Source organism: Microbacterium sp. Ru50, assembly GCF_002920555.1.
In the GTDB taxonomy this organism is placed as follows: domain Bacteria; phylum Actinomycetota; class Actinomycetes; order Actinomycetales; family Microbacteriaceae; genus Microbacterium; species Microbacterium arborescens.
This window is the reverse complement of the sequence record NZ_PQSV01000002.1, coordinates 1-110,091: the sequence shown is the minus strand read 5'-3', so window position 1 is coordinate 110,091 and position 110,091 is coordinate 1. Positions and strand designations below refer to the sequence as shown.

At 70.3% G+C, this 110,091-nt stretch carries 118 protein-coding genes, 1 tRNA gene and 1 riboswitch (1 of these 120 only partly in view); of the genes, 43 read left to right on the top strand and 76 right to left on the bottom strand.

The window, feature by feature from the left end; genetic code table 11:
- From C3481_RS10565 to prmC, 16 genes are all read right to left on the bottom strand, one after another.
- On the bottom strand, positions 1 to 418 hold the 5' portion of the coding sequence (locus C3481_RS10565; protein ID WP_023955184.1) for a PP2C family serine/threonine-protein phosphatase. It extends 383 nt beyond the left edge of the window; only the first 418 of its 801 coding nucleotides appear in the window; it begins with the start codon at positions 416 to 418; the stop codon falls past the left edge of the window.
- 72 nt (positions 419 to 490) lie between these two features.
- Positions 491 to 1,474 (bottom strand): aldo/keto reductase, encoded by a 984-nt coding sequence (locus tag C3481_RS10560; RefSeq protein ID WP_103842229.1) that lies wholly within the window; start codon positions 1,472 to 1,474, stop codon positions 491 to 493.
- 83 nt (positions 1,475 to 1,557) lie between these two features.
- Entirely contained in the window at positions 1,558 to 2,289 is a 732-nt protein-coding gene (locus C3481_RS16535; RefSeq protein WP_023955188.1) for a hypothetical protein, read from the bottom strand.
- Between the two features lie 111 nt (positions 2,290 to 2,400).
- Positions 2,401 to 3,153 (bottom strand): YaaA family protein, encoded by a 753-nt coding sequence (locus C3481_RS10550; protein WP_071919291.1) that lies wholly within the window; start codon positions 3,151 to 3,153, stop codon positions 2,401 to 2,403.
- A gap of 68 nt (positions 3,154 to 3,221) precedes the next feature.
- Positions 3,222 to 3,479: a F0F1 ATP synthase subunit epsilon gene (locus C3481_RS10545; protein ID WP_023955192.1), complete on the bottom strand. Its 258-nt coding sequence runs from the start codon at positions 3,477 to 3,479 to the stop codon at positions 3,222 to 3,224.
- Between the two features lies 1 nt (position 3,480).
- The gene (gene atpD / locus C3481_RS10540; RefSeq protein ID WP_023955194.1) at positions 3,481 to 4,926 is read right to left on the bottom strand and encodes a F0F1 ATP synthase subunit beta; all 1,446 of its coding nucleotides are present in this window, start codon (positions 4,924 to 4,926) and stop codon (positions 3,481 to 3,483) included.
- A gap of 21 nt (positions 4,927 to 4,947) precedes the next feature.
- Positions 4,948 to 5,850: a F0F1 ATP synthase subunit gamma gene (locus C3481_RS10535; RefSeq protein ID WP_023955196.1), complete on the bottom strand. Its 903-nt coding sequence runs from the start codon at positions 5,848 to 5,850 to the stop codon at positions 4,948 to 4,950.
- Positions 5,851 to 5,869: 19 nt separating this feature from the next.
- Positions 5,870 to 7,510: a F0F1 ATP synthase subunit alpha gene (gene atpA, locus C3481_RS10530; protein WP_023955198.1), complete on the bottom strand. Its 1,641-nt coding sequence runs from the start codon at positions 7,508 to 7,510 to the stop codon at positions 5,870 to 5,872.
- 73 nt (positions 7,511 to 7,583) lie between these two features.
- Positions 7,584 to 8,372 carry a F0F1 ATP synthase subunit delta gene (locus tag C3481_RS10525; protein ID WP_023955200.1) on the bottom strand — a complete coding sequence of 263 codons (789 nt, stop codon included), beginning with the start codon at positions 8,370 to 8,372 and terminating at the stop codon, positions 7,584 to 7,586.
- Positions 8,372 to 8,926 carry a F0F1 ATP synthase subunit B gene (locus tag C3481_RS10520; protein ID WP_023955201.1) on the bottom strand — a complete coding sequence of 185 codons (555 nt, stop codon included), beginning with the start codon at positions 8,924 to 8,926 and terminating at the stop codon, positions 8,372 to 8,374. Before C3481_RS10520 ends, C3481_RS10525 begins: the two co-directional genes overlap by 1 nt.
- 31 nt (positions 8,927 to 8,957) lie before the next feature.
- Positions 8,958 to 9,197 carry an ATP synthase F0 subunit C gene (gene atpE / locus C3481_RS10515; RefSeq protein ID WP_023955203.1) on the bottom strand — a complete coding sequence of 80 codons (240 nt, stop codon included), beginning with the start codon at positions 9,195 to 9,197 and terminating at the stop codon, positions 8,958 to 8,960.
- A 43-nt stretch (positions 9,198 to 9,240) separates the two neighbouring features.
- A complete protein-coding gene (gene atpB / locus C3481_RS10510; protein ID WP_023955205.1) occupies positions 9,241 to 10,047 on the bottom strand; it encodes a F0F1 ATP synthase subunit A in 807 nt (268 codons plus the stop codon).
- Positions 10,048 to 10,188: 141 nt separating this feature from the next.
- Entirely contained in the window at positions 10,189 to 10,674 is a 486-nt protein-coding gene (locus C3481_RS10505; RefSeq protein ID WP_088380207.1) for a hypothetical protein, read from the bottom strand.
- Positions 10,671 to 11,828, bottom strand: a complete 1,158-nt coding sequence (locus C3481_RS10500; protein WP_023955209.1) for an MraY family glycosyltransferase — start codon at positions 11,826 to 11,828, stop codon at positions 10,671 to 10,673. Before C3481_RS10500 ends, C3481_RS10505 begins: the two co-directional genes overlap by 4 nt.
- A complete protein-coding gene (locus C3481_RS10495) occupies positions 11,825 to 12,583 on the bottom strand; it encodes an L-threonylcarbamoyladenylate synthase (protein WP_083990520.1) in 759 nt (252 codons plus the stop codon). Before C3481_RS10495 ends, C3481_RS10500 begins: the two co-directional genes overlap by 4 nt.
- 34 nt (positions 12,584 to 12,617) lie before the next feature.
- Positions 12,618 to 13,499, bottom strand: a complete 882-nt coding sequence (gene prmC, locus C3481_RS10490; protein ID WP_023955213.1) for a peptide chain release factor N(5)-glutamine methyltransferase — start codon at positions 13,497 to 13,499, stop codon at positions 12,618 to 12,620.
- Positions 13,500 to 13,625: 126 nt separating this feature from the next.
- Between prmC and cysK the strand changes: the two genes are divergently transcribed.
- Positions 13,626 to 14,579, top strand: coding sequence for a cysteine synthase A (gene cysK / locus C3481_RS10485; RefSeq protein WP_023955215.1), 954 nt, complete (start codon positions 13,626 to 13,628; stop codon positions 14,577 to 14,579).
- Complete coding sequence (gene epsC / locus C3481_RS10480) at positions 14,579 to 15,151, top strand: serine O-acetyltransferase EpsC (RefSeq protein ID WP_103842227.1); 573 nt, start codon at positions 14,579 to 14,581, stop codon at positions 15,149 to 15,151. The genes cysK and epsC overlap by 1 nt, the downstream gene beginning before the upstream one ends.
- Positions 15,152 to 15,256: 105 nt before the next feature.
- On the opposite strand, the gene prfA is transcribed toward epsC, so the two are convergent.
- The 7 genes from prfA to C3481_RS10445 form a co-directional block, all read right to left on the bottom strand.
- On the bottom strand, positions 15,257 to 16,333 hold the full coding sequence (prfA, locus tag C3481_RS10475) for a peptide chain release factor 1 (RefSeq protein ID WP_023955219.1): 1,077 nt from the start codon (positions 16,331 to 16,333) through the stop codon (positions 15,257 to 15,259).
- Positions 16,334 to 16,335: 2 nt separating this feature from the next.
- A complete protein-coding gene (gene rho, locus C3481_RS10470) occupies positions 16,336 to 18,492 on the bottom strand; it encodes a transcription termination factor Rho (protein WP_103842225.1) in 2,157 nt (718 codons plus the stop codon).
- Between the two features lie 152 nt (positions 18,493 to 18,644).
- Positions 18,645 to 19,574, bottom strand: a complete 930-nt coding sequence (thrB, locus tag C3481_RS10465; protein ID WP_036305916.1) for a homoserine kinase — start codon at positions 19,572 to 19,574, stop codon at positions 18,645 to 18,647.
- Complete coding sequence (thrC, locus tag C3481_RS10460) at positions 19,571 to 20,656, bottom strand: threonine synthase (RefSeq protein ID WP_088380213.1); 1,086 nt, start codon at positions 20,654 to 20,656, stop codon at positions 19,571 to 19,573. Before thrC ends, thrB begins: the two co-directional genes overlap by 4 nt.
- 1 nt (position 20,657) lies before the next feature.
- Positions 20,658 to 21,977, bottom strand: coding sequence for a homoserine dehydrogenase (locus C3481_RS10455; protein ID WP_023955227.1), 1,320 nt, complete (start codon positions 21,975 to 21,977; stop codon positions 20,658 to 20,660).
- A complete protein-coding gene (lysA, locus tag C3481_RS10450) occupies positions 21,974 to 23,383 on the bottom strand; it encodes a diaminopimelate decarboxylase (protein WP_103842223.1) in 1,410 nt (469 codons plus the stop codon). Before lysA ends, C3481_RS10455 begins: the two co-directional genes overlap by 4 nt.
- A gap of 129 nt (positions 23,384 to 23,512) precedes the next feature.
- Positions 23,513 to 24,106: a YdeI family protein gene (locus C3481_RS10445; protein WP_071919283.1), complete on the bottom strand. Its 594-nt coding sequence runs from the start codon at positions 24,104 to 24,106 to the stop codon at positions 23,513 to 23,515.
- 38 nt (positions 24,107 to 24,144) lie between these two features.
- Between C3481_RS10445 and C3481_RS10440 the strand changes: the two genes are divergently transcribed.
- Entirely contained in the window at positions 24,145 to 24,657 is a 513-nt protein-coding gene (locus C3481_RS10440; protein WP_103842221.1) for a hypothetical protein, read from the top strand.
- A 19-nt stretch (positions 24,658 to 24,676) separates the two neighbouring features.
- Here C3481_RS10440 and C3481_RS10435 read toward each other — a convergent pair whose 3' ends face one another.
- The 3 genes from C3481_RS10435 to C3481_RS10425 are packed head-to-tail and all read right to left on the bottom strand — an operon-like array spanning position 24,677 to position 28,052.
- Entirely contained in the window at positions 24,677 to 25,492 is an 816-nt protein-coding gene (locus tag C3481_RS10435; protein ID WP_023955235.1) for a DUF2993 domain-containing protein, read from the bottom strand.
- A gap of 5 nt (positions 25,493 to 25,497) precedes the next feature.
- Positions 25,498 to 27,165, bottom strand: a complete 1,668-nt coding sequence (locus tag C3481_RS10430; protein ID WP_103842219.1) for an arginine--tRNA ligase — start codon at positions 27,163 to 27,165, stop codon at positions 25,498 to 25,500.
- A gap of 59 nt (positions 27,166 to 27,224) precedes the next feature.
- Positions 27,225 to 28,052: a transglutaminase family protein gene (locus C3481_RS10425; protein ID WP_064955621.1), complete on the bottom strand. Its 828-nt coding sequence runs from the start codon at positions 28,050 to 28,052 to the stop codon at positions 27,225 to 27,227.
- 104 nt (positions 28,053 to 28,156) lie between these two features.
- Here C3481_RS10425 and C3481_RS10420 point away from each other — a divergent pair, with 104 nt between their 5' ends.
- Positions 28,157 to 28,564, top strand: coding sequence for a RidA family protein (locus C3481_RS10420; RefSeq protein WP_023955241.1), 408 nt, complete (start codon positions 28,157 to 28,159; stop codon positions 28,562 to 28,564).
- A gap of 5 nt (positions 28,565 to 28,569) precedes the next feature.
- On the opposite strand, the gene C3481_RS10415 is transcribed toward C3481_RS10420, so the two are convergent.
- A complete protein-coding gene (locus C3481_RS10415) occupies positions 28,570 to 29,022 on the bottom strand; it encodes a GNAT family N-acetyltransferase (protein WP_023955243.1) in 453 nt (150 codons plus the stop codon).
- Positions 29,023 to 29,061: 39 nt separating this feature from the next.
- Here C3481_RS10415 and C3481_RS10410 point away from each other — a divergent pair, with 39 nt between their 5' ends.
- A complete protein-coding gene (locus C3481_RS10410; RefSeq protein WP_258039101.1) occupies positions 29,062 to 29,868 on the top strand; it encodes an SGNH/GDSL hydrolase family protein in 807 nt (268 codons plus the stop codon).
- Positions 29,869 to 29,877: 9 nt separating this feature from the next.
- On the opposite strand, the gene C3481_RS10405 is transcribed toward C3481_RS10410, so the two are convergent.
- From C3481_RS10405 to C3481_RS10390, 4 genes are read right to left on the bottom strand one after another with little or no spacing between them, the layout of a single operon-like run.
- A complete protein-coding gene (locus C3481_RS10405; protein WP_103842215.1) occupies positions 29,878 to 30,246 on the bottom strand; it encodes a nuclear transport factor 2 family protein in 369 nt (122 codons plus the stop codon).
- On the bottom strand, positions 30,243 to 30,842 hold the full coding sequence (locus C3481_RS10400; protein ID WP_103842213.1) for an N-acetyltransferase: 600 nt from the start codon (positions 30,840 to 30,842) through the stop codon (positions 30,243 to 30,245). Before C3481_RS10400 ends, C3481_RS10405 begins: the two co-directional genes overlap by 4 nt.
- Entirely contained in the window at positions 30,839 to 31,192 is a 354-nt protein-coding gene (locus C3481_RS10395; protein WP_103842211.1) for a transcriptional regulator, read from the bottom strand. The genes C3481_RS10400 and C3481_RS10395 overlap by 4 nt, the downstream gene beginning before the upstream one ends.
- Entirely contained in the window at positions 31,189 to 31,614 is a 426-nt protein-coding gene (locus C3481_RS10390; protein WP_103842209.1) for a hypothetical protein, read from the bottom strand. The genes C3481_RS10395 and C3481_RS10390 overlap by 4 nt, the downstream gene beginning before the upstream one ends.
- 88 nt (positions 31,615 to 31,702) lie before the next feature.
- Between C3481_RS10390 and C3481_RS10385 the strand changes: the two genes are divergently transcribed.
- Positions 31,703 to 31,778 (top strand) — tRNA-Arg (locus C3481_RS10385).
- 55 nt (positions 31,779 to 31,833) lie between these two features.
- Here the strand turns inward: C3481_RS10385 and C3481_RS10380 are convergent.
- The 4 genes from C3481_RS10380 to C3481_RS10365 form a co-directional block, all read right to left on the bottom strand.
- Positions 31,834 to 32,619: an NAD(P)H-dependent oxidoreductase gene (locus C3481_RS10380; protein ID WP_103842207.1), complete on the bottom strand. Its 786-nt coding sequence runs from the start codon at positions 32,617 to 32,619 to the stop codon at positions 31,834 to 31,836.
- Positions 32,616 to 33,212: a TetR/AcrR family transcriptional regulator gene (locus tag C3481_RS10375; protein WP_219817662.1), complete on the bottom strand. Its 597-nt coding sequence runs from the start codon at positions 33,210 to 33,212 to the stop codon at positions 32,616 to 32,618. The genes C3481_RS10380 and C3481_RS10375 overlap by 4 nt, the downstream gene beginning before the upstream one ends.
- A 132-nt stretch (positions 33,213 to 33,344) precedes the next feature.
- Entirely contained in the window at positions 33,345 to 34,373 is a 1,029-nt protein-coding gene (locus C3481_RS10370; protein WP_023955260.1) for a CNNM domain-containing protein, read from the bottom strand.
- Positions 34,370 to 35,800, bottom strand: a complete 1,431-nt coding sequence (locus C3481_RS10365) for a hemolysin family protein (protein ID WP_023955262.1) — start codon at positions 35,798 to 35,800, stop codon at positions 34,370 to 34,372. The genes C3481_RS10370 and C3481_RS10365 overlap by 4 nt, the downstream gene beginning before the upstream one ends.
- Before the next feature lie 246 nt (positions 35,801 to 36,046).
- Here C3481_RS10365 and C3481_RS10360 point away from each other — a divergent pair, with 246 nt between their 5' ends.
- Positions 36,047 to 36,649, top strand: coding sequence for a TetR/AcrR family transcriptional regulator (locus C3481_RS10360; protein WP_103842203.1), 603 nt, complete (start codon positions 36,047 to 36,049; stop codon positions 36,647 to 36,649).
- Between the two features lie 17 nt (positions 36,650 to 36,666).
- Here C3481_RS10360 and C3481_RS10355 read toward each other — a convergent pair whose 3' ends face one another.
- Positions 36,667 to 37,821 carry a hypothetical protein gene (locus C3481_RS10355; protein WP_103842534.1) on the bottom strand — a complete coding sequence of 385 codons (1,155 nt, stop codon included), beginning with the start codon at positions 37,819 to 37,821 and terminating at the stop codon, positions 36,667 to 36,669.
- A gap of 108 nt (positions 37,822 to 37,929) precedes the next feature.
- Between C3481_RS10355 and C3481_RS10350 the strand changes: the two genes are divergently transcribed.
- Complete coding sequence (locus C3481_RS10350; RefSeq protein ID WP_103842201.1) at positions 37,930 to 39,006, top strand: peptidoglycan DD-metalloendopeptidase family protein; 1,077 nt, start codon at positions 37,930 to 37,932, stop codon at positions 39,004 to 39,006.
- A 15-nt stretch (positions 39,007 to 39,021) separates the two neighbouring features.
- Positions 39,022 to 39,537 (top strand): hypothetical protein, encoded by a 516-nt coding sequence (locus tag C3481_RS10345; protein ID WP_103842199.1) that lies wholly within the window; start codon positions 39,022 to 39,024, stop codon positions 39,535 to 39,537.
- 87 nt (positions 39,538 to 39,624) lie between these two features.
- Here the strand turns inward: C3481_RS10345 and C3481_RS10340 are convergent, their stop codons facing one another.
- The 3 genes from C3481_RS10340 to C3481_RS10330 are packed head-to-tail and all read right to left on the bottom strand — an operon-like array spanning position 39,625 to position 40,610.
- Positions 39,625 to 39,834, bottom strand: coding sequence for a hypothetical protein (locus C3481_RS10340; protein WP_103842197.1), 210 nt, complete (start codon positions 39,832 to 39,834; stop codon positions 39,625 to 39,627).
- Positions 39,835 to 39,876: 42 nt separating this feature from the next.
- Positions 39,877 to 40,227, bottom strand: a complete 351-nt coding sequence (locus C3481_RS10335) for a peptide ABC transporter permease (protein WP_103842195.1) — start codon at positions 40,225 to 40,227, stop codon at positions 39,877 to 39,879.
- Positions 40,224 to 40,610, bottom strand: coding sequence for a hypothetical protein (locus C3481_RS10330; RefSeq protein WP_071919273.1), 387 nt, complete (start codon positions 40,608 to 40,610; stop codon positions 40,224 to 40,226). Before C3481_RS10330 ends, C3481_RS10335 begins: the two co-directional genes overlap by 4 nt.
- 121 nt (positions 40,611 to 40,731) lie before the next feature.
- On the opposite strand from C3481_RS10330, the gene C3481_RS10325 reads away from it, so the two are divergent.
- Positions 40,732 to 41,244: a MarR family winged helix-turn-helix transcriptional regulator gene (locus tag C3481_RS10325; protein WP_023955270.1), complete on the top strand. Its 513-nt coding sequence runs from the start codon at positions 40,732 to 40,734 to the stop codon at positions 41,242 to 41,244.
- 4 nt (positions 41,245 to 41,248) lie between these two features.
- Here C3481_RS10325 and C3481_RS16790 read toward each other — a convergent pair whose 3' ends face one another.
- A complete protein-coding gene (locus C3481_RS16790; RefSeq protein ID WP_258039100.1) occupies positions 41,249 to 41,752 on the bottom strand; it encodes a hypothetical protein in 504 nt (167 codons plus the stop codon).
- A complete protein-coding gene (locus C3481_RS16785; protein ID WP_258039109.1) occupies positions 41,749 to 41,985 on the bottom strand; it encodes a DNA-formamidopyrimidine glycosylase family protein in 237 nt (78 codons plus the stop codon). The genes C3481_RS16790 and C3481_RS16785 overlap by 4 nt, the downstream gene beginning before the upstream one ends.
- Positions 41,986 to 42,166: 181 nt before the next feature.
- Here C3481_RS16785 and C3481_RS10315 point away from each other — a divergent pair, with 181 nt between their 5' ends.
- Positions 42,167 to 43,003, top strand: coding sequence for an alpha/beta fold hydrolase (locus C3481_RS10315; RefSeq protein WP_103842193.1), 837 nt, complete (start codon positions 42,167 to 42,169; stop codon positions 43,001 to 43,003).
- Positions 43,004 to 43,078: 75 nt separating this feature from the next.
- On the opposite strand, the gene C3481_RS10310 is transcribed toward C3481_RS10315, so the two are convergent.
- Both C3481_RS10310 and C3481_RS10305 read right to left on the bottom strand, forming a co-directional pair.
- Entirely contained in the window at positions 43,079 to 43,561 is a 483-nt protein-coding gene (locus C3481_RS10310) for a pyridoxamine 5'-phosphate oxidase family protein (RefSeq protein WP_023955273.1), read from the bottom strand.
- Positions 43,562 to 43,673: 112 nt separating this feature from the next.
- Positions 43,674 to 43,865 carry a hypothetical protein gene (locus C3481_RS10305; RefSeq protein ID WP_023955274.1) on the bottom strand — a complete coding sequence of 64 codons (192 nt, stop codon included), beginning with the start codon at positions 43,863 to 43,865 and terminating at the stop codon, positions 43,674 to 43,676.
- A 159-nt stretch (positions 43,866 to 44,024) separates the two neighbouring features.
- Between C3481_RS10305 and C3481_RS10300 the strand changes: the two genes are divergently transcribed.
- Positions 44,025 to 44,204 (top strand): hypothetical protein, encoded by a 180-nt coding sequence (locus tag C3481_RS10300; RefSeq protein ID WP_023955275.1) that lies wholly within the window; start codon positions 44,025 to 44,027, stop codon positions 44,202 to 44,204.
- Here the strand turns inward: C3481_RS10300 and C3481_RS10295 are convergent.
- From C3481_RS10295 to C3481_RS10275, 5 genes are all read right to left on the bottom strand, one after another.
- The gene (locus C3481_RS10295; RefSeq protein ID WP_023955276.1) at positions 44,136 to 44,549 is read right to left on the bottom strand and encodes a multidrug efflux SMR transporter; all 414 of its coding nucleotides are present in this window, start codon (positions 44,547 to 44,549) and stop codon (positions 44,136 to 44,138) included. The genes C3481_RS10300 and C3481_RS10295 overlap by 69 nt on opposite strands.
- 1 nt (position 44,550) lies before the next feature.
- A complete protein-coding gene (locus tag C3481_RS10290; protein WP_023955277.1) occupies positions 44,551 to 44,865 on the bottom strand; it encodes a multidrug efflux SMR transporter in 315 nt (104 codons plus the stop codon).
- A 10-nt stretch (positions 44,866 to 44,875) separates the two neighbouring features.
- Positions 44,876 to 44,940, bottom strand: a riboswitch (guanidine-III (ykkC-III) riboswitch).
- Positions 44,941 to 44,957: 17 nt separating this feature from the next.
- The gene (locus C3481_RS10285) at positions 44,958 to 45,815 is read right to left on the bottom strand and encodes a CPBP family intramembrane glutamic endopeptidase (RefSeq protein WP_237049155.1); all 858 of its coding nucleotides are present in this window, start codon (positions 45,813 to 45,815) and stop codon (positions 44,958 to 44,960) included.
- 16 nt (positions 45,816 to 45,831) lie between these two features.
- Entirely contained in the window at positions 45,832 to 46,581 is a 750-nt protein-coding gene (gene trmB, locus C3481_RS10280; RefSeq protein WP_023955279.1) for a tRNA (guanosine(46)-N7)-methyltransferase TrmB, read from the bottom strand.
- A gap of 49 nt (positions 46,582 to 46,630) precedes the next feature.
- On the bottom strand, positions 46,631 to 47,464 hold the full coding sequence (locus C3481_RS10275) for a DUF3097 domain-containing protein (RefSeq protein WP_103842191.1): 834 nt from the start codon (positions 47,462 to 47,464) through the stop codon (positions 46,631 to 46,633).
- A 181-nt stretch (positions 47,465 to 47,645) separates the two neighbouring features.
- On the opposite strand from C3481_RS10275, the gene C3481_RS10270 reads away from it, so the two are divergent.
- The 4 genes from C3481_RS10270 to C3481_RS10255 all read left to right on the top strand — a co-directional run bounded on the left by C3481_RS10270 (position 47,646) and on the right by C3481_RS10255 (position 51,855).
- Entirely contained in the window at positions 47,646 to 49,685 is a 2,040-nt protein-coding gene (locus tag C3481_RS10270; protein ID WP_181021918.1) for a TPM domain-containing protein, read from the top strand.
- A gap of 41 nt (positions 49,686 to 49,726) precedes the next feature.
- The gene (locus tag C3481_RS10265; protein WP_023955282.1) at positions 49,727 to 50,461 is read left to right on the top strand and encodes a PspA/IM30 family protein; all 735 of its coding nucleotides are present in this window, start codon (positions 49,727 to 49,729) and stop codon (positions 50,459 to 50,461) included.
- Positions 50,462 to 50,545: 84 nt separating this feature from the next.
- Positions 50,546 to 51,394 carry an arginase family protein gene (locus C3481_RS10260; protein ID WP_071919265.1) on the top strand — a complete coding sequence of 283 codons (849 nt, stop codon included), beginning with the start codon at positions 50,546 to 50,548 and terminating at the stop codon, positions 51,392 to 51,394.
- 11 nt (positions 51,395 to 51,405) lie between these two features.
- Positions 51,406 to 51,855 carry a Fe-S oxidoreductase gene (locus C3481_RS10255; protein WP_088380269.1) on the top strand — a complete coding sequence of 150 codons (450 nt, stop codon included), beginning with the start codon at positions 51,406 to 51,408 and terminating at the stop codon, positions 51,853 to 51,855.
- 6 nt (positions 51,856 to 51,861) lie between these two features.
- Here the strand turns inward: C3481_RS10255 and C3481_RS10250 are convergent, their stop codons facing one another.
- From C3481_RS10250 to C3481_RS10240, 3 genes are all read right to left on the bottom strand, one after another.
- Positions 51,862 to 52,323, bottom strand: a complete 462-nt coding sequence (locus tag C3481_RS10250; RefSeq protein WP_103842189.1) for an SIP domain-containing protein — start codon at positions 52,321 to 52,323, stop codon at positions 51,862 to 51,864.
- Between the two features lie 73 nt (positions 52,324 to 52,396).
- Complete coding sequence (locus C3481_RS10245; protein WP_023955290.1) at positions 52,397 to 53,119, bottom strand: tyrosine-protein phosphatase; 723 nt, start codon at positions 53,117 to 53,119, stop codon at positions 52,397 to 52,399.
- Entirely contained in the window at positions 53,116 to 53,592 is a 477-nt protein-coding gene (locus C3481_RS10240; protein WP_023955292.1) for a carboxymuconolactone decarboxylase family protein, read from the bottom strand. The genes C3481_RS10245 and C3481_RS10240 overlap by 4 nt, the downstream gene beginning before the upstream one ends.
- A 54-nt stretch (positions 53,593 to 53,646) precedes the next feature.
- Between C3481_RS10240 and C3481_RS10235 the strand changes: the two genes are divergently transcribed.
- The 8 genes from C3481_RS10235 (at position 53,647) to C3481_RS10200 (ending at position 61,143) form a co-directional block, all read left to right on the top strand.
- Positions 53,647 to 54,594: an alpha/beta fold hydrolase gene (locus C3481_RS10235; protein WP_103842187.1), complete on the top strand. Its 948-nt coding sequence runs from the start codon at positions 53,647 to 53,649 to the stop codon at positions 54,592 to 54,594.
- A 180-nt stretch (positions 54,595 to 54,774) separates the two neighbouring features.
- On the top strand, positions 54,775 to 56,286 hold the full coding sequence (locus C3481_RS10230) for an ABC transporter substrate-binding protein (protein ID WP_064955638.1): 1,512 nt from the start codon (positions 54,775 to 54,777) through the stop codon (positions 56,284 to 56,286).
- Positions 56,283 to 57,233: an ABC transporter permease gene (locus C3481_RS10225; RefSeq protein WP_103842185.1), complete on the top strand. Its 951-nt coding sequence runs from the start codon at positions 56,283 to 56,285 to the stop codon at positions 57,231 to 57,233. The genes C3481_RS10230 and C3481_RS10225 overlap by 4 nt, the downstream gene beginning before the upstream one ends.
- Positions 57,234 to 57,241: 8 nt before the next feature.
- On the top strand, positions 57,242 to 58,111 hold the full coding sequence (locus tag C3481_RS10220; RefSeq protein ID WP_064955640.1) for an ABC transporter permease: 870 nt from the start codon (positions 57,242 to 57,244) through the stop codon (positions 58,109 to 58,111).
- Entirely contained in the window at positions 58,108 to 58,890 is a 783-nt protein-coding gene (locus C3481_RS10215) for an ABC transporter ATP-binding protein (protein ID WP_064955641.1), read from the top strand. Before C3481_RS10220 ends, C3481_RS10215 begins: the two co-directional genes overlap by 4 nt.
- Positions 58,887 to 59,696 (top strand): ABC transporter ATP-binding protein, encoded by an 810-nt coding sequence (locus C3481_RS10210; protein WP_064955642.1) that lies wholly within the window; start codon positions 58,887 to 58,889, stop codon positions 59,694 to 59,696. The genes C3481_RS10215 and C3481_RS10210 overlap by 4 nt, the downstream gene beginning before the upstream one ends.
- 48 nt (positions 59,697 to 59,744) lie before the next feature.
- Positions 59,745 to 60,797, top strand: a complete 1,053-nt coding sequence (locus C3481_RS10205) for a M4 family metallopeptidase (RefSeq protein ID WP_103842183.1) — start codon at positions 59,745 to 59,747, stop codon at positions 60,795 to 60,797.
- Complete coding sequence (locus C3481_RS10200; RefSeq protein WP_258039098.1) at positions 60,790 to 61,143, top strand: protealysin inhibitor emfourin; 354 nt, start codon at positions 60,790 to 60,792, stop codon at positions 61,141 to 61,143. The genes C3481_RS10205 and C3481_RS10200 overlap by 8 nt, the downstream gene beginning before the upstream one ends.
- A gap of 4 nt (positions 61,144 to 61,147) precedes the next feature.
- Here C3481_RS10200 and C3481_RS10195 read toward each other — a convergent pair whose 3' ends face one another.
- The gene (locus C3481_RS10195) at positions 61,148 to 61,774 is read right to left on the bottom strand and encodes a GNAT family N-acetyltransferase (RefSeq protein WP_088380233.1); all 627 of its coding nucleotides are present in this window, start codon (positions 61,772 to 61,774) and stop codon (positions 61,148 to 61,150) included.
- A 47-nt stretch (positions 61,775 to 61,821) separates the two neighbouring features.
- Positions 61,822 to 62,520 (bottom strand): uracil-DNA glycosylase, encoded by a 699-nt coding sequence (locus C3481_RS10190; RefSeq protein WP_064955646.1) that lies wholly within the window; start codon positions 62,518 to 62,520, stop codon positions 61,822 to 61,824.
- A gap of 39 nt (positions 62,521 to 62,559) precedes the next feature.
- Between C3481_RS10190 and C3481_RS10185 the strand changes: the two genes are divergently transcribed.
- The gene (locus C3481_RS10185) at positions 62,560 to 64,056 is read left to right on the top strand and encodes an MFS transporter (protein WP_258039097.1); all 1,497 of its coding nucleotides are present in this window, start codon (positions 62,560 to 62,562) and stop codon (positions 64,054 to 64,056) included.
- Between the two features lie 13 nt (positions 64,057 to 64,069).
- On the opposite strand, the gene C3481_RS10180 is transcribed toward C3481_RS10185, so the two are convergent.
- Positions 64,070 to 64,855, bottom strand: coding sequence for an SDR family oxidoreductase (locus tag C3481_RS10180; RefSeq protein WP_181021917.1), 786 nt, complete (start codon positions 64,853 to 64,855; stop codon positions 64,070 to 64,072).
- 120 nt (positions 64,856 to 64,975) lie between these two features.
- Here C3481_RS10180 and C3481_RS10175 point away from each other — a divergent pair, with 120 nt between their 5' ends.
- Positions 64,976 to 66,298, top strand: coding sequence for a bifunctional o-acetylhomoserine/o-acetylserine sulfhydrylase (locus C3481_RS10175; protein WP_023955310.1), 1,323 nt, complete (start codon positions 64,976 to 64,978; stop codon positions 66,296 to 66,298).
- Positions 66,299 to 66,374: 76 nt separating this feature from the next.
- Here C3481_RS10175 and C3481_RS10170 read toward each other — a convergent pair whose 3' ends face one another.
- Complete coding sequence (locus tag C3481_RS10170; RefSeq protein ID WP_023955312.1) at positions 66,375 to 67,406, bottom strand: TerC family protein; 1,032 nt, start codon at positions 67,404 to 67,406, stop codon at positions 66,375 to 66,377.
- 180 nt (positions 67,407 to 67,586) lie between these two features.
- On the opposite strand from C3481_RS10170, the gene C3481_RS10165 reads away from it, so the two are divergent.
- Positions 67,587 to 68,603 (top strand): DUF2332 domain-containing protein, encoded by a 1,017-nt coding sequence (locus tag C3481_RS10165; protein WP_103842179.1) that lies wholly within the window; start codon positions 67,587 to 67,589, stop codon positions 68,601 to 68,603.
- 46 nt (positions 68,604 to 68,649) lie between these two features.
- Positions 68,650 to 69,852, top strand: a complete 1,203-nt coding sequence (locus C3481_RS10160; RefSeq protein WP_064955650.1) for a homoserine O-acetyltransferase — start codon at positions 68,650 to 68,652, stop codon at positions 69,850 to 69,852.
- Positions 69,853 to 69,856: 4 nt separating this feature from the next.
- Here the strand turns inward: C3481_RS10160 and C3481_RS10155 are convergent, their stop codons facing one another.
- The 4 genes from C3481_RS10155 to C3481_RS10140 are packed head-to-tail and all read right to left on the bottom strand — an operon-like array spanning position 69,857 to position 73,568.
- Positions 69,857 to 71,113, bottom strand: coding sequence for an MFS transporter (locus C3481_RS10155; RefSeq protein ID WP_064955651.1), 1,257 nt, complete (start codon positions 71,111 to 71,113; stop codon positions 69,857 to 69,859).
- Positions 71,110 to 71,454, bottom strand: coding sequence for a thiamine-binding protein (locus C3481_RS10150; RefSeq protein WP_064955652.1), 345 nt, complete (start codon positions 71,452 to 71,454; stop codon positions 71,110 to 71,112). The genes C3481_RS10155 and C3481_RS10150 overlap by 4 nt, the downstream gene beginning before the upstream one ends.
- 14 nt (positions 71,455 to 71,468) lie before the next feature.
- A complete protein-coding gene (locus tag C3481_RS10145; RefSeq protein ID WP_258039096.1) occupies positions 71,469 to 72,674 on the bottom strand; it encodes a glycosyltransferase family 87 protein in 1,206 nt (401 codons plus the stop codon).
- A gap of 42 nt (positions 72,675 to 72,716) precedes the next feature.
- Positions 72,717 to 73,568, bottom strand: coding sequence for an ADP/ATP-dependent (S)-NAD(P)H-hydrate dehydratase (locus C3481_RS10140; protein WP_103842177.1), 852 nt, complete (start codon positions 73,566 to 73,568; stop codon positions 72,717 to 72,719).
- A gap of 35 nt (positions 73,569 to 73,603) precedes the next feature.
- Between C3481_RS10140 and C3481_RS10135 the strand changes: the two genes are divergently transcribed.
- Positions 73,604 to 74,671 (top strand): NADH:flavin oxidoreductase/NADH oxidase, encoded by a 1,068-nt coding sequence (locus tag C3481_RS10135; RefSeq protein ID WP_103842175.1) that lies wholly within the window; start codon positions 73,604 to 73,606, stop codon positions 74,669 to 74,671.
- Between the two features lie 24 nt (positions 74,672 to 74,695).
- On the opposite strand, the gene C3481_RS10130 is transcribed toward C3481_RS10135, so the two are convergent.
- Both C3481_RS10130 and C3481_RS10125 read right to left on the bottom strand, forming a co-directional pair.
- Complete coding sequence (locus C3481_RS10130) at positions 74,696 to 75,754, bottom strand: hemolysin family protein (protein WP_023955328.1); 1,059 nt, start codon at positions 75,752 to 75,754, stop codon at positions 74,696 to 74,698.
- Complete coding sequence (locus C3481_RS10125; RefSeq protein WP_103842173.1) at positions 75,751 to 77,118, bottom strand: hemolysin family protein; 1,368 nt, start codon at positions 77,116 to 77,118, stop codon at positions 75,751 to 75,753. The genes C3481_RS10130 and C3481_RS10125 overlap by 4 nt, the downstream gene beginning before the upstream one ends.
- A 122-nt stretch (positions 77,119 to 77,240) precedes the next feature.
- Between C3481_RS10125 and C3481_RS10120 the strand changes: the two genes are divergently transcribed.
- Positions 77,241 to 77,891: a GNAT family N-acetyltransferase gene (locus C3481_RS10120; protein ID WP_083990522.1), complete on the top strand. Its 651-nt coding sequence runs from the start codon at positions 77,241 to 77,243 to the stop codon at positions 77,889 to 77,891.
- Here the strand turns inward: C3481_RS10120 and C3481_RS10115 are convergent.
- Positions 77,881 to 79,338 (bottom strand): GuaB1 family IMP dehydrogenase-related protein, encoded by a 1,458-nt coding sequence (locus C3481_RS10115; RefSeq protein ID WP_023955334.1) that lies wholly within the window; start codon positions 79,336 to 79,338, stop codon positions 77,881 to 77,883. The two genes, C3481_RS10120 and C3481_RS10115, sit on opposite strands and share 11 nt — an antisense overlap.
- A gap of 210 nt (positions 79,339 to 79,548) precedes the next feature.
- Here C3481_RS10115 and C3481_RS10110 point away from each other — a divergent pair, with 210 nt between their 5' ends.
- Positions 79,549 to 83,268 (top strand): multifunctional oxoglutarate decarboxylase/oxoglutarate dehydrogenase thiamine pyrophosphate-binding subunit/dihydrolipoyllysine-residue succinyltransferase subunit, encoded by a 3,720-nt coding sequence (locus C3481_RS10110; RefSeq protein WP_023955336.1) that lies wholly within the window; start codon positions 79,549 to 79,551, stop codon positions 83,266 to 83,268.
- Between the two features lie 102 nt (positions 83,269 to 83,370).
- On the opposite strand, the gene C3481_RS10105 is transcribed toward C3481_RS10110, so the two are convergent.
- Positions 83,371 to 83,619, bottom strand: coding sequence for a zf-HC2 domain-containing protein (locus C3481_RS10105; protein ID WP_064955657.1), 249 nt, complete (start codon positions 83,617 to 83,619; stop codon positions 83,371 to 83,373).
- Positions 83,616 to 84,209: a sigma-70 family RNA polymerase sigma factor gene (locus tag C3481_RS10100; RefSeq protein ID WP_197690566.1), complete on the bottom strand. Its 594-nt coding sequence runs from the start codon at positions 84,207 to 84,209 to the stop codon at positions 83,616 to 83,618. Before C3481_RS10100 ends, C3481_RS10105 begins: the two co-directional genes overlap by 4 nt.
- A gap of 126 nt (positions 84,210 to 84,335) precedes the next feature.
- Between C3481_RS10100 and aroA the strand changes: the two genes are divergently transcribed.
- From aroA to bcp, 3 genes are read left to right on the top strand one after another with little or no spacing between them, the layout of a single operon-like run.
- Positions 84,336 to 85,679 carry a 3-phosphoshikimate 1-carboxyvinyltransferase gene (aroA, locus tag C3481_RS10095; RefSeq protein WP_071919254.1) on the top strand — a complete coding sequence of 448 codons (1,344 nt, stop codon included), beginning with the start codon at positions 84,336 to 84,338 and terminating at the stop codon, positions 85,677 to 85,679.
- Positions 85,676 to 86,755: a ribosome small subunit-dependent GTPase A gene (rsgA, locus tag C3481_RS10090; RefSeq protein WP_064955658.1), complete on the top strand. Its 1,080-nt coding sequence runs from the start codon at positions 85,676 to 85,678 to the stop codon at positions 86,753 to 86,755. The genes aroA and rsgA overlap by 4 nt, the downstream gene beginning before the upstream one ends.
- Positions 86,752 to 87,219, top strand: a complete 468-nt coding sequence (bcp, locus tag C3481_RS10085) for a thioredoxin-dependent thiol peroxidase (protein WP_023955346.1) — start codon at positions 86,752 to 86,754, stop codon at positions 87,217 to 87,219. Before rsgA ends, bcp begins: the two co-directional genes overlap by 4 nt.
- A 16-nt stretch (positions 87,220 to 87,235) precedes the next feature.
- Here the strand turns inward: bcp and C3481_RS10080 are convergent, their stop codons facing one another.
- The gene (locus tag C3481_RS10080) at positions 87,236 to 87,622 is read right to left on the bottom strand and encodes a hypothetical protein (RefSeq protein WP_023955348.1); all 387 of its coding nucleotides are present in this window, start codon (positions 87,620 to 87,622) and stop codon (positions 87,236 to 87,238) included.
- Between the two features lie 221 nt (positions 87,623 to 87,843).
- On the opposite strand from C3481_RS10080, the gene C3481_RS10075 reads away from it, so the two are divergent.
- The gene (locus C3481_RS10075) at positions 87,844 to 88,092 is read left to right on the top strand and encodes a WhiB family transcriptional regulator (RefSeq protein ID WP_023955350.1); all 249 of its coding nucleotides are present in this window, start codon (positions 87,844 to 87,846) and stop codon (positions 88,090 to 88,092) included.
- 70 nt (positions 88,093 to 88,162) lie between these two features.
- Here the strand turns inward: C3481_RS10075 and C3481_RS10070 are convergent, their stop codons facing one another.
- From C3481_RS10070 to C3481_RS10060, 3 genes are read right to left on the bottom strand one after another with little or no spacing between them, the layout of a single operon-like run.
- On the bottom strand, positions 88,163 to 89,656 hold the full coding sequence (locus C3481_RS10070) for a sensor histidine kinase (protein WP_036305931.1): 1,494 nt from the start codon (positions 89,654 to 89,656) through the stop codon (positions 88,163 to 88,165).
- A gap of 9 nt (positions 89,657 to 89,665) precedes the next feature.
- The gene (locus C3481_RS10065; protein ID WP_114599115.1) at positions 89,666 to 90,928 is read right to left on the bottom strand and encodes a tyrosine-protein kinase family protein; all 1,263 of its coding nucleotides are present in this window, start codon (positions 90,926 to 90,928) and stop codon (positions 89,666 to 89,668) included.
- Complete coding sequence (locus C3481_RS10060; RefSeq protein WP_103842171.1) at positions 90,928 to 91,554, bottom strand: SAF domain-containing protein; 627 nt, start codon at positions 91,552 to 91,554, stop codon at positions 90,928 to 90,930. Before C3481_RS10060 ends, C3481_RS10065 begins: the two co-directional genes overlap by 1 nt.
- Before the next feature lie 98 nt (positions 91,555 to 91,652).
- Here C3481_RS10060 and C3481_RS10055 point away from each other — a divergent pair, with 98 nt between their 5' ends.
- Positions 91,653 to 91,925: a helix-turn-helix domain-containing protein gene (locus C3481_RS10055; protein ID WP_023955358.1), complete on the top strand. Its 273-nt coding sequence runs from the start codon at positions 91,653 to 91,655 to the stop codon at positions 91,923 to 91,925.
- A gap of 4 nt (positions 91,926 to 91,929) precedes the next feature.
- On the opposite strand, the gene C3481_RS10050 is transcribed toward C3481_RS10055, so the two are convergent.
- Positions 91,930 to 92,511, bottom strand: a complete 582-nt coding sequence (locus C3481_RS10050; RefSeq protein WP_103842168.1) for a hypothetical protein — start codon at positions 92,509 to 92,511, stop codon at positions 91,930 to 91,932.
- Positions 92,512 to 92,651: 140 nt separating this feature from the next.
- On the opposite strand from C3481_RS10050, the gene C3481_RS10045 reads away from it, so the two are divergent.
- A complete protein-coding gene (locus C3481_RS10045; protein WP_370576231.1) occupies positions 92,652 to 93,083 on the top strand; it encodes an Rv3235 family protein in 432 nt (143 codons plus the stop codon).
- A 7-nt stretch (positions 93,084 to 93,090) separates the two neighbouring features.
- Here C3481_RS10045 and C3481_RS10040 read toward each other — a convergent pair whose 3' ends face one another.
- Entirely contained in the window at positions 93,091 to 94,314 is a 1,224-nt protein-coding gene (locus tag C3481_RS10040) for a pyridoxal phosphate-dependent aminotransferase (RefSeq protein WP_023955364.1), read from the bottom strand.
- A 60-nt stretch (positions 94,315 to 94,374) separates the two neighbouring features.
- The gene (gene secA, locus C3481_RS10035) at positions 94,375 to 97,164 is read right to left on the bottom strand and encodes a preprotein translocase subunit SecA (protein ID WP_064955661.1); all 2,790 of its coding nucleotides are present in this window, start codon (positions 97,162 to 97,164) and stop codon (positions 94,375 to 94,377) included.
- Positions 97,165 to 97,324: 160 nt separating this feature from the next.
- Here secA and C3481_RS10030 point away from each other — a divergent pair, with 160 nt between their 5' ends.
- Complete coding sequence (locus tag C3481_RS10030; RefSeq protein WP_023955368.1) at positions 97,325 to 98,650, top strand: hypothetical protein; 1,326 nt, start codon at positions 97,325 to 97,327, stop codon at positions 98,648 to 98,650.
- Between the two features lie 76 nt (positions 98,651 to 98,726).
- Here the strand turns inward: C3481_RS10030 and hpf are convergent, their stop codons facing one another.
- From hpf to mtrA, 5 genes are all read right to left on the bottom strand, one after another.
- Complete coding sequence (gene hpf, locus C3481_RS10025) at positions 98,727 to 99,389, bottom strand: ribosome hibernation-promoting factor, HPF/YfiA family (RefSeq protein ID WP_023955370.1); 663 nt, start codon at positions 99,387 to 99,389, stop codon at positions 98,727 to 98,729.
- A gap of 93 nt (positions 99,390 to 99,482) precedes the next feature.
- Positions 99,483 to 100,148, bottom strand: a complete 666-nt coding sequence (locus C3481_RS10020; protein ID WP_258039095.1) for a ComF family protein — start codon at positions 100,146 to 100,148, stop codon at positions 99,483 to 99,485.
- Between the two features lie 87 nt (positions 100,149 to 100,235).
- Positions 100,236 to 101,912 (bottom strand): LpqB family beta-propeller domain-containing protein, encoded by a 1,677-nt coding sequence (locus tag C3481_RS10015; RefSeq protein ID WP_103842164.1) that lies wholly within the window; start codon positions 101,910 to 101,912, stop codon positions 100,236 to 100,238.
- Positions 101,909 to 103,579, bottom strand: coding sequence for an MtrAB system histidine kinase MtrB (gene mtrB / locus C3481_RS10010; RefSeq protein ID WP_023955376.1), 1,671 nt, complete (start codon positions 103,577 to 103,579; stop codon positions 101,909 to 101,911). The genes C3481_RS10015 and mtrB overlap by 4 nt, the downstream gene beginning before the upstream one ends.
- A 7-nt stretch (positions 103,580 to 103,586) precedes the next feature.
- The gene (mtrA, locus tag C3481_RS10005) at positions 103,587 to 104,267 is read right to left on the bottom strand and encodes an MtrAB system response regulator MtrA (protein ID WP_023955378.1); all 681 of its coding nucleotides are present in this window, start codon (positions 104,265 to 104,267) and stop codon (positions 103,587 to 103,589) included.
- Between the two features lie 142 nt (positions 104,268 to 104,409).
- On the opposite strand from mtrA, the gene C3481_RS10000 reads away from it, so the two are divergent.
- From C3481_RS10000 to C3481_RS09980, 5 genes are read left to right on the top strand one after another with little or no spacing between them, the layout of a single operon-like run.
- Positions 104,410 to 105,750, top strand: a complete 1,341-nt coding sequence (locus tag C3481_RS10000) for a glycerophosphoryl diester phosphodiesterase membrane domain-containing protein (RefSeq protein ID WP_103842162.1) — start codon at positions 104,410 to 104,412, stop codon at positions 105,748 to 105,750.
- Positions 105,747 to 106,379, top strand: coding sequence for a DUF4129 domain-containing protein (locus tag C3481_RS09995; RefSeq protein WP_036305934.1), 633 nt, complete (start codon positions 105,747 to 105,749; stop codon positions 106,377 to 106,379). The genes C3481_RS10000 and C3481_RS09995 overlap by 4 nt, the downstream gene beginning before the upstream one ends.
- Positions 106,376 to 107,545: a DUF4350 domain-containing protein gene (locus tag C3481_RS09990; RefSeq protein ID WP_114599120.1), complete on the top strand. Its 1,170-nt coding sequence runs from the start codon at positions 106,376 to 106,378 to the stop codon at positions 107,543 to 107,545. Before C3481_RS09995 ends, C3481_RS09990 begins: the two co-directional genes overlap by 4 nt.
- The gene (locus tag C3481_RS09985) at positions 107,542 to 108,507 is read left to right on the top strand and encodes a MoxR family ATPase (RefSeq protein WP_023955386.1); all 966 of its coding nucleotides are present in this window, start codon (positions 107,542 to 107,544) and stop codon (positions 108,505 to 108,507) included. Before C3481_RS09990 ends, C3481_RS09985 begins: the two co-directional genes overlap by 4 nt.
- A gap of 6 nt (positions 108,508 to 108,513) precedes the next feature.
- Positions 108,514 to 109,815, top strand: coding sequence for a DUF58 domain-containing protein (locus C3481_RS09980; protein ID WP_103842158.1), 1,302 nt, complete (start codon positions 108,514 to 108,516; stop codon positions 109,813 to 109,815).
- Positions 109,816 to 110,091 lie beyond the last annotated feature (276 nt).

The window sequence follows — 110,091 nt, the reverse complement described above, 5'->3', positions numbered from 1 at the left end:
CCTGGTCGCGCAGGAGGTAGACCCGCGAGTCGCCGATGTTCAAAGTCGTCCACTGCGGTTCGCCGTCGACGATGTCGAGGTACACGCCGGTGACGGTGGTGCCGGTTCCGTCGTCGGTCGTCTCGGGGTGATCGGCGATGTCGCCGACGGCCCGCTCGAGAGCCTCTTCGATGTCTTCGGGAGTGACGACGCCGCGATCGGCGACACCACGGAGACGATCGACGGCACTCGCGCTGGCGATCTCGCCGCCGATGTGTCCGCCCATGCCGTCGGCGACGATGAACAGCGGATACTGCGCGAGAACGGCATCCTGGTTGCTGTCGCGTCGACGTCCGGTGTCGGTCGCGGCGGCCCACCGGAGTTCGATCGCACCGGACGGGACGTCCACGATCCGGGATTGGGTCGTGGGGTCGGGCACGCTGTCACTCTTCTTTCGTCGACGGATGGGCGTGTCACACTCTAGTGGACGCACCCGTGGTGCGGGATTCCGTCAGCCCGCGGCGGGGTCCGACGGAAGCGGGAAGAGCGAGTCGATCGTCGCCAACTCATCGGCGTTGGGCTGCCACGCCGAGGCCGCCGCGGCGTTCGAGCGCACCTGCTCGGGAGAGGTCGCGCCGGCGATCACGCTGCTCAGCGCGGGCTGCGCCAGGAGCCAGCCGAAGGTCGCCTGCACCATCGTGATGCCCCGCTCATCGCAGAACGAGCGGTAGGCCTCGATGGCATCCCACGGCGCGTTCTCCCACAGGTGACGCCGCTCCCGAGCGACACGCGTGTCGGCGGGAATGTGATCCCGCGTGAATTTCCCGGTCAGCAGGCCGTTGTGCAGCGGGAAGTACGGCAGGAAGCCACGGCCGAAGTGTCGGACGGCCGGCAGCACCTCTCGCTCGGCGGCGCGCGCGAGCAGGCTGTAGTGATTCTGCGCGGAGACGAACGGCACATCCCCGCGGGCGCGTGCGACCGCCTCCGCCTCGGCGATCTGCCACCCCGCGAAATTGGAATGGCCGATGTAACGGATCTTCCCTTCGCGAACGAGTTCCGACAGCGCGTCGAGCGTCTCCTCGATGGGCGTCTCGGGGTCGGGCGTGTGCAGCTGATAGAGATCGATCCAGTCCGTCTGCAGACGCTCGAGCGACGCCTCAGCCGCTCGACGGATGTAGACGCGCGACCCCTTGGCGCCGGGCAGACCGAGGTCCACCGCACTGTGGCCGAACTTCGTGGCCACGACGACGCGGTCACGGCGCCCGCGCAGCGCTTCGCCCATCAGAGTCTCGGACAGGCCTGGCTCCCCGCCGTAGATGTCGGCGGTGTCGAAGAAGGTGATGCCGGCGTCGAAGGCGGCATCCAGCACGGCGACCGTGCCGTCCAGCGTCTGTGTGGGCGTCCCCCGCCGACCGAAGTTGTTGCATCCCAGCCCGACGGCCGAGACGAGAAGGCCGGAGGTTCCGAGTCGCCGGGTCTGCACTGCGTCGTCCATCCTTCCACCGTAGACCCGGGGCACGGTGTGCACGGCCGAGACGAGGAGGAGCCCCCGTCTTTCGACGAGGGCTCCTCGGGTGCTCACTGCCGCGGGGCGTCCGGAGCGGGAGGCTCGGTGGTCGGCGGCGTGACGGGCGGCTGTGCTGCCGGCGGCGGGTAGGCACCGGCCGGAGGTGCCGGCGGAGCAGCGGGCGGCGGGTACGAGCCGGCCGGCGGGGTGCTGGGGGCCGCGGGCGGAGCGTATCCGGCGCCGGGGGCACCGTAGGCGCCGGCTGCAGGAGCTGCTCCGCCATCGGGCTGAACGGGGATCCCCTGCCAGACGGTCGTGTCGCGAAGGAACGAGGTGCGCCACGGCGAAGGCTGCACGTTGGGGTTCCACGGCGAGCTCGAGAAGGCTGCGATACCCAGCCAGATCAAGCCGCCGATGCCCGGAAGAATGTAGAGCAGCACGAGCGGCCAGTCCTTGCCGAGCTTCTGGCCCACGCGAACGCTCGCCAGAGCGAGAGCGATGATCGCGAGGTAGCCGAAGATGAAGCCGATGCCCGGGATGTTGCTCAGCACGCCCGTGGCGATGATCGCGCCCAGCATGACCCACGGGGAGATGTCGCCGAGCTTGGCGAACACCATCTCGCGGTAGAACGGGACCCACGCTCGCCACTTGCCCTGCACACCGGCCTTCTCGAAGATCTTCATGTAGAAGAACGAGCTGATGATGTAGCCCGCGAGCGCGAGGATCAGGATGATGGGAAGGATCAGCAGGAGAAGGGCGAGAACCGCGCCCGCCCCCGCACCATCGTCGTAGTAACCCGACATGAACGACCTCCTCAGTCGTGACCTGGACGACGCGCTCGCGTCGTCGGTCGCCGCTCATGCTAGCGAACCACGGGCTGTCGCGTGAGACGGTGACGGCCGGTCCCCGCTGACTCAGACGACGAGCTCGAGTTCGCCGGATACCGCTGCCTCGCGCAGCACCCACCCGTTCGCATCCGCCCAGGCGACGAGATCGGCTCGCGACGCCACCGCCGGCGCCGAAAGCGCGAGCGCGCGGGTCAGCTCCCCCTTCGCGTGCTTGTTGAAATGGTTCAGCGCGCGTACCGTCCCGTCGGCGCCGGCGGAGACGACGCGTACGAAGGCCGACGACATCGCCGCAGGCACCGGAGCGAGCGCCACATAGGCCTCGGATCGCAGATCCAAGACGAAAGGCGCATTCGTCTCCCCCAGCGCGGCGGAACCTGCGGCAGCCCAGTGACGCCGGAGCGGCGGGATGCCGGGGAGTGATGCCCCGGCCGCGAGACGGTACGCGGGGATCGGGTCGAGTGCGGCGACGGGACCGAACGGCGCCGACTGGATGAGCACGTGCTCCCCGAGCCAGTCTCGTGCGGCGGAATCGAGATTCGTCGAGCCCAGCGCATCGAACAGCACACCCGTGTAGCGGTCGACGGCCGGCATCGTCGGAGACGTCGTCAGCTCGGCGTTGACCGCGACCTCGCCCCGCTGACGGGCGCTGAGCTTCAGCACCCGCGCTGCGGCATCCGGGTCCGCCGACAGTGCGACGAGGGCAGCGACCGCGGCCCGTCGCTCGGGGGCCAGCTGCGGCAACGCGAGCGCGTCGATGTCGAGCGGCGCGCCCGTGCCGCCGGCACGCTTGGTCTCGGAGGGTGGCAGCAGCACCAGCATCCGTTGTCTCCCTTCAACGCGAGAGACCGCACCCCGGAGGGTGCGGTCTCTCGTAGACGCGGTACGGGTCAGGCCAGCGCGGCGTTGCCAGCCACGATGGTGAGCTCGTCACCCTCCATCGACAGGAAGCCGTCCTGCGCGTTGGCGACGATCTTCTCGCCGCCCGGCTGCGTGATGCGCACCTGGCCCTCGGCGAGGATGGCGAGCACCGGCTCGTGCCCCGCCATGAAGCCGATCTCGCCCTCGACGGTCTTGGCCACGACGAGGGATGCCTCACCCGACCAGACCTCCGCCTCGGCGGAGACGAGCGTGACCGTCAGAGCCATGTCAGCTGTTCTCCTTCTGGATCTTCGCCCACTTCTCTTCGACGTCGCCGATACCGCCGACGTTGAAGAAGGCCTGCTCGGCCACGTGGTCGAAGTCGCCCTTGACGATCGCGTCGAACGACTCGATGGTCTCCTTGATCGGGACCGTGGAGCCCTCGACACCGGTGAACTTCTTCGCCATGTAGGTGTTCTGCGAGAGGAACTGCTGGATTCGACGTGCACGCGACACGACGATCTTGTCCTCTTCGGAGAGCTCGTCGACACCGAGGATCGCGATGATCTCCTGCAGTTCCTTGTTCTTCTGCAGGATCTGCTTCACGGCGGTGGCCACGCGGTAGTGGTCCTCACCGATGTAGCGCGGGTCGAGGATGCGGCTCGTCGAGCTCAGCGGGTCGACGGCCGGGTAGAGACCCTTCGACGCGATCTCGCGCGAGAGCTCGGTCGTCGCGTCGAGGTGAGCGAAGGTCGTCGCCGGGGCGGGGTCGGTGTAGTCGTCAGCGGGGACGTAGATCGCCTGCAGCGAGGTGATCGAGTGACCGCGCGTCGAGGTGATGCGCTCCTGGAGCACACCCATCTCGTCGGCGAGGTTGGGCTGGTAGCCCACGGCCGAGGGCATGCGGCCCAGCAGCGTGGAGACCTCGGAGCCGGCCTGCGTGAAGCGGAAGATGTTGTCGATGAAGAGCAGCACGTCCTGCTTCTGCACGTCACGGAAGTACTCCGCCATCGTCAGGGCCGACAGGGCGACGCGCAGACGCGTCCCCGGCGGCTCGTCCATCTGGCCGAAGACGAGGGCGGTCTTGTCGAAGACGCCCGCCTCCTCCATCTCGTGGATGAGGTCGTTGCCCTCACGCGTGCGCTCACCGACACCGGCGAACACCGACACACCACCGTGGTCCTGCGCGACGCGCTGGATCATCTCCTGGATGAGGACGGTCTTGCCGACGCCGGCACCGCCGAAGAGGCCGATCTTTCCACCCTGGACGTAGGGCGTGAGGAGGTCGATGACCTTGATGCCGGTCTCGAACATCTGGGTCTTCGACTCGAGCTGGTCGAAGCTCGGCGCCTGGCGGTGGATGCCCCAGCGCTCGGTGACCTCGATGGTCTCGCCCTCGGCGGCGTTGAGAACGTCACCCGTGACGTTGAAGACCTTGCCCTTGGTGACGTCGCCGACGGGGACCGTGATGGGGCCACCGGTGTCGCGCACCTCCTGGCCGCGGACCATGCCGTCGGTCGGCTTCAGCGAGATCGCGCGGACGAGGTCGTCGCCGAGGTGCTGAGCGACCTCGAGGGTGATCTCGGTCGACGCGCCGTCGATCGTGATCGTGGTCTTGAGCGCGTTGTAGATGTCGGGGATCGAGTCGTGCGGGAACTCGATGTCGACGACGGGGCCGGTGACGCGCGCAACGCGGCCGACGACCGACGTGGCTTCGGCAGTGACGGTGGTCATGTCTGTCTCTTTCGGTTGGTCTTACTTGCCCGACGCCAGAGCGTCGGCGCCGCCGACGATCTCGGCGATCTGCTGAGTGATCTCGGCCTGGCGAGCGTTGTTGCGCAGGCGGGTGTAGTCGGTGATGAGCTTGTCGGCGTTGTCGCTCGCCGACTTCATCGCCTTCTGCGTCGCGGCGTGCTTCGCGGCGGACGACTGGAGCAGCGCGTTGAACACGCGGCTCTGGACGTAGACCGGCAGCAGCGCGTCGAGCACCGTCTCGGGGTCGGGCTCGAACTCGTACAGCGGATAGACCGGAGCCTGGTCCGCCGTCGCGGCATCGGCCTCGACGACCTCGAGTGGCAGCAGACGGACCGCTTCCGGCGTCTGCGTCATCATGCTGACGAAACGGTTGTACACGAGGTGGATCTCGTCGACGCCGCCGTCTTCGCCACCCTGAGCGTAGGCGTCGAGGAGAGCCCCGGCGACCTGCTCGGCCGTGCTGAAGTGCGGCGTATCGGTGTCACCCGTCCACTCCCCCGCAGCCCGCATCCGGCGGAACTGGAAGTACCCGACGGCCTTGCGACCGATGAGGTAGTAGTCCACTTCCTTGCCCTGCGACCGCAGCAGCTCGGCCAGCTCGAGACCCTCACGGAGGATCTGCGAGTTGAACGCGCCGGCGAGGCCGCGGTCGGAGGCGAAGATGACGACGGCGGAACGACGGATCGTTTCGCGCTCGGTCGTCAGCGGGTGCTCGACGTCGGAGTGGGTCGCCACCGCGGAGACGGCACGCGTCACAGCCCGCGCGAAGGGAGAGGACGCGCGGACGCGTCCCATCGCCTTCTGAATGCGCGAAGCCGCGATGAGCTCCATCGCCTTCGTGATCTTCTTGGTCGTCTGAGCAGAACTGATCTTCTGCTTGTAGACCCGGAGTTGTGCGCCCATAAGTGTGTCGTCCTCCGCGTCAGCCGCGGCGGCCCTTGACGATCTGCTCCTGGTTCACGTCATCGGCCTCGGCGGCGGCGGTCTCCTCGTGGCCCGGCTTGTTGATGGCCTGGCCCTTTCCGCCCTGGAACTCGAGCACGAACTCGTCGACGACCTTCTCGAGCTCGGCGACGGTGTCGTCGCCCAGCACGTTGGTCTCACGCAGCGTGTCGAGGATCGACGTGTTGCGCTTGAGGTAGTCGAGCAGCTCGCGCTCGAAGGTCAGGACGTCCTCGACCTCGATGGTGTCGAGCTTGCCGTTGGTTCCGGCCCAGATCGAGACGACCTGCTCCTCGACGGGGTACGGCGAGTACTGCGGCTGCTTGAGCAGCTCGGTCAGACGCGCACCACGCGCCAGCTGACGACGCGACGCGGCGTCGAGGTCCGACGCGAACATCGCGAACGCCTCGAGCGAGCGGTACTGGGCGAGCTCGAGCTTCAGCGTTCCCGAGACCTTCTTGATCGACTTGACCTGAGCGTCGCCGCCGACGCGCGACACCGAGATGCCCACGTCGACCGCGGGACGCTGGTTGGCGTTGAACAGGTCGGACTGCAGGAAGATCTGGCCGTCGGTGATCGAGATCACGTTGGTCGGGATGTACGCCGAGACGTCGTTGGCCTTGGTCTCGATGATCGGCAGACCCGTCATCGAACCCGCGCCCAGGTCGTCCGAGAGCTTCGCGCAGCGCTCGAGCAGACGCGAGTGCAGGTAGAAGACGTCACCGGGGTACGCCTCGCGGCCCGGCGGACGACGCAGCAGCAGCGAGACGGCGCGGTATGCCTCGGCCTGCTTCGACAGGTCGTCGAAGATGATCAGGACGTGCTTGCCCTCGTACATCCAGTGCTGGCCGATGGCCGAGCCGGTGTACGGAGCGAGGTACTTGAAGCCGGCGGGGTCGGATGCCGGAGCCGCGACGATCGTCGTGTACTCCATGGCACCGGCGTCCTCGAGCGCGCCCTTCACCGAAGCGATGGTCGAGCCCTTCTGGCCGATGGCGACGTAGATGCAGCGAACCTGCTTGTTGACGTCGCCCGACTCCCAGTTGGCCTTCTGGTTGATGATCGTGTCGATCGCGATCGCCGTCTTGCCGGTCTGGCGGTCGCCGATGATCAGCTGACGCTGACCGCGGCCGACGGGGATCATGGCGTCGATCGCCTTGATGCCGGTCTGCATCGGCTCGTGGACCGACTTGCGCTGCATGACGCCGGGTGCCTGGAGCTCAAGGGCGCGGCGGCCGGTCGTGGCGATCTCGCCGAGACCGTCGATCGGGTTGCCGAGCGGGTCGACGACGCGGCCGAGGTAGCCCTCGCCGACACCGACCGAGAGAACCTCGCCCGTGCGGGTGACCTTCTGGCCTGCTTCGATGCCGGCGAAGTCGCCGAGGATGACGACACCGATCTCGTGCTCGTCGAGGTTCTGCGCGAGACCCTCCACGCCGTTGTCGAAGCGGACGAGCTCGTTCGCCATGACGCCGGGCAGACCCTCGACGTGGGCGATGCCGTCCGCCGCGTCGACGACGGTGCCGACCTCGGTCGCGGCGGCCCCGGTGGGCTCGTACGCGGCGACGAAGTCTTTCAGCGCGTCACGGATGACATCCGGGCTGATGGACAGTTCTGCCATGGTGTTCCTTCGGTCCTGAGTCTGAGGGTCCGGATGCATCCGGCCGGTGCGCCCCTGCGGGCGGTGAGGTGGGTCAGCCCGCCAGTCGCTGGCGGAGATCGGAGAGGCGGGAGGCGACGGTCGCGTCGATCACGTCGTCGCCGATCTCGATGCGCAGCCCGCCGACGACCGCGGGGTCGACGACGAGGTTGAGCGCGACAGGCGTGCCGTAGCGGTTCGAGAGGGTCTCGGCGAGGCGGGCGCGCTGCTGATCGTTGAGCGAGGTCGCCGTGCGGACGCTCGCGACGACGCGGCCGCGCTGGTTCGAGACGATGCGGATGGCCCGCTCGAGCAGCTGACGCACGCGGCGCTCGCGCGGACGCTGCACGATCGCCGACGCGATGAGCCGCGTGGCGGCACCGGCGCGCCCCTCGAGGAGACGATCGACGAGCGCTCCCTTGGCCGAGGCCTCACCCAGCCGGCTGCCGAGGGCGAGCTCGAGCTCGGGGTTGGCCGAGACGGTGTGCAGCACCCCGAAAAGCTCGTTCTCGAGGTCGCCCTGGTCGGCGACCGCCGCGGCGCGGATCGCCAGTTCCTCGACGGCGTCGACGAAGTCGTCGACCGAGGACCAGCGCTGCGCGACGGCGGTGCGCAGCAGCGACACGGTCTGCGGCGCGAAGGCCGGACCGAACACGTCGCCGACGACCTTGTCGCGGGCCTGCGGCGAGGCCGCGTTGTCCGTCAGCGCGCCGCTCAGCTGCGGCGAGTCCGCCAGAGCCCGCGCGGCGACGAACAGCTCACCGGACACGTCGAGCGTGAGCCCGGGGGTCTCGGCGATGGCCGCCGTCGTCGCGACGAGTGCCTGAGTGGTCGCGCTGCCCATCAGTTCGACGCCTTCTCGGAGGCCTCGAGCTCGCTGAGGAAACGGTCGACGACGGCCTGAGCCTTCTGGTCGTCGGACAGGGTCTCGCCGATGACGCCGCCGGCCAGGTCGAGGGCCAGCGTGCCGACCTCGCTGCGCAGCGAGACGACAGCCGCCTGACGCTCGGCCTCGATCTGCGTGTGCGCTGCCGCGGTGAGGCGCTCGGCCTCGGCCGATGCGTTCTGCTTCGCCTCGGCGACGATCTTGCGACCGTCCTCGCGAGCGGCGTCGCGGATCTCACCGGCCTCCTTGCGGGCCTCGGCCAGCTGAGCGGTGTACTCCTCGAGTGCCGCCTCGGCCTTGCGCTGGGCTTCATCGGCCTTGGCGATGTTGCCCTCGATGGCCGCGCTGCGCGCGTCCAGCACCGTGTTCAGGCGCGGCATCGCGTAGCGCACCACCACGAAGATGATGACGAGGAAGCAGACAGCCGACCAGATGATGTCGTAGACCGCCGGGAGGATCGGGACCTGGTTGGATCCCTCCTCCGCCGCAAGCGTGACAAGAGCGTTCAGCATCCTGTCTCCTTATCTGTGGGTCGCGTCGGGATCAGAGCGCGTTGAAGATGAACGGCGTGACGATGCCGATCAGCGCGAGGATCTCGATGAACGCGACACCGATGAACATGGTGCTCTGCAGGCGGCCTGCGAGCTCGGGCTGACGGGCGGTCGACTCGATGGTCTTGCCGATCATGATGCCGAGGCCGATGGCCGGGCCGATGGCCGCGAGGCCGTAACCCACGGTCGCGATGTTGCCGGTGACCTGGGCGAGAACCGTCGTTGCGTCCACTGGTGTTTTCCTTTCGTAGGGCGAGCAGCCGGTCAGCTGCTCGTCAGTGCTCTTCCGCGACCGCGAGCTGGATGTAGACCGCGGTGAGGATCGTGAAGACGTAGGCCTGGAGGATCGAGACGAAGATCTCGAAGAGGGTGAAGGCGAAGCCCATCGCGAGCGTTCCCGCCGCGAGCGGCGTGAAGGCGTTGAGGCCCAGGAGGAAGAACTGGGTCGCCGCGAAGAACAGCACGAGCATGAGGTGGCCGACCATCATGTTCAGCAGCAGTCGCAGGAAGAGCGACACCGGGCGCGCGATGAAGGTCGAGATGAGCTCGACGAGCGCGATGATCGGCAGCAGGTAGACCGGAACACCGCTCGGCACGAGCGAGTTCTTGATGAAGTGCCCGACGCCGTGCTTGCGGATGCCGGCGTAGATGAACATGACGTACGCCACGAGCGCGAACACCAGCGGCGCACCGGCCACCGAGGTTCCCGCGATGTTCATGCCGGGGATGACGCCGGTGAGGTTCATGAACAGGATCGTGAAGAACATCGCCGTCAGCAGAGGCAGGAAGCGGCGGCCGTCCTTCTCGCCCAGGACCTGGTACACGACCTGGTCGCGGACGAAGCCGAAGCCGAACTCGACCACGCTCTGGAACCGGCCGGGCACCACCGAGAGGCGGCGCGTGCCGACCACCAAGAAGATCACCAGCGCCACGGTCGCGATGACCTGGACCATGCTGATCCGGGTGAATTCGAAGGGCGTGCCTTCGAACAGCAGAGCCGGCGGGAAGAAGTCGGAGATGGACGGCGGGTGGAACTCGTTGTCCGATGCCGCCGCTGCGACAATCGTCGTCGCTTGAGTCAACGTATTGGCTCCAGCTTCTCGGGCCAGCCAGGACTAGCTCGGTGAGGGTTAGAAGGGGAACAACTCCAGCGGGGCCTCAGTGTCGCCACTGCACACCAGCCGCAGAGTGTAGTCCCACACTACCAAAGGTTACGGCTCGACCTAATCCTGGATCGTGTCGCGCGTCGGAAGCGCGACATCCGAGGCCCCCGAGAGCCGCATCCGGCTGAGCACGACCAGATCGACGACGAGCGACGCGATCGCCGCCACGATCACGGCGAGGGCGAAGATCCCCCGCTCGAGCCACTCCACCTGGAACAGCAGCAGCAGCGCGACGATCACGAGGACGAACTTCAGCAGCCACCCGCCGAGCACGACGGCGAAGAAGATCTGGAGCCACTGCGGGTGCCCGTACCAGTGGTTGCCGATCAGGATGCTGAGCGCGGTGAACGCCGGGAAGACGATGCCGACCAGCGCGCCCAGCACACCGCTCCACGCGCCCTCCGTGCCCGCGACGAGTCCGCCGACGAGCGCGAGCGCCGCCGCGACGACGACGCCGACGATCAATCCCCAGGTGAGCGCTGCGCGCAGGATGGGCGTGCTGGAGATGCGGCGGCGAGCGGCGGGATCGGGGGTGTTCGCAGTCACGAGGAGGGCTCTTTCACGGGGACGGCCGGGCGCTGAGGGCGCGCGGGGATGAAGGTCACGACGAGGCACGCGGCGACGCCGAGGACGAGGAAGCCGAGGCCGAAGAGGTAGTCCCCCGGCCAGGCGGCGGTGGTTCCGATGTACATCAGCAGCACCGAGAGGCTGACGACCGTCGTCCAGGCGTAGAAGATCAGCACGGCGTCGCGGTCGCTGTGACCCATGTCGAGCATGCGGTGATGCAGGTGCTTGCGGTCGGGCGAGAACGGCGACTTGCCCCTCGACATGCGGCGGATGACCGCCATCCCGAAGTCGAGCAGCGGCAGGAGGACCACGACGACCGGCAGCAGGATGGGGATGAACGCACCCAGCAGCTGCGATCGGCCGAACACGTCGTTGTCGCCCGTGGCCGGGACGAGGGTGCCCGTGACGAGAATGGCCGAGCAGCTCATGAGCAGTCCGATCATGAGCGCTCCGGAGTCGCCCATGAAGAGCTTCGCGGGGTTCCAGTTCAGCGGCAGGAACCCAGCGCACACTCCGAGGAGCACGACGGCGAGGAAGGATGCCAGGTTCGCGTAGCTGCTCGCGCCGAAGTCGCGCCCGAGCAGGTAGGTGTAGGTGAAGAAGACGCCGTTCGCGATCAGCGCGACGCCCGCCACGAGGCCGTCGAGACCGTCGATGAAGTTGACGGCGTTCATCACGACGACGATCGAGAACACCGTGATGGTGAAGCTCGCGGCGCTCGACACGACCGTCTGACCGCCGAGGGGGATCGTGTACATCTGCACTCCCCCGAAACCGACGACGATGGCCGCCGCGGCGAACTGCGCACCGAGCTTGATGAGCCAGTCGAGGTCCCACAGGTCGTCGGCGACCCCGACCACGACGATGAGGGCGGTCGCGGCGAGGATGGCCCAGATCGGTTCGGGTTTGGCCCAGAAGATCGCGAAGAACGGGATCTGCGAGGAGGTCAGGATGACCGCCGTGGCGCCGAGGAACATCCCGACGCCGCCGAGCCGCGGCGTCGGCGTCTTATGGACGTCGCGGTCGCGGATCTCGGGGTAGAGCTTGTACCGCAGGCTCACCTTGAGGACGAGCCACGTCAGCCCGAAGGTGACGAGGGCCGTGACCACGAAGGTGGCCAGGTAGAGCCTCACGCGACGCTGCCGCCGGCGGTCTCGCCGGTACCGCTCCCGGAGCCGGGCTCCATCGGCGTGCGGTTCGCCGCCTCGGCGTGCTCGGGCTCCGGGTCGGGCTCGAGCAGGTCTCCGAGCACGTCGCGCAGCGCCTCACGGCTGACAGCTCCCTCGCGCAGCACGCGCACGGGAGCGGGGTCGGAGCCGACCAGCGTCGTCGCGTCGATGATCGTCGAGGCGATGCCGGTCGCGGCCGGGCCGCCGTCGAGATAGACCGAGACGCTGTCGCCCAGCATCCGCACCGCGTCGTCGATCGTGACGGCGGCGTTCATCTTCGTGCGGTTCGCGCTCGAGACCGCCAGCGGCCCGCACTCCTCGAGAAGCTCGAGAGCGAAGCGGTCGGCGGGCATCCGCACGGCCACGGTCCCTCGGGTCTCGCCCAGATCCCACGACAGCGATGGCTGGGCCGGCAGGACGATCGTCAGGCCGCCGGGCCAGAACGCTTCGACGAGCCGTTCGACCGGTTCGGGCACCTCTGCCACGAGCGCGCGCATCGTGGCGATGCCGGCGACGAGCACGGGGGGCGGCGACTGCCGTCCCCGTCCCTTCGCGGCGAGCAGCTTGGCGACGGCCGAGGCACTGAACGCGTCGGCGGCGACACCGTAGACGGTGTCGGTGGGCAGGACGATGAGATCGCCGCGGCCGATGGCCTGGCGCGCCTGGCGCATGCCGGGGAGGACCTGGGTCTCGTCGCGGCAGTCGAAAACGGGAGACATGACCGCTCCAGTGTACGGCGGACCCCGGCCGCTCTCAGGAGCGGACGGCGGTCGTGGTGCGGTCGCGCATCGTGAGGTCGGGATGGGTGGCCGCTGCCGACCACCCGTCGGAGGCCAGGATGCTGCGGATCGCGGCCCCCTGCAGCTCGCCGTGCTCGATGACGATGCTGCCCCCGGGATGCACCAGGCGCAGCCCGACTCGCGACAGCGTCCGCACGACATCCAGGCCGTCGGCGCCGCCGTAGAGCGCCGCCGGCGGGTCCCACAGCCGCACTTCGGGGTCGCGCGGGATCGCGTCGTCGGGCACGTAGGGCGGGTTCGACACGAGCACCGAGACGGTGCCGTCGAGCTCCGGGAAAGCGCGCTCGAGGTCGATGAAGGCGAGGCGGGCGTTCGAAGCCCCGACGAGGGCGAAGTTCTCCTTCGTCCAGATGAACGCGTCGACGGAATTCTCGGCGGCGAAGACCCGGGCGTGCGGCACCTCCGTCGCCAGCGCCAGGGCGATCGCACCCGACCCGGTGCCGAGGTCGACGGCGACGGGCTCGGGGCCCGCGGCAGCACGCAGCAGGTCGATCGCGATCTGCGCGACCGATTCCGTCTCGGGACGCGGCACGAAGACGCCGGGACCGACGCGAAGCTCGAGGTGGCGGAACGGTGCGACCCCGGTCAGATGCTGCAGTGGCTCGCGCGCCGCACGGCGGGCCACGAGGTCGGCCAGTCGCGCGGCCTCTTCCTCGCCGATCGAGTCACCGCGGAAGACCGCGGCCGACAGCTCGCCCCGTCCGATGCCGAGGACGTGCGCGGCGAGGAGCTCGGCGTCGACCTGCGGGGTCGGGACGAAGGCGGCCTCGAGTTCGGCGGTCGCGGCACGCAGGACCTCGGTCAGGGTCGATGCGGGAGGGGGCGCGGTGCTCATGGCGCCGACAAGCCTAATCACGAGTGCGGATTCGTCACATTCGGCTCCCACGGCGAGGGGCGACAATAGGCTGGGGCGACGATCCCGCCGCGACGCGGCATCCGCTCGAAAACCCGAAAGGCAGACATGTCCGACCCGGTCACCCACGGCATCCACCCCGACATCACCACCGCGTACGGCAACACGCCTCTCGTGCGGTTGAACCGCGTCAGCGAGGGCCTGCCGGGCACGGTGCTCGCCAAGCTCGAGTTCTACAACCCGGCGTCGTCGGTCAAGGATCGCCTCGGCATCGCCATCGTCGACGCCGCCGAGAAGGCCGGCGCTCTCCAGCCCGGCGGCACGATCGTCGAGGGCACGAGCGGCAACACCGGCATCGCACTGGCCATGGTGGGCGCAGCGCGCGGCTATCGCGTCATCCTCACGATGCCCTCGTCGATGTCGATGGAGCGCCGTCTGCTGCTCAAGGCGTACGGCGCCGAGCTCGTGCTCACCGACCCTTCGCTGGGCATGAAGGGCGCCGTCTCGGAGGCGGAGAAGATCGCCGCCGAGACGCCGGGAGCAGTCCTCGCTAAGCAGTTCGCCAACGAGGCCAACCCCGACATCCACCGCCGCACGACGGCCGAGGAGATCCTCCGCGACACCGACGGCCAGGTCGGATACTTCGTCGCCGGTATCGGCACGGGCGGCACGATCACCGGCGTCGGCCAGGTGCTCAAGGAGCGCCTCGCCGATGTGAAGGTGGTCGCGGTCGAGCCGAAGGACTCCCCTCTGCTGACCGAGGGGAAGCCCGGCCCCCACAAGATCCAGGGCATCGGGCCGAACTTCATTCCGCCGATCCTCGACCAGGGCGTCATCGACGAGGTGCAGGATGTCACCTTCGACGACGCGATCCGCGTCGCGCGCGAGGTCGCGCAGAAGGAAGGCATCCTCGTCGGCATCTCGTCGGGTGCGGCCGTCTGGGCCGCGCTCCAGGTCGCAGCGCGTCCCGAGGCCGAGGGCAAGAACATCGTCGTGATCATCCCCTCGTTCGGTGAGCGCTACCTCTCGACCCCGCTGTTCGAGGACCTGCGCGAAGACTGATGGGATCGCTCCGAGCACGCATCCGCGAAGACCTGGCCGCCGCGAAGCTCCGCGACCCCGCGGCGCGCAGCGGCCTCGAGATCGCGTTGCTGTACCCGGGGCTGCACGCGGTCTGGTCGTACCGCATCATGCACCGGCTGTGGCTCCGGCGCGCGCGATTCCTCGCGCGCGCCGGGTCGCAGCTGACCCGCTGGCTCACGGGCATCGAGATCCATCCCGGAGCGCGGATCGGCAGGCGTTTCTTCATCGACCACGGCATGGGCGTCGTGATCGGCGAGACCGCCGTCGTCGGCGACGACGTCATGCTGTACCACGGGGTGACTCTGGGCGGTCGCACCCGTCACGCCGGCAAGCGGCATCCCACACTGGAGGACGGTGTCGCCGTCGGCGCCGGCGCGAAGATCCTCGGTCCGATCTCGATCGGCGCCCGAAGCGTCGTCGGCGCCAACGCGGTCGTCACGAAGGACGCCCCCGCCGATTCGGTGCTCGTCGGCGTGCCCGCCCGTCCTCGTGCCCGCCGCGAGGGCGAGGACACCCGCGCGGTGCTGACCGCACCCGAGTACCACATCTGAGTCTGATCGCCGGCTCCCGTCGACTCGCCAGAAACGGCGGATGCGGGGGCCACCGGACCCGCAGATCCTGGCGAGTCGACGCGCCAGCGCGAGGAAGCGCGAGGGTCAGTCGTCGGCGAGAGCCGCCAGGCGGGCCTCTTCGTCGGCGGCGATGCAGCTGTCGATGACGGGTCCGAGGGCGCCGTCCATCACCTGATCGAGGTTGTAGGCCTTGTAGCCCGTCCGGTGATCCGCGATGCGGTTCTCGGGGAAGTTGTAGGTGCGGATGCGCTCGGACCGGTCCATCCCGCGGATCTGCGAGCGGCGGGCGTCGGACGCCGCGGCATCCCGCTCCTCCTGCTGCTTCGCCAGCAGCCGGGCGCGCAGCACGCGCATGCCGGCCTCGCGGTTCTGCAGCTGACTCTTCTCGTTCTGCATCGAGACGACGATGCCCGTGGGCACGTGCGTGATCCGCACGGCGGAGTCGGTCGTGTTGACCGACTGCCCGCCGGGGCCCGAGGAGCGGAAGACGTCGATCTTCAGGTCGTTCGGGTCGATCGTGATCTCTTCGGGCTCATCGACCTCGGGGAACACGAGCACGCCCGTCGTGGAGGTGTGGATGCGCCCCTGCGACTCGGTGGCGGGCACCCGCTGCACGCGGTGCACCCCGCCCTCGTACTTCAGGTGCGCCCACACTCCCTGCGACGGGTCGGAGGAGGATCCCTTGATGGCGACCTGAACGTCCTTGTACCCGCCGAGGTCGGACTCGTTGCGCTCGAGCAGCTCGGTCTTCCAGCCGCGCGAGGCGGCGTACTGCATGTACATCCGCAGCAGGTCGGCGGCGAACAGAGCGGATTCCGCTCCCCCCTCGCCCTGCTTGATCTCCATGATGACGTCGCGGGCGTCGTCGGGATCGCGCGGGATGAGCAGGCGACGCAGGCGCTCCTGCGCCTCGCGCAGCCCCTCCTCGAGGGCCGGCACCTCCGCCGCGAACGCGTCGTCCTCACGGGCGAGCTCGCGAGCCGCCGCGAGGTCGTCGGATGCCGCGACCCACGCGTCGTGGGCCGCGACGATCCGCGACAGCTCGGCGTAGCGCCGGTTCACGCGCTTGGCGCGCGCGGCGTCGGCGTGCACCGCGGGATCGGAGAGCTCCTCCTGAACCGCGCGGTGCTCGTCGAGCAGCCCTCGGACCGACTCGAACACGATCAGCGGATGCTGTTGTCGTGCCCGCCCGAGTGCGTGGTCGGCGCCGGGATCGACTTCTGCATCTGAACGAGGAACTCGACGTTGGACTGCGTCTCCTTGAGCTTGTCGAGGATGACGCCGAGCGCGTGCTGCTGGTCGAGCCCGGCGAGGGCACGGCGCAGCTTCCAGGTGATCTTGACCTCGTCGGACGAGAGCAGCATCTCTTCGCGACGCGTCGACGAGGCATTGACGTCGACGGCGGGGAAGATGCGCTTGTCGGCCAGCTGACGCGACAGACGCAGCTCGCTGTTGCCCGTGCCCTTGAACTCCTCGAAGATGACCTCGTCCATCTTCGACCCGGTCTCCACCAGCGCCGTCGCGAGGATCGTGAGCGAACCACCGTTCTCGATGTTGCGCGCCGCGCCGAAGAAGCGCTTGGGCGGGTACAGCGCCGACGCGTCGACGCCACCGGTCAGGACGCGTCCCGACGTCGGAGCCGACAGGTTGTAGGCGCGGCCGAGGCGCGTGATCGAGTCGAGCAGCACGACGACGTCGCGGCCGAGCTCGACGAGACGCTTGGCGCGCTCGATCGCGAGCTCGGCGACCGTGGTGTGGTCCTCGGCGGGACGGTCGAACGTCGAGGCGATGACCTCGCCCTTGACCGTGCGCTGCATGTCGGTGACCTCTTCGGGACGCTCGTCGACGAGCACGACCATGAGGTGGACCTCGGGGTTGTTCTGCGCGATCGCGCCGGCGATCTGCTGCAGCACGATCGTCTTGCCGGCCTTGGGCGGCGCGACGATGAGACCGCGCTGTCCCTTGCCGATCGGGGCCACGAGGTCGATGATCCGCTGGGTCAGCTTCTCGGGGCCGGTCTCGAGGCGCAGGCGCTCCTGCGGGTACAGGGGCGTCAGCTTGCCGAACTCGACGCGGCCGGCGGCGTCCTCGACGGACAGGCCGTTGATCGAGTCGACCTTGACGAGCGCGTTGTACTTCTGCCGGCTCGACTGCTCGCCCTCGCGGGGCTGCTTGATCGCGCCGACGACGGCGTCGCCCTTGCGCAGGTTGTACTTCTTGACCTGGCCGAGCGAGACATAGACGTCCTGCGGGCCGGGGAGGTAGCCGGTCGTGCGGACGAAGGCGTAGTTGTCGAGGACGTCGAGCACACCGGCGATCGGGATGAGGACGTCGTCCTCGCTGATCTCGGTCTCGAACTCGTCGCCGCCCCCGCCCTGGCCACGCCGCTTGTTGCGCTGGCGGCCACGGCCGCTCTGGCCGGGCGCGTCGTCGTCGTCCGGGCCGTTGTTGCCGCCCTGGTTCTGACCCGCGCCCTGGTTCTGGTTGCCGCCCTGATTCTGGCCGGCCTGACCCTGGTTGCCCTGGGCGTTGTCCTTGTTGCGGTTGCGGTTGCGGCTGCGCGACCGGCTCCGCGAACGGCCGGACGACTCGCCGTCGCCCTCTCCGGAATCGGTCTTCGACGAGTCGTCGGAGGATGCCTCGGCGTCCGGCGCCTGCTCGGCGGGCGTCTCGGAAGCGCCCTCGGCAGCCGGAGCGTCGGCGGATTCGGCCGGGGCGTCGGTGCCCGGAGCGGCCTCGGTCTCGGCGTCCTTCTTCGCGTTGCGGCCGCGGCCACGGCCACGCGCCGGCTTCTTCGGCGCCTCGGTGGTCTCCGCCGGGGTGGTCTCTGCGTCGGCGGTCGCCTCGGCGGCATCGGCGGCCGGAGCCGTCTCGTCGGCGGTCGACGCGGCCTCTGCCGAGACGACGTCCGCGGCGGGCGCCTCCGCGTCGGACGCGGAGGTCTCCGCGGGCGCGTCGGACGCAGCGGTCTCCGCGGCGGGCGCCTCGTCGGTGGCCGGGACATCGGTGCTCTTGGCGCGGCGGGGCGCGCGCTTGCGCGGCGCCTTCGCCGGCTTCTCCGCGAGCGCTGCGGGCTCCGCGGGCGCTGCGGCCTCGGCGGGCGCCGCGGCCTCGGCGGTCTCCACGGCCTCCGCCGGGGCGTCCGCCTCGGCAGCAGCAACGTCCGAGGCGTCAGATGCCGCGGCTTCGGCGCGCGTCTCCTCAGCGGGGGCAGCCGCCTCGGTGGGCGTCTCCACGACGGCATCCTGCTGCTCGGCCGCTTCCTCGGTCGGGGCGTCGACGGTCTCGTCGATCGTCAGGTTCTCGGAGTTGGACTCCACGAGTGCTCCTCTTAAACGGTGGATATGTCAGAACCGCGTCCAGCGCCGTCCACGGCGGGCGCCATCCACCTGCCACACGCGTCCGGCCGACGGCACGGGGTATGGATCAGGGGTGTTCGCGGTGATTCGCAGAATTGCGACGGAGGCTCAGATCACAAAGGTGTGGAACCCTCCGTATGGTCCCTCACCATACCACCGCGCACATCGACCGCCAGCATCCGCGCGTCCCACGGGGTGTCTGTGGTATGCGCGGCGACCTCGGCGGCGGCGAGGCGCTGGCCCGGACCATCGGCGAGCACGAGGACGCTGGGGCCGGCACCCGACACGACCGCCGCGAACCCCTCGGCGCGCAGGGCGCGCACGAGCTTGTCGGTCTCGACCATCGCCTGCGCCCGGTAGGACTGGTGGAGCTTGTCCTCGGTGGCGGCCAGCAGCAGATCGGGGCTCTGCGTGAGGGCCGCGACGAGCAGCGCGGAGCGCGAGAGGTTGAAGATCGCGTCTTCACGGGTGACCTGGAGGGGATCGAATCCTCGGGCGACGGATGTCGACATCGTGAAGTCCGGCACGAACACCAGCGGCGCGACGCCGCGGTGGACGAGGAGCTTCTTGTGCTGCGGGCCGTGCTCGTCGACCCACGCGATCGTGAGGCCGCCGAACAGGGCCGGCGCGACGTTGTCGGGGTGCCCCTCGAGCTCGGTGGCCAGGCGCAGCAGCGCATCGGCGCCGATCTCGACGTCACCCGCGAGGAGGCCCTTCGCCGCGAGGAGGCCGGACACGACCGCAGCACCCGACGAGCCCATCCCCCGCCCGTGCGGGATCGCGTTGACCGCCTCGAGACGCACGCCGGGCATCGTCCGCCCGAACGCCTCGTAGGCGTAGGCCATCGCCCGCACGACGAGGTGCGAGGCATCGGTCGGGACGTCGGCGGCGCCCTCGCCCGCGACGGTGATCTCCAGGCCCGGGCCCGGCAGTTCCGTGACGATGAGTTCGTCGTAGACGCTGAGCGCGAGCCCCAGAGTGTCGAAGCCGGGGCCGAGGTTGGCGCTGGTCGCGGGAACGCGCACCTGGACCGACCGGGTCATGCCGTCGCCTCCGGCGCGAGATCGAGCACGGATGCCACCTCGGAGGTGGTCGCGTCGACGACGACCGGCTCGGCCTGACGGCCGTCCGCGTTGCGGAGAGCCCACTGCGGGTCCTTCAGGCCGTGACCGGTGACGGTCAGCACGACCGTCGAGCCGGCGGGGATGACGCCCGCTTCGGCACGGTCGAGGAGTCCTGCGACGGTGATCGCCGACGCGGGTTCGACGAACACGCCGGCCGTGCTCGCGAGGAGCTTCTGCGCCGCGAGGATGCGCTCGTCGTCGATGGCTCCGAACCAGCCCTGGGTCGCATCGCGCGCCTCGAGGGCGAGGTGCCACGACGCGGGGTTGCCGATGCGGATCGCCGTCGCGATGGTGTCGGGGTCTTTCACGACCTCGCCGCGGACGAGCGGCGCCGATCCGGCGGCCTGGAAGCCGAACATCCGCGGCACGCGCGTCGCTGCCCCGCGGGCGGCCTCCTCGCGATAGCCGCGAGCGTGAGCCGTGTAGTTGCCGGCGTTGCCGACGGGCACGAAGTGGAAGTCCGGCGCGTCACCCAGCTGCGACACGATCTCGTACGCCGCGGTCTTCTGTCCGTCGATGCGGTCGGGGTTGACGGAGTTGACCAGGTGCACGGGGTAATGGTCGGCCAGTTCGCGGGCGATCTCGAGACAGTCGTCGAAGTTGCCGCGGATCTGGATGAGACGCCCCCCGTGCGCGACGGCCTGGCTCAGCTTGCCCATCGCGATCTTGCCCTCGGGGACGAGGACGGCAGCCGTGATGCCGGCGTGCGCGGCGTAGGCCGCCGCAGACGCCGACGTGTTGCCCGTCGAGGCGCAGATGACCGCCTTCGCGCCGTGCTCGACGGCGCGCGAGAGCGCGACCGTCATGCCGCGGTCCTTGAACGAACCCGTCGGGTTCATACCTTCGAACTTCACCCAGACGTCGGCGCCCGTACGGTGCGAGAGCTCGCGAGCAGGGACGAGCGGCGTGCCGCCCTCCCCCAGGGTGACGACGGTCGAGGTGTCGGTGACGTCGAGGCGGTCGGCGAACTCGCGCAGCACTCCCTGCCAGACATGCGCCATGTCAGTCCCCCTCCACCCGCAGCACCGACACGACGCGCTTGACGACGCCGCTCTCGCCGAGCGAGGCGACGGCATCGCTGAGGTCCTGCTCGCGGGCGGTGTGGGTGCCGATGACCAGGCGGGCGGTCTGGACATCGCCGTCGGCGACGATCGTCTGCTCGAGCGTCGCCACCGAGACGTTGCCGTCGCTGAGGAGGCCCGCCACCGCGGCGAGGACGCCGGAGCGGTCGTCGACCTCGAGTGTGATCTGGTAGCGCGTCGTGACGTGTCCGATCGGGACGACCGGCAGGTTCGCCCGGGTGGACTCCCCCACGCCCACGCCGCCGGCGATGTGGCGGCGGGCGGCCGAGACGACGTCGCCCAGCACGGCCGACGCGGTCTGCACCCCGCCCGCGCCCGCGCCGTAGAACATCAGATCGCCCGCGGCCTCCGCCTGGACGAAGACGGCGTTGTTGGCTCCGTGGACGCTCGCGAGCGGGTGCTCGCGCGGGACGAGCGCGGGGTACACACGCACCGAGATCGTCTCGCCCGACGGCGACACCTCGGCGTCGGCGAGCCGCTCGCACACGGCGAGGAGCTTGATGACGTAGCCGGCCTTGCGTGCGGCATCCATCATGTCGGCGTCGATCTGGGTGATGCCCTCGCGGTGCACGGCGTTCAGCGGCACGGCGGTGTGGAAGGCGAGCGACGCGAGGATCGCGGCCTTCTGGGCGGCGTCGTACCCCTCGACGTCGGCCGTCGGGTCGGCCTCGGCGTACCCGAGCGCCTGCGCGTCGGCCAGGACGTCGGCGAAGTCCGACCCCTCGCGGTCCATGCGGTCGAGGATGTAGTTCGTCGTTCCGTTGACGATGCCCATGATGCGCTGCACCCGGTCGCCGGCGAGCGAGTCGCGCAGCGGGCGGATGATCGGGATGGCGCCGGCGGCCGCAGCCTCGTAGTAGATCGACGCGCCGACCTGGTCGGCCGCTTCGAACAGCTCGGGTCCGTGGGTCGCGAGCAGCGCCTTGTTCGCCGTCACGATGTCGGCTCCGGCACCGATCGCCTGGAGGATGCTCGTGCGCGCGGGCTCGATGCCGCCCATGAGCTCGATGACGATGTCGGAGCCGACGAGGAGCGGCTCGGGGTCGGTCGTCAGCAGCTCGCGGGGCAGCTCGACGTCTCGCGGCGCGTCGATGTCGCGCACCGAGATGCCCACGAGGTCGAGGGCGGCTCCGGCGCGATCGGCCAGTTCGTCTCCGTGCTTGAGCAACAGGGCGGCGACCTGCGAGCCGACGGCGCCGGCTCCGAGCAGGGCCACGCGCAGGCGGCGATAGTCCGTCATTCGGCTCCTTCTGTGGGGATGCCCGCGTCACGGGCGAGCAGGTCATCGATCGTCTCGCCGCGGACGATCACCCGGGCGACGCCGTTCGAGACGGCGACGACGGGCGGGCGGGGGACGTAGTTGTAGTTGCTGGCGAGCGAGTAGCAGTAGGCGCCCGTCGCCGGGACGGCCAGCAGATCGCCCGGGGTGACGTCGGCGGGCAGGTATTCGGCATCGACGACGATGTCTCCCGACTCGCAGTGCCGACCCACGACACGCGAGAGCGCAGCGGGCGCGTCACTGCGACGGTTCGCGACTCGTGCCGAATAGGCCGCTCCATAGAGGGCGGGCCGTGCGTTGTCGCTCATGCCGCCGTCGACGCTGACATACAGACGCTCGAGCTCGTCGCTGACGCGGACCGGCTTGGTGGTGCCGACCTCGTACAGGGTCACCCCGGCGCGGCCGACGATGGCGCGGCCGGGCTCGAAGGCGAGCATCGGCAGCGGGATGTCGTGGGCCTCGCACTCGCGGGCGACGGCCGCGACGATCCCGTCGGCCAGGTCTTCGATCGGGGTCGGGTCGTCGACGCTGGTGTAGGCGATGCCGAAGCCGCCGCCGAGGTTCAGCACCGGCACGTCGCCGCCGCCCAGAAGGCGGGCGTGGACGGCCACGAGCCGCGACGCCGACTCGGCGAAGCCCGCCGTACCGAAGATCTGCGATCCGATATGGCAGTGGAGCCCCACGAAACGCAGTGAGGGCAGCTCGCGGATGCGAGCGACCACGGCCTCGGCATCCGTGAGCGCGAAGCCGAACTTCTGGTCTTCGTGCGCCGTCGCGAGGAAGTCGTGGGTCTCGGCGTGCACGCCGCTGTTGACGCGGACGAGCACCGGCTGGACCGCCCCGCGTGCGGCGGCGATCTCGGCGATCCGGTCGATCTCGACGAGGCTGTCGACGATGACGGACCCGACTCCGAGTTCGACGGCGCGCGCGAGCTCGAGGCGTGACTTGTTGTTGCCGTGCAGCCCGATGCGCGCCGGATCCGCTCCGGCCGCCAGCGCGACGGCGAGCTCGCCGCCGGTGGCGACGTCGACCGCGAGTCCCTCCGCCGTCACCCAGCGCACGATCTCGGTGCTCAGGAACGCCTTGCCGGCGTAGTAGACGCGCGCAGTCGTGCCGTGACGTGCGGCGGCGGCGTCGAATGCCTGACGGACGCGACGCGCCTGCGCCACGACGGCATCCTGGTCGAGCACGTAGAGCGGCGTGCCGAACTGCGCGGCCAAGTCGGTCGCCGCGATACCGCCGATCGACAGCGCGCCGCTGTCGTCGCGGCCGGCGCGAGGCGGCCAGACGGCTTCGACCAGTGCGTTGACGTCGGCGGGAGGAAGCAGCCATTCCGGCACGGCAGGGCGGACGTCGGACGCGGACACGGGAACACCAATCGGGAGAGACGCTGACCGTCCGGCAGACGAGGCCGCGACGGTGCCGCCAGTCTAGGACACCCGCCGTGCGGGCTCCGCCGGTGTGACCGCCCGCGACAGACACGGCCGTGAGCCCGCTCACGAGAGCGACGAGGGCGTGTCCTCTTCCGCGAGCCGGGCGACGGCCCGGCGGATCCGTGCGGCCCGCGCAGCATCCGACGGCGCGCTCAGGACAGGATGCAGGATGGAGTACCGCTCGGCGGCGCGGAGCGCGGCGAACCGGCGGGATGCCGCGGGCGACGCCGCGAGCGCCGCCTCGAGGTCGACCGGCATCGCAGCCCCGGCCTGCCCGGCGTAGGCGCGCTCCCACCGTCCGTCGGCGCGCGCACGGTCGACCTCGATCTGCCCTCTCGGGCGCATGCGACCCTCCGCGACCAGCCGCTCGATGATCCCCACGTTGCGCAGCGACCAGATCGAACGGGCGCGGCGCGGTGTGAACAGCTGCAGGAAGGTGGACTCGTCTCGGGAGTTCCGCCGGCCGTCGATCCAGCCGCTGCAGAGCGCCTCGTCGAGCGCCTCGGCGTACGTCAGCGACGTCGGCTCCGTCACGTTCTTCTTCGCGAGCACCAGCCGCACGCCGTCGGAGTCGGACTCGTGGACATCGAGCCAGGCTCGCCACGCGGCCGCATCCGCGACGACGAGAAGAGGCGGACCGCCGGCATCCGCTGTCATGAGCACTCCACCCTTGTAGCCTGGCGCAGGAGGCGACCATGGGCAATCACACCGATGATGCAGCACGACTCGACGAGCGCATCGGCGCGCTGAAGGAACGCATCTACGCCACCGTGACCGGGTTGGCGATCCTCGCGGGCCTCTTCACCGCCGAGCACGTCACGGTCTCCGAGTCGATCTTCGCCCTCGCGGTCGGCATCTTCGCCATCGCCGCCGCCGGCTTCGTCGCCGAAGTCATCGCCCATCAGATCGGGCATCGGCAGTTTCCGAGCGGACGAGAGCTGGCGGTCATGGCGCGGACGGCCGTGGTCGCCCTCGGAACCGCGTCGCTCCCCCTGCTCGCGCTGCTCCTCGCCCTGCTCGACGTCATCGACCTCGATACGGCGCTGATCATCGGGATCATCGCCGACGCGGCGGTGCTCGTCGGGGTCGTGCTGCTCGCCAGCGCGCGCACGGGTCTGACCGCGCTGCAGCGTCTGGTCGCATCCGCGCTGCTGCTCGGGCTGGTCGCCGTGGTCGCCGTCGCGCTGCTCCTCGCCCACGGCCACTGAGCGCGGCGAGGCGGCTGGCTCAGGCGCAGGTTCCGTCGGCCTGAAGCGCCGGATCGCGGATGATCGCTCCGTCGACGTCGACCTCGGCGACCAGTGCGCCGCGCTCGACGCGCACCTCGCGCAGCGTCAACCCGGCGGGAAGGCGATCGCGGATGCAGATCGGGTAGTCGCGCAATACCCCGTCGGTGGCCGAGCCGAACCGCTGACGGAGGTCGTCGCCGGTCAGTTCCGCACCGCCGAGCCGCACGGCGGCGGGCGTGAGAACGATGTCACCGTCCACGGCGCTCGGAGTCAGGTCGAGTCCGAGCGGGACGGAGAGCGCGAACAGCGGCATCTCGACCTGCACCGTCACGTTCGGCGGGTCGAGCTCGACCCCTGCTCCCGAGACCCCGGAGACCTGCGAGAGCAGGGTCTCCAGCTGGTCCTCCGCGAACACCACCGTCGCCTCGGCCGACCCGATGTCGCCCCCGTCGGCTCGGATGGGGACATCGGTCGCGCGCACCGACACGTCGGCCAGGACGTCGCCGAGCGGGATGCCGTCACTGGAAACGTCGAGACGGTCGAGCCGGCCCCCGATGACCTGCGGCAGCACCGGCTCGTCGAAGCCGACGTCGATCTGCTGGTCTTCGGGCAGCGCGAGGCGGGTGATGATCTGCTCGCGCACGGTGTTCGTGAGGATGCTGCGCGTGATGCTCTCGGCGACGAACCACGCGGCGATCGCGAGGCCGACGACCACGACGAGAGCGATGATCCACGGCAGTGCCCGCCGCCGTCGCTTCGGCGACACGGGGATCGCCTCGGGCAGCGGAACAGTGGGCTGCGTGGCACCGCTCACGTCGGTCACATCCGTTCGGGGGCGCTGACGCCCAAGAGGTCGAGCCCGTTGCGCAGCACCTGTCCGGTGGCGTCGTTGAGCCAGAGCCGGGTGCGGTGGAGGTCGGTGACCTCCTCGTCGCCGAGCGGCGTGACACGGCAGGTGTCGTACCAGCGGTGGTAGAGGCTCGCGAGCTCCTCGAGGTACCGGGCGACGCGGTGCGGCTCGCGCAGTTCGGCGGCGAAGGCCACGATGCGCGGGAACTCCTGGAGCGCGCCGAGGAGAGCCGACTCGGTCTCGTGGTCGAGCAGCTCCGGAGCGAAGGCGTCGCGGGTGACGCCGGAGTCGGCGGCGTTGCGCGCGACGTTGTACGTGCGAGCGTGCGCGTACTGCACGTAGAACACGGGGTTGTCGTTCGTGCGCTTCTGCAGGATCTCCGGATCGAGCGTCAGCGGCGAGTCGGCGGGGTAACGGGCGAGCGAGTAGCGCAGTGCATCGGTGCCGAGCCAGTCGCGCAGGTCGTCGAGCTCGATGATGTTCCCGGCGCGCTTGGACAGGCGGGCACCGTTGACCGAGACGAGCTGGCCGATCAGCACCTCGATGTCCTTCTCGGGGTCGTCACCGGCCGCGCCCGCGAGCGCTTTCAGACGGTGGACGTACCCGTGGTGATCGGCGCCCAGCAGGTAGATCTTGTGTGCGAAACCGCGATCGCCCTTGTTGAGGTAGTAAGCGGCGTCGGCGGCGAAGTAGGTGTACTCGCCGTTGGAACGGCGGATGACGCGGTCTTTGTCGTCACCGAAGTCGGTCGTCCGCACCCAGACGGCGTCATCCTGATCGAAGACGTGCCCCTGCGCTCGCAGGCGGTCGACGGCCTGGTCGACGAGGCTCGGTCCGCCGTCGGCGGGGGTCGCGTGCAGGAGCCGCTCGCTGAAGAAGACGTCGAAGTGCACGTTGAACTTCTCGAGCGAGTCCTTCAGGTCGGCCATCTGAAGCTCGTAGCCGAGGTCGAGTGCGACCTGCTCCTGCTCCTCGGGGGCGAGGGTCAGCAGATCGGGGCGCGCCGACAGGACCCGCCGGGCGAGGTCGTCGATGTACGCGCCCGGGTAGCCGTCTTCGGGCGTGGGCTCTCCCTTGGCGCTCGCGAGCACCGAACGCCCGAACCGCTGCATCTGCGCGCCAGCGTCGTTGATGTAGAACTCGCGAACGAGCTCGGCCCCGCTGGCCAGCAGCAGCCGGGCGATCGCGTCACCGAGCGCCGCCCACCGCGTGTGCCCGATGTGCATGGGCCCCGTCGGATTCGCGCTGACGAACTCGAGGTTGATCGAGTTGCCGGCCTGGCTGTCGTTGCGGCCGAAGGCGGCCCCGGCCTCGACGATCTCTCGTGCGAGCGCGCCGGCGGCGGCGGCATCCAGCCGGATGTTGATGAACCCGGGGCCGGCGACCTCGACGGATGCCACGCCCGGCGTCTCGGCGAGCGCCGCCGCGATCTCGGCGGCGAACTCACGCGGGTTCGTGCCGACGCGCTTGGCGAGCTTCATCGCCGCGTTCGACGCCCAGTCACCGTGGTCGCGGTTCTTGGGACGCTCGAAGACGAAGTCGGCGGCGGTGAGGCCCTCGCTCGAGCCGGGGCGTCGCGCCTCGGCGAGAGGGGCGACGACGGACAGGAGGGCTTCGGCGAGAGCATCGGGATTCATAGCCCTCCGATTCTAGGCGGGCGGCCGCAGGCCCGATGCTGAACGTCTCGACGACGGCATCACGCGAGGGTGATGAACGCCTCGTGATCGTCTCGGGCGGGATCGTCGACGGTCGCGTCTCCCCCGGCGACCTCGGCATCGACGCGAAGATGCGTGAGCGCGACGTTGCCGCCGTAGTAGCTGAGGAACGCGCAGTCGGCGGCATCCCGGCCGGTCGCGATTCGGACGAGACCGCGGCGGTTCGACAGCCGGGTCGCGTCGATGACGTGCCAGGCCCCGTCGACATACGCCTCGGCGACCGCGTGAAAATCCATCGGACGCAGCCCCGGCGCATAGCAGGCGGCGTAGCGCGCGGGAACGTCCATCGCCCGCAGCAGCGCGATGACGAGGTGGGCGTAGTCGCGGCACACCCCCTGTCCGGTCGCGAGGGTCGTGACCGCGGAGTCGGTGCCGAGGCTGAGGCCGGGCGCGTAGGTCGTGTTCGTGGCCACGAAGTCGCCGATCGCCGAGACCAGTGCGGGCCCCTGCAGGCCACGGAACTGTCGGCGCGCGTGCGCGAACACCTCGTCGGACTGCGCATAGCGACTCGGCCGCAGATAGGCGATGGTGTCGAGTTCGCTCGTCGGCGACGGGGCGGCGGTGCCGTCGACGACCGCCCGGTAGCGGATGGCGATCGTCCCCGCCTCGCCAGCGACGCGGTGGATGCGGGTGCCGGTGGGAGAGGCGGGCGGGTCGACGATCTCGGAGACGGAGAGCGAGCGGCCGGCGAGCGTGATGCTCAGTTCTTCGTCGCGGAGAGATGCCGCGCGCGACGCGGCGATCTGCAGGATGACGTCGACGGGACCGGTCATCTGGAGGTCGAGTTCGGCCGTCAGGATGCGCTGCACCGGGTAATCCTCGCACGCGGCGAAGCGCCGTCGGGCCGCTCCCGGCGGTGATCGGATCGCCCACGATGGCAGGCTGGTGGTCGGCCACGAAACGAGGAGCCCTCATGTCGAAGACCGTCACCCTCATCCGCGCATCGTCTCTCTCGGATGCCGCTGAATACGCGTACGCCGCCACCGCCCCCGCGGACGCGCGCCTCATCTTCCTCGCCGGTTCCTGCCCGCTCGCCGCCGACGGGTCGACGGTCGGCGTCGGAGACTACGCCGCGCAGGCGGCATCCTGCATCGAGAACATGAGAGGGGCGCTCGCCGCTGCCGGCGCAGGGATCGAGAACGTCATCAGCACCCGCGTTCTCGTCGCCTCGAGCTCGCAGGCCGACCTCGTCACCGCCTGGGAGGTCGTGCGCGACGCGTTCGGCGACCACGACGTGCCCAGCACCCTGATGGGTGTGACGGTACTCGGCTACGACGACCAGCTGGTCGAGATCGAGGCGGTCGCCGCCGTCCGCGACTGAGGGAGTCAGGCCTCGGGCCGCACGGTCCGCAGAACCATGCTCATCCCCGTACGCGCCGGGGCGACGTCGGTGAACCCGCGCGACTCGTACAGACGGCGCCCCGGCGGATCGGCGGTGAGCGTGATGTACGCGCCCTCGTCCGCACGATCACGGATCTCGGCGAGCAGCTCGTCGAGGATGAGCGACCCGAAGCCGTTGCCCTGGTGCGCCGGAAGGGTGGCCATGTCTGCCACGAGGAAGTACCACCCGCCGTCGCCGACGATGCGCCCCATCGCGACGCTCCGGCCGTCGGCGTCCGCGACGCGTCGGAACGCCCATGTGCCCGCGATCGCAGCCGCAGCCTGCGCCGGCGTCTTGGGCGACAGCCCGCTCTCGGTGCGCAGAGCGACGTAATCGGCCACGCTCGGAGGCGTGGTGTGCAGCGTGTAGCCGGGGGGAAGCGGGCGATCGGGAGTCACCCGTCCTTCCTACCCGATCGGATGACGTACCCTCAGCGTGTGCGAACCCGAAACGCCCGTCCCCGCCGCAGAAGCGTGTGGGCCGTCTCGGCGATCTCGGCCGCGGTGGTCGCGCTGGCGCTGACGGCGTTCCTGCGCCCCTGGGCGGCGCCCACGGCGGCGCCGGTGGCAGCCGCCCCCGGCACGGTCGTCAGGGTCGAGGCGGCGCCGCTCGCGCTTCCCACGGGTGCGCGCGTTCTGATCTTCGGCGACTCGTGGACGTACGGCTCTGCGGCATCCGATCCGACGCTCGGGTACGCGTATGTCGTCGCTCAGCGAACGGGGTGGACGACGATCGTCGACGGCGTTCGCGGCAGCGGCTACCTCAAGCCGGGCATCGACGGGCCCTCGTTCGGTGACCGAATCGCCGCGCTCGACCGCGCGCTCGATCCCGACCTCGTGATCGTTCAGGGGTCGATCAACGACCGCAGGCAAGGTGCGGCCGGGTACCGCGACGCTGTGAACGCGGCGTGGGACGACCTCGCGGCGACCTACCCCGAAGCGCGCATCGTCGTACTCGGTCCGGCGCCGCAGGTGCTTCCCGTGGAGAGCGAGACGGCCCGCATCGACCGGGACCTCGCCGAGCTCGCCGGCGCCCGGGGCTGGTGGTACCTGTCCCCCATCGCCGAGGACTGGATCACCGAGGCCAACTACGGCGACGTCATCGACACGAGCGCCACGGGCCGCGACCACCCCTCGACGGCGGGGCACGCTTATCTCGCCGATCGCCTGGCGGCCGACGTCGCGGCGATCACCGAAGCACCGGTGGTCGCCGCCGAGCCCGCCCCCGAGCCGCTCGTCCCCTGAGCCGCTGACCTACGAAGGCCCCGCGCTGAGGTGTTCGTGCACGAGGCGCCAGCCCGAGCCGGTGCGGTGGAAGACGTTGGTCGCCCGACCGCGACCCCTTCGGGCCTGTCCGTCGATGTGTCCGCTCCACCGGTACGTGTAAACGGCCACCGCCGCGTCGGCGGCATCCACGACCCACTCGACGTCCTCCGCCCCGTAGACCTCATCGGGAATGAGCGCCCAGGTCCGCTCGAAGTAGGTACGGACCGCCGCGAGACCGACGCAGGTGGCATCGCCGAAGTAGTACACCGCGCTCGGGTCGAGCACCTGTTCGACCTCGTCGAAGTCGTGGGTGTTGGTCGCGGCGATGTAGCGCGCGAGAGTGTCGGATGCGGTCATGCCCGGGTCCTTTCGTTCATCGCGGCGGCACGGCCGACGCGGGTGCTCATGCTCCACACCGGTGGCGTCTCCGGCAGCTCGGTCCGCGACACCACCGAGAAGCCGTGTCGTTCGTAGAGCCGGACGTTGCGCTCGTCCGACGTGTCGAGCGCGAATCGGCCGGCGCCGCGTCGCGCGCCCTCCGCGAGCGCGAACCGGATGAGGTCGGATGCGAGACCGCGCCCCTGACGGGCGGGCACGACGCCGACCGTCTCGATCCGCCACGAGTCCGGCTCGCCCGGCTCGGAAGTGGCGTCACCGAGGCGCCCGAGCCGGTCGCCGTGCAGCTGCACGATGCGGTCGACGACGCCCGGTGCCGGGTCCGGCACATCCGACGGGAGCACGGCGATCACTCCGTCAGCGGGGCCCGTGATCCCGACGAAGCCGTGGACGTGCGCGTGCCGCAGGTAGACGAGCTGCAGCTCACGGAGCCGCCACGCGTAGTCATCGTCGGGGATGACATGGCGCGTCCACGGGTAGTGCTCGAATGCTGCCGCGAGCGCATCGGCCGCGGCATCCAGTTCGTTCTCGGCGGCGAGACGAGTGCGAGGTGTCATGCGGGTGCATCCCGGGGTTGCTTGTGGTCGGATGCCGGCGCAGTCGGCGTCGCCGACCCGGATTCGACGATCGCCTGCAGCGTCGCCAGGTGACGGGCGAACGCCTCGCGACCGGCATCCGTGATGCCGACCCATGTCCGCGTCCGCCGGCCGACGGCTTCTTTCCGCACCTCGACGAGCCCCGCGTCGGCCAGCACGGTGAGCGTCTGCGAGAGGGTCGAGTCGCTCACCTCGAGCAGGTCGGCGAGGAAGCGGAAGTCGACGTCCTCGAGATTGCGGAGGGCTGCGAGAAGCGAGAAGCGCACGGGCGAGTGGATGAGGGCGTCGATGTCCTTGCGCGGATGACTCATCGGCGTGAGCTCGGGAAGAGGCAGGCGAGGATCGGAGAGATCGACACGACTCCCGCGAGAACCCACCACCACGGCGACGAGAGCTGCAGCAGCTGGAGCGCCGGGTCGAGCATCAGGGTGTACAGCGCGAACCACGTCGCGACCGCGATGCCCATGTTCCGCAGTCCGTGGCGGGGCACCGACCGCTGGTAGCGGAACGCGATGGTCCAGATGCAGAGAGTGGCGAGGAGGAAGGGCGCGAACGCCTTCCAATAGCCGACGCCGGCGACGTCGATCGACAGGTTGAACGCGAGCGCGTACGCAGCCTGCGCCACGACGAAGACCCGGAACCAGCGCGTCGCGCGACGCGCATCCCTCTCGGCCTTCGTGCCGACGGCGACCATGCGGGCTGCGTCATCGTATGCGAAGTTGTTTTGCGTCATGCAACGACTTTAACACTTGTAAAGTGAGCGTCGCCACCTCCCCCACGGTCGTTCCGGTCGCCTCCGCGGTGATAGTCTCGATCGGCACGCCTCCGTAGCTCAGGGGATAGAGCGTTGGTTTCCGGTACCAAAGGTCGCAGGTTCGATTCCTGTCGGGGGCACCAGTGCGAGAAGGGGCAGTCGACTGATCGACTGCCCCTTCTGCGCCCGCGGCGACGGTCAATCGGCGAGGTGGATGCCGAAATCGGTCCGACCGGGATGGATGTCGCCGCGCAGCGACCGGGTGCCGCGGTAGTCACCGTCGCGGAGCGCTCGGTACCGGCGCGGCGTCTCGCTGTCGAGCCCGGCGATGCGGGCACGCAGGCGCTCGGCCTCGCGGTCGACGCCCGCGGCATCCAGCCCGTCGGCGTCGTAGACGACATGGAGGTCGAGGGTCTCGATCCCGACGTACCAGAGCGCGCCGTGGGTCAGCGGGAACAGGAGCGAGTCGAGGTCGCCGCTGATTCCGCGCTCCCCGATCGAGCGTTCGTCCTCTCCCACCGTCACGACGACGAGCGCACGCCGGCCGGCCAGCCCGCCGTCGCCGTAGCGCCGCGGGACACCGAGCTCCGGGTCCATGTCGCCGTAGGCGAAGCCGTTGGTGAGCACGCGGTCGATCCACCCCTTGAGGATCGCGGGCGGCCCGTACCACCACAGCGGGAACTGCAGCACGAGCAGCTCCGCGGCCGCGAGCTTGCGCTGTTCCTCGATCACCTCGTCCGGGAAGGGGACGCGCCCGTACTCGCCTCCGGCAGGGCCCGACGCCCGACCGATCGTCACGTCGAGCTCACTGTCGGGGAAGACCGGGTTGAATCGCTGCGCGTACAGATCGGATGTCGCGACACTGCGGGTCCGCGACAGCTCGGCGACCCCGTCACGGAAGAGCCGGGCGTTGAACGAGGTCGATCGCGGATGGGCGAGCACCCAGTGAGCGGCGCCCGGCGTGGGCTGGTGCGAGATGGTCATGATTCCTCCGGTTCGGTGGCTGGTGTCACGAGGGCGTGCAGGACGCGCGTGAGGGTGGAGCGCGCCGCCGAGGGACTCACGCGTTCGTCGAGCGCCGCCCGCGAGAGTGCGTCGCCGGCACCGACGAGAGCCTGCGCGCCGGCGTCATCGAGACGAACGCCGCAGGAGGCGAGCACGTCGTCGCACAGCGCGAGGTACGCCCCCTCTGCCTCGCGGCGCACCTCGACGAGCGTCGCAGATCCATCGAGCGCCGACACGACGTCCGCCAGCTCGCGCCCCTCGGCGAGCGAGCAGTCGATGTAAGCTCCCGCGACGGCGCCGCACACGGCATCGAGCGTGAGCGACGCGTCGGCGAGCGCCGCGACGAGAGCCGCCCGCTGCTGCTCCTCGAACTCTCGGTAGAGCTCGGCCAGGGCGCCGGCACGATCGCCGAAGTGGTCATACACGACGGGCTTGGTCACCCCCGCGCGCTCGGCGAGTCGGCCCAGCGTGAACTCATCGGTGCCCCGCTGGCGGATCAGCTCGCGAGCGACCGCCAGCAGCTGCGCGCGACGCTCGTGCCGCAGCATCCGCCGCCGCGCGCCCTCGCTCATGATGCCTCCCTCTAAGTTACCAACAGTAGCTTAGAAGGATTCTGCGACGCTGGGCGTTCATCTGGCGGTCCCCGCCGCCTCAGCAGGTGAGAGGCGGCGGGAACTGTCAACTGAGCGAGCTCGAGCCCCGATTCAACTCGCCGGCGCCACCAGCTCGGCCTCGGCGGCGCCGGGCAGCACCTCGCGCAGCAGGTCATCCAGGGTGACGACACCGAGCAGCCGGTCGCCGTCGACGACCGTCGCGAGCTGAACATGACCCCGACGCATGCGCGCGAGCGCGTCGTAGGCCGACGCATCGGGCGCCAGCACGAGCGCCTCGCGGGCGATTTCGAGCGCCGGAGTCTCTGGAGCGACCGCGAGCGTGTCACGAACGTGCGCGACGCGGCTCGACGCCCCCTCCCCCACGAGGATGCGCAGGTGCGCGGAGGATGCCGCGACCGCCTGCACGTCGGCGGCGGTGGCCGTCGCCGACACCGCGGTGGGGACGCGGTCGGAGCGCACGATGTCGCCCACGGTCAGCGATCCGAGCGCGATGGCGCGCGCGATCGGCTCGGAGTACTGCTCCTCGAGCGTCCCCGCGGCACGCGAGTGCGCGACGATCTCGCGAATCGTATCGGCGTCCTGCCCGCCCGCGGCAGCCTTCTCGACGGGCTCGACCCCCGAAGCCCTCACGAGCCGGTTCGCGATGTGGTTGATCCACAACAGGAACGGACGCAGCGGCCAGGTCAGCGCACGGGCGGTGATGCCCGTCGCCTTCGCTGCGACCTCGGGGTGGGCGATCGCCCACGACTTGGGAGCCATCTCACCGATCACGAGGTGCAGGAACGTCACCACGATGAGGGCCAGCATGAACGCGATGATGTCGGCGAGAACGTAGGGAAGACCCCACTGCTCGAACACCGGCGCGAGGGCGTAGTCGATCGCCGGCTTGGTGATGGCACCGAGCAGGAACGTGCACGCCGTGATGCCGAGCTGCGCGAACGCGAGCATGACGGTCAGCTCGTTGACGCCGCGGAGCGCCGCCCGCGCCGATGCGCTGCGGTCGGCCTCTTCTTCCAGACGGTGACGCCGGGCCGCGAGCAGCGCGAACTCGACGATGACGAAGAACGCGCTCGCCACGATGAGCGCGATCGTGATGATCGTGACGACCCACCAGCTCATCGGGCGACCTCCTCATCTGCGGCACCAGCAGCGACGACGGCATCGCCGCCGCCCGCGGGTCCCGCCTCAGCGGCATCCAGGTCCACCTCGTGCAGACGCACGACGAGCTCGGACGGAACGAGCCGGGCGACCTCGACGACCTCGACATCGAGCCAGCGCTGCATCCGCAGCCCCTGAACGGTCTCGGACGCACGTTCGGGCAGGTCGATGCGCACGACCGCGCCCTCGGGCAGCAGGTCGCCGTGTTCGCTGATGATGAGTCCGGCGATGGTCTCGGCGTCGTCGCGGGGCAGGTCGAAGCCGATGAGGCGCTCGACCTCGTCGAGGTGGATGTCGCCGGGCAGACGCCAGTGGTCGTCGCCGACGTTCACGATCTCGTGGACCTCGAGATCGTGCTCATCCGAGATCTCGCCGATGACCTCTTCGGTCAGATCCTCGATCGTGAGGATGCCGTCGAAGTTGCCGTACTCGTCGACGACGCAGGCGAGCTCGTTGCGCGTCTGCCGCATGCGGTCGAGGGCGACCGGGAGCTGCATCGTCGTCGGCAGCACGACGGCCTCGCGCATCATCGTCGAGACGGGTACGTCGTCGGCGTAGCTGCCCCGCAGCAGGTCGATCAGCTCGACGACACCGACGGGCTCGTCCTCGTCGCCGATGACCGGATACCGGGTGTGCCCGGTCGCCATGAGCGCGCGCACCTCGCCTACCGTCGTATCGGGCGAGATCGAGTCGACGCGTGAGCGCGGGACCATCGCGTGCTCGACGTCGCGCTGCGGGAAGTCGAGGATGCGGTCGATGATGATCGACAGATCATCGGGCAGGTCGCCGCTCGCCCGGGACTCCTCGATGATCGCCTCGAGGTCGCGCGCGGTCGCGCTCTCGTCGACATCCTCGAGCGGCTCGATGCGCAGCAGCCGCAGCAGAGCGTTCGCGGCGACGTCGAACACCGTGATGAGCCAGCCGAAGAGCATCAGGTAGATGCGGGTGGGCACGGCGAGCGCGCGGGCGAGCGGCTCGGGGCTCGCGATGGCGAGGTTCTTCGGATACAGCTCCCCGAAGATCATCGTCACGATGGTGGCCAGCAGCAGCGCGCCGACGGTTCCGATGAGCACCGAGACGGCGGGGTCGATGCCGACGCCGCCCAGCAGCGTCCCGATCGACTCGCCGATGAGGGGCTCGGCGACGTAACCGATCAGCAGACCGGTGACGGTGATGCCGAGCTGCGCACCCGAGAGCATGAACGACGTGCGCTTGGTGATCGCGAGCACGCGGGCGGCCTGCGCATCGCCCTTCTCGGCGCGAGCGGCCATGCGGGAGCGGTCCACGGACATGTACGCGAACTCCTGCGCGACGAAGAAGCCGCAGGCGGCGATGATCGCCAGCGTCAGCAGAATTCCCAACAGCAGCGTCAGGACTGCTTCGATCATTCGGATTCACCCCCTCTCTCAGCGAGGGGGTACGAAGATCGACCCTCCTGGTCGGTGGAGGAATGGCGATTGCTCACGGGTGTTCTTTCTCGATAGGGCACGGGTGGGCACTCACAGGATAGCGGGCCGTCGTCGACCCGGGGCCGGTGCCGGCGCTCGGCACGAAAGGTACCGGAACCTGCGGCGACGATCCGCACCACGAAGGGTCCTGAGCGTGCGCGAAGACGCCGCAGCTACAGTGACGGCATGTCCGGGAACAGGGTCGGTCGTCCGCGCGCTCAGGACATCACCGAAGACCTTCTCCGGGAGGCGGAGCGGGTCCTCGCCGAGGACGGCTTTTCCGCTCTCACCGTCGACGGGCTCGTGAGCCGGGCCGGCTCGACGCGCCCCACCTTCTATCGGCGGTTCCGAAGCGCGGCCCACCTCGCCGTCATCGTGCTGGCTCGCCGATTCGGGCCCGGCCAGGTACCCGATACCGGCTCGCTCGCCGGCGACCTGCGGGCGCTCCAACAGGAGGGCATCGCAGTGCTGTCGGACCCAGTCGCCCGAAACAGCCTGGTCGACCTCGTCGGGGTCGCGAGGACGGACGACGACCTCTCGGCACTGCTTGACGCCGAGTTCATCCGACCGCGCCGGGTGCGCATCAAGAACGTCATCGACGCCGCGGTCGCGCGACGAGAGATCGAGCGGCCCGATATGGACGCCGATCAGGTCTACGACCTGCTGATGGGGCCCCTCATCACACGGATGTTCTTGCCGCCGCACACCCTGCCCGACGACGCGCTCGTCGAGAGCAGCCTCCGTTCCGCGCTGACTCGCCTTGGGTCCAACGACGCGGCCCGCCCGTAAGTCGCGGGGACTGCAGGTCAGTCGCGGCTGAGCCCGCTCCCGTCAGCCGACATCCGGAAGGACGCGCTCTCGTAGTCGTTCTCGAGTGAGAAGTTGATCTCGACGGGCCCCGACTTCTCACCGGATGACACCGCTTCGGCGCCGCCCCACGTTCGCCCGGCCGTCGCCCCCGCGTCGCCGACAGGGAGCCCGCTCTGTGCGGCGGCATCCTCCATGGTCGGAAGGATGCGTGCGAGATCGACGTCGTCCCACGAGAAGGCCTCGGTGGCCGACTTCGGCTGGATAGACGCCGCACCGGAGTGCTCGACCTGACCGCCTCGGTACATCCACCTGTCGGTATGCGTGGTGGCGGGGGTCACCGGGGCCTCGACGATGACGAAATCCGGGGTGACGTAGATCGAGCTCACGCGATCGTGGCCGATCTCGCGTTCGAGAGCGGCCTGGGCCTGCGCGAGCGGTCCGGGCTGGCGCAGGTCGACGTGCGCCCTGCCGTCGAGCACCGCATCGACGGTCTGCGCAACGGCCTCGCGATAGGGCGCGACGACAAGGACGGCCACCGCGACGGCGACAGCCGCGAACACGAGCCGGCGCAGCGGCCGGCCGCGTCGCCCCACGCCGATCAGAGGCCCCTTGCGGCGCCCGCCGGAGATCCGGGTGTGGCTCGCGATGGGGACGAACCGAACCGACGAACGATCGGGGATCGTGAGGTTGCCGGCCTCGGCCGGTGAGAGCTCACCATCGACGAATGCGACCTCGGGTCCGCCATCGAGGAGGATGGCGACCTGACGCCGGATTCCGGGCTGGAACGCGGGAAGCTCCGTCAGGGCGACGACGGTGCGCAAGGTGGTCGCGTACGCCTCCCCCTGAATCGGGCGCACGGTCAGGTCGATCTCGCACAACGGTTGATCGTTGATCTGGGTTCCGGTCTGCCGGATCGCATCGACGCGCGCGAGGCCGAGCCGGCGAGAGTCGAGGGCTCGACGGAGGTCGTCCTTCGACACCGCCACTCCCCCGGCCATCGAGCGGCCGATGAGGATGAAGGTCCCGCTGATGATCGCGACCGGGAGCGCGATGCTCATGATCGCCCAGCCGGCATCCGGCGGCCCCACATACTCGACCACGGCGCCCCCCAGGAGCGCGCCGACAGCTGCGAAGAAGACCAGACGGAGCACCATCCGACCCTATCGGCGTGCCCCTTCACGAAGAGAAAGGTCCCGGCCACCGAGAGCGGCGAGTGACCGCCCCTCGGCAGGATCCCGACATCCTGTTAGGTTCGACACGTGTCGACGCACGAGAACGAGACCCCGCGAGCGCTCAGCCGCCGCACGGTGCTGCTCGGATCCGTCGCGGCCGGTTCTTTGGTGCTCGCCTCAGCGGCGCCCGCTCGAGCCTTGACCTACACCGTGAAGACGCCTGCCGAGCACGCCGCGCTTCCCATCGTCTGGGGGTATCCCTTCGCCAGCCGCGCCACGCGCGGATCGGGCGTCGACGGCTACCCCGGGCAGACGTACAGCGGGCACATCGGCGCCGACTACTACGTGAACCCCCGCATCGGGACCACGATCCTCGCAGTCGCCGACGGCACCGTGACCGCTGTCGGTGACGACGGCGACGTCAGCCGCGGCGTGTTCGTGGTCGTCCAACATGCCGCAGGTGTGCGTTCGGAGTACCTGCACATGCAACGCGGCAGCCCTCTGGTGAGCGTGGGCCAGCGGGTCTTCCGATGGACTCCGCTCGGGCGAACCGGGAACACGGGGGACGTGCGACCGCGCACGGAGGCCAACGCCCATCTCCACCTGGCGATCTTCTCGGGCCCCCACCGCACGGGAACGGTCTGGAACCCCGCGTGGCTCATCGAGGGAGCGCCGCTTCCGGCGACGTCGCCCACAGCGGCGACCCCGGTCTACCGCTTCTGGAGCGCTCGTTACCAGGGACACTTCTACACAGCGAGCTCGGCCGAGCGCGATGGCATCGCAGCCCGCTGGCCCGACATCTGGTCGTACGAAGGAATCGCCTACCAGGCGTTCACGACTCAGGTTTCGGGCACGGTGCCGCTCTTCCGCTTTTGGAGCGCCCAGTACAACGGCCACTTCTACACGACGGATGCCGGCGAGCGCGATGCGGTCATGGCTCGTTGGCCGGATGTCTGGTCGTACGAAGGCACCGCGTTCTTCGTCTATCCAGCCCGCTCGCCCGTCCCCGATACGGTGACCGTCGCGCGATTCTGGAGTCCGTCCGCACGGCACCACTTCTACACCGCGAGCGCGGAGGAGCGCGACGGCGTCATCGCGCGCTGGCCCGACATCTGGCAGTACGAGGGAGACAGCTTCCGCGCGCCCGCGAGCATCGAGAACTGAGAACGAGGAGTACCTATGACCGGCATCGTCCTTCGGCGTCGCATCAGTGTGCCAGCCATCCTCGCATTCGCGCTGCTCACCGCGGGGTGCGCCACCCCGGGCGTCGGCGGCGCGGCAGCACCCTCGCCACCGCCGACCCCGAGCGAGACCCTGTCACCGACGACTCACCCGGAACCGTCCGGGACACCGCACTCGGCGACGCCCCCGGTCTCGTCGGAGCCGACACCGCGACTGTCGACATCCGATCTCCTCGACGCGTGCCTCGTCGCGGTCAGAGACGAGAACGCCCCGGCATCCGAGCAACTCGATCGGTCCACGATCGAGAGAGAGCGCGCCCGATCCGCTCTGCGCCCGGACGGCCTGTGGTACGTCGTCGTCCCTGTGACCGACCCCACCGTCGACGCACCGTTGGAGTACGCCTGCCTGCTCACCGGCGACATGACCGTCGACGCGAGCTGGGGTCGGATCACCCCGGATGCGGACGACTTCGAGCAGTGGTCTACGGCGACGGAGCCGGACCAGGGCACGTGATTCGGTGACACGCAACTGTGGCACGCCCCGTCACGCCCGATAACGCGAAAGTGCCCGGAGAACAGGTCTCCGGGCACATCGATCGGGTCAGGACTTCTCGTCCTCTTCCGGCTCGAAGGTCGACGCAGTCCCGGTGTGCCCGGCCGCGACACCGTCCGGGTTGCTCGGGATGGTGCCGTCCTTGCCGAGACCACCCGGCTCACGCGTGCCGTCGCTATCCGTGTCGGTCGTCGAGACCTCGACGTCGGGACCCTCGTAGGCGTTATCGTCGGTCTCACGACGGGTGTCGTCGCTCATGTCGTCCTCCTTCTCTTCGTCGACGGCTTCTGCCGTCCGGTCTCAGATGAACGGGGCGAGCGCTCCCGCCGTCAGAGCGAGCGCACCGGCCAGCGCGCCGGACGCGGTGGCGGCCGTACGCAGTTTGCGGCGTGCGCGGGACTTCCGCGCACGATTGCCCGGCGCCTCCGTCGTCAGAAGTGAGCGCTGCGCCTCCTTGAGCGTCGCGTAGCGTCCGATCGGAGTGGCCTGGCCGTCGAGAGCGATGTAGTGCCCGTCGGAAGAGGTGTCGACCGACCCGACGAACTCGCCGTCGGTCGAGGCGACGTAGAAGCCAGGTGCGACCGTCGACCAGGTGATATTCCGGGCGCTCAGGATGCGGGTCGGTGCAGGGGCGTGCTGGAGAAGGCTCATGCTGCGGTCGCCAGTTCGCCCGGAACGGGTGCGATGTCGCCGCTTGTCGGCAGAGCGGGCGCGACCGGAAGCGCGGGAGCGACGTCGAAGTCGGCGAAGTCGACGACGAGGCCGGTGGACGAGGTGGCGGCACGAGCCATCTCCGTCAGCAGCGCGGAGTCGAGCTTCTCCGCCTCGAGCCCGTCGAAGACGAAGCGGAGCGGGATGGACGGCTGCAGCCAGATCGTCTGTCGTCCCGCGGCGATGTCGGCCCCGTGCCGCCAAGTGAGCGTGAAGCTCTCCGATCGGCGGAGCTTGGTCGCGGCGAGCACCTTGAGGTGCGCGAGCAGGCGGTCGGGGACCTCGATCGACTCGGACGTGTTCCCGTAGAACAGCTGGCCCATGATTGCTCTCCTCACAGATGCTGGATGACTTGTTCGGAACGCTACTAGGTGGGCAAGTATCTCGTCAAGTTAGATATCTGCTAAGGTAAAACTCACCAGCCATGAACGCGGAGGTGTGCAGATGACCGGCTTCTTCTACAACGACGAGCGTCGGCGTGCGACCAGCGCGCTCGAGGCGTTGCGCCTGTACCAGGCCGCGGAGGCGGCCATGCGCCGCCGGACCCGCGAGTCGATGTCTATGGGCGAGAACGAGTTGCTGGTCATCCGACAGCTTCTGCGCGCGCAGTCGCGCAACATTCCCGTGAAGCCGGGGGATGTCGCGAAGTACCTCGGCATATCTTCGGCCAGCACCACGAGCCTGCTCGACCGCCTGGAGTCTGCGGGCTACCTCCGTCGTGTGCCGCATCCGAGCGATCGCCGCAGCGTCTACCTGGAACCGACGGAACGCGCAGACGACGAGGTCCGCTCCACGTTGTCGGCCATGCACGACCGTATGCATCAGGTGGCCGACGAGACCACGCCCGAGGCGACCGCAGCCGTGATCGACTTCCTCTCGCGCATGCAGGACGCCGTCGACTCCGTCGAGCCGGCACCCCGTCTCCAGGGTCAGCGCGGAGCAGCGCCCACCGGCTGATCCTTCAGCTTCGGCGGGGCTGGCAGGCGAGGCACCACCACGTGCGTCGCCGTTCCGGATCACCCGACACCTCGGCGCGTACGAGGATGCGCGTCCCGCACCTGAGGCACGGCCTGCCGGCGCGGCCAGCCACCCAGTGGGCGCTGCCGCGCCGCGTGGAGCCGGTGGTCACCTGGTACATGCCGGGCACTGTCGCGGAGAGGCGCAGAGCACGCGCGGCACGTGCGACGAGCGAATCCAGGTCGGCGGTGGCGACGGGATCGAACGGGTGGACGCCCGAGAGGAAGGCCAGCTCGTTGGCCCAGAGGTTTCCCAGACCCGCGATGTTGCGCTGATCGAGGAGCGCGCCGACGAACGCTCGATCCGGACGGGCGCCGAGCCGCCGCACGGCCTCCACAGCATCCCAATCATCGCGCAGCGGGTCCGGCCCCAGGTGACCGAGCGCGGTCGCCACGCTATTGGCACGCAACAGCTCGACGACGGGCATGTCGATGCCCCAGAGCGTCACACCCCCCTGAACTCGGCTCGCACTCGCACGGCCGACTGCACGCGCACCGGAACCGTGCGTCCCGAACGGGTCACCGTCCACGACCCCTGCATCAGAAGATGCGTGTGGAGTGCGAAACCGGGATCGAGCCAGGTGATCAGATGTTTGCCACGGGTCTCGAGCCCCGCGATCCGCCAACCGGCCAGGGATGTCCCGGCAGCCGAGCCCGAGCGGAGCTCTCCGGACGAGATCATGCGACCCACGACCTGCGGCCGCAGCCGGGCCGCCATTCGGAAGACGCTGTCACCTTCCGGCACGGATCGCCCCGGGCGTCATGCTGACCTCATTCCCCCCAGTCTGCCGCAGGGCCCTAGCCTCGGCTTTCTGAACCGTCAACGGGTCGAGAAAAACTCCCGACGCGATGACGATGTCGTCATGACTGAGATCACTGCGCACAAGGGCCTCTTCAACGACATCGAGCTGCACGTCGACGACACCGGCGGCTCGGGCCGCCCCGTCGTCCTGATCCACGGCTGGCCGCTGTCGGCGCAGTCGTGGTCCGAGCAGATCCCCGCCCTCACCGCGGCCGGGTACCGCGTCGTCGCCTACGACCGCCGCGGCTTCGGTCGCAGCGACAAGCCGCGCTCGGGCTACGACTACAACACGTTCGCCCAGGACCTGGCATCCGTCCTCGACACCCTCGATCTGCGCGACGCGACCCTGGTCGGCTTCTCGATGGGAGGCGGTGAGGTCGCGCGTTACGTCGCGAACCACGGCCAGGACCGGTTGCACAGTGTCGTATTCGCCGCCGCGGTGCCGCCGTACCTGGCGCAGACGCCCGACAATCCCGAGGGCCCGCTCACGCAGGAGGCCGCCGACGAGATGGAGAACGGGCTCCGAGCGGATGAAGCGACCTTCTACGACGACTTCACGACCGCCTTCTTCTCCGTCGACGGCGAGCTCAAGGTCACGGAGGAGCAGCGCCAGGAGGCCCTCGCACTCGCGCGCCAGGCCGACCACCACGCGGCACTGAAGTCGATGGAGGCCTGGGCGACGACCGACTTCCGCCGCGATCTGGCCGCGGTGACCGTGCCAGCGCTGATCATCCACGGCGACGGCGACGGCACCGTCCCCTTCGAAGGCTCGGGCAAGCGAACCCATGAGCAGCTTCCGGGCAGCGAGCTGGCGCTCATTGAAGATGCGCCTCACGGCCTCAATGTGAGCCACGCCCGCGAGTTCAACGACGCCCTGCTCGCCTTCCTCGCGAAGTAGGACTGCTCCGCACGACGACGATGGGCCGTCCCGCAGCAGCGGCGACGGCCCATCGTGGCGTAGAGGCCCGGAGACTCAGAGGTCCAGCTTCTCGTTGCGGCCCTCGTAGGTCTCACCGGTGATCTTCGACTTGATCAGGCCGATGGCGGTCGCGATGCGTCCGCCGGCGCTGCTCCAGTACTCCCCCGAGATCGCGTCGACCCGCAGCAGCGTGATGCGAGGGTCGTCCGGGCCGTCGGGGAACCAGGCCTCGAGAGTGCTCGACCAGTAGTGTTCGAGGCGAGCGCGGTCGTCGACGATGGTCGCCTCACCGGCGAGCGAGACCCATGCGTCGTCCTTGCTGAGGGCGACGCCGACGGCGGGCCGCGAGGCCACGTGGGTCGCGACGGACGATCCGCGGTCGACGACGAACCAGAGGTCTCCGTCGAACTCGGCCTCCTGCACCGTCAGCGGGCGCGCTGTGAGCTTCCCCGATTCGTCGACCGTCGTCACCATGGCGAACCGGAACTCGGGCAGCAGCTCCGCCAGGATCGCGCGGGGGTCTTCGTTGTCACTCATCGTTTCTCCTTCGATCTGGGGTGGTCGTCATCCGTGGGTCCAGGCTCGCACCGGGACCAGCCCTCGGTCGCCGTCTTGACAGCCGACTCGATGGCGACAGTCGCGCGACCTCTCAACCGCCCGAGGGGTTGTCGAGCGGCTGACCGTCGTCATCGGTCGTCGTGTCGGCATCTCCGCCATGACCCTCCGGCGCGGGCTCGTCGGGCGCCGCGCTCGGAGCCCCGGGAAAGGCCGATGCCCCGCCGGTGGCGGTTCCGGTCTCGATGTCGTCGCCCGGGATGTCGGGGCGCTCTCGCTCGCTCATGTGTTCGTCCTCTCGTCGTTGCGTGACCGCGACGCTACGCACCGAGCCGGCGCGGACCGAGGGTATTGACACGCGTGAGGCACGGATCATCCCGCAGGGGGATGCTTCTCAGCCGATCGACCGACGCCTCGCAGGGCCACCGCTTCGTAGCGTCGAACCGTGACCGCCGCTCCCCTCTCTCCCCTCGACCGCATCCACCTCGCCGCCGGCCGCGGTCGCGCCCTGGTCGGCTCGATCCTGGGCAACATCGCCATCCTCGGCATCATCGCCCTAGCGGCCCTCGTCGTGCCGATCGCCGCCGCTCTCGTCTTCGGTCCCGCGCTCCTCGCTCGGCTGTGACGCTCGCGCCGCAGTCCTGCTCGTGGCCGGAACGAGCTTCAAGCCGATGACAGCGACCACGATGCCGGCGATGAAGACCACCTTGCCCGGAGCGAACGCCTCAGCGCCCGTCGCGATCGACCAGGTCACGGTCAGCGCTGCGCCCACCCCCACCCAGACCGCATAGGCCGTACCGATGGGAATGTGCTTCATGGCGCGTCCGAGCCCGAGCATGCTGAGCAGCAGACCGATGGCGAACACGACACTCGGCACGGGGTGGCGTAGCCCGTCCGATTCGCCCAGGGCCGTCGCCCAGACAGCCTCGCAGACCGCGCTGGCGAGCAGGATCGTCCATGCACGTGTCATGTCAGCTCACCACCTTGAGGCCGACGACGCAGGCGACCAGGAGCAGAAGCAAGAGGATGCGCGCGGTCGACGCGCGCTCGCGACGGGTGACCATCGCCCACACGACGGTGAGCGTTGCGCCGACACCGACCCACACGGCGTAGGCGGTGCCGGTCGGCAGCTCCGTCATCGCGAACGCGAGTCCCGCCATGCTCGCGGTGAGCGCGAGGGCGAACAGCAGAGCCGGTCGTTTCCGCCGGAATCCCTCGGATGCCGCGAGCGCGGCGGCCCACACCGCCTCGAGGACGCCGGATGCGATCAGGATCACCCATGCCATGACAGACCTGTCCGAGTCAGTCTTGTCTGGTGCGGGTACTGCTCCCTCGTCCGCGGGCCCGGCCGGGGCCCCGTCTTCCAGCGTAGCTCGCGTCAGGGCGCAGGGACGAGGAAGAGGACGTCCAGAAGCCCCGGATTGTGCGCGTGGACGAGGACGCCGAAGACGACGGCGTCGAAGAGCAGGTGCACCGTCACGACGTAGGTGAGCGACCGCGTGCGCAGGAAGATGTAGCCCTGAAGGAGCGCGAACGGGATCGTCAGCACCGGACCCCAGGCGCGGTACCCGAGCTCCCAGAGGAAGGAGACGAACACGATCGTCTGCAGAGCGTTCGCCGACACGTCGGCGAAGTGCCGCCGGAGAAGCGCGAAGCACGTGCAGATGAAGAACAGCTCGTCCCAGATGCCCACGGCACCGACGCCGATGAAGAGGCGCGCGATGAGATCGGGGGTGTCGACGACCGGCCAGTTCGTGTAGACGCCCGAGGTGATGAAGTAGAAGGGCAGGATGAGCCACCCGAGCACGAGCACGGCGGCGAGCCAGACCCACTGGAACGTCGTCCAGCGCCCTCCGCCACGCCAGGGGAAGCGGATCGCGTGATCGCGGTAGACGAAGCGAGACACGAGGTACGGCAACAGCACCGCACCTCCCAGCGCGAGGGTGAAGCGCAGCATCGCGAGGTTGTCGAGCTCGGCCTTCAGATCGATCAGGCTCACGACGACGAGACCGAGGGCGATGAGCGAGAGATCGCGCGCCAGCGAGGGCCGCGTATCCTCGCCCACGCGCCACCGGTCGACACCGAGGGCGGCGATGAGGCCGAGCACGAGCAGCGTCCACCCGAGCCAGGGCTGCAGCAGCACGAAGAAGGCGGGTGCAGCCAGACACACCAGAAGCGCCGGCACGGTGCTCGCCGAGACGATCGGACGAGCGGCCAGTCCCGGGTGCGTCTTCACGGCGTCCGCCCTCCCGTCAGGCCGCGTCGATGCGGCGGTAGGCGAGGTCGCGGATGTCGCGCCCCTTCGCGATGCCCTTACGCTCGAAGGCCGTCATCACGCGTCCCTCGAAGCGCGGCGCCCACTCTCCGTCGAAGGCGGGGGCGAAGCCCGCGGCATCCCCCATCACCTCGCGCATCTGTCGGGCGTAGTCCTCCCAGTCGGTCGCCAGACGCAGCACGCCGCCGGGCTTGATCACCCGCGCGGCCAATGGCGTGAAATCCGGCGAGATGAGGCGCCGCTTCGTGTGACGCGTCTTGTGCCAGGGGTCGGAGAAGAAGATCCAGAGCTCGTCGACGGATGCCGCCGGCAGCAGGTGCTCGAGCACCTCCGGCGCGTTCGCCTCGACGAGGCGCAGGTTCCGCACGCCGGCACGATCGGCATCGAGCATGGTGCGGGCGAGCCCGGCCCGGAACACCTCGACGGCGAGGAAGTCGGTCTCGGGCGCGGCTTGCGCGGCCGCGACGATGGCGTGCCCCTGCCCGGAGCCGATCTCGACCACGAGCGGCGCGCTGCGGCCGAACAGCGCCGCAGGATCGACCTCCGAGCCCGGGCGGACGCTCAGCACGGCCTGATCGCGCTCGACGGGGATGTTGTAGAAGTCGCCGAGCTGGTTCCAGGCTCGCTCCTGTCCATCGCTCATCCGTCCGCTCCGACGCGCGAACGACACGGGCCGCTCACGGTAGCGGGGTTCGTCACCGGTGTCGGGCGCGTCGGTCTGCGGCATGAGTCCAGGGTATCGACCGGCCGGGGCGGCGCCCAGCCGGCGCGTTCGGTCAGGCCGTGACGAAGTCGATGAGCTCTTCGACCCTGCCCAGCAGCGCAGGATCGAGGTCGCGGTAGGTGCGAACAGATCCGAGGATGCGCTGCCACGCGTGCGCGATGTCGGCCTGGTCCTCGGCGGGCCAGCCGAGGGCACGGCAGACGCCGATCTTCCACTCGATGCCGCGCGGCACCTGAGGCCACGCACGGATGCCGACGGCCTCGGGGCGGACGCACTGCCAGACGTCGATGTGGGGGTGCCCGACGATCTTGAGATGGGCGCCGTGCGGACCGCGCAGGATCTGCTCCGCGATTCGGGTCTCCTTCGAGCCCGCGACCAGATGGTCGACGAGCACCCCGTAGCGACGCTCGGCGGAGGGCGGCTCGTCTCGCAGGAGGTCCGCCAGCAGGTCGATCCCCTGCAGATACTCGACCACGACGCCTTCGACGCGGAGGTCGGCACCCCACACCTTCTCGACGAGCTCGGCGTCGTGTCGCCCCTCCACCAGGATGCGCGACGCCCGTGCCACGCGCGCCCGCTGCCGCGGAGCCACGAACGAGCCCGAGGCGGTCCGCAGCCGGCCGGCCGGCTGCGCCGCCTTCGGCGCCACGAGCTTGACCGGCTCGCCGTCGACGAGGAAGCCGCCCCCGAGCGGGAACAGGCGCACCTTTCCGAGGCGATCCTCGAGCTCGACGTTCCCGCCGCGCACCGCCACGACGGCCCCGCAGTAGCCGTCCGACGCGACCTCGACGACGAGATCGGGATCGGCGGGCACCTCGGGCACGACCTTGCGTCCGGCGTCCCGCCATCCGCTCGCGAGCACATCGGTGCCGTATCTGTCGTCCATGATTCCTCCCGCCTCGTGCCCCGTCGGGCCGCCGGTCAGCGTAACCGCGGCCGTTCCCGTCGCCGGGTATCCGCGCCGCGATTCCGCTGCCCGCTGATTCACAGTCCCGGCATAGGCTCGGACACGACGCCCTCAATAGAGTGGAGACGAGGCCGGTCCTCCGACCTCGGAAGGGGAACGGATGCGCGTGCTCCGAGCGGTGACGCTCTCGATCGTGGCGAGCCTGATGTTCGTCGTGGGCGGCTCCGCCGCGGCCTGGGCGACCGACCCGGTCGACCTCGGCTCGGGACGCGTCGTCGATCAGGCCGATGCGCTCTCGTCGAGCGAGGAGCGTGCCGTCGACGAGAGGCTCACCGCGTTGAGCTCCGAGGCGGGCGTCGATCTGTGGGTCGTCTACGTCGACGCCTTCACCAGTCCGTCCGACGCCGAAGGCTGGGCCAACGCGGTCGCCGAGCGCGGCGGTCTCGGCACGACCCAGTACGTGCTGGCGATCGCGACCGAGCAGCGCAACTTCTACCTGTCGGGCGACACCAACGGCCCGGTCGACGGCGACACCCTGGGCACGATCGAGACCCGCGACATCCTTCCGGAGCTCCGTGCAGAGGATTGGGGCGGCGCAGCGTTCGCCGCAGCCGGAGGGCTCGCGGCTGCGGTCGGTGGATCCAGCGGTGGACCCGGCGGCGCGTCGGACGGCTCGGGCGTTTCGAGCCTGACGATCGTCCTCGGGATCCTCGCCGTGGGCGCCGTGATCGCGGTCATCGTCGTGTTCGTCCGCCGTCGGCGCGGCGGGGCCGGCCCCGCCTCCGTCCGTGGCGCGGCGGCCGAGCCGATCGAGCAGCTCGCCCGGCGCTCCGCCAGCGCGCTCGTGGCAGCCGACGACGCCATCCGCACCAGCGAGCAGGAGCTCGGATTCGCGACTGCGCAGTTCGGCGACGACGCAGCCGCTGCGTTCGCCGAGACGCTGGCTCAGGCGCGACGCGACCTCGATGAGGCGTTCTCGCTGCAGCAGCGCCTGGACGATGACCAGCCCGACACCGAGGCCGATGTCCGCGCCATCCACACGCGGATCCTCGAGCTGTGCGCGCACGCCGACTCCGAGCTGGACGCGCGTGCCGACGAGTTCGACCGTCTGCGCGACCTCGAGCAGAACGCTCCCGAGGCGCTCGCGCGCATCCAGCAGGAGCGCAACGCCGCCGGGGCCGGGCTCGACGGGGCGGTCACCTCTCTCGAGCGGTTGCGATCGGCGTACGCCCCCGAGGAGCTCACGACCATCGACGACAACCCCGAGCAGGCTCGCAGCCGCCTGACCTACGCGGATGAGCAGCTCGCGTCGGCGCAGCAGTCGATCGCGGCGGGCGACGGCGCCGCCGCTGCCGTATCGCTGCGCACAGCCGAGGGAGCTGTCGCTCAAGCTGCTCAGCTGGAAGCCTCGGTCGAGAAGGTCGCAACCGACCTCGCCACCGCCGAGCGCGACGCCGCTGCGCTCATCACCGACCTCGAACAGGATGTCGCTGCAGCGGTCGGCGTCCCCGACCCCGACGGCGCACTCGCCGCGGTCGCTTCCGCCACGCGGCAGCAGATCGATGCCGCGCGCGCTCAGCTGACGGGCGAGCACCGCCGCCCGCAGGCGGCACTGTCCGCGCTCCTGGGTGCGAACTCCGCGATCGACGCTGCGCTTGCCGGCGCCCGGGATGCCGCGCAGCGGGCCGCCCGCGCACGGCAGACGCTCGAACAGCAGCTGCAGCAGGCCCGCGCCCAGGTCTCCGCCGCGGAGGACTACATCGGCACGAGGCGCGGCGCCGTCGGCGCGACCGCCCGAACGCGCATCGCCGAAGCACGCGCCTCGCTCGACCGCGCCGAGGCGACCGCGCAGATCGAACCCGAGCGGGCACTGGCCGATGCAACGCGTGCGACGCAGCTGAGCGGACTCGCGATCGACGCGGCGCGCAGTGATGTCGGCGGCTTCGCAACAGGGTCGTCCGGCTCGAGCTCCAACGGCATGATGGGTGCCATGATCGGCGGCATGGTGCTGAACTCGCTCCTCGGAGGCGGGTCGTCCGGACGCCGCTCGTCGGGCTTCGGCGGCAGCGGCTTCGGCGGCGGCCTGGGCGGCGGGTTCGGCGGATCGCGCGGCGGGTTCGGCGGCGGTTCCCGTGGTCGCAGCGGCGGCGGAGGTTTCGGCGGCGGAGGCCGCTCTCGCCGCGGCGGCGGCCGCTTCTGACGACTTTCTCCTCTTCCAGACCACCCACGAAAGGAACCCCGATGGCAAAGCAGTCCATCTTCGGTCGCATCTCGACGCTTGTGAAGGCGAACATCAACGCCCTCCTCGACCAGGCCGAGGACCCGCAGAAGATGCTCGACCAGCTCGTGCGGGACTACACCAACTCGATCGCCGACGCGGAGTCGGCGATCGCCGAGACGATCGGCAACCTGCGCCTGCTCGAACGCGACCACCAGGAAGACGTCCAGGCCGCGGCTGAGTGGGGCAACAAGGCCCTGGCAGCGAGCCGCAAGGCCGACGAGCTGCGCGCGGTGGGCAACACCGCCGACGCCGACAAGTTCGACAACCTCGCGAAGGTCGCGCTGCAGCGGCAGATCAGCGAGGAGAACGAGGCTCGCGCCATCGCGCCGACCATCGCGACCCAGACCGAGGTCGTCGAGAAGCTCAAGGACGGCCTCAACGGCATGAAGGTCAAGCTCGACCAGCTGCGCGCGAAGCGCTCCGAGCTGCTCGCGCGCGCCAAGACCGCCGAGGCGCAGAACCGCGTCCACGACGCCGTCAAGTCGATCGACGTGCTCGACCCGACGAGCGAGCTCGGTCGCTTCGAAGACAAGGTGCGCCGCCAGGAGGCGCTCGCCGCCGGCAAGCAGGAGCTCGCCGCCTCGAGCCTCGACGCGCAGTTCGAGAGCCTCGAGGATGTCGGTCAGCTCACCGAGGTCGAGGCACGGCTCGCCGCGCTGAAGACGGGCGGGGCCGCGGGCGCCATCGAGCGCTGAGCGCCGATATCGACGCCCGGGTCGGCGCTGCCACCCGGGCGTCGACGCTCCACCCGCTGAGAACGCCCGACGAAGGACGAAGGAATGACCCGATTCATCGTGGTCCCGCAATGGCAGGGCTCGCCCTCGACCCGGTCGATGACTCTGATCGACGGTGCTGACGCGATTGCGGGCGACCTCCCGCGCAGCGCGACCGTCCGGGTCGATGTGCCCGTCGAGGCCGGTGAGGCCCTCGGCAGCGGCATCCGCCGCTTCAGCTCGCTCCAGCGCACCCGCGACCTGATCACGGCTGCCCTCGTGGAGGCCGATGACGTCGCGGCCGACTCGAGCGGCGGGGGTCAGAGCGGGCACGCGGTGGTCGTCGGCGGCGACTGCGGAGTGGCCGTGCCGGCGATCGCGCACGCGGCCTCGCTGCATCCCGACACGACCGTCGTCTGGTTCGACGCGCACGGCGATCTGCACACTCCCGAGTCATCGCCCTCGGGAGCCTTCGGCGGCATGGCCCTGCGCGCGGTGTTCGATGCGACCCCGTTGTCACCGGATGCCGCGGTGCCCGCCGATCGCATCGTTCTGGCGGGCGCCCGCGAGTTCGACGATGCAGAGACCGAGGTCATGCGTTCGACGGGTCTAACGCATCTCGGCGTCGACGAGCTGGCCGATCCGGCCCGCCTGGCCGATGCGGTGGCGGCCACCGGCGCGGCATCGGTGTACGTCCATGTCGATCTCGACGTGCTCGACCCCGCGGCGATCACGGGAGTGAGCGCGGCCGTGCCGTTCGGGCTCGACATCCCGACCCTCACGAACGCGATCGGCGTCTTGCGCGGACGCCTCCCGCTCATCGGCGCATCCGTCTCGGGGTTCGCCCCGCCGCATCCCGAAGCCGTGGTGGACGACATGGGTTCCGTGCTCCGGGTCGTCGGAGCCCTGGCGTGAGCGGTGTCCGCATGCCGCCCGACGGATGGCGGCAGCGAGCTGACGCGGCGGTCGCACGCGGCGAGTCGCTGGACCGGCTCATCCCTCGGGTGCTGCTCGACTCCCCCATCAGCCAGTTCGGCGCCCGAATCGGCACCGCCTTCGGATTCGCCTGGGGAACGCTGTGGTCGACCGGCCGCGTCGAGCGCCGCCACGGGCTGTGGGTCTTCCGCGGGATGCCGGGCTGGACGTTCGGTCGCGGCGGCGTCTGCGTCGGATCGTGCTTCCTCACCGGCGACCGCGAGCCGAGCGAACGGATCCTCACGCACGAGGCCGTGCACGCGCGGCAGTGGCGGCGTTACGGGATGCTCATGCCGCTTCTCTACCTGATCGCAGGACGCGATCCCCTGCGCAACCGATTCGAGATCGACGCGGGACTGGCCGACGGCAACTACATCCCACGGCGCGCCGAGAGCCGCTGACAGACCTCAGCGGGCGGTCGCGAGCCCGAAGCGCTCGGGCGTGTGGATCGACGCGGCGGCCATTCCGCAGCGCGCGGTGAGGTGATCGACGATGTCGGCCGTGCCGAGGAACCCGCCCAGCAAGTGCACGCGCGTCGCCTTCGCAGCATCCGTGCACAGCATCTCGTCGGCCCACGCGGTGACGGCGCGAGAGAGCGCCTCACCCGAACCGCAGCCGCGGCCCGAACCCGGGGCGCCGGTTCGGCGCGAACGGTCGAGCCAAGTCACGACCATGCGGGCCGGCGCCGATACGGTTCCGATCCACGCGGCGTTGGGCACTTCGATGAAGACCCGCCCGGTCGAGCACAGCGGCAGCGTTGCGAGGAGCGCCTCGAGCTCGGCGAGCGAGTGCTCGTCGGCCGTCACCAGGTGCTGCACCCGGACGTGCTTCGAGGCGCGACAGGCGGCGGCGCTGTGGAACTCGGTCATGATGACTCCACTATACCCGCGGTGTAGGCATGCCTTACCTACCCAGTCGAAACCCCACGCCTCCTCCGAGGTCTCACATCAGGATGATGCGGCGCAGTTCGGCGAGCTCGTCGTCGGCGAGTCCGTGCGACCGGAGGTAGTCGGCCGGGGAACCGAATCGCTCGCGCAGGTCGGCCAGGAGCCCGCGCATTACCGGCGCCGGCGAGCGCGTCGCCAGATCGACGAGCTGCGGGGCGTCGGGGTGGTGCGCGCGGAGATACGCGAGGATCGGCGCGTTGCGCTCGGCCGGCAGCATCGTCTCCGTGCGGGCGTAGTCGTCGACGACGGCATCCTCGTCCACTCCCGCTGCCGCGAGGATCATCGCGATCGTCACTCCGGTGCGGTCCTTGCCGATCGTGCAGTGCACGAGCACCGGCTGATCGGCGATGACCCCGCGGACGACCTCGAGCACGCGCGGAGCCGAGTCGTCGACGAGCGAGCGATACATCGACTCGAGCGACATGTCGGCGCGGAACAACGAGGCGACCGACCCCAGGAACAGCGGCACCCGCTGGGTTGCGATGACGAGATCGCCGAGAACCGTGGGCTCGGAACGCACCTCGTCGTCGTCGCGGAGGTCGATGATGCGGCGCAGCCCGAGATCGCTGAGAGCGCGGCGCCCGGCGTCGTCGACACGGAAGAGGTTTCCCGACCGATAGAGCACGCCCGACCGGGTCGAGGTGCTACCTGCCCGCAGGCCACCGGTGTCACGGAAGTTCAGGGCTCCCGGTACCGAGAGCGATGCCGCGCCGCTCATCCGGCGGGACGCGGGAGCGGCGGCACCGGGTATCGGCCCGCGATCGTCAGGCGATTGAACGCGTTGATCGAGATGAAGAGCCAGCTCAACGCGACGTACTCCGCCTCGGAGAAGACCCCGCCCACGCGGTCGTACAGCTCGTCCGATACGCCCTCGTCGGCGATGTGCACATACGCCTCGGCGAGCTCGAGAGCCGTGCGCTCGCGTTCGTCGAAAACCCCCGACTCGCGCCAGGTGGCGAGCTGGGCGATCTCGTCGGCCGTCACACCGGCGGCCACCGCCCGGCCCACATGCACACGCACGCAGTAGGCGCAGCCGTTGAGCTGCGAGCTGTGGACGAGCGCGAGCTCTTTCAGACGCTCGTCGATGCCGGCATCCTGCGCGATGGTGCCCACCGTGCGGGCGAACGCGTCGAGCGCGTCGTAGGCCGGACGAGCCGCCTTGGCGAGATGGATGCGCCGCTCCGGATTCATGCGTCAACCCTATCCACCGCCCTCCCCCGTCGCGCGAGAATGGTCCCCTCCCCAATGCGAAGGATCACCGTGCACGACGACACGTTCGACGAGTTCTCGTTCCTGCCCGTCCAGGCTGCGGAAGCCGGTGTGCCGGCGCCCGTGGCCGAGCGGCTGTTCACCTTCGCATCCGACGGGCGCCCGATCAGCGCGCTGCGACTCGGCGACGGCGAGCCCGAGGTGACCCTTCTCCACGGGGCCGGCCTCAACGCCCACACATGGGATCGCACCGTCCTCGCGCTCGGGCGGCCGGCGCTGGCGTTCGACCTTCCGGGCCACGGCGACTCCGGCTGGCGCGACGACGCGGACTACACGGGCCGGACCCTCGCGGCCGACATCGCTCCGGCGCTCGCGCAGTGGACGACGACGCCGCAGGTCGTGGTCGGGCAGTCGCTCGGCGGCCTGACGGCCGCAGCCCTCGCCGCGATGCACCCCGAGCTCGTGCGTGCCCTCGTGATCGTCGACATCGCGCCCGGGCTCGACCCCGCCGGAGCGGCGTCGCAGATCCGGCGGTTCTTCGCCGGACCGACCAGCTGGGCCTCTCGCGCGGAGATGGTCGAGCGTGCACTGTCGTTCGGGCTCGGCGGAGACCGCACCGCGGCCGAGCGCGGCGTCTTCCTCAACTCGCGCGTGCGCGACGACGGCCGCGTGGAGTGGAAGCACCACTTCGCACGCATCGCCAACCAGCTTGCCGCCGACCCCGGCGCCGCGGCCGCGGCATCCGAGCGGCAGGATGCGCTGGCGCCCACCCTCGCGGCATCCGGCTGGGAAGACTTCGCCGCGGTGGCGGCGCCCATCACGCTCGTACGCGGCACACGGGGCTATCTGACCGATGCCGACGTCGATCGGTTCGGCGAGCGCGTTCCTGCAGCGCGCATCGTCACGGTGGAATCGGGCCACAATGTGCAGGAGGAGCTCCCGACCGAGCTCGCCCGCATCATCCGCGACGCCACCACCGCCTGACACCGCTCAGCCTGCGCACGGCCCGCTCTCGATGAAATAGGGAGTCGCCGTGCGACGCTGGACGTCGGTAAATGCGTCTCGCGGTCGCGGCGGACCCTAGGCTGTATGCCGCACTGAGTTCGCGGACGCGCATCGGACAGCAACGATGCCACCGCCCTTGCGAAAGGAACCCTCCTCCACATGCTCCGCCGCACCACCGTGACCGCCGCCGCACTGCTGGCTGCAGGCACCCTCCTCCTCGCCGGCTGCACCGGGTCGACCGAGCCCGGGCCGTCCGCCACCATGGGCGCCCCTGACCCGGACGCCAGCGTCAACATCCGCCTGGTGCTCGAGCCCTCGAACCTCGACATCCGGCAGACCGCGGGCATCTCGCTCGATCAGACGCTCATCGACAACGTCTATCAGGGCCTCGTCGGCCGCACCGCGGAGGGCGAGATCGTCGACGCGCTCGCCAGCGCCCACGAGGTTTCCGCAGACGGCTTGACCTACACGTTCACGTTGCGTGAGGGAGTCATCTTCCACGACGGCCAACCCCTCACGCCTCAGGATGTCGTCTCGTCGCTGACCACCCGGCAGGCCACCGCCGAATGGGCAGACAGCGAACGACTCGCCAACGTCACGTCGGTCACCGCCGACGGGCAGAAGATCGTGCTGACGCTGTCGCAGCCCGACTCGTCGCTGCTGTGGAACCTCACGGGCCGCGCGGGGATCATCCTCAAAGAGGGCGACACCGTCGACTACAACACCGCCGCCAACGGCACCGGGCCCTTCCGGCTGGCGAACTGGCGCCAGGGCGCCAGCCTGACGCTCGAGCGGAACGAGGCGTACTGGGGGGATGCGGCTCAGGTAGCCGACGTCACGTTCGACTTCATCCCCGACAACCAAGCAGCCATCAACGCCGCTCTCGCCGGCGAGATCGACGTCGTCGTCGGCTTCGACGCGAACCTCGCCGATCAGGTCGAGGGCGGCGGCGACTTCGTCGTCGAGACCGGCAGCGCGACCGATAAGAGCGTGCTCGCGATGAACTCCACGTCGGGGCCCCTGGCTGATGTCCGGGTGCGCGAGGCGATCCGAACCGCCATCGACCACGACGCCATCGTCGAGGCCGTCGGTGCAGGGCAGACGCTCTACGGTCCGATCCCCGAGGCCGACCCCGGATACGAGGACCTCTCGGATGTCGTCTCCTACGACCCCGAGGCAGCCCGGGCGCTGCTGAGTGAGGCCGGTGTCAGCGATCTCGCGCTGACCCTGACCATCCCGTCGGCCTACGGCACGACGCTCCCGCAGATCCTGGTCTCGAACTTCAACGACGTCGGGATCGACCTCAAGGTCAACCCCGTCGACTTCGGCACCTGGCTCAGCGACGTGTACACGAATAAGGACTACGAGCTCAGCGTCGTCAACCACGCCGAGCCGCGCGACTTCGAGAACTGGGCGAACCCCGACTATTACTTCACCTACGACAACGCCGAGGTGCAGGATCTCTACGCGCAGTCGCTGCTCGCAACGGACGAGCAGTCTGCCGATGACCTCTTGAAGAAGGCTGCGCGGATCGTGTCCGAGGACCACGCCGCCGATTGGCTCTACAACTGGGCTTCGGTGGTCGCGGTCGCCACGAACGTCTCGGGTATGCCCATCGACAACGTGAACGCCCGCATCAACCTCGCCGAGATCGCCAAGAGCGACGGGTGATCCGCTACGCGCTGACGCGACTGGCCCTGCTCCTGCTGGGCCTGGTCGTCGCCAGCGTGCTGATCTTCGTGACGTTGCGGGTCCTTCCCGGCGACGTCGCACAGCAGATCGCGGGAACCACCTCGACGCCGGAGCAGGTCGCCGCGCTTCGTGAGCGCCTCGGCCTCGACGTGCCGCTGCCGACGCAGTATCTCGAGTGGATGGCGGGGCTGGTCCGCGGCGATCTCGGCACCTCGCTGGTGACCGGCTCACCCGTCGCGGCGGAGCTCGCCGCCAAGGCCCAGGTCACCGTTCCCCTCGGACTGATGTCGATGCTCGTGGCGCTGATCATCGCGCTCCCGTTCGGCGTCGTCGCGGCGATACGTCGCGGTCGCGCCGACGGCACGGCGCTTTCGTTCGGCGCTCAGGCGCTCGCGGCGGTGCCGGTGGTCTGGGCGGGCATGATGCTCGTCGTGGTCTTCGCGGTCTGGCTCGGCTGGCTTCCCGCGCAGGGCTTCCCGCGCGACGGCTGGCGCGACCCGGGGCGCGCCTTCGCGGCACTCGTTCTGCCCGCCGTGACGATCGGCGTCGTCGAGGGCGCGATGCTGATGCGGTTCGTCCGAAGCGCGACGCTGTCGGCGATGGGGCAGGACTTCGTCCGGACGGCGGCCGCGAAGGGCCTCACGCGCCGTGCCGCGCTGCTTCGCCACGGTCTACCGACGGTCGGCCTGTCGATCATCACCGTCCTCGGCCTGCAGGTTGCAGGCATCGTCGTCGGTGCGGTCGTGATCGAGCAGCTGTTCACGCTCCCGGGCATCGGACGCATGCTCGTCGCCGATGTCGGCCTGCGCGATCTGCCCAAGGTCCAGGGCGAGCTCCTGGCGCTCACGGCCGTCGTGCTCGTTGTGGGGTTCATCGTCGACCTCGTGCATCGCGGTCTGGATCCGAGACAGCGGGAGGCCTCGTGAACGAACGGATGCCGTGGCTGCGGCGGCTGTGGTCGCTTCCGGCCGGCCGTTTCGGGCTCATCGTGGTCATCACCATCGGGGTCGTGGCCGCGGTCTCGCTCGTCTGGACGCCGTTCGACCCCCAGCGGGTGGACATCCCGGCGCGGTGGAGCCCGCCGAGCTGGCCTCATCTGCTGGGTACGGACGCCTCGGGTCGCGACATCCTCTCGCTGCTGATCGCCGGGGCGCGCACGACGGTTCTCGTCGCCGCAGGCGCGGGCGTCGTCGCCACGCTGATCGGCATCGCACTCGCCTGCCTCGGCGCGCTCACCCGCCGCTGGACCCGCGAGATCGTCGCGGTGCTCGTCGACATCCTGATCGCCTTTCCGGTGCTGCTGATCGCGATGATGATCTCGGCGGTGTGGGGCGGCTCGTTGTGGGTCGTCGTGATCTCCGTCGGCATCGGCTTCGGCGTCAACATCGCGCGGGTCACGCGGCCGGAGCTCCGCCGCACGCTGCACAGCGACTTCGTGCTCGCGGCACGCGCGAACGGGTTGACGCCGTCGCAGATCGCGGTGCGCCATCTGCTCCCCAACGTCGCACCGGTCTTCATCGTGCAGCTGTCGTGGGGCATGGCCGTCGCTGTGCTGGCCGAGGCGGGCCTGAGCTATCTCGGGTTCGGCGCGCCGCCGACGCAGCCCTCGTGGGGGCTGCTGCTGAGCGAGCTGCAGACGTACCTCACCGCGCATCCGCTCAGCGTCGTGTGGCCGGGGCTGGCCATCACGATCACCGTGCTCGGGCTCAACCTGCTCGGCGACGGTCTGCGCGAGGCAACCGACCCGACGCTCGCCCGACGCCGCTCCCCCGCCGCCTCGCACACGCCGGCGGTGGTCGCATGAGTCTCGAGGTCGAGGGCCTGTCGATCGTGCTCGACGGGCGCCGCGTGGTCGACGACGTGTCGTTCGGCGTCGCCGACGGTGCCCGGGTCGGCCTCATCGGAGAGTCGGGGTCGGGCAAGTCGCTGACCGCTCTGGCTGTGCTCGGGCTGCTTCCCGACGGCGCCGAGGCCGAGGGCAGCATCCGGTGGAACGGTCGGGAGCTGCTCGGACTTCGCGATCGCGAGCTGGCGGCCCTGCGCGGCGAGCAGATCGGCATCGTCTTCCAGGAGCCCCAGACCGCCCTCAACCCTCTGCGGACGGTGGGGCGGCAGATCGCGGAGCCGCTGCGCATCCACGGCCGGGTCGGTCGCCGCGACGCCCTCGCCCGCGCCCAGGCCGACGCCGATCGGGTTCGGCTGCCCGAGGGCGCTCTGCGCCGCTACCCCCATCAGTTCTCGGGCGGTCAACGTCAGCGGGTCGCGATCGCCATGGCGCTGGCCGCCCGGCCGCGCCTGCTCATCGCGGACGAGCCGACGACGGCCCTCGACGTGACGATCCAGGCCGAGATCCTGGCGCTCCTGGGCGAACTGGTCGACGACGACGGGATGTCGCTGCTTTTCATCACCCACGACCTGGCCGTGCTGTCGCAGGTCGCGACGGAGGCCGTCGTGCTCGAACGCGGTCGCGTCGTCGAGACGGGCGCGGTCGCCGACCTGCTCACCGCTCCGCGGTCGGAGGTCACCCGCGGCCTGCTGCGCGATGCCACCGCCACGGTGTGGCGGCCGGAGGGAGACGCATGACCGGCGATGCCCTCATCTCGGCCCGCGGCCTGAGCAAGCGCTATCGGATGCGTTCGACCGGGCTCGGCGCACCGCGGCGCGAGACCGTCGCGCTCGACGATGTCGATGTCGACGTGCGGTCGGGCTCGGCGTTCGGCATCATCGGCGAGTCGGGATCGGGCAAGTCGACACTCGTGCGGCTCCTCCTCGGCCTCGACACCCCCTCGTCGGGAACCGTCTCGATCGACGGCCGCGCCGTCGACGCGCGCGCGTCGGCGCGCAGTCTGCACTGGCTCCGTCGGCGCACGGGCATCGTCTTCCAGGATCCGTACGCCTCGCTCGATCCCCGGATGAGCGTGGGCCGCATCGTCGCCGAGCCGCTGTGGGCTCTCGACATCCCGGGTGACCGTCGAGCGCGCGTTCGCGAGGTGCTGTCGGATGTCGGATTGGATGCCGACGCGGCCGAGCGCTACCCGCACGAGTTCTCGGGCGGCCAGCGCCAGCGCATCGCCCTCGCGCGCGCGATCGCGCACCGTCCGGCGATCCTCGTCGGCGACGAGCCGCTGTCCGCGCTCGACGTGACGGTGCGGGCGCAGATCCTCGAGGTCTTGCGCCGTCTGCGTGCGGAACAGGGGATGACGCTGCTGCTGGTCTCGCACGACATCGGCGTGGTCCAGAACCTCTGCGACGACGTCATCGTGATGACCGAGGGGCGCATCGTCGAGGAGGGGCCGACCGAGAAGGTGCTGCTCCAGCCGCAGGCGGCCTACACGCGTCGCCTCCTCGCCTCGGTGCCCGTGATCGACCCGCATCGCGCACAGGACTAGACGTCCCCTTCCGCACCCGATGTCGGTGACCGCCGCTACCGTAAGGCCATGCGCGCGATCATCCCCCCGTATCTCCTCGCCCGCGTCGCCTCCGCTCGCGAGCCCCACCTCGCGCGGGCCGCGGTCGCCGCGCGGACCACCCTCGCCGCGCGTCCGTCCGATCTCGCCGGACGTTCGCAGCTGCGTCTCTCCGTCGAGCCGGGCGGCACTCTCGTCGCCGAGCGCATCGCCGCAGCCGACCGGGCCGTATCCGACGCGCAGGGCCGCGAAGAGCTCCCGGGCGTCCTCGTCCGTCGTGAAGACGATCCGCCCACCGGCGACCGTGCGGCAGACGAGGCGTTCGACGGACTCGGCGCGACGTTCTCGTTCTTCCTCGACGCCTTCGGCCGCGATTCGATCGACGGTCGGGGTGGTGTGCTCGCCGCCACCGTCCACTACGGCGAGGCCTACGACAACGCGTTCTGGAACGGCGAGCGCATGGTGTTCGGCGACGGCGACGGCGAGGTGTTCACCGGATTCACCGGGTCGCTGACCGTCATCGCGCACGAGCTCGCTCACGGCGTCACCGAGTTCTCGGGAGGCCTGACCTACGCGGGCCAGTCCGGTGCTCTCAACGAGTCGCTGTCCGACGTCTTCGGCGCACTCACCGAGCAGCACCGACTCGGACAGAGCGCCGAGCAGGCATCGTGGCTCATCGGTGCGGGCATCTTCACGGACGCCGTCCAGGGGCGCGCCCTCCGATCGCTGGCCGAGCCCGGGTCGGCGTACGACGACGACGTGCTCGGACGCGACCCGCAGCCGGGACACATGCGCGACTACGTCGTGACGACCAGTGACAACGGCGGGGTCCACATCAACTCGGGCATCCCGAATCGGGCGTTCCACCTCGTCGCGACGCGGCTGGGCGGCTACGCCTGGGAACGCGCGGGACTCATCTGGTACCGCACGCTCACCTCGGGGGCGCTGTCCCCCGACGCCGACTTCGCTGCGTTCGCCGCCGCCACGATCGACCAGGCCGCCGACGAGTACGGTGAGGAGACGGAGGAGGTCGCCGCCGTGCGTGCCGGATGGCAGGGCGTCGGCGTGCTGGAGGATGCCTGACACCCGTGACGATGGTTCCACGGCCGAGCTGCGGATCGTCGTGGAGCGCACCGGCGGTTTCGCCGGCCTGACGCGGACGTGGCGAGTCGAGCCGGCGCCGGCCGAAAGCGCCGGCTGGCGCGAGCTGGTGGGGCGGTGCCCCTGGCAGGAGATCGACGCGTCGGCACCGGCAGGCAAGACCGGATCGAGCGGGGCCGACCGCTTCCATTGGCGGATCGCGGTCACCGACAGCGAGACGACGCGTCAGGCCGAGTTGAACGACGACCTCGACGAACCGTGGCGTTCGCTCGTCGACGCCGTCCGGACGGGACGCTCGGCGACGCCGGGGGGCGTGGCCGAGGAGTGACGCCTCAGCCGGACTTCTGCGCGAAGAGTCCGCGCAGTCCCTTCTTCGGCTGCTCGAGCGACTTCTGCAGGTAGATCGTGCCCAGCCAGCGGCCGAACTTGTGACCCACGCGCCCCATCCGGCCGACCTCGACGAAACCGAAACGCTCGTGCAGGGCGATCGACGCCTCCGCGCCCTTGTCGCTCACGACAGCGACGATCTCGCGCAGTCCGAGCTGCTGGCAGGCCTCGATGAGGGCTTCGAGCAGCGCTCGTCCGAGCCCCTTCCCCGTCGCCGCCTGGCCGAGATAGATGGACGTCTCGGCGGTGTAGCGGAATCCGGTCTTGCCGTTCCACGGCGACGCGAGGGCGTATCCCAGGATCTGCCCCGTCGGCGAGACCGCGACGAGGAACGGAAGCTTGAGCTTGGTGAGATAGTCGTATTTCTCCCGCCACTGCGCCAGCGACCACTTCTTCTCGTCGAAGGTCACGACCGAGTTGGTCACGTAGTAGTTGTAGATCTCGCGGATGTCGGGAAGGTCGCCGGGCTGCGCCGGCCGGATCTCGTACGAGAAGGGCCGCTCGGGTTCGGCCGGGCGACGCAGGTGCCGCGGAAGGCGTCGACGGTCGCGGTTGGAGTCCTCCTCGAGCATGCAGCAACTCTACGGGGCGCACGTTTCACGCCGATGACGACTGCCGGTCAGAGCGCCGGAATGCGCCAGTCGATCGGCTCGCCGCCACGCTCGGCGAGCAGCTCGTTCGCGCGCGAGAACGGCCGCGACCCGAAGAAGCCGCGGCTCGCGGACAGCGGCGACGGATGCGGCGACGCGATGATCGCAGCATCGCCGAGGAGCGGCCGCAGGGTCGCGGCATCCTTGCCCCAGAGGATCGCGACGAGCGGACGCCGGCGAGCCACGAGCGCCCGGATCGCGTGCTCGGTGACGCGCTCCCAGCCCCACCCTCGGTGCGAGGCCGGAGCACCGGGGGCGACGGTCAGCACGCGGTTCAGCAGCAGAACGCCCTGATCGCTCCACGCGGAGAGGTCGCCGTGCGGCGCGGGGGCGATGCCGAGGTCCGATTCGAGCTCTCGGTAGATGTTTCCGAGGCTTCGGGGCAATGGCCGCACGTGGGCGTCGACCGCGAAGGAGAGTCCGATCGGATGCCCCGGGGTCGGGTAGGGATCCTGACCGACGATCAGGACGCGGACGTCGGCCATCGGCCGCTGGAACGCTCGCAGCACGCGGTCACCCGCGGGCAGGTAACCCCGGCCCGCAGCGGTCTCTGCGCGCAGCCGGTCGCCGAGCGCGGCGATGTCGGCCGCAACGGGCTGCAGCGCCTCGGCCCAGTCGGGTGCCACCAGTCCGTCGGCGGCAAGGTCGGTGAGGGAGCGCGGCGTCACACTCCCAGGGTAGGCCGGTCGCGGCGGTATGCTCACCCCGTGTCGACGACGCTGCGCACCTCCGCCCTGGGCGTCACCGCGGGTCTGATCGGCTGGTTCATCCTGGTCGAGATCGTCAGCGGCATCCTGCAGGGCTATTACGTCCCGCTCTTCAGCGACATCGTCGCCGAGCTCGGGATCCACGACTCGGACGTGAACTGGTTCGAGGCCGCGCAGCTTCTGCTGTCGGCGCTCGTCGTACCGGTGCTGGCGAAGCTCGGCGACATGTACGGGCACAAGCGGATCCTGCTCGTCGCGGCCGTCCTCACCGCCGCAGCGACCTGGTGGCTCGCGTTCGCGGCATCCTTCTGGACCTTCCTGATCGCCTGGGCGCTGCAGGGCTTCTACGTCGTCTGGCTCCCCCTCGAGATCGCGCTCATCTTCGAGCGGGGCAGGCGGCAGAGCCGCGGGGTCTCGCTCACCCGCCGTGCGGCGGGGCTCCTGGTCGTCGGGCTCCAGGCGGGCGCCATCATGGGCGCCTTGGCCGCGGGCCGGATCTACGCCGCCACAGCCGGCGACATGACGTTGACGCTGATCGTGCCGGCCGTGGCGGTGACTCTCGTCGCCGTCGTCATCTGGCTCTGGGTGCCCGAGTCTCAGCCCGAGCCGGGCCGGCGGCAGCTGGACTCGCGCGGCTTCGCGCTCCTCGCGGTCTCGTTGCTGTTCGTCACCAGCGCCCTGACGTTCCTCCGTTTGAACGGCCCCGCGGCCTTCTGGGTGTGGGCGCTGCTCCTCGCGGGAATCGTGGGTTTCGTCGTCTTCGGACGGTTCGAACTGCGCCAGGCCGACCCCGCGGTCGATGTGCGGATGCTCGCCCGACCGGAGATGTGGCCGGTGCAGGCCACCGCGTTCCTGGTCGGTATCAGCCTCCTCGGCGCACAGGGCCCGCTGTCGACCTACGCGGGCACGGACCCCGCCCTCGGATACGGGCTGGGGCTCGACGCCACCGACAGGTCGAACATCATCGGGGTCTACCTCGTGTCTCTCATCGTCGGTGCCGTGCTGTTCGCGGTCACCTCGCGCCGCGCGAGTCCCCGCATCGTGCTCATCGTCGCGGCGCTGCTCGTCGGCGTCGGCTATGCGCTCTTCCTGCCGTTCCACCGGGAGCTGTGGCAGGTGCTGCTCAACCTCTGCATCGCGGGCCTGGGCTGCGGCGCCCTGGTCGGGGCCATGCCGGCGGCCGCCGCCGCCGCAGCACCGCGCGGACAGACGGGCGTGGCGTCGGCGATGACCAACACGACGAAGACCATCGGCGGAACGTTCTCATCGGCGGTCTTCGGCGTCGTCCTCGCCGCCGGTGCGGGTGTCGTCGCGAGCCAAACCGCCGCCTCCCTCGGCGGTTATCTCACCGTCTGGGCGATCTGCGCCGCCGGCGGCTTCGTCGCGGCGGCTCTGCTGTTCGTCGTGCCGCGCGTGGCGTTCGCCGATGCCGACGAGCCGCCGGTGGCGCGAGCCGCGGACGGGACGGGCGACGCGGTCGCTCAGCCCCGCGGCTGAGCGGGGACGCCCCTCAGGCCTCGGTGGATCGCGGACGCAGCGGTCCCCGCGCCAGCAGGTGCTGCGCGGACTGCGCGACGGGACGCATCGTCACCAGATCGAGGTTGACGTGGCCTGGTGCGTTCAGCGCGTAGGCTGCGACATCCGCCACGTCTTCGGCGACGAGCGGCTGCTCGACGCCCTCGTACAGGCGATCGGTCGCTTCCCGGTCGCCGCCGAGACGATTGAGGGTGAACTCCTCCGTGCGCACCATGCCGGGGGCGATCTCGACCACGCGGATGGGCTCACCGTTCAGCTCGAGTCGGAGCGCGTGGACGAGCATCGATTCCCCCGCCTTCGCCGCGTTGTAGCCGGCTCCGCCGGGGTAGGCCGTCTGAGCTGCGGTCGAGGTGACGTAGACGGTGTCGGCATGGCCGGCGCCTGCTGCAACAGCGCGTCGGAGCAGCGGGAGGAGAGCCGCGGTCAACCGCTGCGCCGACAGGACGTTCGCCTCGAACATCCACTGCCAGTCTTCGGCCGCACCGTCTTCGACGCGGTCGGTGCCGCGAGCCCCGCCCGCGACGTGCACGAGGGCGTGGACGTCGCCGGAGGCGGCGAGGTGCTCGGTGAGTGCGGCGACATCCGCCTCGCGGGTCAGATCCGCGGCGAATGACGCGGAGCCGACCTCGGCATCGAGCGCCTCGAGCCGTTCGGCTCGGCGGGCGACGCCGACCACCTCCCATCCCGATGCCCTCAGCGCGCGGACGACCGCCTCGCCGATTCCCGAACTCGCACCGGTGACCACTGCACGTCGCGTCATCCCTCCACCGTAGCCGTCAGGTTACGCAGCGTGTCCCGCGCATTGTCGGGCACATCCGGTTTCCGTACGCTCGACCCAGGCCGGCGACCGTCGCCGCTTCCCGACCCGATGGAGCCACGCATGTCCGCATCCGAGAACTGGCGCTTCGAGACGAAGCAGATCCACACCGGAGCCGCACCGGACCCGGTGACCAAGGCACGGGCGACGCCGATCTACCAGACGACCTCGTACGTGTTCGACAACTCCGACCACGCCGCGAACCTGTTCTCGCTGGCGGAGTTCGGCAACATCTACACGCGCATCCAGAACCCCACCCAGGATGTCGTCGAGCAGCGGCTCGCCGCACTCGAGGGCGGCACCGGCGCTCTCCTCGTCGCGTCGGGTCAGGCCGCCGAGACCTTCGCGATCCTCAACATCGCCGAAGCCGGAGACCACTTCGTCGCCTCGAGCTCGATCTACGGCGGCACGTACAACCTGTTCAAGTACACGCTCGCCAAGCTCGGCATCGAGGTCACGTTCGTCGAGAACCAGGACGACCTCGAGGAGTGGCGCCGCGCGGTGCGCCCCAACACGAAGCTCTTCTTCGCCGAGACGATCGGCAACCCGCAGATCAACGTCCTCGACATCCGCGGCGTCTCCGACGTCGCCCACGAGGCCGGTGTGCCGCTCATCGTCGACAACACGATCGCCACGCCCTACCTCATCCGCCCCTTCGAGCACGGCGCCGACATCGTCGTGCACTCCGCCACGAAGTTCCTCGGCGGGCACGGCACGGTCATCGGCGGCGTCATCGTCGACGGCGGCAGCTTCCCGTGGTCCGAGCACTCGGAGCGCTTCCCGGGCCTCACGACGCCCGACCCCTCGTACCACGGCGCCGTCTACACCCAGGCTGTCGGCGACGGCCTCGCCTACGTCATCAAGGCCCGCGTGCAGCTGCTGCGCGACCTCGGCGCCGCGATCTCGCCGCAGAGCGCCTGGCTGCTGATCCAAGGCATCGAGACGCTGTCGCTGCGCATCGAGCGCCACGTGCAGAACGCGCAGGAGATCGCGGAGTGGCTCGAGAACCACGACGACATCGCGTCGGTGAACTACTCGGGCCTGCCGACCTCGCCCTGGTACGCCGCTGCCAACCGCTACGCCCCGAAGGGCGTCGGCGCGGTGCTGTCGTTCGAGCTGAAGGGCGGCGTCGCCGCCGGACGCGCGTTCGTCGACTCGCTCCAGCTCTTCAGCCACCTGGCGAACATCGGCGACGTGCGCTCGCTCGTCATCCACCCCGCATCCACGACCCACTCGCAGCTGACCCCGGAGCAGCAGCTCACGACCGGTGTCACCCCGGGCCTCGTCCGCCTGTCGGTCGGTCTCGAGAACATCGACGACCTCAAGGCCGACCTCGAGCAGGCCCTCGCGGCCGCGCGCAACGTCGTCGAGGCGGCGCGCGCCTGATCGTTCCTCCTCAGAACGACCGGATGCCCCGGCCCACCGTGAGCGGTGGCCGGGGCATCCGTCGTTCGCGGGGCCGTCAGTCGGCGTCGGTGGCCGTGGTGATCTCCTCGCCCTGAACCTGCTCGCGGTCGTTCTTCGCCTTGTCGCCACGGGTCTTGGCGAGGCTCGCGACGGTGGCGACCGCGACGGTGGCGGCGATGAACAGCAGCGAGAACCAGATCGGGATCTCGGGAACCCACAGCAGCGGCTCGCCGCCGTTGATGAACGGCAGCTCGTTGACGTGGAGCGCGTGGAAGACGAGCTTCACACCGATGAAGGCGAGGATGACAGCGAGGCCCTGCGCGAGGTAGACCAGACGCTCCAGCAGACCGCCGATGAGGAAGAACAGCTGGCGCAGGCCCATCAGGGCGAACGCGTTCGCCGTGAAGACGATGTACGCCTCGTTGGTCAGACCGTAGATCGCGGGGATCGAGTCGACCGCGAAGACGAGGTCGATGAAGCCGATCGCGATGATCACCAGCAGCATCGGGGTGACGAACCGCTTGCCGTCCTTCTTCACCGTCAGCTTGTCGCCGTTGTACTCGTCGGTCACGGGGAGGTGGCGGCGGACGAAGCGCATGAACTTGCCGTTGGCCGGGTCGGAGTCACCGTGCGAGAAAGCCTGACGGTAGGCGAGGAACAGCAGCAGCGCGCCGAAGATATAGAAGATCCACGAGAAGTTGTCGATGAGGGCCGCGCCGATGGCGATGAACGCGCCGCGCATGATGAGCGCGATCACGATGCCGATCATCAGCACCTTCTGCTGGTACTTCTTCGGCACCGCGAAGCCGGTCATGATGATGAGGAAGACGAAGAGATTGTCGATCGACAGCGCCTTCTCGGTCAGGTAGCCGGCGAAGTACTCGCCCGCGAACACCCAGCCCCAGCCCGGCACGAAGCCGATGACCACGCCGAAGATGAGCGCGAGGCCGATGTAGAACGCCGACCAGCGCGCGGATTCGGCGATCGTCGGCTCGTGCGGCGTGCGCACGTGCGCGAAGAACTCGTACACGAAGAAGGCGATGGTCACCGCGATGGTGATGATCCACACGAGCGGAGTGATGTCCACGAAGGCTCCAAGGGGTCGACAGTAGCGAACGGCCAGGTCTCCTTCATCCCCGGAGGGACCGGCGTCCCGGAATCCGACGTCGGATCCGTAATGACGAGAGCGCCGCAGGCGGAAGTACTCCCCTTGCTTCGCGGTATCTTACGCGACGATCGTGACGCCCAGCGCATCTACTCTGAAGCGATGGACGCCGCTACCTCCCGCCGCTACCATTCGTTCGCCGACTGGGCCCGGGACAGCTCGCCGATCTACGCCGAATGGGCCACCGGGATCGCGGGCGACGACGAGCTCACCGAGCGGATCGCGCTGCTCGGCGAGCGCCGCGGTCAGCCGAACCTCGTCTTCGCCGCCGCACGCTGGGCCGGCTGCGGACTCGAGCCGTTCGCCGCGTGGCGCGAACGCCTGGTCTCGGAGTGGGAACGGGTCGCCGCCATCACGGCGGAGCGCCGCACGCAGACCAACGAGGTCGGACGCTGCACCACCCTCCTGCCTCCCCTTTCGCGCATCGACGGCCCGATCGCCCTGCTCGAGACCGGCACCGCCGCCGGCCTCTGCCTCTATCCCGATCGGTACGCGTACGAGTACTCGTCTCCCGGCTGCGAGCACCCCCGGACCATCGTGCCCGCGAGACCCGATGCCGCTCCGCGCCCGCTGCTGCGCTGCCGCATCGACGATCCCGACGCCGTGCCCGACTCCCTCCCCGACGTCGTCTGGCGCGCCGGCATCGACCTCGCCCCGATCGACGTGCGCGATACGGACGCGGTCTCCTGGCTCGAGACGCTCGTCTGGCCGGGCTCCGTTCACGACGAGCGCGTCGGTCGGCTGCGGGCAGCGGTCGAGGTGGCCCGGGCCGACCCGCCGCGCATCGTCGCCGGCGACATCCTCGACCGCCTCCCCGAGGTCGCGGCCGAAAGCCCTCCCGACGTGACGCTCGTCGTGTTCCACAGCGCGGTGCTCCTGTACCTCGATGCCGACGAACGGCGCCGCTTCGCCGACCTCGTGAGCACCCTCGGGAAACGGGTGAACCGCCGCGTCGTCTGGATCTCGAACGAGACGGCGGGCACCCTGCCGGAGATCGACGGACGGATGCCGCGGCGCGTCGACACAACCGGCAGCTTCGTGCAGACGGTCGACGGGGTGCCGGTCGCACTCGCGGCCCAGCACGGCGCGACCTACGAGGTGTCTCCGTTCCGGTCGTGACGTAACACGCGAGCAGCGTGCGCCCGCACCCGGGAGAATGGCTCGCATGGACTGGCAGACCTCCGAGGACACGGTGCCGAGCGCGCCGATCACGGAGGCCGATGCGCGCCTGCTGCGCGGACGGCCACCTGCCACGGGCGCCTGGCGCGACGGCGACCCCGTCGGGCACCGGAGCTTCGGCGCGTTCGGCCCGCTCGCCACCGAGAGCGGTGAGCAGCTGCCGAGCTTCCGCCTCGCCTACGAGACGTGGGGCGAGCTCTCACCCCAACGCGACAACGCCGTGCTGGTGCTCCACGCGCTCACCGGCGACAGCCACCTGCGCGGCGAGGCGGGCCCGGGTCATCCGACGGCCGGCTGGTGGGAGGACATCGTCGGTCCGGGTCTGGCCATCGACACCGACCGCTGGTTCGTCGTCGCGCCCAACATGCTGGGCGGTTGCCAGGGGTCGACGGGCCCCTCGTCGATCTCGTCCGACGGCTACGAATGGGCGGCACGCTTCCCGTACCTCACGATCCGCGACCAGGTCGCCGCGCAGGTCCGGCTGGCCGACGCCCTCGGGGTCGAGGTATGGGCCGCGGTCGTGGGCGGATCGATGGGCGGCATGCACGCGCTCGAGTGGGGCGTCGGGCACCCCGAGCGCCTGGAGCGACTCGCGATCCTCGCCGCCCCGCCCGTCAACACCGCCGACCAGATCGCGTTGAACTCCGTGCAGCTCGAGGCCATCCGCATCGACCCGCGGTTCCAGGACGGCGAGTACTACGACGCGGCCGACGGCGAGGGCCCCCACCGTGGCCTCGCACTCGCGCGCCGCATGGCTCTGCTGAACTACCGCAGCCCGACCGAGCTGAACCTGCGCTTCCAGCGCACGTGGCAGTCGGGCAAGAGCCCCCTCGGTCTCGGCGGACGCTTCGCGGTGGAGAGCTACCTCGACTTCCACGGCAACAAGTTCACGCGACGATTCGACGCGAACAGCTACATCACTCTCGTCGAGGCGATGAACTCGCACGACGTCGGTCGCGACCGCGGCGGGATCGAAGACGCCCTGGCGCGCGTCACCGCCCGCACCCTCGTGCTGGGCATCGACTCAGACCGGCTGTTCCCCGTCGAGGGGCAGCACCGCATCGCTCGCGGCATCCGATCGACCATCGACGACGCTGCGGTGGTGATCTCGAGCGACTTCGGTCACGACGCGTTCCTCATCGAGACACCGGTCGTCGGCGCCCATCTGCGACGGCTGCTCGAGGGCTGACGCCTCAGCGCGTCGGTGCGGGCGCGTCGGGCCGCGGTGCGCGGGACGACGTCCGCCGTCGCGCACGAGCCTCGACGGCGAAGCTCGTGCAGGCGACCCCGAATCCGGCGAGGGCGAGGACGACCCCCACCCATACCGGCGCGACGTATCCGAGTCCGGCGGCGATCGCGGCCCCTCCGAGCGCCGCGCCCAGCGCGTTGCCCATGTTGAGGGCCGAGTGGTTCAGCGCCGCAGCGATGGACTGATTGTCGCCCGCGACATCCATCAGGCGCGTCTGGATCGTCGGACTCAGCGCCGCGGAGAAGAACCCCACGAGGAAGACGAACAGGCCCACGGTCACGATCCAGCCGGCAGTCAGTGCGAGGAGCGCCTGGATCAGGGCGAGGGCGACGAGACCGCCGAGGAGGCTTCCGCGCAGGTCGCGGTCGGCGAGCCTGCCGCCGACGAGGTTTCCGATCGTCATGCCGACTCCGGCCACGACGAGCACGATGGGCACGGCCCACTGCGGTGAACCGGCCGCCTCGGTGACGAGGGTCGCGACGTAGCTGTACACCGCGAAGAAGCCGCCGAAGCCGATCGCGCCGATGCCGAGGGCGAACCACACCTGACCGATACCGAAGACCCGCAGTTCGGCGCGCAGGGTGCGCGACGGCTCCCCCGCGTGCTGCGGCACCGTCAGGGCGATCGCCACCGTGGCCAGCGCGAAGATCGCCGCGACGACGAGGAACGCGGCCCGCCATCCGAACTGCTGACCGAGGAACGTGCCGAGCGGAACGCCCACGACGTTGGCGATGGTGAGGCCCGTCAGCACGAACGCCACGCCCTGCGCACGCTTGCCCGGCCCCAGGACGTCGGCGGCGACGAGCGCGCCGATGCCGAAGTAGGCGCCGTGCGGGAGCGCCGCGAGGAACCGGGATGCCGCGACGAGCTCGAACGTCGGCAGCACGAGCGTCAGCGCGTTGCCGAGGGTGAGGGCGAGCGCGAGGAAGACCATGACCCGGTGCCGCGGGTACTTCGCCACGACACCCGCGATGGTCGGAGCGCCAACGACGACGCCGGCGGCGTAGAGCGTGATGAGCCACCCCGCCTGGGCGATCGCCGCTTCCGGATCGCCCGCGTAGACGGAGGGCAGCAGCTCGCCGGCGATCTCGGGCAGCAGGCCCATGACGACGAACTCGGTCATCCCGATGCCGAAGCTGCCGATCGCGAGCGAGAGCAGGGCCCGGCGGGCGGTCGGGCGAGAAATGGCGGGCGTCGTCACTCCGGGAGCGTAGCGCCGCCCTCGCCCTCGTGTCGAATCGATTCGAGTGCGCCCTCGAGGCGCTCGATCTTGCCGTCGAGCTCGCCGCTGTATCCCGGCCGGATGTCGGCCTTCAGCACGAGCGAGACACGCGACCCGAACGGCAGCACCGCCTCGGTGGCCCGCTTGACGACATCCATCACCTCGTCCCACTCCCCCTCGACCTCGGTGAACATCGAGGTGGTGCGGTGCGGCAGGCCGGATGCCCGCACGACGGCCACGGCCGCGGCGACGGCATCGTGCACCGAGCCGTCGGGATTGCTGCCGGTGCCACTGGGAGCGACGGAGAAGGCGATGAGCATGATGGACCTCCGGATCAGGCGGGAACGGACGAGGGCGTTCGGACGGGAACGCGGACGAGCCGCACCACCATCCAGACGCCGAGGACGACGAGCAGGACGTTGCGCACGGTGAGGATGCCCACACCCAGGGGATGCGCCGACAGCACCTCCCCGTAGAACACCGGGTAGACGAGCTGCGTGAGCGCACTGAGGACGAGCACCAGGATCGCCGGGCGCGCCCAATCGCGGCGCGCGACGACGAGCCCGAGCACGACGGGCGGGACGAGCCAGCACAGGTACTGCGGCGACCCGACCTTGTTCAGCACGATGAACACGGTGACGATCGCGAGCGCCGCGACGGGCAGAAGATCCTTCACCGCGGCGCCGCGGCGCACCTTGAGGGCGGCGACGACCGCCACGGCCCCCACGCCGATCATGAGGATCGGAGTCATCGCCGCGATAACCGGATCGATCTCGGTGCCGGTCACCTGGAACGTCAGGATCTCGGTCGAGTAGTAGACGAAGAACCCCGGGATGCCGAGCATCTGCCCCCACAGGTAGAACATGCTCACGGGCGCCTCGACCTGAAGACCGCGCCCCGTCTGATCGCCGATGAACCCGAGCGCATGGTCGAGGCCACCGGCGGCGACGACGGCCGCGAGCGTCGCGACCGAGACGACGAGGCCGGCGCCGACGAGCGCCCATCGCCGTCGGAGAGCGATGACGGCGGCCGCGATGATCGCCGCCGGCCAGACCTTGATCCACGTCGCGACCGCCAGCAGGATGCCGGCCAGCCACGGCCGGCCGCGTAGCCACAGGCAGCCCATGACGGCGAGCGCGACGGTGACGGCATCGAGCCGGTAGAGGCCGACCGGGCCGAGGAGCAGGATGGCGGCGAGCCAGAACCACGCCGCCGTCACGCGTCCGCGCGACCGCGCGCGCCCCACGAGAACCGCGAAAGCGAGGGCGTCCAGCGCCGTGACTAAGATCGCCCAGCCGACCGTGTAACCGGCGATCCAGGCGAACCCGTGGGCCAGGACGAGCGGGATGAGCGCGAGCTGGGGATAGACCCAGTCATCGTCGATCCCGACGATGCCCTCACCGGAGAGCGCCCGCTGGGACCAGGGTTCGTAGACGAGGTAGACATCCCCCATCGGCTGGTTCGGCAGCACGAACCCGAGCACCGAGACGACGAGGTGGACGAGCGCGAACGCGACCCACAGCGTTCCCCGTCTCGACACCGTCACATCCTACGGTGAGCCCCTAGCAGCCCGCCGGTGGCGTCAGCGCGCGGCCGGGTCTCCTCCGGAGAGCAGCTCGTCGATCACGGCGGGTACGGCCTCCGCGACGTCCAGCGCCGTGATGGGGCCGGGACCGGAACCGCGACCGGCATGTCCGTGGATGTACGCCGCCGCGGCGGCCAGCGGTGCCAGCGCCGCGGCATCCAGATCGCGCTGAGCACCCCGGGCCGCCACGACCGCTCCCAGGATGCCGCCGAGCACGTCACCGGTGCCCGCGGTGGCGAGCCACCCCGTGCCGGCCCGGACGACGGCGGTCCATCCGTCGGGAGCCGCGACGACGGTCTCGGCCCCCTTGAGCAGCACGGCGATGCCCGCCGCGGCCGCAGTCTCGCGGGCGGCAGCGATGCGGTCGGCGAGTGACGTCGGTGTCACCTCGTCGAGGCCGAGCAGCGCACGCAGGCGCGCGTGCTCGCTCTGGTGCGGGGTGACCACGAGCGGGGCCGCGGCGCCGGGCATCAGGTCGAGGGCGCCCGCATCGACGACGACGGGGATGTCTCCCTGGAGCAGCTCACCCAGCCGTGCCGTCTCGGCAGCGGGACGAGTCGCGGCATCCGTCCCCGAACCGATCAGCCACGCCTGCACGCGTCCGGGCGCGGTCACGGTCTCGGGTCGGCGCTGCAGCACGAGGTCGGCGGGACGCTCGGGGCCCAGGTAGCGGACCATCCCGATGCCGGTCCGCCACGCGGCCTCGACGCCGAGCACGGCGGCTCCCGGATACTCCTGCGATCCGGTTCGCACACCGAGCACCCCGCGGGAATACTTGTGGTCGTCGGCAGTTGGCTTGCGCAGGAGCGCGACCGTGTCGCGCGCATCCCATTCGTGGATCTCGACCATGGCGCCACCCTATCGGCGCCCCGAAGGAGCCCGGCGTGAGCCAGTTGTTCAGCCCCCTGACCATCCGAACCGTCGAGGTGCGCAACCGCCTCTGGGTCGCCCCCATGTGCCAGTACTCGGCGCAGGACGGCATCCCGAACGACTGGCATCACGTCCACCTCGCGCAGTTCGCGTCGGGCGGTGCCGGACTCGTCATGGCCGAGGCCACCGCGGTCGTGCCCGAGGGGCGCATCACCCCGGAGGACACCGGCATCTGGAACGACGAGCAGCGCGACGCCTGGCGCCCGATCGTGACGGCGATCCACGACCGCGGGGCGGTGGCCGCGATCCAGCTCGCGCACGCGGGCCGCAAGGCGTCGACCTATTCGCCGTTCGCCGCCGAGCGCGGGACCGTGCCGGAGGCGGAGGGCGGCTGGCAGACACTCGCCCCCTCGCCCGTCGCCTTCGACGGCTACGCCCGGCCCGACGAGCTCGAGCGCGCCGAGATCGACACCCTCGTCACCGCGTTCGCCGACGGAGCACGCCGTTCGATCGAGGCCGGCTTCGACGTGCTCGAGATCCACGCCGCGCACGGCTACCTGCTGCACGAGTTCCTGTCGCCGTTGTCGAACCGGCGCACCGACGAGTACGGCGGCTCGCTCGAGAACCGCGCACGGCTCCTGCTGCGCATCGTCGAGGCGGTCCGCGCCGCGGCACCCGACGCTCCGCTGTTCGTGCGCTTCTCGGCGACCGACTGGGCCGAGGGCGGCTGGGATGTCTCCGACACGGCGACGGTCGCGGCCTGGGCGCACGTGCGCGGCGCCGACCTCGTCGACGTCTCGAGCGGAGGGCTCGTCGCGCACCAGCGCATCACGACGGGGCCCGGCTACCAGGTGCCCTTCGCCCGAGAGATCCGCGAGACCACCGGCCTCCCCGTCAGCGCGGTCGGCGAGATCACGACCGGGACCCAGGCCGAGGAGATCCTCGCCGCCGGAGCGGCCGATGCGATCATGGCCGGCCGCGAGTGGCTGCGCGATCCGCACTTCGGGCTCCGCGCAGCCGACGAGCTGGGCGAGGACGCCGCGATCTGGCCGCCGCAGTACGTCCGCGCACGGCGCCGCTGAGCTCGCGTCGCCGCCCCTCCCGGCTCAGGCCCAGCGAGGTGCGCGGCGCGTGGCGTCGTGCACCTCGCCGATGAGCTCCTCGATGATGTCCTCGAGGAACAGCACCGCGGTCGTCCGCCCCTCGGCATCCCGAACCTGCGCGAGGTGGCGGCTCGACCGACGCATGAGGGCAAGTGCGTCCTCGAGGTCGGTCGTCTCGGCGACCGGCACCATGAGGTGGATGCGCTTGGACTTGATCGGCCGCGACGCCGCGCCGTCGGCATCCTCCGCCTCTCGCAGCACGTCCTTGAGGTGCACGTACCCGACCGGCTGGTCGGTGTCATCGACGATGACGTAGCGCGAGAAGCCGTGCCGCGCGACGGCACGCTCGACGTCCTCGGGGGTCGCCGTCTCGGGCAGCGTGACCAGCTCACCGAACGGCACGGCGACATCCGCCGCCTTCTTATCGGTGAACTCCACGACGGCTGCGACCGTTCCCGACGCATCGTCGAGCACGCCTTCGATCCGGGATGTCGCCACGATGGTGGCGACCTCGTCGAGCGTGTACGTCGAGGTCGCCTCGTCCTTCGGCTCGACCCGGAACAGCCGCACGGCGTGATTGGCGATCCAGTTCAAGGCGACGATGATCGGGTAGAAGACCCGCGAGACCCAACGCAGCGGCGTCGCCAGCAGCAGCACGGCACGGTCGGGCAGCGAGAAGGCCAGGTTCTTCGGAACCATCTCGCCGAACACGACGTGCAGGTACGACACGACGATGAGGGCCACGGCGAAGGCGACGACGTCGACGACGGCCTCGCCCCACCCGGTGAGCCCGAGCGGCACCGCCAGCAGGTGGTGGATCGCCGGCTCCGAGACGTTGAGGATCACCAGCGAGCAGATCGTGATGCCCAGCTGGCACGTCGCGAGCATGAGGGTCGCGTGCTCCATCGCCCACAGCGCGGTCTTCGCCGAGCGCGACCCCTTGTCGGCGAGGGGCTCGATCTGCGAGCGGCGCGCGGAGATGACCGCGAACTCGCTCGCGACGAAGAACGCGTTGAAGGCCAGCAGCACGACGAGCCAGGCCAGTCCCGCCCAATCGTTCATCGACGACCACCGTCCTCGCGGCGCGGGGCCGGTCGCATCGGCTCGACCGCGGACCCGGCGGGTGCTTCCTCGGACACGGGGGTGGGCTCGAAACGCACGCGATCCACCCGTCTGCCGTCCATCCGCTGCACGGTGAGCGTGCCGTCGTCGATCTCGACGGTGTCGCCGACGACCGGGATCCGCTCCAGCACGCTCATGACGAAGCCGCCGACGGTGTCGTAGACGTCGCCCTCGGGAACCCGGATGCCGGTGCGGTCGAGCACCTCATCGGGACGCAGCTCCGCGGGGAAGACGATACCTCCGGCGACCCGCAGGACGCCGGCGCGGTTGCGGTCGTGCTCGTCGAGCACCTCGCCGACGATCTCCTCGACGAGATCCTCGAGGGTCACGACACCGGCTGTGCCGCCGTACTCGTCCACGACGATCGCCATCTGGTAGCCCCGGGCGCGCAGTTCGCCGAGGACGGCGTCGAGGTGCACGGCCTCGGGCACCCGCAGCGGCTCCTCCGCGATGGCGGCGGCAGGGACGTCGGCGCGGCGCTCGCGCGGGACGCTGACCGCCTGCTTGACGTGGACGATGCCGGTGATGTCGTCCATCGAGTCGCCGAACACCGGGAATCGGCTGTGGCCCGTGCGCCGCGCGAGCTGGATGACGTCCTCGACGCTGTCTCCCGCGGCGACCGCATGCAGGCTCGGGCGCGGCGTCATGACGTCGGCCGTCGTCAGCCGGGCGAAGGTGAGCGAGCGATCGAGCAACGAGGCGGTGTCCTTCTCGAGGACGCCCGCACTCGCCGACCGGCGCACGAGGCTCGACAGCTCCTCCGCCGAACGGGCACCCGACAGCTCCTCCTTGGGCTCGACGCCCATCGAGCGGAGCACCCCGTTCGCGCTTCCGTTGAGCAGCGTGACGGCCGGACGGAACACGGTCGTGAAGAGGGTCTGGAACGGGATGACGAGCTTCGCCGTCTGTCGCGGGATCGCCAGGGCGAAGTTCTTCGGGACGAGCTCGCCGAGGATCATCGAGAAGATCGTCGCGATCGAGACGCCGACGACGGCGGCGACGGGGCGCGACACGGTCTCGGGCCAGCCCCACGCCTCGAACACCGGTGACAGCAGGTTCGAGATCGCCGGTTCCATCGTGTAACCGGTGAGCAGCGTCGTCAGGGTGATGCCGAGCTGCGCGCTCGACAGGTGCGTCGAGGTGATCCGCAGCGCCGCGATCGTCATCGACAGGCGCGATTCACCCGCCGCCTGGCGCGCCTCGAGATCAGCTCGATCGAGGTTGACGAGCGCGAACTCGCTCGCGACGAACAGACCGGTGCCGACGGTCAGCAGGAGCCCCACGCCCAGCATGACGAAATCCATCAGGCGTCACCCCCGATCGGTCGGGGTCGGCGGGGCGAGGGTCGGCAACTGGGAGGGTCGTCCATCGTGCGCCCGATCTTACGCCTGTCGGGCCTGCCGGGCGCAGCCGCGAGAATCGACCCATGACGGATTCGACGAGCGCGCCGGGGAACGTGGAAGACCGAACGACGGGTATCGGCGAGAGCCGCGGCATCCGTGTGCGTCCGTTCGTGCCGGCCGATGTCGAGTCGTACCGGAGATGGCTCCAGCCCGATCAGGACTGGCATCGCTGGGACGGCCCCTACTTCCCCAAGCTCGACGGCGCGGGGGTGGATGCCGCGTGCGCGCGGCTCGCATCCAGCATCGCCGACGGATCGTACGCCGCGCACGCCCCGTTGACGCGGGCGGTCATCGTCACGACGGACGATCCGGCGACGATGCTCGGCACCGTCTCGTGGCACTGGGAGTCGGAAGCCTCGGATTGGCGTCGGATGGGCCTGACGGTCTACGACCCGGGGCAGCGCGGCCGCGGGGTGGGTACCGCGGCCCTGCGCATCTGGACCGACTACCTCTTCCGCACCACCTCCGTGGTCCGGCTCGACTACGCGACCTGGTCGGGGAACGAGCGGATGCTCGCTGTCGGCCGTCGTCTCGGTTTCGCCGAGGAGGCGCGCTTCCGCGACGCCCGCGAGGTGCGCGGCCGACGTTACGACTCGGTGGTCATGGGTGTGCTGCGCGACGAATGGGAGTCGTCCGGCCGCGGGCCGTCGCGGGCGGCGAGCCCTACCAGCTGACGGGGAGCGCCTTGCCCTCTTCGTAGCCGGCGGCCGACTGGAGGCCGACCGTCGCGCGCTCGTGGAACTCTGCGACCGTCGCGGCTCCCGCGTAGGTGAACGACGAGCGCACGCCCGAGGTGATCATGTCGAGCAGATCCTCGACGCCCGGGCGCAGCGGGTCGAGGTAGATCCGCGACGACGAGATGCCCTCGGCGAACAGCTCCTTGCGGGCTCGCTCGTAGGCGTCGAGGCGTCCGAACCGGCCGACGACGGCCTTCGTCGAGGCCATGCCCCACGATTCCTTGAACGCGCGCCCCTCCTCGTCGAGCTGCACCTCGCCGGGCGACTCGATCGTGCCGGCGAACCACGAGCCGATCATGACGGATGCCGCACCCGCGGCGAGCGCCAGCGCCACGTCTCGGGGATAGCGGACTCCCCCGTCGGCCCAGACGTGGGCCCCGCGCTCCGCGGCCGCCTGGGCGGTCTCGAGCACGGCGGAGAACTGCGGCCGCCCGACAGCCGTCATCATGCGCGTCGTGCACATCGCCCCGGGCCCGACGCCGACCTTGAGGATCGTCGCTCCCGCCTCGACGAGGTCGGCGACGCCGTCGGCCGTGACGATGTTCCCCGCGACGATCGGCAGACCGAGGTCGAGCGCTGCGACCTCGCGCAGCGCGCGCAGCATTCCCTCTTGATGCCCGTGGGCGGTGTCGACCACGAGCACGTCCACGCCCGCGGCGGCGAGCGCCTGTGCCTTGGCCGCCGCGTCGCCGTTGATGCCGATCGCCGCCGCGACGATGAGACGCCCGTCGCCGTCGACGGCGGGGCGGTAGATCGCGGTGCGCAGTGCGCTGCGGCGCGACAGCGTGCCCACGAGCGCTCCCTGGTGGAGCATCGCGACGACGGGGACGTCGGCCGCGTCGATGAGGTCGAAGGCGGCGCGAGGATCGGAGACGTCGTCGGCATCGATCGCTGTGGCGCGCCCGCGAACGAGGTCACCCAGGCGGGCGTCCGGCAGCGCGGTGGCGAGGCGGGCGGCGGGAACGATCCCGGTGATGTCGTCGATGCGCAGCGTCGCCGCCGACGGGTCCGCGACGACGATCCCGTGCCCGTCCAGCGCGGGAAGGATGCGGGATGCCTCGGCGACCGTGGCATCCGGTGAGAGCACGATCGGGGTGTCCCAGGCGACCGGCTGGTCCTTGACCCAGCGGATGGCGGCATCGAGGTCCTGCAGCGGCATGTCCTGCGGCAGGACGCCGAGCCCGCCCCGGCGCGCGAGCGTGGCGGCCAGGCGGGGACCGGTGACGGAGTTCATGTTCGCCGACACGATCGGCAGTGTGGCGGCGGTGCCGTCGCCGGGAGCGAGGTCGACGTCGAGCCGACTCGTGATCGCCGATCGGCGGGGCACGAGGAAGACGTCGGAGTACGTCAGGTCGACCGTGGGCTCAGCACCGGAGAAACGCATGCTCCCTACGCTACGCCGCTGACCCGGCAGACAGCCGGGCATGCGCCGGGGCGGCCGCGGCCGGTCGTCGGCGGGCTCGATCACGATGCGATACCACGGGCGCCGTCGCGGCATCCGGCCCGTTGATCTGGGCTACCCTAGGAGACTGTGCGCGGCGGCGGACCACCGCCGTGAGAACTGATCTTCACCGATGAAAGCAGGCGATCTGCCGTGTCCAGCCAGGCGACCGGAATCGGAACCTCGAACGACGGAGAGTTCGGGGCGAACGAATGGCTCGTCGCGGAACTGTATGAACAGTTCCGCGAAGACAAGAACTCGGTGGACAAGGAGTGGTGGCCGACGCTCGAGGCCTACGCGGCTCACATGAACGGCGCCGCCTCCCAGCCCGCCGCATCCGCACCGGCGAAGCCCGCCGAGGCCGCTCCCGCGCAATCGGCCCCCGCGCAGCCCGCCGCGGCCTCCCACCCCGTGACGGCGCCCGTGCCGACGGTCGGCTCGCAGCCGGTCGCGCGCACGACGGCCCGTCCCGCCGCCGCCCAGCCGGTGCCCGCCCAGGCTCCCACGACGCCCGCCGCCGAGGTGGAGCAGCGCGAGGATGTCGTCACCCCGCTGCGCGGTATGCCGAAGACTCTCGCCGCCAACATGGACGACTCGCTCACGGTCCCCACCGCGACGAGTGTGCGCACGATCCCCGCGAAGCTGATGATCGACAACCGCATCGTCATCAACAACCACATGGCGCGCACGCGCGGCGGCAAGATCAGCTTCACCCACCTCATCGGCTGGGCGCTGATCCAAGCGCTCAAGGCCTTCCCGAGCCAGAACGTCTCCTACGCCGAGGTCGACGGCAAGCCGTCGGTCATCGCGCACGCGCACGTCGGCCTCGGCATCGCGATCGACCTCCCCAAGCCCGACGGCACCCGCGCGCTCATGGTGCCGAGCATCAAGCGCGCCGAATCGCTCAGCTTTGGCGAGTACCTGGCCGCCTACGAGGACCTCGTCAGCCGGGCCCGCAAGAACAAGCTGACCGCGGCCGACTTCCAGGGCACCACGATCTCGCTGACCAACCCCGGCGGCATCGGCACGGTGCACTCTGTTCCGCGGCTCATGCGCGGTCAGGGCAGCATCATCGGCGCCGGCGCGCTCGACTACCCTGCCGAGTTCCAGGGCTCGAGCGAGAAGACGCTCGTCAACCTCGGTATCGGCAAGACGATCACGCTGACGAGCACCTACGACCACCGCGTCATCCAGGGCGCGGGCTCGGGTGAGTTCCTCAAGACCGTCCACGAGCTGCTCATCGGCAAGAACGGCTTCTACGACGAGATCTTCGCCGCGCTGCGCATCCCCTACGCGCCCATCCAGTGGTCGACCGACATCAACGTCGACCTCGCCGAGCGCGTCGACAAGACCGCGCGTGTGCAGGAGCTCATCAACTCCTACCGCGTGCGGGGCCACCTCATGGCCGACATCGACCCGCTCGAGTACCGCCAGCGCACGCACCCCGACCTCGAGATCGAGCAGCACGGGCTGACCTTCTGGGACCTCGACCGCGAGTTCGTCACCGGCGGGTTCGGCAGCAAGCGCGTCATGAAGCTCCGCGAGATCCTGGGCGTCCTGCGCGACTCGTACTGCCGCACGATCGGCATCGAGTACATGCACATCCAGGACCCCGAGCAGCGCAAGTGGTTCCAGGACAACGTCGAGGTCAAGTACCAGAAGCCCGGTCACGACGAGCAGCTGCGCATCCTCGGCAAGCTCAACCAGGCCGAAGCGTTCGAGACGTTCCTGCAGACCAAGTACGTCGGTCAGAAGCGCTTCAGCCTCGAAGGCGGCGAGTCGCTCATCCCGCTGCTCGACGAGGTCCTCCAGGGCGCGGCGCGCACCGGACTCGAAGGGGCCGCGATCGGCATGGCCCACCGCGGCCGCCTCAACGTCCTGACGAACATCGCCGGCAAGACGTACGGACAGGTCTTCCGCGAGTTCGAGGGCTCCGTCGCGATCGGCTCGAAGAGCGGCTCCGGCGACGTCAAGTACCACCTCGGCACCGAGGGCACCTTCGTGGGCGACGAGGGCGACGAACTGCCGGTGTACCTCGCCGCGAACCCGTCTCACCTCGAGACCGTCGACGGCGTCCTCGAGGGCATCGTCCGCGCCAAGCAGGACCGCGGTCCGATCGGGTCGTTCTCGTGGCTCCCGATCCTCGTGCACGGCGACGCGGCGTTCGCCGGCCAGGGGGTCGTCGTCGAGACCCTGCAGATGTCGCAGCTGCGGGGCTACCGCACCGGCGGCACCGTCCACGTCGTGGTCAACAACCAGGTCGGCTTCACGACGCTCCCCCTCGACGCCCGCACCTCGGTGTACGCGACCGACGTGGCCAAGACCATCCAGGCGCCGATCTTCCACGTCAACGGCGACGACCCCGAGGCCGTCGTCCACGTCGCCCAGCTGGCGTTCCGCTACCGCCAGGAGTTCAAGCGCGACGTCGTGATCGACCTCGTCTGCTACCGCCGCCGCGGCCACAACGAGGGCGACGACCCCTCGATGACGCAGCCCCTCATGACGAACCTCATCGAGGCGAAGCGGTCGGTCCGCCGGCTCTACACCGAGTCGCTCGTCGGACGCGGCGACATCACCGAGGAGGAGTACGAGCAGGCCAAGCGCGACTTCCAGGATCGCCTCGAGGTCGCCTTCGCCGAGACGCACGCCGCCGAGACCGGCGCGTCCGGCCCGGTGGGTCTGTCGGGCCCGATCGACCAGGCCGTCGGCGCCCCCGAGACGACGGGTGTCGGCGAAGACGTCATCCGGCAGATCGGCGACGCGTTCGTCAACGCCCCCGAGAACTTCACCGTGCACGGCAAGCTCAAGCAGCTGCTCGACAAGCGCCACGACATGAGCCGCAACGGCAACATCGACTGGGCGATGGGCGAGCTCTTCGCGTTCGGATCGCTGCTGATGGAGGGCACCAACGTCCGCCTCGCCGGGCAGGATGCGCGTCGCGGCACGTTCGTGCAGCGCCACGCCGTCCTGCACGACCGAGCGAACGGCCAGGAGTGGCTCCCGCTCGCGAACCTGTCCGAGAACCAGGGCCGCTTCTACGTCTACGACTCCCTGCTGAGCGAGTACGCGGCCATGGCGTTCGAATACGGTTACTCGGTGGAGCGGGCGGATTCGCTGGTGCTGTGGGAGGCGCAGTTCGGCGACTTCGCCAACGGCGCCCAGTCGGTCATCGACGAGTTCATCTCCTCGGCCGAGCAGAAGTGGGCGCAGCAGTCGGGCGTCGTCCTGCTGCTCCCCCACGGCTACGAGGGGCAGGGACCGGACCACTCGTCCGCTCGCATCGAGCGCTACCTGCAGATGTGCGCGCAGGACAACATGACCGTCGCTCGCCCCTCGACGCCGGCGTCGTACTTCCACCTCTTGCGCCGCCAGGCGTACGCGCGTCCGCGTCGCCCGCTCGTGGTGTTCACACCGAAGGCGATGCTGCGCCTGCGCGGCGCCACGAGCCCCGTCGAGGACTTCCAGAAGGGCAAGTTCGAGCCCGTGATCGACGACACCGCGATCTCCGACAAGAGCGCGGTGAAGCGGGTGCTGCTGCACTCGGGCAAGATCCACTGGGACCTGAAGTCCGAGCTCGACAAGAAGCCGAACCCCGCCATCGCCCTGGTGCGTCTCGAGCAGTTCTACCCGGCGCCGATCGACGAGCTGAAGGCGGTCCTCGCGGGCTACCCGAACGCCGAGGTCGTGTGGGTTCAGGACGAGCCCGAGAACCAGGGAGCGTGGCCTTTCATCGCGCTCGAGGCCGCCGCGAAGCTCGACGGCCGCGCGGTGCGCGGCATCACCCGGCCCGCAGCGGCATCGACGGCGACCGGTTCGCCCAAGGTGCACGCGGTCGAGCAGGCCAAGCTCATCGAGCAGGCGCTCACCCTCTGACTCAGGGGTTGACGAAAGGGGCGGACGTGCGAAGAACGTCCGCCCCTTTCACGTCGCCCGTGGCGGCGTCGTGATCGGCCGATCGGGCGGGGTCAGCGCCGCTCAGGCGTGCGCCGCCTCCTGGGCCTTCCGGAGGCGTGCCAGCACCTGGTCGCGGAGCTCTTCGGGGGCCGATTCCCGGCAGGCGCGGGCGACGACCTCGGTGAGCGTGCGCGAGACCAGAGCCTCGTCACGACATGCCGGGCACGACTCGAGGTGCTCACGGATGTCGGCGTGCTCGGTCTTGCAGACCTCGTTGCGCAGGTACTCTTCCAGGTCGCGTCGCGCCTTGTCGCAGCCGCAGTCACTCATTTCTTGCTCCTCGTGGGGGGCGTCGCGATGCCCCGCTCCTTCGCGTAGTCGGCCAGCAGGTCACGTAGGAGGCGTCTGCCACGGTGCAGACGGCTCATGACCGTGCCGATCGGGGTTTTCATGATGTCGGCGATCTCCTGGTAGGCGAAGCCCTCGACGTCGGCGAGGTACACCGCCAGCCGGAAATCCTCGGGGATCGACTGCAGAGCATCCTTCACCGCGGATGCCGGCATGTGGTCGATCGCTTCGGCCTCGGCGGAGCGACTGCTGGATGCGGTGGTCGATTCCGCACCGCCCAGCTGCCAGTCCTCGAGGTCGTCGATGGTGCCCTGATAGGGCTCCCGCTGCTTCTTGCGGTAGGTGTTGATGTAGGTGTTCGTCAGGATCCGGTACAGCCACGCCTTGAGGTTCGTCCCTTGCGTGAAGGAGGACCACGAAGCGAAGGCCTTCACGAACGTCTCTTGGACCAGGTCTGCCGCGTCGGCCGGGTTGCGGGTCATCCGCATGGCCGCCGCGTACAGCTGGTCCATGAACGGGAGCGCCTGCTCCTCGAATTGGGCGCTCGGATCCGTGACCGCTTGCTCTTCCATCAGCGGCCAGTCTACGTGGGCGTCCCACGGCACGACTGTGGGATCGGCGAGTGCGATCATGGACTCCCTTCCTCCGTGTTTCGAACATCCTCGACAGGACGAACGGGTTCGATACTGTGGAAACCCATGACCCCCGCCGCGTATTCCCCCCGTCCCGCCGACATCGGCGCGCCGTGGCGCGCTCCCGTCGCCGATGCCCCCGTCCGAGCCGAGGTCGCCGTCCCCGGGTCCAAGTCGATCACCAACCGCGAGCTGGTGCTCTCCGCCCTGGCCGAGACGCCCTCCCGCCTGATCGCGCCGCTGCACTCCGACGACTCCGCACGCATGATCGACGCCCTGCGGGCTCTGGGAGCCCACATCGAGGTCGTGCCCGGCGATGGCCGATTCGGCCCCGACCTCGTCGTGACGCCGTTCGGCGAGGAGGTCAGCGACGCCGTCGTCGACTGCGGTCAGGCCGGCACCGTCATGCGCTTCGTCACTCCCCTGGCGGGCCTCGCCCGCGGTGAGGTCACCGTCACCGCTCACGAGAGCGCGCTGCACCGCCCGATGGCCGAGATGATCCGCAGCCTTCGCGAGCTCGGCGTCGACATCGACGACGGCGGCCGGTGGACACTGCCCTTCCTTGTCCACGGCCACGGCCACGTCCGCGGCGGCGAGGTCACGATCGACGCGAGCGGGTCGAGCCAGTTCGTCTCGGGCCTCCTGCTGGCCGCGCCTCGCTTCGACGTCGGCCTGCGGCTCGTGCACGACGGCCACCGCCTGCCGAGTCTTCCCCACATCGACATGACGGTCGAGGCCCTCGGCCACCGCGGGGTCGTCGTCGAGCGACCGAGCGAGCGGGAGTGGCTCGTGCCGGCCGGTCCGCTGCGCGGCAAGGAGCTCACGATCGAGCCCGACCTTTCCAATGCGGCTCCGTTCCTGGCCGCCGCCGTCCTCACCGGCGGCCGTGTCACCGTGCCGCACTGGCCCGTGCACTCGACCCAGCCGGGTGCCCTGCTGGCCGACATCCTCACCGAGATGGGGGCGCGCGTCACGCGACGCAGCGGCGTGCTCGCCGTCACCGGAACCGGCGAGATCCGAGGAGTCGATCTCGACCTGTCCGCCGCGAGCGAGCTGACCCCGTCGCTGTTCGCCCTGGCAGCGTTCGCGGATTCGCCGAGCACGCTTCACGGCATCGGGCACATCCGCGGCCACGAGACCGACCGCATCGCCGCCCTCGTCGGCAATCTGCGTGCGCTCGGCGGTTCGGCTGAAGAGCTCGAAGACGGCATCCGGATCACGCCGGCGCCCCTGCGCGGCGGACTCTGGCGGGCTCACCACGACCACCGGATGGCGACCGCCGGTGCCATCATCGGACTGCGCGTACCGGGGGTCGAGGTCGACGACATCGGCACGACCGCCAAGACGATGCCCGAGTTCCCCGAGCTGTGGGCCGAGATGCTCGCGGACGACGTGCGGGTCGACGGGTGAGCTGGCTCGGCGGCGACGACGACCTCGACGAGGAGTACGACGAGTCCGATATCCGGATGCGTCCGAATCCGAAAGCGAACCGACCCCGCACGAAGCGGCGCCCTGCCCATAGCGACGCGCAGGTGGCTCGCGTCGTGGGCGTCGACCGCGGCCGCTACACCGTGCTCATCGACGAAGACGGCGACGACGAGCACACCGCTCTCGCGGTGCGCGCGCGTGAGCTGCGCAAGCAGCCGATCGTCAGCGGCGACCGGGCACGAGTCGTCGGCGACGTCTCGGGAGACGAAGGCACCCTCGGCCGCATCGTCGGCATCGAACCACGCACGACGCTGCTGCGGCGCAGCGCGGACGACACCGATCAGGTCGAGCGGATCGTCGTGGCCAACGCCGACCAGATGGTCATCGTCGTGGCCGCAGCCGACCCCGAGCCGCGCCCGCGACTGGTCGACCGCTACCTCATCGCCGCGCTCGATGCCGGCATCCACCCCCTGCTCGTGGTGACGAAGACCGACCTCGCCGACCCCTCGGCGTTCCTCGCGCACTTCGAGGGCGTCGACGACCTCGAGGTCCTCACGAGCGGACGGGGCCGGATGCCGGTGGCCGAGCTCGGGGCGAGGCTCGTGGGCCATGCGACGGTGTTCGTCGGCCACTCCGGCGTCGGCAAGTCCACGCTCGTCAATGCCCTGGTGCCGACCGCGGCTCGGGCGACCGGGCACGTCAACGAGGTCACCGGGCGCGGCCGGCACACGTCGAGCTCGACGGTGTCGCTGCGGTACCGCGGGCCGGAGGGACGCGGGTGGGTCATCGACACGCCGGGCGTGCGCTCGTTCGGACTCGGACACGTCGATCCGGCCAACATCCTCGCCGCCTTCACCGACCTCGCCGCCGTCGCCGAGGAGTGTCCGCGCGGATGCACCCACCTGCCCGACGCACCCGACTGCGCCATCATCGAGGCGGTCGCAGCGGGGCGGCTCGGAGAACGCGGACCGGCCCGCCTCGATTCGCTGCAGCGTCTGCTCGGCACGTTCTCGGCCGGTGTCGACCCAGCCGTACGTCGTTCTAGGCTGGATTCATGACGCGTCTGGAACCGGGCGACCTCGCCCCCGCATTCACCCTCGACGACCAGGACGGATCGGCGCTGTCGCTGGCGGACCTGCGCGGACGGCGCACGGTCGTCTTCTTCTACCCCGCGGCGATGACCCCGGGCTGCACGCGCGAGGCGTGCGACTTCCGCGACAGCGTCGAGTCGCTGCGAGCCGCGGGCATCGAGGTCATCGGGATCTCGCGCGATGACGAGGCGAAGCTGCGGCGCTTCCGCGAGCAGGAGCAGCTGACCTACCCGCTGCTGAGCGACCCCGACCACGCGGTCCACGAGGCGTACGGCGCGTGGGGCGAGAAGATGAACTACGGCAAGACCGTCGAAGGGGTGATCCGCTCGACCTTCGTCATCGACGCCGACGGCCGGATCGAGCACGCGCTCTACAACGTCAAGGCCACGGGCCACGTCGCCCGCGTCCGGACGCTGCTCGGCCTGGCCTGACGGAGGCGGGCCGGCCTCAGGCTTCGCCGCGATCGCGCGCCGCGCGCCGCGTGGCGGCCACGAGGAGCACGAAGCCGACGATGCCCGGTACCGCGATGAGCACAGCGGTACCGGCGTCGGCGTACTGTCCCGTGGCAGCTCCGAGAGCGACAGCCAGGATGAGCAGCTGCGCCACGATGCCTCCGGATCGGCCCCACGAGACCCGGCGCCAGACGGAGACGGCGAAGGCGACGAGGGCGGCCGCACCGATCGCCGTCAGGACGATGAGCGCCACCGAGCTCGGCACGTCGATCGTGTCGCCGCCGACGAGAGCGACGATCTCCCATCCGACGACCGCCAGCAGCGCGACGGCCTCGGCGGCGAGCACAGCTCCCGCGATGCGTTCGACAGCAGAAGGGGCCATGGCATCCGACCTTCGGTCCGGGCCGCACGAAACCGATATTCACGGCCCGGCGGCGAGCAAATACGCAGTTCACCCTTGATTCATCTGTCCGGGCTATGGGACGATAGACCAAGCCGTGTGCTCCCACAGCGAAGTGGGGCGAGCATCCGCTCGCACACTTAACCAGGGTACCGGACTACCCGAGTCCGGCCTGACAGAATCACCACCCCAAGGAGCACCACATGGATTGGCGCGATAAGTCTGCCTGCCTGACCGTCGACCCCGAACTCTTCTTCCCCGTGGGCAACACCGGCCCCGCCGTCGACCAGATCGAGAAGGCGAAGGCCGTCTGCGCCCGTTGCACGGTCACCGAGATCTGCCTGCAGTACGCCCTCGAGACCGGCCAGGACTCGGGCGTCTGGGGAGGCCTCTCCGAAGACGAGCGCCGCGCACTGAAGCGCCGCGCCGCACGCGCACGCCGCGCCTCCTGAGGCGCTCTCCGCTCTCGGCGTCGCCGACGCGGCGCCGAGACACCGCGGTCGGCGAGACCGACCGCCCCGCTCAGCTCGCGTCTCGCTCGATGTAACGCAGCGGGATGTCGATGGTCACCTCGGTGCCGCTCCCGACGAGCGTGTGCCAGTCGATCGTCCCGCTGAGCTCGCCCTGGATCAGCGTGCGAACGATCTGCGTGCCAAGGCCGCGCCCGACCTGACCCTCCGGCAGTCCGCTTCCCGAGTCGCGTACCTTGACCTCGAGGCGCTCCGCCGAACGTTCCGCGACGATCTCGACGTCGCCCTCGGTGCCGGCGAGCCCGTGCTCGACGGCGTTCGTCACGAGCTCGGTGAGCGCGAGAGCGAGAGGTGTGGCGTACTCGCTGGGCAGGGTCCCGAAGCGGCCGGTCGACCGGGTCCGGGCGCGGGTGTTGGGGGCTGCGGCCACCTCGGCGACGAGCTTGAGCACCCGTGCGAAGACCTCGTCGAAATCGACGTTCTGCGCGAGTCCCTCTGAGAGGGTGTCGTGCACGACGGCGATGGCCGAGACGCGACGCATGGCCTGTGTCAGCGCGTCGCGCGCCTCCTCCGAATGCGTCCGGCGGGCCTGGATGCGCAGGAGCGACGCGACGGTCTGCAGGTTGTTCTTCACCCGGTGGTGGATCTCGCGGATCGTCGCGTCCTTGGTGATGAGCTCCTGCTCCTGATGACGGATCTCGCTGACGTCACGGCACAGCACGATCGCACCGATGCGGGTCCCGTGGTCGCGCAGCGGGATCGTCCGCAGCGAGACGGTCACTCCGCGCGCCTCGATGTCCGCGCGCCATGGTGCACGGCCGGCCATCACGATCGGCAGCGACTCGTCGAACTCGCGTTTGCTGGGGAGGATGGCCGTCGCGACCTCGATGAGGGGCTCCCCCTCGAGCTCGTCCTCGAAGCCCAGCCGGTTGAAGGCCGACAGCGCGTTCGGGCTGGCGAAGGTCGTCATGCCGTCGACGTCGAGCCGGATGAGTCCGTCGGATGCGCGCGGCGCACCGCGACGCGGCGCGGTCGGGGCATTGAGGTCGGGGAAATCGGACGAGGCGACCATTCCGAACAGGTCGTCGGCGCAGTCGTTGAACGTGATCTGCTGACGCGACGGCGTCCGCGCCTCACCGAGGTTCGTGTGCCGCGTGAGCACACCGACGACGTGCGCGGGGCGCCCCTCGGCGGCCCGTTCCCGCACGATGGGCACCGCTCGCACGCGCGTCGGAGTCTCTTCGAACCAGTCGGGCGAGGCGGAGTCGACGATGCGCGCCTGGGTGAAGGCGTCCTTCACCTGCGTACGCCACTGCGGCCGCACCCGATCGCCGACGATGTCGCGGTAGAACAGCGTCGCCGCTCCCCCGGGCCGGGTGTGCGCGACCGCGATGAACGAGTCGTCCGCCGTGGGCACCCAGATGACGATGTCCGCGAACGCGAGATCGGCCAGCAGCTGGCCGTCACCGGCGAGGCGGTGCAGCCACTCGACATCGGCGTCGGTGGACAGTCCTTGAGCATGGACGAGATCGCTGAGGGTCGACACCATCCCAGACTAGGGGGCCGGCCCCGCCGCCGCGGCGCCCGCCGTCACACGCTGCCGCCGGCGGGCCTCCTCGGCCGGGCGGGCGGGTGGCGAGATCACCTCGCCGACGAAGCGACGGACGGCAGCCGGGATCGATCCCCGTCCGTTGCCTTCCCCGACGGGCCGGGCTGCGAGAAGCGCGGCGTCGGTGGCGCGCGGGTCCCAGGGGACGAACCAGCATCGCTCGATGCCCGCGTAGCGCTCGAAGCTGCGACGGATCTGACCTCGCGGGTCGATCCCGAGCGGGCCGCCGCGGAGCTTGTTGACCACCACGTGCACGGGCACCGCCCCCACGATCGACCGCAGGTCCGGATACACCCGCAGGAAGCGCGAGAGTCCCACCGGGTCGGCGGCGGCGACGGCAACGACCGCGTCGGCCGCTTCGAGCGCGGCGAGCGTGGCCCCGTTGCGGCGGGGTCCGTCGAGATCGCTCACGATCTCTTCGTCGCGCTCGAGAGAGGCGGAGACATCGACGAAGACGTCATCGACCCAGTCACGGCATGTCTCGAGCACGCGGGCGACCCGGTCGAACCCGAGTTCCGGCCAGCGTGACGGGCGGTTGATCCCGGCGAGCACCTCGACGGCGCCGGCAGGCTCGGCGATGCGCGCCAACTCGCCGGGCGTCAGCTCGCCCCGCGATGCCCGGCGGCACGCGGCCGCGAGGCCTGGTCCCTCGTCGGGGATGCCGAGCGCGATGGCGATCGCGGGTGCGTGCGTGTCGGCATCGGCGAGCGCGACACGGCGGCCGTCGCGTGCGGTCTCGCGAGCGAGCTCGATCGCCAGCGTCGTCCGCCCCGGCGCGCCGGACGCGCCCCACACCACGATCACCCGTCCGCGCGACGAGCGGGCCTGCCCCGCGGCAGGCACCGCTGTGACGGCATCCAGGGCATCCGTCCCCGCATCGACGACCGCGATCCCGAGGATCTCCGCGGCGCGGCGCTCGGCGGGACCTCGCGCCCAGGCGACGATCCGGGTCGCCGTTCGGTCGCACAGTTCCACGACCTCGCGCGTGAGCCACGATCGGGATGCGGCCAGGATCAGCACGTCGGCACTCGCCACGGTGTCCGCCGCGCCCGGCCGTTGGACCGACCCCTTCACCGCTCCGGCACCCGAGAGGCCGCGTGCTGCAACGGCCACGTCGTCGGCGGCCAGCACCGCCACGTCCGCGAGGCCGCCCGCGCGCAGTCGCTCGACGAACGGCGCGTGCTCCGGGATCGCCACCACGACGCGCATCAGCGTCCGCCGCCCGTGGCGGGGATCACGGAGATGGCATCCCCCGAGCCGATCGCGGCGAGCACGGCGGCGACGTCATCACGCGGAACCACCAGCTCGACCGCAGCGGAGCGCTGCTGCGCGACGATCCCTTCGCTGCTCTGCAGAGCTCGCACCGTCGCGTCGGGGACGAGGATGCGGGGGTCGGCGAACACGTCGCGTTCACGCCGGGGTGCGCTCCACACCTCGACGCGGGTACCCGCCGTCACCGAACCGGGTACGGCATTCGTCGTCTGCACGACGACCGTCGTGGCGTCCGCCTCCGCGGGAGAGGCCACCGCGGCGCGCGGCACCAGTTCGCCGGCCGGAATCGTCCGCGACGCGACCCCGCCCGGCTCGAGGGTCCCCGGCGCGGCGTAGAGATCGCCTGCCGGCCCCAGCACCACCTCGACGACCCGCAGATCCGCGGCGTCGACCGGTTCGCCGACGACGATCGTCCGGGCCGCGCTGAGAACGGTCGAGGTCTGCCGTGCCGCAGACACGACGGACCAGACGCCGGCGATGGAGACCAGCACGAGAACGACGCCGATGATGACGCGTGCGTCGGCCCGTCGGATGCGGCTGCGGAGGGAGGTGCGTACGGCCATACCCCCATCGTGGGCGAGCGGCGGAGACGACGCCCGCCGTTGTCCACAGGGGTGTCAAGGGCCGGGCAGAGGAACGAGCGCGCGCGGATAATGGAGGCATGCCCGCCATCCCCGACAGCGCGCGCTTCCTGACCCCGTCCCAGGTCGCCGAGACGCTGCAGATCGAGGTCGACGAGGTGATCGCGCTCGTCCACGAGGGCCGGCTCGTCGGGGCCAAGGTGGGAACGCCCGCCCGCTGGCGCATCGAATCGGCGAGCGTCGAGGATTACCTCGATGCCCAGGTCGAGGATGCTCGTCGCGCCGCGCTGTGGCAGCAATCGCAAGTCGCCAGCTTCCCGGAGCTCTGGGCGCGGCAGCGACGGCCGGAGTGACCCCTCACCCGGCGGATCCGTCGAGGTGCACGGTCCGCAGCGCCCGATAGCCGATGATCCGGTGCCCGGTCACGGCGCTCGCGCGGCGGGGCTCCCCCGCGTCGTGGAGGGCGAAATCGACGTGGTCCGCGCCCGCACGGTCGATGGTTCCCGTCCAGCTCGTTCCCCCGGCCACCACGACGCGGACGCCGACGCGACGACGCGCGAGATCGCGCAGCATGAAACCGAGGGTCATGCGTTCGGCGAGCGCGGAGTGGCTCCGGGTGGGGCGAGCGCTGCGGAGCAGATCGGGTTCTGCCGCGGCGATCGAGGCCACGGCGTCGAGGGGGACCACCGCGGCTCGGGACCCGGCGGTGTTCTCGACGGCGATCCAGTCAGATCCGACGCCGGTCAGGCGACCGCGAACGGCATCCGCGGCGATGACATCGATCGCGATCTCGCGGCCGACCAGCTCCACGAGGCGCTCGCGGAGTGTGAGCCGCGAGAGGCGCAATCGTTCGGCCTCGGTGTCGAGCGCGGCACGCTCGGCCTCCCACTCGGAGTCGAGCTGGTGTTCGAGGTCTTCGAAGAGGCGCTGCCATCGCACCCCGCGAGGTTATCGGCAGTGCACCTGCCCGGAGCAGCCTGTCCACAGGTTGGAGAATTCTCATCCGGCCGGATTCGGCAGTGTGCTGTACTCATCGGCGTTGACAGAGCCGATGGAAGGAGGTTCGCGCGATGACGTCGATGAGCGCCGGTGAACCCCGCCGGTACCCCCGCATCGGGTCCTCGCTCGACATCGCGGAGTACTTCGCCGCGCAGCCGACCTCGACGGCCGATCTCCCGGATCCCGAGCCGTTGGTGCGCAACCTGACCCGCGGTGTCCTCGAGGTTCTCGCCGGAGTCCGTGAAGTCGAGCAGCTCGCCCGGTGGCTGAGCGAGGATGCCTTCCGGGTGCTGGTGACACGCGCGAACCTCGCGGCGCGCGCACGCAGCGCCCGGCAGGTCACCCCGGCGCGACCTGTCTACTCGATCGTCAGGGTCCGGATGTGCGAACCGGCCGACGGCGTCGTCGAGGGAACGGTGATCGTCACCACCCCGCACCGCACGCGCGCGGTGGCGCTCCGGCTCGAGGGCCTCGACGGCCGATGGCGGGCGACCTCGCTCGCCCTGCTGTGACCGGCTCCTACTGCTTGTACGACGACAGGAAGTTGCCCAGGCGCTCGATCGCCTCGGTCAGCACGCGCGCCTCGGGCAGCGTGACGATGCGCAGGTGGTCGGGGTCGGGCCAGTTGAACCCGGTCCCCTGCACCAGCAGCACGTGCTCGGCCACGAGGAAGTCGTAGACGAGCTTGCCGTCGTCGTGGATGTCGTAGACCTCGGGATCGAGGCGTGGAAACGCGTACAGCGCCCCCTCGGGCTTGTGACACGTCACGCCCGGGATGCTCTCGAGCCCCTCCCATGCGGCATCCCGCTGCTCGTGCAGCCGCCCCGTCGGCGCGATCAGCGCTTCGATCGACTGCACGCCCGACAGCGCGGCCTGCACCGCGAACTGCGCGGGCACGTTCGGGCACAGGCGGGTCGAGGCCAGCAGCTGGATGCCCTCGAGGAAGCCCTTCGCGTGCGCCTTGGGCCCCGTGATGACGAGCCAGCCCGAGCGGTACCCAGCGACGCGGTACGTCTTGGAGAGGCCGTTGAACGTCAGACAGAGGAGGTCGGGCGCGAGGGTCGCCAACGGGATGTGGGTCGCCTCGTCGTAGAGGATCCGGTCGTAGATCTCGTCCGAGAGCAGGAGGAGCGAGTTCTCGCGGGCGATCTGCACGATGCCCTCGAGAACCTCGCGGCTGTACACCGCGCCCGTGGGATTGTTCGGGTTGATGACGACGATGGCCTTCGTCTGCGGAGTCACCTTCGAGCGGATGTCCTCGAGGTCGGGCTCCCAGCCCTGCGTCGCATCGCACAGGTAGTGCACGGGCTTGCCGCCGCCGAGGCTCGTCATCGCCGTCCACAGCGGATAGTCGGGCGCAGGGATCAGCACCTCGTCGCCCTCGTCGAGGAGAGCCTGCATCGTCATCGTGATCAGCTCGGATACACCGTTGCCGAGGTAGACGTCGTCGGGGTCGACGTGAGGGAACCCCGGAACCTCCTCGTAGCGCGACACGACGGCGCGCCGTGCGGAGAGGATGCCCCGACTGTCGCTGTAGCCGTGCGCGTTCGGCACCGACTCGATCATGTCGCGGACGATCTGGAAGGGCGCCTCGAACCCGAAGATGGCGGGGTTGCCGGTGTTGAGCTTCAGCACGCGATGCCCGTCGGCCTCGAGTCGGTCGGCCTCGGCCAGGGCGCTGCCACGAATTTCGTAGAGGACGTCCTTGAGCTTCGATGACTGATCGAGGATTCGGCGGTTCATCCGATCAGGATATCCGGCGGTCGAGCGGGCCGATCGACGATGCGTGGCCCGCTCGCCGGATCACTTCTTCTTGCCCGCGGCCCGCCGCGCCGCACGGTTGCCCGCGTCGCCGGCATCCTCGTTCGCGCCCATCTTCTGCCCGAACGCACCGCGCGGTGCGTCGGCGGGGGCCTCCTGCTCGGCCGCCTGCTGACGCGCCTTCGCGGTCGCGGTCTTCTGGACCTGACCGCGATCGTTGCGCACCTCGACCTCGCCCGACCCGGTGTCGCTCGGGGCGGAGTACTCGAGCTTCTGCGTCTCGACGGGCGTCGGGGTGAGCCCCTTGGCGTCGACGTCGCCGCTTTCGGCGGAGCGGACCTCGACCTCGAGGTTGTAGAGGAAACCGACCGACTCCTCCTTGATCTGGCTCATCATCGACTGGAACATCTCGTACCCCTCGCGCTGGTACTCGATGAGCGGATCGCGCTGTGCCATCGCACGCAGGCCGATGCCGTCCTTGAGGTAGTCCATCTCGTAGAGGTGGTCGCGCCAGCGGCGGTCGAGCACCTGGAGCACGACGCGGCGCTCGAGTTCGCGCATGGCCGGCTCACCGAGCGTCTCCTCGCGCTTCTGGTAGGCGATCTTCGCGTCGGAGAGCAGCTCGCGCTTGAGCACGTCGGCGGTGATGCGTCCCTTGTTCCCGGCCTCGGCCACGACCTCGTCGATCGTGACGCCCACGGGGTAGAGCGTCTTCAGCTCGGTCCAGAGGGCGTCGAAGTCCCAGCTCTCGGTGTGACCCGACGACGTGTGGTCGTCGATGACGGCGCTGATGGCATCCTCGATGAAGTGCTGCACGCGCTCCGACAGGTCGTCGCCGTGGAGCACCTGGCGGCGGTCGGCGTAGATCGCCTCGCGCTGGCGGTTAAGCACGTCGTCGTACTTGAGGACGTTCTTGCGGATCTCGGCGTTGCGCGCCTCGACCTGCGCCTGCGCGCTCTTGATCGCCCGCGAGACCATCGACGACTCGATCGCGACGTCCTCGGGGAAGTTCGTCCGCGCGAGGATCGCCTCGGCCGCGCCCGACTGGAACAGGCGCATGAGGTCGTCGGTCAGCGACAGGTAGAACCGGCTCTCACCGGGGTCGCCCTGACGACCCGAACGTCCGCGCAGCTGGTTGTCGATACGGCGCGACTCGTGACGCTCGGTGCCGAGCACGTAGAGTCCGCCGGCTGCGACGACCTTCTCGGCCTCTTCGGCCACGGTCTCGCGGACCGATGCGAAGACCTCGTCCCACGCGGCCTCGTACTCGTCCGGCGTCTCGACGGGGTCGAGCCCGCGCGACTTCATCTCCTGGACGGCGAGGAACTCGGCATTGCCGCCGAGCATGACGTCGGTACCGCGACCGGCCATGTTGGTCGCGACCGTCACGGCGCCCAGGCGACCGGCACGCGCGACGACCTCGGCCTCCCGGGCGTGGTTCTTGGCGTTGAGGACCTCGTGCTTGACGCCCTTCTTCGCGAGCAGACGCGAGAGGTACTCGCTCTTCTCGACGCTCGTCGTGCCCACGAGCACCGGCTGGCCCGTCGCGTGGCGCTCGACGATGTCTTCGACGACCTGCGCGAACTTCGCGGTCTCGTTCTTGTAGACGAGATCGGGCTGGTCCTTGCGGATCATCGGCTTGTTCGTCGGAATCGGGACGACGCCGAGCTTGTAGGTCGACATGAACTCGGCCGCCTCGGTCTCGGCGGTCCCGGTCATACCCGAGAGCTTGTCGTAGAGGCGGAAGTAGTTCTGCAGCGTGACGGTGGCGAGGGTCTGGTTCTCGGCCTTGACCGGAACGCCTTCCTTCGCCTCGATGGCCTGGTGGATGCCTTCGTTGTAGCGACGGCCGACGAGGATACGACCCGTGTGCTCGTCGACGATCATGACCTCGTCGTTCATGACGACGTAGTCAGTGTCGCGCTTGAACAGGGCACGCGCCTTGATCGAGTTGTTCAGGAACGAGATGAGCGGGGTGTTCGCCGACTCGTAGAGGTTGTCGATGCCGAGGTAGTCCTCGACCTTCTCGATGCCGGGCTCGAGCACACCGACAGTGCGCTTCTTCTCGTCGACCTCGTAGTCGACACCCGGTTCGAGGGTGAGGGCGACGCGCGCGAACTCGACGAACCAGCGGTTCGCCTCGCCCGACGACGGCCCCGAGATGATGAGGGGGGTGCGGGCCTCGTCGATGAGGATCGAGTCGACCTCGTCGACGACGGCGAAGAAGTGGCCGCGCTGCACGAGGTCCTCGCGCCGCCAGGCCATGTTGTCGCGCAGGTAGTCGAAGCCGAACTCGTTGTTCGTGCCGTACGTGATGTCGGCGGCGTACTGCTCACGGCGGACCTCGGGGGTCTGACCCGAGACGATCGTTCCGGTGGTCATGCCGAGCGCGCGATAGACGCGGCCCATGAGCTCGGACTGGTACGAGGCGAGGAAGTCGTTGACGGTGATGACGTGGACGCCCTTGCCCGCGATGGCGTTGAGGTAGGCCGCGAAAGTCGCCGTCAGCGTCTTTCCTTCACCGGTCTTCATCTCGGCGATGTTCCCGAGGTGAAGGGCCGCGCCGCCCATGACCTGCACGTCGTAGGGACGCTGACCGAGCGTGCGCTTCGCAGCTTCGCGAACGGCGGCGAACGCCTCCGGCATCAGGCGGTCCAGCGTCTCGCCGGCCTCGTAGCGCGTGCGCAGCTCGGCGGTCTCGTTCCGCAGCTCGTCGTCGGTGAGCCGGGCGTAGTCCTCTTCGAGCGCGCCCACGGCCTTGACGATCTGCTGCAGACGGCGCAGCACGCGGCCCTCACCGGCGCGGAGCAGTTTCTCGAGAGGGTTGGCCACAGCGGATCTCCATCTGTCGGGTGCGCCGACGCCACGTCGGCCGCGCCCGCGCGTGCGCACGGGCATGTGGAGCCCATGTTATCGGCCCGTGACCTTGGCGTCGCCTGCGAGAGACGACGACCTCCCGTCCGGCGACGACCGCGAGACCTAGGATCGGAGCATGGCTGGATTCTGGGGCAGACGCAAGCGGGAACAGCAGGATGTCGCGGACGCGGACGCGAACCTCGCACGCGAGGCGGACATCGCCCTCGTCGGAGCGGACGAGCGCCTGCGTGTCACGAGCGACGAGATGGTGTTCGCCGAGGCCGAGCTCGGCGACGAGGCCACTGCTCCGCTGCGCGAGGCGATCGCCGCCGTGCGCCACCACCTCGGCGAGGCGTTCCACCTCAAGCAGCTCAACCACGACGAGATCCCCGATACACCCGAAGAGGTGCGCACGCGGAACGCGCGCATCGTCCAGCTGTGCGAATGGGCCCAGGACCTGCTCGACGACCGCGTCTCGGCCCTGTCCGAGGCGATCGAGCGCGCCCGGCGGGCACCCGAGATCCTCGCCGGCATCCGGGCCGACGTCGCGGCCCTGCGCGAGCGCATCGCCCCCGCCCGCGCCGTCATCGACCGGGTCTCGAGCCGCTACCACCCCGACGCGCTCAACCGGGTCAGCGGGAACGCGGATGAGGCCGCGGGACTGCTCGAGTTCGCTGAGCACGGGGCGGATGTCGCCGAGCGCCGGCGCGCTGCCGGCGAGCGCGGTCCCGCGAACATCGCGCTCGAGACCGCCACCGAAGCCGTGCGCCGCGCGCGCACCCTGCTCGACGCGGTCGACGACTTCGAGGTCGAGGCTCTACGGGCGCAGTCCACGCTCGCCGACGTCGTCGCCGACTCGCGCGACGACCTCGTCGCGGCGCGCACGGCTCCGCAGACCCCGGCAGTCACCACGGCCATGGCGGAACTCCAGCAGGCGCTGACGCGCGTCAGCCCCGCCGGCACTCCGGGCGACCCGTTCGCGGAGCTGTCGATGCTCCGCGAGAAGAACGCGGCGCTCGACGTCGCCGTCGACACCGCCCGCGAGCGCGCTGCCCGCCCGATCCCGCCCGAGAGCCACGTCCGGCACGCGATCGACGACGCCGATCGCCAGCTGTCCGTCGCGCGGAGCGTCATCGCCGGTCACCGCGGGTGGATCGGCGCCGACGCGCGCACGCGGCTCGCCGAGGCCGAGAGTCTGCGCCTCGGGCTCGCTCCCGTCGGCCCGATCCCCGAAGACGACCGAGAGAAGGCACTCGCCGATGCGCGGCGGTGCGCCGCCCTCGCGGGCGAGGCCTTGCAGCTCGCCCAGCGCGACATCGACGGCTCGCGTCCGAACGACGGCTGGGGCGGCCCCGGCGGGTACGGCGGCGGCTGGGGCGGCCGCGGCAACGGCGGCAACATGGTGGGCGGCATCCTGGGTGGTCTCGTGATCGGCAGCATGCTCGACGGCATGTTCGACTGACAGCCCCGGCTTCGGCCGGCACACACGACGGGGGGCGGATGCCGTGATGGCACCCGCCCCCGTCGTCGTCATCAGATCAGGACGCGAGCTCGGCCTCCGGCGGAGCGGCCGCGGTCAGCGAGATGACACCGTAGTCCCACCCCTTGCGGCGGTACACGACACTCGGGTGGTCGGTGCGGGCGTTGATGAACAGGAAGAAGTCGTGTCCGACGAGCTCCATCCGGTCGACGGCTTCCTCGACGGTCATCCACTCTGCGCCGAACTCCTTGGTTCGGATGACGACGGGCGTGTAGTCGTCCTCGTCGGCGGAGTCGCCGACAACGGGCACTTCGCCCGTCGCGACGGCACGCAGGACCTCGACCGATGCGGGTTCGACGTCGATGCCCTCGAGAGCGCCGGTTCCCTTGTCGAGCTTGGCTCCTCGAGGGTGGTTCCGCGCATCGACGCGCTTGTCCTTGGCGCGGCGAACCTGCTCGACGAGCTTGTCGACCGCGAGATCGAGGGCGACGAACTTGTCGCCGTCCGTGGCCTCGGCCCGGACGATCGGTCCCTTTCCGGTGAGGGTCAGTTCGACGGTCTCGTCATCCATGCGCCCGTTGCGGTAGGCATGATGCGTGACCTTGATGTCGAGGCGCTGCGCACGAGGTGCGAGCGTCTCGATGCGACTGGACTTCTCTTCAGCCACCGTGCGGAAGCGATCCGTGATCCCGACTCCCACGCCGACGATGCTGGTTTCCATCCTGACCTCCTTGCTCCGGTCCGCCCGGTTCAAGGGCGGACCTTCGTTCGCCTTGGTCTCCCCCACGCTAGTGGGGTGAGCGAGCATTGTCACTCATGAACCGCCGGGAATACCTTCAGCGCTCACCCGGAGCGGGGTGTCGGCCAGCACGACGGCGCCCACGACCCGCCGCCCGGCGGCGCTGAGCGCGTTTCGCGCCGCACGCAGCGTCGCTCCCGTGGTCATCACGTCGTCGACGATGACGACGGCGCCCGTTCCCGGACGCGCGAGGAACGCGCCCGCGACGTTGCGCTCTCGCTCCGCGCGGCCGAGCAGACGCTGGTCGAGAGCGCGGCCACGCGAGCGGAGCCACCGCCCGACACGGGCCTCGCAGCGCCGCGCGAGCAGCTCGGGCACGGCGTACCCCCGACGGCGCAGCGCCGCCCGTGACGGCGGAACCGGGACCAGCACGGCATCCGCCCACCCTGCTTGGCGGACCAGGTCCGCCATCAGGGCGCCGAGCGGGCGGGCCAGGCCGGTGCGGCCGTCTTCTTTGAGAGTACGGACGACACGGGCGGCCGTGCCCTCGTAGCGCGCGACGCTGCGGACCTCGAGCCCGTCGGCATCGTGCCGAAGCGGTCGAGCGATCTCCGCGGCGCAGATCTCGCAGAGCGGTCGGCCCGGCGCGTCGCATCCCGCGCACCAGACGGGCATGAGCAGATCGAGCGCGTCGGCGAAGTGCTCACGCCACGGCCCGCGACGAAGGGGATCCGGCTGCACGCCCCCATGCTGTCGACGCGTCGCCGTCAGCGGCAGCGTCATCCCGCGACTGTGGACGACGGCGTCGGGCCCATCGCCGGGGAGAGATCAGCGCGGCGCGCCCTGCTGGGTGGCGAGCACGCGGATGCCGCCCGCGACCGTCGGCCAGGCCTGCCCCTTCTGCGCGTAGAGGACGCCCTCGCCGTCGAGGAGACGGACGGCACGCAGCTGGTTCGTGGCGGCGATCGCGACGGGCCCGGCCGGCGCGACGATCTCTTCGCCGAAGCCGCCGACCGACTGCGAGATGACGACATCGGCATCGCCGTCCTCCGCGAGGACCGCGATGGTCGATCCGTCGACCCAGCTCGCGTCGATTCCCGTGCCGGGAAGCAGCGCCACGGTCTCGCGATCCCCCAGTCCCGCCGGAGCACCGTCGTCGTCGCGGAGGATGCCCGCGATCCACAGCGCCGGACGCGAGCCGTCGCGCACCAGGGCGGCGATGCGCGTGCCGTCGCGCGACACCTCGATGCTCGAGATCTGCGATGCCCCGGGCCACGCATTGGCGATCGAGACGACCGTGCCGTCGGGGCCCGTCGCCGTCAGGCCCGACGGCTCACCGGACGGCACACTCCAGATGAATCCCTGCGGATCGATGGTCGGGTCGATCAGGCCCGTCCGCTCGTCGACGATCTCGGAAGTCGCGTCGTCGCGCACGCGCACGACAGCGCCGGCTGACGTCCGAATAGCGGCCGTGCTGCGATCCGCCCCCAGCTGGATCGACTCCGGCCAGAGACCGGGGAGGACGGCGGACAGTCCCGGCAGCGGCTCGATCTCGGAGCCGGAGAGGAATCCGAAGGCGTCCTCGGTCAAGACCGCCGGCCGGACATCGACGCGGATCGGTCGGACGTCGACCGCCTGGGCGGCGACCGGCTCGCCGTCGACCGACATCTGGGCGCCGCGGATACCGGCTGACTGCAGGCTCGCGTCCAGCTGCGCCTGCATCCGGTTGCGGGTCTCGGGCACGATCGCCAGCGCCGACTGCGACAGCGGCACCTGGGCCACTCCCCCCTCGAGCGGAACCGCGCGCGTCGCGAGCTCGAGACTCTCGGGAAACGCCGAGTAGACCGCGCCCGACAGCCAGGGGCTGGGGTCGCCGTCGATGAGGGCCTCGGTGATGTGGGTGGCGGCGTTGGTCGCGGGGAACCAGCGACGGTCGGGAACGAGGTAGGTCCAGGACCGGTCGAAGTACATGACCGAGTACTCGCGGAAGACCGCCTGGAACCGGGCGCGGTCGAGCACGACGCCGTCGGGCGCGTTCGAGATCCGCCACTCGCCCTCGACCTCGACGAGGGAGAAGTCGAGCGGCATCGAGCCGCCGTCGGTCACCGACATCGCCCCTGTGGCGTCGACGGCTGCTTCGGGGGTGATGGCGACGGTGACGGTCCCGTCGCCCGCGACGGTGTACACGCGTTCGCCCGGGAGGTCGATGGTGGCCCGGGCCGTCGGCTGCCACGACGAGCGGAAGTCCGGCGCGAGGAACTGCCGAGCCGTCCCCCAGTCGTCACGGGGTCCCGACCCCGCCGCGAGGAATCCTGCCACGATCTGCTGCGGTGTCGCCCCCGGCGGCGGATCGTCGGGGAGGAAGGAGAAGTCGACCGCGCCGGCCTCCTGGTCGATCGGCGCCCCCGCGACGACGGGGCCCGAGGTCGGCAGCCCCGTGCAGCCGGCCAGCAGCAGGGCGAACAGCATCCCGAGGACGGCGGCGACCGAGCGCAGACGCTTCACGACGAGCCTTTCGCGGGACGGGGAAGGGAGATCGGCTGGGTCAGCCCCAGATCGTCGAAGGGTACGCCATCCTCCCCCGGGTCCACCGGAAGGGGCGAGTGACCGTCGAGCGGCTCGCTGCGCCGGGGAATCGTGAGCACGAAGTTGGTTCCCCGCCCGAGCTCGGACCACACCGCGAGGGTGCCGCCGTGCAACCGCGCGTCGCCGAGGGCGATCGAGAGTCCGAGCCCCGTGCCACCGATGGTGCGCTTGCGCGAGGGGTCGGCGCGCCAGAAGCGATCGAAGACGCGCTCGGCGTCGGCCGGCCGCATCCCCAGACCGTAGTCGCGCACGCCGATCGCGACCGCCCGCGCGTCGCTGTCGACGCTGACCACGATGGGCCGTCCCTCGCCGTGCTCGATCGCGTTGCCCAGCAGGTTGCGGACGATCCGGCGCACGCGCCGCGGGTCCATCTCCACGGGCGAATAGCCACCCGGAGCGACGAGTCGCACATCGCTGCCGTGCTGCTCGGCGAGCTGAGCCATCGAGGCGATGACGTCCTCGGCGAGCTGGGTCATACTCGTCGGCTCGCTCTCGAGCTGCACCGAGCCGGCATCGTAGCGGCTGATCTCGAGCAGGTCGGTGAGGAGCACCTCGAACCGATGCACCTGGTCGTGCAGCAGCTCCGCCGCGCGTGCCGCCACGGGATCGAAGTCCTCACGCCGGTCGTTGAGCATGTCGGAGGCGAGCCGGATCGTCGTCAGCGGCGTCCGCAGCTCGTGCGAGACGTCGGAGACGAATCGCTGCTGGACCTGCGACAGCTCGGCGAGCTCCTTGATCTGCGCCTCGATGCTGTCGGCCATCGCGTTGAACGACCGTCCGAGGGTGGCGAACTCGTCCTCGCCGCGCACCTGCAGCCGCACCGCGAGGTCGCCCGCCGCCAGCCGCGAGCTGCTTTCGGCCGCCTGCGCGATCGGCTCGGTCACCGAGCGCAGCACGATCCACGAGATCGCGCCGATGAGGACGACCAGCCCGACGCCGACGATCCACAACGTGATCTGGACGAAGGCGAGGGTCTGCGCCTCACTGGCCAGGTCGTAGCCGAGGTAGAGCTCGTAGGCCCCCACCTCGGGGAGGACGATCTGCTGCCCCACGACGATGCCGGGCACCTGACCTCCTGCTGACGCGGCGAAGCCGACGGGCTGCCACCACTGCAGCTCGTCATCGCTCTGCACCTGCGCGCGCAGCTCGTCGCTGATCCGGTCTGCGGGGAGACCCGCCGAGTCGAAGTCCTGCGGCGCGATGGCCGACGGTTCCGACGAAATCCGGAACGCGGCGATGCGGTCGGTCGAGGACTGGCGCTGAATAGAGGTGCGCACGCTCTCCATGAGGTTGTCGACGGCGACCACGTCGCCCCCGACCTCGGCGGCATCCAGCGTCGCCTGCGCCGACTGCGTCGCCCGCTGCGCCTCGGCGAGCAGCTGGGAGGTGCGCGACTCGAAGAGGTCGTTCTGAATCGCCAGCGACATCCACACCAGTGCCACGGTGATCGTCAGCGCGGTCGCGCCGAGCGTGATCGCGACGGTGCGGAACCGCAGCGATCGCCGCCAGGTGCGGGCGAGCCGACGCCCCCACGATCGCCACCCGCGCGTCGCGACCGTCGCCGTCGTGACGGTGCGGATGGGCATCGGAGCGTCAGATGACGGCGCCGGCGCGATAGCCGACGCCGCGGACGGTCGTCACGATGCGCGGGTTGTCGGGGTCGATCTCGACCTTCGCCCGCAGCCGCTGCACGTGCACGTTCACCAGACGCGTGTCGGCCTTGTAGTGGTAGCCCCAGACCTGCTCGAGGAGCATCTCGCGCGAGAAGACCTGCTGCGGCTTCGATGCGAGCGCGACGAGCAGCTCGAACTCCAGCGGCGTCAGCGCGATCACGTCGGCTCCGCGACGCACCTCGTGGCCCTCGACGTCGACGACGAGATCGCCGATGCGCAGCGACTCCGATGCCGACGCGACCGCGGGACGCAGGCGGGTGCGGATCCGAGCGACGAGCTCCTTGGGGTTGAACGGCTTGACGATGTAGTCGTCGGCTCCCGACTCCAGCCCGCGCACGACATCCGCGGTGTCGGTGCGCGCGGTCAGCATGATGATCGGCACGCCGGACTCGGCGCGCACCTGCGTGCAGATCTCGATGCCGTCCACGCCGGGCAGCATCAGGTCGAGGAGGATCAGGTCGGGCTTCTCGCTGCGCCAGGTCTCGACGGCCGCCGCGCCATCGGCGCAGAACACGGTGTCGAACCCCTCGGTGCGCAGCACGATGCCGATCATCTCCGCCAGGGCGGTGTCGTCATCGACCACCAGGATGCGAGAAGTCATGGGCGGCGTTCGTCTTTCGGCTCGGGCTCGCGCGCGACGTGCGCGTACTCACCGTACCCGACCCACGCACCGTCGACTCCGGACGCCGCGCGCTCGTGTGACACGATGGGTTCGACCGAGCCGACTGTTCCAGGAGTGCATCGTGACGTCATACCCCGCGTGGACGCCGGCGCCGCGTCCCGGCATCATCCCGCTTCACCCGCTCTCGTTCGGAGTGATCCTGGGGCGTTCGTTCTCGGCCCTGCGCCAGAATCCGAAGGTGCTGCTGGGCTTCGCCCTCGTCGTGCAGACCGTCGCCATCCTCGTCGCGACCGCGGGCATCGTGGCCGTCGGCTTCGCCACATTCGGCCGGCTCGCGTCGCTCCGGCCCGGCACCGACGAGTTCGAGACCGTCCTGGCCGGCTCGATCGCGATCAGCGGGGCGACGGCGCTCGTGCTGTCCCTGGCCGCGGGAGCGCTGGGCGTCATCGTTCAGGGGGTCGTGGTCAGTGAGGTCGCGCACGCCGTCGTCGCCGAGAAGCACACCCTCGGCGGTCTGTGGCATCGCGTGAAGCCGGTGGCCTGGCGCCTCATCGGGTATTCCGCCCTGGTGTTCCTCATCGTCGTGGTCGTCATCGGCATCCTCACCGCGGGTGTCGTCGGGCTTGCGATGAGCGTCGGTCCCGCGGCCATCGTGCTCGCCATCATCCTGGGACTGTCGGCGATTCCGTTGAGCCTGTGGCTGAGCACGAAGCTCCTGCTGGTGCCGTCCGTCATCGTGCTCGAGCAGGCGACGGTCTTCGGGGCCGTCGCGCGATCGTGGCGACTCACGCGCGGCCGGTTCTGGCCGACGCTCGGGATCATCGTCATCATCTCGATGAGCTTCGGCATCCTGGCCCAGGTGATCAGCGTTCCCTTCTCGTTCGTCACGATGGGCCTGACATCCGTCATCACGCCGACCGGCGACCCCGAACCCGGCCAGATCATCGCGCTGCTCGTCGGCACTCTTCTGGCGCAGGCGTTCGTCACCCTCATCCAGACCATCGCCGTCATCGTGCAGTCGACCGCGGGAGCGCTGGTCTACATCGACTGCCGCATGCGGCGCGAAGGGCTCGACCTCGACCTGTCGTCGTACATCGACCAGCGGGACGCCGGAATCGCAGCCCCCGACCCCTATCGACGCAATGTGGGGCGCGTGCTGGACGGCCGCTGGCAGCAGCCCCCGGCGTACGCCGGCGCACAGTCCGGTGCCGCCTACCCCGGGCAGCCGGGTTACGCCGGACCGGCGGGCTACGCAGCACCGGCGGGCTACGCGGCGCCGGCGGGGTACGCGACCCAGCCCGGGTACGCCGCGCCGGTCGGATATCAGCCGCCGACGCCCGGCGAACCTCCGGCTCCGGCTCCGGCTCCGGCTCCGGCTGAAACCTCCGGGGAGACCCCCGCAGCCCCGGCGGATGGCCCGTCATCGACCGACTGGACCGCTCCGGGCGCTGACCGCGCATGAGGTTGCTCGCCACTCCGGTCGCCCCCGACCCCGACGAAGCCCGTCGCTGGGCTGAGGAAGAGCTCTCGAAGGCCGCCTACCGAGAGGCCGAGCCGACGCCCATCGACCGCTTCGCGCGTGGCGTGGTCGACTTCCTGGCGGCTCTGTTCAACGGGCAGGTTCCGGCGACGCTCGGCCCCTGGCTCGCGGTCGGAGCGATCGTGGTGCTGCTGGTGCTGGTCGCCGTGGCGATCCTCATCTGGGGGCGTCCGCGCACCGTCGTGCGCTCGCGGGCGAGCGTGCCGCTCTTCGGTGAGGACGAGACACGCAGCGCCGACCAGATGCGCGCGGAAGCGGCGGATGCCGCGGGCCGGGGCGCCTGGGACGAGGCGATCGTCCTGCGTGTGCGGGCGCTCGCCCGAGGCCTCGCGGAGCGCACGATCGTCGACCCCGCCCCGGGCACGACGGTGCATCGGTTCGCCGCCGACGCCGGACGCATCTTTCCCGCGGAGAGCGAGGAACTCGACCGCGTGGCCCGCGTGTTCGACGACGTGCGCTACCTGCGGCGACCGGGCACGGCTGAGGCATACGCCACCGTGCGGGCTCTCGACGAGCGGCTTGCGGCAGCGCGAGCGGAGGTGCCGGCATGAGCACGGCCCCCGCACCATCGGCTGCCCGTCGACGATCGCGCTCGGTACTCGGCTGGGCGGGAGTGGGCGCCGGCCTCCTCGTCGCGGGCATCGCGGTCGCAGCGATCGCCGGCATCAACACGATGCCGGCACAGGGGCTCCTTGACCCGGAGGCCGCCGGCCCCGAGGGATCGCGGGCGCTGGCCGAGCTGCTGCGCGACCGAGGCGTCGAGGTCGAGATCGCCCGTGACCGCTCGGCGGCACTGCGTGCCCTCGACGGCAGCGACGCGACGCTCGCGATCGCCGACACCGCACCGCTCGACGACGACGACCTCGTGGGCCTGCGGGATGCCGCCTCCGGCGTCGTCCTGCTCGAGCCGCGCACGCGCGATCTGCGGCTGCTGCTCGGCGCCCCGCGCAGCGCGGGCTTCGCCGACGGCGCCACGGTGGAGCCCGACTGCGACCTGCCCGCCGCCGCCGTCAGCGGGCCCGTCGGCCCCGGCGAGGTGTTCACCGCCGACGGCGCCGACGACGCGTGCTATCCGGCCGCAGCGGGGTACGGGCTCGTCGCCTCCGGCGAGGGAGCCGACCGGGTCGTCGCCCTGGACGCGACCGCGCTGCTGGTCAATCAGCGGCTCGCCGACGACGGGAACGCCGCGCTCGGGCTCAACCTGCTGGGCTCTCGCGACACCGTCGTCTGGTACCTGCCGTCGATCGGCGACGGCTCGCTCACCGGCACACCCTCGCTGGGCGAGCTCACTCCCCCATGGGTGACCCCCGCGATCCTGCTCCTGCTCGGCTCGGCCGTGGCCGCCGGGATCTGGCGCGGCCGCCGCTTCGGTCCGCTCGTGGCGGAGAACCTGCCGGTGACCGTCCGCGCTTCGGAGACCACCGAGGGCCGGGCGCGCCTGTACGCGGCGTCGGCCGACCCCGTGCACGCGCTCGACCAGCTCCGGCGCGAGACTCTGCGCCGCATCTCGCGGGCGCTCGGGCTCGGCTCCGCCGATGCCGGGGCCATCGCCGATGCCGCGGCGAGCCGCATCGGCGACGATCGCACACGCGTTCGCGGCATCCTGATCGACGACCTCCCCCGAAACGATCGCGACCTCGTCGACGCCGCCGACCGGCTGCGCGATGTGGAAGCCGCCGTCCTCCGATCCGTCCGTCCCGAAAGGAACACCCCATGAGCGAGACCGCACCCGGCGACCTGCGCGAGGCGATGAACCGTGTCCGGCTCGAGGTCGGCAAGGCCGTCGTCGGCCAGGACGGCGCTGTGACCGGCCTTCTGATCGCGCTCCTCGGCCGCGGGCACGTGCTGCTCGAGGGCGTGCCCGGCGTCGCGAAGACCCTGCTCGTGCGCACCTTCAGCCGGGCGGTGGGACTCGACACCGCCCGCATCCAGTTCACTCCCGACCTCATGCCGGGCGACGTCACCGGATCGCTGGTCTACGACGCTCGCACCGGAGAGTTCGAGTTCCGTTCCGGGCCGGTCTTCACCAACGTGCTGCTCGCCGACGAGATCAATCGGACGCCGCCGAAGACCCAGGCCGCTCTCCTGGAGGCCATGGAGGAGCGCCAGGTCTCGGCGGACGGCGTCTCCCGACCGCTGCCCGACCCGTTCCTCGTGGCGGCGACGCAGAACCCGGTCGAGCACGAGGGCACCTATACCCTCCCCGAGGCGCAGCTCGACCGCTTCCTGCTGAAGCTCGTCATCGACCTCCCCGCTCGGGACGACGAGATCTCCGTGCTGCGTCGCCACGCAGACGGCTTCCGGCCCGGCGCGCTCGAGACCGCGGGCGTATCGGCGGTGGTGACGGTGGCCGAGATCCGCGCCGCCCAGCAGGCCGCCGCCGCCGTGGAGGTCTCGGACGACGTCCTCGGCTACGTCGTGGATCTGGCCCGGGCGACCCGCCAGTCCCCGTCCGTCCAGCTCGGCGCGAGCCCGCGCGCCGCCACCGCCCTGCTCGCGGCCGCCAAGGCGTGGGCGTGGCTCGGCGGCTACCCGGCGATCACACCGGACCACGTCCAGACGATGCTCGTGCCCGCGTGGCGCCATCGGCTGCAGCTGCGCCCGGATGCCGAGATCGAGGGTGTCTCCGCCGACACGATCCTGACCTCGGTACTGCAGCAGACGCGCGTCCCGATCTGAGCCGCCGTGTACCTCTCCGGCCTGTTCGTGCTGCTCGTCGCCGTCGGCGTCGTGCCCGTCGTGCTCGCTCCCGCCGCGGGACTGAACGCGGCGTGGACGGCGCTCGCGTGGCTCGGGCTGTGCCTCATCCTCGCCGCCCTCGACCTCGTGTTCGCGGGGCCGCTGCGCGCCGCCGAGATCGAGCGGCGCATACCCTCCCGCGCACGGGCCGGCGAATCGGTCGAGACGACGCTCCTGCTGCGCAATCGCGGCGGCCGCCGCATCCGCGGGAGCCTCCGCGACGGGTGGCAGCCGACCGCGGGGGCCGGCGAAGCGCGTGCCGCCGTCGACATCCCGGCCGGCGAGCGCCGAGCCGTACCGATGCCGCTCCTCCCGCGGCGCCGGGGCGAGCTGCGCTCGGCGTTCGTCGCGCTGCGCAGCCGCGGACCCCTGGGGCTGGCCGGGAGACAGCGCGTCATCCCCGCCCCGGGCGCCCTGCGCGTCCTACCCCCGTTCGCCTCGCGTCGGCATCTTCCCTCGCGGCTCGCGCGCCTGCGCGAGCTCGACGGCAACACGAGCGTTCAGGTGCGCGGGCGTGGGACCGAGTTCGACAGCCTCCGCGAGTACGTGCGGGGCGACGACGTCCGCTCCATCGACTGGCGCGCGACCGCCCGCGCGGGAACGACGATGCTGCGCACCTGGCGCCCGGAGCGCGACCGCCACGTCGTGATCGTCATCGACACGGGCCGCACGAGCGCGTCGCGCGTGGGGGATGGTGTGCGCCTGGATGCCGCGATGGAGTCGGCGCTGCTGCTCAGTGCTCTCGCCGCGCGCGCCGGCGACCACGTGCATCTGCTCATGTTCGACCGTGCGCGTCGCGCGCGGGTCACGGGCATCGACGGGCCGCGGCTGCTGCCCGCCCTCGTCGACGCGATGGCGCCGGTCGAGCCGACACTCATCGACACCGATTGGAACGCCGTCCTCACGGAGGTCCGTGCCCTGACCTCGCGGCCCTCGCTCGTGGTGCTGCTGACGGCGCAGGACGCCCCCGACGCGGCCCGCGGCTTCCTCGGAGCCCTTCCCTCGCTCACCGAACGCACCACCGTGCTCGTCGGCTCGGCGCAGGACGCACCCGAGCCGGCGCCCGTGCAGCGCACCGCGGAGGACGTCTACCGCGAGGCCGCCGTCGCGCACGCCACCCGCGACGCCGAACTGGTCGCCGGGGCGATCCGCCGGGCCGGGGGCGAAGCTCTCAGCGCGACCCCCGATGCTCTGCCGCCCGCCGTCGCCGACCACTACCTCGCGCTGAAGGCCGCCGGCCGCCTCTGACTCCGCCGTGAGCGCCGGCGGCTGCCGACCCGACTCCGCACCCCAGCACCGCAGCACCCCAGCACCCCACGCTCACCTGGCAGCTCACGCCCCCACCCCGGCCCGCAACGGGCCACAACTGCCCATCCAAACCCGCGCCTCACGCTCACCTGGCAGCTCACGCCCCCACCCCAGCCTGCAAGGGGCCACAACTGCCGGCCCAAACCCGCGCCTCACACTCACCCGGCAGCTCGCGCCCCCACCCAGCACCAAAAGGGGCCACAACAACCAACCCAA

What these genes read in the sequence shown, in the direction of transcription:
- C3481_RS10560 (WP_103842229.1), bottom strand. Translation starts at nt 1,474, where the DNA reads ATGGACGACGCAGTGCAGACCCGGCGACTCGGAACCTCCGGCCTTCTC.
- C3481_RS16535 (WP_023955188.1), bottom strand. Translation starts at nt 2,289, where the DNA reads ATGTCGGGTTACTACGACGATGGTGCGGGGGCGGGCGCGGTTCTCGCC.
- C3481_RS10550 (WP_071919291.1), bottom strand. Translation starts at nt 3,153, where the DNA reads ATGCTGGTGCTGCTGCCACCCTCCGAGACCAAGCGTGCCGGCGGCACG.
- C3481_RS10545 (WP_023955192.1), bottom strand. Translation starts at nt 3,479, where the DNA reads ATGGCTCTGACGGTCACGCTCGTCTCCGCCGAGGCGGAGGTCTGGTCG.
- atpD (WP_023955194.1), bottom strand. Translation starts at nt 4,926, where the DNA reads ATGACCACCGTCACTGCCGAAGCCACGTCGGTCGTCGGCCGCGTTGCG.
- C3481_RS10535 (WP_023955196.1), bottom strand. Translation starts at nt 5,850, where the DNA reads ATGGGCGCACAACTCCGGGTCTACAAGCAGAAGATCAGTTCTGCTCAG.
- atpA (WP_023955198.1), bottom strand. Translation starts at nt 7,510, where the DNA reads ATGGCAGAACTGTCCATCAGCCCGGATGTCATCCGTGACGCGCTGAAA.
- C3481_RS10525 (WP_023955200.1), bottom strand. Translation starts at nt 8,372, where the DNA reads ATGGGCAGCGCGACCACTCAGGCACTCGTCGCGACGACGGCGGCCATC.
- C3481_RS10520 (WP_023955201.1), bottom strand. Translation starts at nt 8,926, where the DNA reads ATGCTGAACGCTCTTGTCACGCTTGCGGCGGAGGAGGGATCCAACCAG.
- C3481_RS10495 (WP_083990520.1), bottom strand. Translation starts at nt 12,583, where the DNA reads ATGTCTCCCGTTTTCGACTGCCGCGACGAGACCCAGGTCCTCCCCGGC.
- prmC (WP_023955213.1), bottom strand. Translation starts at nt 13,499, where the DNA reads ATGAGCACCGCGCCCCCTCCCGCATCGACCCTGACCGAGGTCCTGCGT.
- cysK (WP_023955215.1), top strand. Translation starts at nt 13,626, where the DNA reads ATGTCCGACCCGGTCACCCACGGCATCCACCCCGACATCACCACCGCG.
- epsC (WP_103842227.1), top strand. Translation starts at nt 14,579, where the DNA reads ATGGGATCGCTCCGAGCACGCATCCGCGAAGACCTGGCCGCCGCGAAG.
- thrB (WP_036305916.1), bottom strand. Translation starts at nt 19,574, where the DNA reads ATGACCCGGTCGGTCCAGGTGCGCGTTCCCGCGACCAGCGCCAACCTC.
- thrC (WP_088380213.1), bottom strand. Translation starts at nt 20,656, where the DNA reads ATGGCGCATGTCTGGCAGGGAGTGCTGCGCGAGTTCGCCGACCGCCTC.
- C3481_RS10455 (WP_023955227.1), bottom strand. Translation starts at nt 21,977, where the DNA reads ATGACGGACTATCGCCGCCTGCGCGTGGCCCTGCTCGGAGCCGGCGCC.
- C3481_RS10445 (WP_071919283.1), bottom strand. Translation starts at nt 24,106, where the DNA reads ATGACAGCGGATGCCGGCGGTCCGCCTCTTCTCGTCGTCGCGGATGCG.
- C3481_RS10440 (WP_103842221.1), top strand. Translation starts at nt 24,145, where the DNA reads ATGGGCAATCACACCGATGATGCAGCACGACTCGACGAGCGCATCGGC.
- C3481_RS10430 (WP_103842219.1), bottom strand. Translation starts at nt 27,165, where the DNA reads ATGAATCCCGATGCTCTCGCCGAAGCCCTCCTGTCCGTCGTCGCCCCT.
- C3481_RS10420 (WP_023955241.1), top strand. Translation starts at nt 28,157, where the DNA reads ATGTCGAAGACCGTCACCCTCATCCGCGCATCGTCTCTCTCGGATGCC.
- C3481_RS10405 (WP_103842215.1), bottom strand. Translation starts at nt 30,246, where the DNA reads ATGACCGCATCCGACACTCTCGCGCGCTACATCGCCGCGACCAACACC.
- C3481_RS10400 (WP_103842213.1), bottom strand. Translation starts at nt 30,842, where the DNA reads ATGACACCTCGCACTCGTCTCGCCGCCGAGAACGAACTGGATGCCGCG.
- C3481_RS10395 (WP_103842211.1), bottom strand. Translation starts at nt 31,192, where the DNA reads ATGAGTCATCCGCGCAAGGACATCGACGCCCTCATCCACTCGCCCGTG.
- C3481_RS10390 (WP_103842209.1), bottom strand. Translation starts at nt 31,614, where the DNA reads ATGACGCAAAACAACTTCGCATACGATGACGCAGCCCGCATGGTCGCC.
- C3481_RS10380 (WP_103842207.1), bottom strand. Translation starts at nt 32,619, where the DNA reads ATGACCATCTCGCACCAGCCCACGCCGGGCGCCGCTCACTGGGTGCTC.
- C3481_RS10375 (WP_219817662.1), bottom strand. Translation starts at nt 33,212, where the DNA reads ATGAGCGAGGGCGCGCGGCGGCGGATGCTGCGGCACGAGCGTCGCGCG.
- C3481_RS10370 (WP_023955260.1), bottom strand. Translation starts at nt 34,373, where the DNA reads ATGAGCTGGTGGGTCGTCACGATCATCACGATCGCGCTCATCGTGGCG.
- C3481_RS10365 (WP_023955262.1), bottom strand. Translation starts at nt 35,800, where the DNA reads ATGATCGAAGCAGTCCTGACGCTGCTGTTGGGAATTCTGCTGACGCTG.
- C3481_RS10360 (WP_103842203.1), top strand. Translation starts at nt 36,047, where the DNA reads ATGTCCGGGAACAGGGTCGGTCGTCCGCGCGCTCAGGACATCACCGAA.
- C3481_RS10345 (WP_103842199.1), top strand. Translation starts at nt 39,022, where the DNA reads ATGACCGGCATCGTCCTTCGGCGTCGCATCAGTGTGCCAGCCATCCTC.
- C3481_RS10340 (WP_103842197.1), bottom strand. Translation starts at nt 39,834, where the DNA reads ATGAGCGACGACACCCGTCGTGAGACCGACGATAACGCCTACGAGGGT.
- C3481_RS10335 (WP_103842195.1), bottom strand. Translation starts at nt 40,227, where the DNA reads ATGAGCCTTCTCCAGCACGCCCCTGCACCGACCCGCATCCTGAGCGCC.
- C3481_RS10330 (WP_071919273.1), bottom strand. Translation starts at nt 40,610, where the DNA reads ATGGGCCAGCTGTTCTACGGGAACACGTCCGAGTCGATCGAGGTCCCC.
- C3481_RS10325 (WP_023955270.1), top strand. Translation starts at nt 40,732, where the DNA reads ATGACCGGCTTCTTCTACAACGACGAGCGTCGGCGTGCGACCAGCGCG.
- C3481_RS16785 (WP_258039109.1), bottom strand. Translation starts at nt 41,985, where the DNA reads ATGATCTCGTCCGGAGAGCTCCGCTCGGGCTCGGCTGCCGGGACATCC.
- C3481_RS10315 (WP_103842193.1), top strand. Translation starts at nt 42,167, where the DNA reads ATGACTGAGATCACTGCGCACAAGGGCCTCTTCAACGACATCGAGCTG.
- C3481_RS10310 (WP_023955273.1), bottom strand. Translation starts at nt 43,561, where the DNA reads ATGAGTGACAACGAAGACCCCCGCGCGATCCTGGCGGAGCTGCTGCCC.
- C3481_RS10305 (WP_023955274.1), bottom strand. Translation starts at nt 43,865, where the DNA reads ATGAGCGAGCGAGAGCGCCCCGACATCCCGGGCGACGACATCGAGACC.
- C3481_RS10295 (WP_023955276.1), bottom strand. Translation starts at nt 44,549, where the DNA reads ATGACACGTGCATGGACGATCCTGCTCGCCAGCGCGGTCTGCGAGGCT.
- C3481_RS10290 (WP_023955277.1), bottom strand. Translation starts at nt 44,865, where the DNA reads ATGGCATGGGTGATCCTGATCGCATCCGGCGTCCTCGAGGCGGTGTGG.
- trmB (WP_023955279.1), bottom strand. Translation starts at nt 46,581, where the DNA reads ATGCCGCAGACCGACGCGCCCGACACCGGTGACGAACCCCGCTACCGT.
- C3481_RS10275 (WP_103842191.1), bottom strand. Translation starts at nt 47,464, where the DNA reads ATGGACGACAGATACGGCACCGATGTGCTCGCGAGCGGATGGCGGGAC.
- C3481_RS10270 (WP_181021918.1), top strand. Translation starts at nt 47,646, where the DNA reads ATGCGCGTGCTCCGAGCGGTGACGCTCTCGATCGTGGCGAGCCTGATG.
- C3481_RS10265 (WP_023955282.1), top strand. Translation starts at nt 49,727, where the DNA reads ATGGCAAAGCAGTCCATCTTCGGTCGCATCTCGACGCTTGTGAAGGCG.
- C3481_RS10260 (WP_071919265.1), top strand. Translation starts at nt 50,546, where the DNA reads ATGACCCGATTCATCGTGGTCCCGCAATGGCAGGGCTCGCCCTCGACC.
- C3481_RS10255 (WP_088380269.1), top strand. Translation starts at nt 51,406, where the DNA reads ATGCCGCCCGACGGATGGCGGCAGCGAGCTGACGCGGCGGTCGCACGC.
- C3481_RS10250 (WP_103842189.1), bottom strand. Translation starts at nt 52,323, where the DNA reads ATGACCGAGTTCCACAGCGCCGCCGCCTGTCGCGCCTCGAAGCACGTC.
- C3481_RS10245 (WP_023955290.1), bottom strand. Translation starts at nt 53,119, where the DNA reads ATGAGCGGCGCGGCATCGCTCTCGGTACCGGGAGCCCTGAACTTCCGT.
- C3481_RS10240 (WP_023955292.1), bottom strand. Translation starts at nt 53,592, where the DNA reads ATGAATCCGGAGCGGCGCATCCATCTCGCCAAGGCGGCTCGTCCGGCC.
- C3481_RS10235 (WP_103842187.1), top strand. Translation starts at nt 53,647, where the DNA reads ATGCGAAGGATCACCGTGCACGACGACACGTTCGACGAGTTCTCGTTC.
- C3481_RS10230 (WP_064955638.1), top strand. Translation starts at nt 54,775, where the DNA reads ATGCTCCGCCGCACCACCGTGACCGCCGCCGCACTGCTGGCTGCAGGC.
- C3481_RS10220 (WP_064955640.1), top strand. Translation starts at nt 57,242, where the DNA reads ATGCCGTGGCTGCGGCGGCTGTGGTCGCTTCCGGCCGGCCGTTTCGGG.
- C3481_RS10215 (WP_064955641.1), top strand. Translation starts at nt 58,108, where the DNA reads ATGAGTCTCGAGGTCGAGGGCCTGTCGATCGTGCTCGACGGGCGCCGC.
- C3481_RS10210 (WP_064955642.1), top strand. Translation starts at nt 58,887, where the DNA reads ATGACCGGCGATGCCCTCATCTCGGCCCGCGGCCTGAGCAAGCGCTAT.
- C3481_RS10205 (WP_103842183.1), top strand. Translation starts at nt 59,745, where the DNA reads ATGCGCGCGATCATCCCCCCGTATCTCCTCGCCCGCGTCGCCTCCGCT.
- C3481_RS10200 (WP_258039098.1), top strand. Translation starts at nt 60,790, where the DNA reads ATGCCTGACACCCGTGACGATGGTTCCACGGCCGAGCTGCGGATCGTC.
- C3481_RS10195 (WP_088380233.1), bottom strand. Translation starts at nt 61,774, where the DNA reads ATGCTCGAGGAGGACTCCAACCGCGACCGTCGACGCCTTCCGCGGCAC.
- C3481_RS10180 (WP_181021917.1), bottom strand. Translation starts at nt 64,855, where the DNA reads ATGACGCGACGTGCAGTGGTCACCGGTGCGAGTTCGGGAATCGGCGAG.
- C3481_RS10175 (WP_023955310.1), top strand. Translation starts at nt 64,976, where the DNA reads ATGTCCGCATCCGAGAACTGGCGCTTCGAGACGAAGCAGATCCACACC.
- C3481_RS10165 (WP_103842179.1), top strand. Translation starts at nt 67,587, where the DNA reads ATGGACGCCGCTACCTCCCGCCGCTACCATTCGTTCGCCGACTGGGCC.
- C3481_RS10160 (WP_064955650.1), top strand. Translation starts at nt 68,650, where the DNA reads ATGGACTGGCAGACCTCCGAGGACACGGTGCCGAGCGCGCCGATCACG.
- C3481_RS10150 (WP_064955652.1), bottom strand. Translation starts at nt 71,454, where the DNA reads ATGCTCATCGCCTTCTCCGTCGCTCCCAGTGGCACCGGCAGCAATCCC.
- C3481_RS10140 (WP_103842177.1), bottom strand. Translation starts at nt 73,568, where the DNA reads ATGGTCGAGATCCACGAATGGGATGCGCGCGACACGGTCGCGCTCCTG.
- C3481_RS10130 (WP_023955328.1), bottom strand. Translation starts at nt 75,754, where the DNA reads ATGAACGATTGGGCGGGACTGGCCTGGCTCGTCGTGCTGCTGGCCTTC.
- C3481_RS10125 (WP_103842173.1), bottom strand. Translation starts at nt 77,118, where the DNA reads ATGGATTTCGTCATGCTGGGCGTGGGGCTCCTGCTGACCGTCGGCACC.
- C3481_RS10120 (WP_083990522.1), top strand. Translation starts at nt 77,241, where the DNA reads ATGACGGATTCGACGAGCGCGCCGGGGAACGTGGAAGACCGAACGACG.
- C3481_RS10115 (WP_023955334.1), bottom strand. Translation starts at nt 79,338, where the DNA reads ATGCGTTTCTCCGGTGCTGAGCCCACGGTCGACCTGACGTACTCCGAC.
- C3481_RS10105 (WP_064955657.1), bottom strand. Translation starts at nt 83,619, where the DNA reads ATGAGTGACTGCGGCTGCGACAAGGCGCGACGCGACCTGGAAGAGTAC.
- C3481_RS10100 (WP_197690566.1), bottom strand. Translation starts at nt 84,209, where the DNA reads ATGGAAGAGCAAGCGGTCACGGATCCGAGCGCCCAATTCGAGGAGCAG.
- aroA (WP_071919254.1), top strand. Translation starts at nt 84,336, where the DNA reads ATGACCCCCGCCGCGTATTCCCCCCGTCCCGCCGACATCGGCGCGCCG.
- bcp (WP_023955346.1), top strand. Translation starts at nt 86,752, where the DNA reads ATGACGCGTCTGGAACCGGGCGACCTCGCCCCCGCATTCACCCTCGAC.
- C3481_RS10080 (WP_023955348.1), bottom strand. Translation starts at nt 87,622, where the DNA reads ATGGCCCCTTCTGCTGTCGAACGCATCGCGGGAGCTGTGCTCGCCGCC.
- C3481_RS10075 (WP_023955350.1), top strand. Translation starts at nt 87,844, where the DNA reads ATGGATTGGCGCGATAAGTCTGCCTGCCTGACCGTCGACCCCGAACTC.
- C3481_RS10065 (WP_114599115.1), bottom strand. Translation starts at nt 90,928, where the DNA reads ATGCGCGTCGTGGTGGCGATCCCGGAGCACGCGCCGTTCGTCGAGCGA.
- C3481_RS10060 (WP_103842171.1), bottom strand. Translation starts at nt 91,554, where the DNA reads ATGGCCGTACGCACCTCCCTCCGCAGCCGCATCCGACGGGCCGACGCA.
- C3481_RS10055 (WP_023955358.1), top strand. Translation starts at nt 91,653, where the DNA reads ATGCCCGCCATCCCCGACAGCGCGCGCTTCCTGACCCCGTCCCAGGTC.
- C3481_RS10045 (WP_370576231.1), top strand. Translation starts at nt 92,652, where the DNA reads ATGAGCGCCGGTGAACCCCGCCGGTACCCCCGCATCGGGTCCTCGCTC.
- C3481_RS10040 (WP_023955364.1), bottom strand. Translation starts at nt 94,314, where the DNA reads ATGAACCGCCGAATCCTCGATCAGTCATCGAAGCTCAAGGACGTCCTC.
- C3481_RS10030 (WP_023955368.1), top strand. Translation starts at nt 97,325, where the DNA reads ATGGCTGGATTCTGGGGCAGACGCAAGCGGGAACAGCAGGATGTCGCG.
- hpf (WP_023955370.1), bottom strand. Translation starts at nt 99,389, where the DNA reads ATGGAAACCAGCATCGTCGGCGTGGGAGTCGGGATCACGGATCGCTTC.
- mtrB (WP_023955376.1), bottom strand. Translation starts at nt 103,579, where the DNA reads ATGCCCATCCGCACCGTCACGACGGCGACGGTCGCGACGCGCGGGTGG.
- mtrA (WP_023955378.1), bottom strand. Translation starts at nt 104,267, where the DNA reads ATGACTTCTCGCATCCTGGTGGTCGATGACGACACCGCCCTGGCGGAG.
- C3481_RS09995 (WP_036305934.1), top strand. Translation starts at nt 105,747, where the DNA reads ATGAGGTTGCTCGCCACTCCGGTCGCCCCCGACCCCGACGAAGCCCGT.
- C3481_RS09990 (WP_114599120.1), top strand. Translation starts at nt 106,376, where the DNA reads ATGAGCACGGCCCCCGCACCATCGGCTGCCCGTCGACGATCGCGCTCG.
- C3481_RS09985 (WP_023955386.1), top strand. Translation starts at nt 107,542, where the DNA reads ATGAGCGAGACCGCACCCGGCGACCTGCGCGAGGCGATGAACCGTGTC.